This window comes from Hylemonella gracilis str. Niagara R (genome assembly GCF_000600295.1).
Lineage (GTDB): Bacteria > Pseudomonadota > Gammaproteobacteria > Burkholderiales > Burkholderiaceae_C > Hylemonella > Hylemonella gracilis_A.
Genome location: NZ_JEMG01000001.1, coordinates 3,131,557 through 3,244,596, shown reverse-complemented (window position 1 = coordinate 3,244,596; position 113,040 = coordinate 3,131,557). Strand labels below are relative to the sequence as shown.

The window sequence follows — 113,040 nt, the reverse complement described above, 5'->3', positions numbered from 1 at the left end:
TCAAGTCCATCCGATATCGTCCGAGCTGGCACAAATACCTCTACGGCGTGTTCGTGATCGTGTTCCTGATCCTGGGTTATCTGGGCGTGCAGGCACCGTCGCCGATCGGCGAGCGTGTTTCGCAAGTCGGCACCCTGTTCTATTTCGGCTTCTTCCTGCTGATGCCGTGGTGGAGCCGTCTGGGTGAACCCAAGCCGGTTCCCGACCGTGTGACGTTCGAGGCGCATTGAGCCGGGGAGCAAACAACATGAAAAAACTGATTCTTGCCCTCTCCACGTTCTTTGCGCTGAGCGCGGGTGCCCTGGCCGCGGGTGGCGGTATCGCCTGGGACAAGGCCCCGGTGAACACCAGCGACACCGCGTCCCTGCAGAATGGTGCTCGCCTGTTCGTGAACTACTGCCTGAGCTGCCACTCGGCCGCCTACATGCGTTACAACCGCCTGACGGACATCGGCTTCACCGAACAACAGATCAAGGACAACCTGCTGTTCACCAGCGACAAGGTGGGCGACTTGATGAAGGCCGCCATCGATCCGAAGCAGGCCAAGGACTGGTTTGGTACCAACCCGCCGGATCTGACGCTGATCGCCCGCTCGCGCGCGGGCCATGGCGGCACCGGTGCGGACTACCTCTACACCTTCATGCGCACCTTCTACCCAGACGCCAGCAAGGCCACGGGTTGGGACAACCTGGCCTTCCCCAGCGTGGCGATGCCGCATGTGCTGTGGGAACTGCAAGGCCAGCGCAAGCCGGTCTATGAGACCCATCAGGAACACGGCCATGATGTGAAGGTGTTCACGGGCTGGGAACAGATCACACCGGGTACCCTGACCCCGCTGCAATACGACCAGGCCGTGGGCGATCTGGTGAACTTCCTGCAGTGGATGGGTGAGCCCGCTCAGAACACCCGGGTGCGTATCGGTGTCTGGGTGCTGATCTTCCTGTTGGGCTTCACCATCCTGGCCTGGCGTCTCAACGCCGCGTACTGGAAAGACGTCAAGTAAGACGCAGGTCTGAATTTTGCACCAATATGGTGCAAAATTTGCTTTTCGATGAGTGGGTTTGCGATAATGCAGCCCACTCTTTTCGTTTCTGAATTTCCTTCTTTCCCCCATCCCCCCAGGAGCTACCCGCCATGATGGTGCTGTATTCGGGCACGACCTGCCCCTTCTCCCACCGCTGCCGTTTCGTGTTGTTCGAGAAGGGCATGGATTTCGAAATCCGTGACGTGGATCTCTACAACAAGCCCGAGGACATCAATGTCATGAACCCTTATGGCCAGGTGCCCATCCTGGTCGAGCGTGACTTGATCCTGTACGAATCCAACATCATCAACGAGTACATCGACGAGCGCTTCCCGCACCCGCAGCTGATGCCCGGCGACCCGGTGGACCGCGCCCGCGTGCGCCTGTTCCTGCTGAATTTCGAGAAGGAACTGTTCGTCCATGTGTCCACGCTGGAAAACCGCGCGAGCAAGAACAACGAGAAGGCGCTGGAAAAGGCCCGCGGCCACATCCGTGACCGCCTGACCCAGCTGGCCCCCGTGTTCCTGAAGAACAAGTACATGCTGGGCGACAACTTCTCGATGCTGGACGTGGCCATCGCGCCCCTGCTCTGGCGCCTGGATTACTACGGCATTGATCTGTCCAAGAACGCAGCCCCCCTGCTCAAGTACGCCGAACGCATCTTCTCGCGTCCTGCCTACATCGAGGCGCTCACGCCCTCCGAGAAGGTGATGCGCAAGTAAGCGCCTCGCGGGAACCTGGAACAGCGCAGATGAGCCAGAGCACGACGACGGGGTCTCAACCGCCCCAGGCCACGTCCACCCGGCCTTACCTGATCCGAGCCCTCTACGAATGGTGCGCCGACAACGGGCTCACGCCTTACGTGGCGGTGCGGGTCGACGACACCGTGCGTGTGCCGCGTGAGTACGTGAAGGACGGCGAGATCGTGCTCAACATCAGCATGGACGCCACGAGTGCCTTGCAGATTGGCAACGAGTACATCGAGTTCAAGGCCCGTTTCGCTGGCGTGGGGCGCGACATCCTGGTGCCCATCCGGCAGGTCATGGCCATCTATGCCCGCGAGAACGGGCAGGGCATGGCCTTTCCGCTGGAGTCCGCACCCGACGAGGAACGGGCCGAGGAGGCCGGGGACGCGCAGACCATCGCCGCCGAGTCTTCGCCCTCCCATGGCGAAACCCCGGGCAGCGGTGGTGCCGCCATCCTCAGCCTGGCGTCCGATTCGGACGCTGCTGACCACGGTGATGGTTCGGACCCCGAACCTCCTCGGCCGACCACGCCGCCTGCTGGCGGGCGCCCCGCGCTCAAGCGGGTGAAGTAGCGCAGCGGCCATCCGCGGCCGGCTTCCTTGGGCGTGAGGGAATGTCAAGTCCGTGCGCAGACTAGAATGCCAATCACGCAAAGGCACACCCGAGCGAAAGCCGGGGTCGCAAAGCTTCCAGTCTAAAGTTGCCCGCCACGGCGGGTGACCAGGATCGTGGGGCCGCAGTCTCCGCAGCCAACCGCTGACATTCGGTTCTGCCTTCTTTCCCCAGGTGTCGACTTTGTGTAGCCCATCGTCCTGCGATGGAGTCCGTTGACGCGCCCATCCTCGGGCCCTAGGGGTAGCTGAATGAATATCAACAATTTGCGCGTGGCGCAAAAGCTCTGGCTGGTCATCATGGGTCTGCTGACCTTGATCCTGGTGGTCGGCGTCTGGGGCCAGATCGCGGTTCGTTCCGCCACCGACCGGGCCGCGCAAGTCGTGGCGCACTACGAGTCCTCGATCACGACGGCCGTGCGTTGGCAGGGCTTGGCCGAGTTGGCCACGGCCATGACCCTGAGCCGGGCCAAGGTGACCGATGCCGCCTTGCGCGCCGATTTCGAGGCTCGCTCCATCGAGTTGAGCAAGCGCATTTCGCCGGTTCAGGAGGAAATCTCCAAGACCGCGCGCTCCGAACGCGACAAGGCCGTGCTGGCCGAGATCGCCAAGCTGCGGGTCACGGTGCTGGCCAACCGCGATCAGATGAAGAAATTCGAGGAAGCGCAAGACCAAGCCGGTCTGCTGGCCTTCGTCGAAAGCCAGTACCGGCCGACCCAGAGCATCTACCTGGCGACCATCGGCAAGTACATCACCGAACAGCAGGCCCAGCGCGACGAAGCCCGCGCCGAGCTGGAGGCGCAACACCAGCGCCTGCTCATGATCAGCGGCGTGGGTGTGCTGGTGGTGTTGGCGCTGAGCGTGGGGCTGATCCGCTGGCTGGTGTTGTCCATCACCAAGCCGCTGGACAGCGCGGTCAGCGTCGCGCAGGCCATCGCCCAGGGTGACCTGACCCAATCCCTCAAGACGCGCCGCAAGGATGAATTTGGCCTGCTGCTGCAGGCCCTGGCCGACATGAACGAGCGGCTGCGCCAGCTGGTGTCCAAGGTGCGTGCCGGCGTGGAGTCGGTGTCCAACGCCTCGGACGAGATCGCCAGCGGCAACCAGGACCTGTCCGCGCGCACCGAGCAGACCGCCGCCAATCTGGAAGAAACCGCCGCCAGCATCGAGCAACTGACCAGCACCGTGGCCCAGTCCGCCGACACGGCGCGCCAGGCCAACCAACTCGTGACCTCGGCGGCCGGCTCGGCCGCGCGCGGTGGCGAGGTGATGGACCAGGTGGTGCAGAGCATGCAGCAGATCAGCGAGTCGTCCAAGAAGATCAACGACATCATCAGCGTGATCGACGGCATCGCCTTCCAGACCAATATCCTCGCCCTTAACGCGGCGGTGGAAGCCGCGCGCGCGGGTGAACAAGGCCGGGGGTTCGCGGTGGTGGCCAGCGAGGTGCGCAGTCTGGCGGGCCGCAGCGCTGACGCGGCCAAGGAAATCAAGACCTTGATTGGGGCCTCGGTCGCGACCGTCGCGACGGGTTCGACCCAGGTCGAGCAGGCTGGCATGGCCATGGACGAGATCGTGACGAACGTCAAGCGCGTGTCGGACCTGATCGGTGAGATCACCAGCTCCGCCGAGGAGCAGCGCGACGGCATCAAGCAAGTCAACCAGGCCATCACCACCCTGGACCAGATGACGCAGCAGAACGCCTCCTTGGTGGAGGAGTCGGCCGCCGCGGCTTCCGGCCTGCGGGACCAGGCCTTGCGTCTGGCGCAGGTGGTCGCGGTGTTCAACGTGGGGACCGGCGTCCCCATGGCGGCGCAGATCGCGGCCCGGCCCTTGGCCTCATCCGCCGCGCCGGCTCCCGCGCCCGCCTTGTCGGCTCAACCCAAGCCTGCTGCGTCCCGTCCGGCGGCCACGCCACCGCGCCTCACCTCCACCCTGGCCTCGGCAAGCAAGCCCAAGCCGGTGACGGCGAACGGCAAGGGCGACGACGGGGATTGGGGCGTGTTCTGATTTCCTGGAGGATGGGGCAATCCGCCGCCGGTTTTAGGCAAGGCAAGAGGTGGGGACGTTCCTAGAGTGTGGGCTCTCATCCATCACTCCCGGAAAGGCTCCCGCCATGGAAACCCGCCATCTCCGTCCTCGCCCGATACGAGGACTCCTGTGCACCGTCACCCTGTTTGTCGGGGTTGGGGCCCTGCATGCGCAGGCCTCGCCCGCTGGTGCGCCGCCCAGCCCGGACCCGCGTTACGAGCGCGGTCTGCAGGTTCTGCGTGAGCTCAACCAGGGCCAGACGCAGCCGGTGTTCGAAGCCATGCGGCGCGAATTCCCCTTCCTGGCCGACAGCACCGCCTCCTACGCGCTCGGCGACGTGTGGGGCCGGCAGGTGCTGGACCCCAAGACCCGCCAACTGGCCGCGATGGCCGCGTTCGCGTCCCTGGGGCTGCGCAGCTTCTTCAAGACCCACGCGGGGTATGCGCTCAACCTCGGCGCCACGCCGGAGGAACTGAAGGAAATCGTCTACCTGGTCACGGTCCCCGCCGGTTTTCCGAGAGCCATCGAGGCCTCGCAGACCCTGCAGGAGCTGTTCGCCGAGCGGGGCCTGAACCCGGCGGGAGGCCGCCGATGAAAACGCTGCTGCCCATGACCATGCTGGCTTCCAGCGCTGTGCTGGCCGACACCGTGCCCGCCAGGCTGCCCCCCGCGGTGCAGGTGGCTGGCCAGCCCGGGCCGAACCGTCATGATGATCCAACCAGCCATCCCTATCTGGGCATGTGGGTGACCGAGGACGGATACATCCGCCACGAGCTTCTGCCCAACGGGCGGTACGACGAACAGCGTGGTAGCCGCAAGAGCGCGTACCAGGGGCGCTACTGGGTCCTGGGTGACCGCATCTGGTACCTGGACGACACGGGCTTCACCGCCGATGGCCAGTTCCGTGGCGACGTGTTCCTCCATGGTGGGTATGTCTTCCGGCGCGTGCCGGCGGGCCGGACGCCTTGAACCACGGGCGGGGCGTCGCCAAACGCGTCGCCCCGTGCGCCGATGCCGCCCATAGCCCCTCCACGCGGACGGTCAGCGGCATCGGCATGACCCATCAAGCAGGGCTGCGCGTGGGGCGCACCACCACCTCGCTCACAGACACTTCGCGTGGCTGGGCGATGGCGTAGGCGATGGCCTGCGCGATCGCCTCGGGTTCGATCGTCACGGCCCGGAAATCGCGCATGGCGGCGGCGGCATCCGCATCCGTGATGCTGTCGGCCAGCTCCGAGCGGATCGTGCCGGGCGAAATCGTTGTGACGCGGATGTCGCCATCGAGCTCCTCCTGGCGCAAGGCCTCGCAGATGGCCCAGACCGCGAACTTCGAACCGCAGTACACCGCTGCGCCCGGGAAGGCGTGGTGCGCGCCGATCGAGGCCACGCTGATGAGATGCCCCATGCCCTGCGCCTTCATGCGCGGTAGCGCGGCGGCGATGCCGTACAGAACGCCCTTGACGTTGATGTCGATGGTGTCCTCCCATTCGTCCACCTTGCCCACGCTCAGCTTGGACAGCGGCATCACGCCCGCGTTGTTGATCAACACGTCGATGCGCCCGTAGGTGCTGACGGCGAGGTCCACGAAGTTCTGCACCGACGCGCGCTGCCGCACGTCCAGCGCCACCGTGAGCACCTGCGCACCGTGTTGCCGCAGGCTGCCGGCCAGTTCGTCCAGCCTGTCCATGCGCCGCGCGCCGATGACAAGCCGGGCGCCCATGCCCGCCAACACCTGGGCGGTGGCCATGCCGATGCCGCTGCTCGCGCCCGTGATGGCGATCACCTGGTCCTTGATTGCTTCCATGTCTTGTTTCTCCTGGGGTTGCAAAGAGGCACGACCGTGTGCCTCTCCTCCAGGCCAGTGTGCGCAGCACCCGCCCGCTAGCTTTGCCGTTTCCTCCTCGAAGCTTGCCCATAGCTCCGCATCCCCGCGCGGGTCCGTGACAAGGCGCCTTGGCCTTGCCTGATCCTCCAGATTCCTTGCCCGATCTTGTGGGGCTGATCGGGTGCGCTCGAATCTGGGCGATCGATCTTCTATAGTCAGCGCATGGCCCACGTCGACCTTGCCACCCCATCCGCCTTCGGCATGACCGCGGACCTGTCCTCGCGCCTCGACGCCTTGCGCGCCTTGGTGGACGCGCAGGCCCGCGTGGACGGTTTCACGCCCACGGCGGTCAGCGGCCTCCAGTTCATCCGCGCCAGCGCGCCCAGCCAACCGTTGAACGTGATGTACCGCCCTGCGCTATGCATCTTGCTGGGCGGGCGCAAACGGGTCTTCCTGAGCGACCAGGTGACGGAGTACAGCGAAAGCTGCCACCTCGTCATCTCGCAGGACCTGCCCGTGGTGGGGCAGGTGGTGCAGGCCTCACCGCGCGAGCCCTACCTCAGCCTGCACCTGCGCATTGAACACTCGGACGTCAGCCAGATCCTCCTGGACCATGGCCTGCCCCCGGAGCCGCCCAATGCCACCACGGACGCAGCGCGGGGCCTGTACACCGAACCCTCATCGCCAGCACTGATGGACGCGGTGCTGCGCCTGGTGCACCTGCTGCAGACGCCGCGCGACATCGCGGCGCTCGCGCCCCTGATCCGGCGCGAGATTGTCTACCGGCTCTTGTCCTCGCCCAACGGGTGGCGCATGGCGCGCACCGCCAAGGCCGATTGCAGCGACCAGCGCATCGCGCGGGTCATCGCGGTGCTGCAGGCCCGCTTCCGCGAATCCATCGGCGTGAACGAGCTGGCCGACATCGCGCACCTCAGCGCCTCGGCCCTGCATTTCCACTTCAAGGCCGTCACCTCGTTCACGCCGCTGCAGTACGTGAAGCAGCTGCGCCTGCAGGAAGCCCGCAGGCTGATGCTGGGTGCCACCGACCGGGACGCGGCTTCCATCGCCTTCGAGATCGGCTACGAAAGCCCCTCGCAATTCAACCGCGAATACGCCCGCATGTTCGGCGCACCGCCGGTGCGCGACCGGCAGCGCATGCTGGAATCAGGCGTACCGCTGGGCTTTCTTTAGAAGGGTGCCGAGGGCTCAGGGGCGCGTGCGCTCTTGAGCCGCCGGGCCGTCCGCAGGAAATCCATCACGATGCGCTGATCGTCGAGATGCGCCTTCCCATCCGGCGCATGGAACTCGGGATGCCACTGCACTCCCGCGATGTAGCTCTCACCTTCCTTGCGGATGGCCTCCACGATGCCGTCCTCAGGGCAGACCGCCTCCACCACGAAACCCGGCGCGACCTGCTTGATGGCTTGGTGATGGATGCTGTTGACCCTGCCGTGCGACATATGGGGGTACAGGGCCTGCAGGCGCGTGCCAGCCTTCAGTTCGATCTCATGTGCGTTCTGGTCATAGATGTCTCGGCGGACATGGTCCAGGGCGTCTGGAACCTGCGTCTCGATGTCCTGCCACAGCGTGCCGCCAAACGCCACGTTCAGGATCTGCAGACCGCGACAGATACCAAACACCGGTTTTCTGGCCTGCACGAAGGCGTGGATCAGGGCGATTTCATACTGGTCTCGCACCAGGTCCCCGTGGCACTGCGCATTGATGGGCGTCTCACCATAACTTTCAGGCGCGACATCGTTGCCGCCCTGGAGCACCAGGGCATCCAGTGACTCGGCGTAGTGTGAAAGATTCAGCTCGCTGGGCCGGACCAGGCTACGCTCATCGACGGCCGGCACCATCACCGGCAGCGCGCCGCAGCGCATCAGCATCTGGGCCACCGACTGCTCCATGTAATGCAAGGTCTTGGTCCAGACACCGCCCAGGTCCAGCACCGGGGTGGCGGGGTAGTAGATGCGAGCGGAAACGCCCACGAGCAGCGAAGGGGTCAGGAAAGGCATGGTATGAGGCGGAGATTCGAGGCACGCTGGAAGCTGGGCTCTGGCGTGCGCGGTTCTTTGAACCTTCGCATGGTTGCGGGCGAGCGTCAAGCGTTCGGGCAAGTGCCCATACGTCCGGCCAGATGAATCAGTCACTCACAGCCTAGCAACTGTCGGAAGAATAGTGAACACGTTCATCCCTGCTTCCCCGTGCGGTGCGCAGGGACTGTCAGAAACAACAACGGGTTGCGGCATTCCTGCAGCAACCCGTTGAAAACTTGGCGGAGAGGGTGGGATTCGAACCCACGGTAGGCTTGCGCCTACGCCTGATTTCGAGTCAGGTACATTCGACCACTCTGCCACCTCTCCGGCTTTAGACGCATGTGTCGAAGCGCCGGATTGTAGCAGCACCGCACCGGCTTTTCCGCCACGCCCCGACCCCGGGGTGTTTCTCTTGCCGCGTTCGCTTCTGCCTTATGCCTCGGCAGCCTCGCGCAGCAGGCGCAGGGCGGCGTGCAGGGCCTGGGCGTCGGTGGGCGCGGGCAGTTGCGCCAGCGCCGCATCGTCGGCCTGCAGGGCCTTGATGGCCGCGCCTGCGTCCTTGGGGCTGGCGTAACCCGCGCTTTGCAGCAGCAGCTGGCCTTGGGCGCCGACGACCTTGAAATAGAACTGGCCGTCGGCTTCGCGGTATTGCTTGAAGCTGGGCAGCGCGGCCTTGGTCGCCTTGCTTTTCTTGTCCGTGGCTTGTGCGCGCAGGTCGCGCAGGCCCACTGCGTGGCGCAGCTTGGCGGTGAAGGGCGTGGCGATGCGGCGGGCCTTGGCCGCGCCAGCCTTCAGCATGTCTTCCAGTCGCTCGGGGTGGTCGATGAGCGATTGGTAGGTTTCACGCATGGGCGCAATTTCGCGGTCGATGCGTTCGAACAGCAGTTCCTTGGCCTGGCCCCAGGCGATGCCCTCCGCAAAGGCATTGCGCAGTTGCGCCGTTTCCTCGGGCGTGGCGAAGGCTTCGTAGATCTGGAACAGGGCGGAGCCCTCGGTGTCCTTGGGCTCGCCGGGCGCGCGTGAATCGGTCTTGATGCCGGCGATGAGTTTCTTCAACTGATCGCGCGGTGTGAACAGCGGAATCGTGTTGTCGTAGCTCTTGCTCATCTTGCGCCCGTCCAGGCCGGGCAGCGTGGCCACGCTTTCCTCGATCTGCGCCTCGGGCAGGGTGAAGTGTTCGCCGTAGAGGTGGTTGAAGCTGGCGGCGATGTCGCGCGCCATTTCGATGTGCTGGATCTGGTCACGTCCCACGGGTACGCGGTGGGCGTTGAACATCAGGATGTCCGCCGCCATCAGCACGGGGTACATGAAGAGACCGGCCGAGACGCCGGCGTCCTCGTCTTCGTCCAGGTCCGCGGCACCTGCCACTGCCCTTTTCTCGCGGTTCTTGTCCACCGCAGCCTTGTAGGCATGCGCGCGGTTGAGCAGTCCCTTGCCGCAGACGCAGGTGAGGAACCAGGTGAGTTCCGGGATTTCGGGGATGTCACTCTGGCGGTAGAAGGTCACGCGCTCCGGGTCCAGGCCCGCCGCGATCCAGGTCGCGGCGATTTCCAGCGTGCTGCGCTGCACGCGGGCCGGGTCACCGCCGGTCTTGATGAGGGCGTGGTAGTCGGCCAGGAAGTAAAAGCCTTCCATACCCGCCGTGCGGCTGGCGATGACAGTGGGGCGGATGGCGCCAACGTAGTTGCCCAGGTGCGGCGTGCCTGAGGTGGTGATGCCGGTGAGGACGCGCAAGGGCTCGGCGCGTGGTGTCTCATTGCTCATGTCGCGGGTATCGTCAGGGTTCGTCAGAGGGTTAGCGCAGCAGGTAGGCGAAGGGCGTCAGCAGCACGTCCAGCAAGTCGTAGGTCAGGCGCATCACGGGTTGCATCCAGTACGTGCTGACTACGCCCAGGATGACCAGGCCCAGCACGATGAAGAAGCCCCAGGGCTCGACGCGCGCCAGCCAGTAGGCCTGCTTGTTAGGTAGCAGGCCGACCAGCACTCGACCGCCGTCCAGGGGCGGCAGCGGGAAAAGGTTGAAGGCGAACATCACCACGTTGACCAGCACGCCCGCGCGGCACATCTCGAGGAAGAAACGTTCGCTGGCCTGGGTGTTCAGGCCCAGGGCGATCAGCACGAACAGCAAGATGGCCCAGAGCAGGGCCTGCAGCAGGTTGGCGCCCGGCCCGGCCAGTGCGACCCAGACCATGTCGCGCTTGGGATGGCGCAGACGGTCGAAGCGCACCGGCACGGGCTTGGCGTAACCGAAGACGAAGGCACCCGCGGTCGCGAAGTAGATCAACACCGGCATCAGCAAGGTGCCGAGCGGGTCGATGTGCTTGATCGGGTTGAGCGTCATGCGCCCGAGCATCCAGGCGGTGTCGTCGCCGAAGCGCTTGGCCGCGTAGCCGTGGGCCGCTTCGTGCACCGTGATGGCGAAGATCACGGGCAGGGCGTAGATGAGGACAGTTTGAATCAGGTTGTTGAAATCCACGGGGGGATTGTCTCATTCCCGCAATGCCTGAATCTTGCGGGGTTGGGGCTTGCCTTGCTGCGTTGGTGAAGTCAGGGGTTGGGCTTTGGCTGGGGGCGGCAGGCGCGCGGGGCAGGGAACCGCTCCCCATGAGATTGGCTGCGCAAATCAGAAATCGTCGGGATTCCCTGCCCCGCGCGCCTGTCACAGGCCTGGTGTGCAAGTGCGGGTCGTCCATGGTGGCACGTGCTAGCCGGTCGATTCCAGCGAGGTGCGGGTGGGCGACCGCGCCGCCGATTTTGATTTGCGCAGCTAATCTCATGAGGCGGACGGTTGCCCGCCCGAGCCTCGCGAGGCGCGCCAACCCTCATCTGTCAATGCTGAGTGAAACAAGAGAGCAGCGCGAAGTTCACAACCCCAGCACCGCCGGATCGCCCCGCCCACGCCGGATGATTTCGGGCTCGTCGCCAGTGAGGTCGATCACCGTGGTCGGCTCCAGCGGGCAGGCCCCGGCGTCGATCACGGCGGCCAGTTCGTGCTGGTAACGCGCGCGGATCTCCTCGGCGTCGTTCAGCGGCTCGGTCTCGCCGGCCGGGATCAGCGTGGTCGCCAGCAAGGGCGCGTCATGCAGCGTCAGCAGTTCCTGCAGCACCTTGTGGTCCGGCACGCGCAAACCGATGGTCTTGCGCGCCGGGTGGCTCAGGCGGCGTGGCACTTCCTTGCTGGCTTCGAGGATGAAGGCCCAGGGCCCTGGCGTCGCGGCCTTGAGCAGGCGGTACTGGCGGTTGTCCACGCGCGCGTAGTTCGCCAGTTCCGACAAGTCGCGGCATAGGAGCGTCAGGTGGTGCTTGTCGTCGATGCGCCGAATCGCGCGCAGGCGTTCGGCGGCGGCCTTGTCGTCGAGGTGGCAGACCAGGGCGTAACAGGAGTCGGTGGGCACGGCCAGCACCTGGCCAGACGCAAGCAGGGCGACCGCCTGCTTGAGCAGGCGCTGCTGTGGGTTCTCGGGGTGGAGTTCGAAAAACTGGGCCATGGATGGTGGGGCTGCGGTGCGTAGAGGGTCCGGTTCAAACTTCCATCGGCTCGCGCAGCGCGCTGTTCTGGAAATCCTTGGAACGCTGCGGCGGTTTTTCGCGCAGCGCCAGCCAGGCGCTGGCGGCGCCGCACGTGGCGATCATCAGCATGCCCAGCAAGCCCCAGCCGTCTGCGAAGTGGCCGAAGACGAGCCAGCCCGCGAACATGGCGAAGGCGATCTGCACATACATCAGGGGCATCAGCGTGGACGCGGGCGCGCGCCGATAGGCCTGGATGAGCGCGAAGTGGCCGATGGTGCCCGTCAGCCCCATCAAGACCAGCGCGCCCCATTCGGGCAGGGTCTGCGGCGTGACCCAGATGAAGGGCAGGGCCAGCGAGGCCAGGAGGGCGCCGACCCAGCCGGTGTAGAAGTGCATGGTCACGGCGTCCTCGGTTTTCACCATCTTGCCGGTCAGGAGCTGGAAGGCCGAATGCGTGCCGACCTGGATCAAGGGCAGCAAGACATGCCAGCCGAACAGGTCACCACCGGGGCGGATGATGATGAGCGTGCCGATGAAACCGCCCGCCACCAGCGTCCAGCGCAGGCGCGAGACATATTCACCCAAAAGCGTGGCCGCCAGCAACGTGACCACCAGGGGCGCGATCATGGCGATGGCGGTGAATTCCCCCACGGGCATGTACTTCACACTGAGGAATGTCAGCAGGCTGGTGACCGCGAGCAGGGCACCGCGCAGCACATGCAGGCCGGGATGCCGCGTGTGGAAGATGGCGCGGCCCCGCTGGGGCAGCATCACGACCGTGGTCAGCACGGCCTGGAAGATGTAGCGGAACCACAGGCCCAGCAGCACGGGCAGGGTGAGGGCGACGATCTTGGCCGAGGTGTCCAACGTGGCGAAGCAGGCCAGCGCGGCCAGCGCCAGCAGCATGCCGCCGACCGTGTTGCGGCGGGCAAGAAAAGAGGTCATGGAAAGAGGGGGTCAGTGGTGGATGCGCTCGGTCAGCAATTCCCAGACGGGCGTGAGCTGGCCAGGCAGGTAGGGCAGGGCGCCCAGATCAATGCGGGATTCGTCGGGGCTGTGGAAATCGCTGCCCCGCGAGGCGGCCAGGCCGAATTCCTGGGCCATGTCGGCGTACTTGCCGTATTCGCTGGGCAGGTGGCTGCCCGTCACGACTTCGACACCCGCGCCGCCATGTTGCTTGAATTCGGAGAACAGGGCGTACTCCTCGTTGGGGGTGAATTTGTAGCGCCCCGGGTGGGCGATGACGGCCGCGCCGCCGGCGTCGGTGATCCAGCCCACGGCGTCGCTCAGCGAGGCCCAGCGGTGCGGGATGTAACCCGGCTTGCCCTCTGTCAGGTAACGACGGAAGACTTCGTTGGTGTCCGCGCAGACGCCGGCTTCCACCAGATAGCGTGCGAAATGCGTGCGCGAGATGAGTTCCGGATTGCCCACGTACTTCAACGCACCCTCGTAGGCGCCCGGAATGCCGGCCTGTGCCAGCTGCGCGCTCATTTCGCGGGCCCGTTCGCCGCGTCCGCCACGGGTCTGGCGCAATCCTTCGACCAGACGGCTGTCCGCCGCGTCGAAACCCAGGCCGACGATGTGCACGGTCTGGCCGGCGAAGGTGATGGAGATTTCCACGCCCGTCAGATAGGGCAGGTCTTCGGCGCGGGCCGCCTCCAGGGCGCGCTGCTGGCCACTGACTTCATCGTGGTCGGTCAGGGCCCACAACTCCACGCCCGCCGATTTGGCCCGCCGTGCCAAGGCCTCCGGGCTGAGGGTGCCGTCGGAGGCCACGGAATGGCAATGAAGATCGGCATTCAGATAGGAGGCCATGGCGAGATTCTAGAGGGCAGACCCCGTCCGCTTGGCAGCAGGGTTGAGTTACAGATTTCAGGCGGCGCGTCGAAATCAGAGTAGACAGGAGCAAAGGGATGAAAAAGCCCTGCCTGGGCGCCACCGCACACGATGGGGCGGCGCACGGCGGGCTGCTCATAGAAATTGACAACCCATGCCTGCAAGTCAATAAATTCCAACCAAGAGAGCAAGGCTCATGAAATTCTTCGACGACCTGCGCGTGGCCCACAAACTGTGGGCCACCGTGCTGTTATTGATACTGTCCCTGTTGACGCTGTCGGTGGTGACGCTGCTGCGCTTCGAGCATTTGGCCGACAGCGCGCTGCAACAAGTGCGCACGGCCGAGGGCCGCATCACCATCGCCACGCACTGGCGTGACCGGGCGGAAAGCGCCATGGACATGTCCATGGGGCGCATGGTGTCCGCCGATCCAACCCTGACGCAGATCCTGAGCGACAAGGTGGCCGCCATCACGGCCAGCCTGAATCCTGTGCAGGAAAAGATCAACAAGGAAGTTGACACACCCGAGGAGAAAGCAGCGCTGGAGGCGGTGGCGGCCATACGCGCCGAAGTCCGTGGCCTGTCGCCCAAGATCAACGAAATGATCAACCAGGGCGCCGACATGGCCGCTCGACAGGCTTTCGTGGAGAAGGAATACAAGCCGCGCGCCGCCGCCTACATCGGCGCGATCAACAAGTTTGTCCAGGTCCAGGAAAAGAGCCGCGACGCCGCCGTGGCCGAGGCTGAGGCGGCGCAGACGCGACTGCTGATCATTGCCTTCGTCTGCGCGGCCGTGATCGTCGTGCTTGGCATCTTGCTTGCGATGTACCTGATCAGCGCCATCACCAAGCCGCTGGCGCATGCGGTCAAGGTGACGGAGGCAATCGCCAGCGGGGATCTGACCGTCACGGTCATCGTCCGGCGCACCGACGAATTCGGCAACCTCCTGCGCGCCACCGCCACCATGGCCGAGCGCCTGCGCGGCCTGATCGCCGAAGTGCGGTCCAGCGTGGAATCGGTCAGCGCGGCCTCGGGTGAAATCGCCAGTGGCAACACCGACCTGTCCGCCCGCACCGAGCAGATGGCGGCCAATCTGGAGCAGACCGCAGCCAGTCTGCAGGAGTTCACCTCCACCGTGGGGCAATCGGCCGACACCGCCACCCAGGCCAATCAATTGGCCTCCAAGGCAGCAGTTTCGGCCCAGGAAGGCGGCAATGTGGTGCAGCAGGTGATCCAAAGCATGAAGCTGATCACCGACGCGTCGACCAAGATCAACGACATCATCGGCGTGATCGACGGCATCGCCTTCCAGACCAATATCCTGGCGCTGAACGCGGCGGTGGAGGCAGCGCGCGCGGGCGAACAGGGGCGGGGTTTCGCGGTGGTGGCGGGCGAGGTGCGCAGCCTCGCGCAGCGCAGCGCCGAGGCCGCCAAGGAAATCAAGGGCCTGATCGGCAACTCGGTGGACGCGGTGCAGATGGGTTCGATCCAGGTGGCGCAGGCCGGCAAGAGCATGGAGGAGATCGTCTCTGGCGTGCGGCGGGTGTCCGACCTGATCGGCGAAATCACCGCCGCCGCCGCCGAGCAGCGCGATGGCATCAAGCAGGTGAACCAGGCCGTCACCAACCTGGACCAGGTCACGCAGCAGAACGCGGCGCTGGTGGAGGAGTCCGGCGCGGCTGCCGCGTCCCTGCGTGATCAGGCGCGACGCCTGGCCGAAGTGGTGGCGGTGTTCCAGGTTCAGCAGCAGGCTGCCGAGGCGCCGCAAGTGACACCGAAGGCGCCTGCGGCCGCTTTGTCTGGGGCCAAGCCGAAACCGGTCGCGACATCCGCACCCACCCAACGCGCGCCGGCCCGGCAGTTGGGCCACGGCGGCGCTGGCAAGGTGGAAGAGAAGGACGGCTGGGGCCTGTTCTGAGTGAAACGGCCCTTCACCCGCACGCCGCATGCATCATAGGTGGCCAGACCTGGGTGCGGTTGCGGCCCTGCCGTTTCGCCGCGTACAAGGCCTGGTCGGCGCAACTGATCAGGGCCTCTCCCTGGTCAGCATGCAGCGGGAAGGCCGCGACGCCGCAGGACAGGGTGACAGTCAGCGGGGGCGTATCCTTGCCGCTCACGCGCAAGGGCGTCTGGCAGAAGGCCGTGCGCAACGCCTCGGCGCGCTGGGTCGCGGTGTCCAGCGAGATGTCGGGCAGCAGCAGCAGGAATTCCTCGCCGCCATACCGGAACACCATGTCCTGCGCGCGCACATGGCGTTGCATCAGCTGGGCCAGGTTCTGCAGCACGAGATCGCCAACGGCATGGCCTCGGGTGTCGTTGATGCACTTGAAGTGATCGACATCCACCAGCAGCACGGCCAGCGAGGAGCGTGCGGCGCGGCAACGCGCCAGCTCAGGTTCGAGCACCTCGCCCAGATGGCGGCGGTTGTACAGGCCGGTGAGCGGATCCCGCACGGCCTGTTCCCGCAACCGGGCTTGCAGGGCATTGATCTTCTGGTATTGCTCGCGCAGTTTCAGATTGCTTTTGCGCCAGGCCAGGGCCCGCTGGTGGCCGGTGTGCCCGAAGGCGACCAAGTAGAGGGTGAGCGCCACCATGGACAGCACCGTGGCCGCGACCCCGGTGTGCGGGTTCAGTGGGTAATGCAGGCCGCTGAACCAGACCACCGCGGCGCCGAGGCCCATGGCCCCGACCAGCCGGGGCACGCCTGCGTGCCCGCCGTAGAAAGCGACGAAATTGATGTTGTTGCAGGCGAACAGCACGAAGCTGAGCCAGGTTGGAAAGCCCAGGCCCGCCGCCCAGGCTCCGCTGGCCGCGCAGTCCAGCAGCAGGTGCGGCATTTCCGCGCGCAACTGGTCGCGTGCGGTGCGCGCGCGCCAGTACAGCAGATGCGGGTAAATGTAGAACTGTGTGATCAGCAGGGCCCAGAGCCAGAGGGGGGCATCGATGTCGATCAGGTGCGCGCCCAGGGGCAGGCCCAGCAGGGCGCAGACGAAGAACCGATTGGAATAGTTCATGCGCACCAGCCAATGCGCGCGCGCCCGCTCCGTGGGCGGTTGCGATCTGGGGCGGGCAGCTGCGGGGGGCGACATGGCGGTCAGATCAGGGGCGCAGTCGGCCAACGCCTGGTTCGCCGGGCGGGGAAGCTCCCTCATCAGGTGGGTCGGCGAGTGGAGGTTCATGAAGTGCCGGATGACGCGCAAATCCGAACACTCTAAATTTGAAGGCGGGCGGGGTCCATCCCAGCAATGGGGGAAGGGCATACCCGTCTGGCCGAATCCGCAGCGCCGGTGGAGGCTGGACCCGTGGCGGGCTAGAGTTCGGCGCCTTCGATCAGGAAACGCAGTCGTCGCACACCCTGCCATTCATCGGCTTCCAGGCGAAACGCCAGCTTGACCCGCTTGCGTGCGGGGGGCAGGGGTTCGGCGCGACCGAACCAGATGCCGTCCACCGGCTGGCCCTGGTGCCGCAGCTTGAGCGCCAAGTGCTTCTCGGCCACCAGGCGTTGCGAAAGCACTTCCACCTCCTCGCCGAAGGTGGGCGGCGCGAAACCCTGGCCCCAGACCTCGCGGGCCAGGGCGTCCACGATGTCCGTGCGGCGGTATTCGGGTGGCAGCGCGCCGTCGGTCTCGATGCGGCGTGTCAGGGTGGCGGCGTCCAGCCATTCCCGGGCGACTTCGTCCAAGGCCCGCTCGAACACCTCGAAATGTGACTGGGCGATGGTGCAGCCCGCCGCCATGGCGTGTCCACCAAAGCGCAGCAGCACGCCGGGATGGCGCTTGGACACCAAGTCCAGCGCGTCGCGCAGGTGAAAACCGGGGATGGAGCGGCCCGAACCCTTCAGCTCGCCCTCGTGCCCCGGTGCCCGGCTGGCCGCGAAGACGAAGCTGGGGCGGTGCAGCTTGTCCTTGAGTCGCGCGGCGACGATGCCGACCACGCCCTCGTGGAAATCGGGGTCGTAGACACAGAGTGCGCTGGGTGCTTCTTTCTCAGGATCGTAAAGCTGTTCGACGATGTCCATCGCTTGCGCCCGCATGTCGCCCTCGATTTCGCGCCGTTCGCGGTTGATGCCGTCGAGCAGGCGAGCGAGTTCGTCGGCGCGGCTGGCGTCGTCGGTCAGCAGCAGCTCGATGCCCAGCGTCATGTCGGCCAGCCGGCCCGCCGCGTTGATGCGCGGGCCGAGCGCGAACCCGAAGTCAAAGGCGCTGGCGCGCGTGGGGTCGCGGCTGGCGATCTGGAACAGCGCCCGCAGGCCCTCGGGCATGGACTGGGCGCGGATGCGTTTGAGGCCTTGCGCGACCAGGCGGCGGTTGTTGGCGTCGAGCTTCACCACATCGGCCACGGTGCCAAGCGCGACCAGGGGCAGCAGGGCGTCGAGCTTGGGCTGCGTGGCCGGATCCAGCACACCGCGGGCGCGCAGCTCCGCGCGCAGCGCCAGCAGCACGTAGAACATCACCCCCACGCCCGCCATGTGCTTGCTCTCGAACGTGCAACCAGGCTGGTTGGGGTTCACGATGACATCGGCCTGCGGCAATTCAGCGCCGGGCAGGTGGTGGTCCGTCACCAGCACCTGCATGCCAAGTTCGCGCGCCAGCGCCACGCCGTCCACGCTGGCAATGCCGTTGTCCACGGTGATCAGCAGGTCCGCGCCACTGTCCTTCACGCGCCGGCTGATCGGGGGTGTGAGGCCGTAGCCGTCCACCACCCGGTCAGGCACGAGGTAATGCACATGCCGCGCGCCCAGCATGCGCAAGCCGCGGATGCCCACGGCGCAGGCGGTGGCGCCGTCGCAGTCGTAGTCGGCCACGATGCAGAGCTTGTGGTCCCGCTGGATCGCATCGGCCAGCAGCGTGGCGGCTTCGGTCGCACCCTTGAGCGTGGCGGGCGGCAGCAGGCGGGCCAATGTGTCGTCCAGTTCTTCCCTGTCGCGCACGCCCCGGGCGGCGTAGAGACGCGCCAGCAAGGGATGCACGCCGGCCTGTTCCAGGGCCCAGGCCGTGCGCGGCGGGACATCACGGGTGACGATCTTCATGCGGGAACCAGCAGTTCGGCGAGGGCCTCATTCTGCAGGCCCGGGCGGATGCGCTGGCGCAGGCGGCGCCAGAAGCCGTTCGAGCTTGGCTCGGTGCTGTCCGAGGTCGCGAGCATGTGCAGGCCGCAGAGCACGAGCTGGGTCGGGGCTTGCGTCGTCCGAGGCTGGGCGTCCTGGGGTCCGGTGGGCTCGGTCAGCGTGAGGGCCAGCTGCGCGTCGAGTGCTCGCCAGGCCTCGGCCCAGGCCCGCCAGTCGCCCAAGGCGTAGCCCTGCAGCGCGGGGGCGACCAGGCTGTCCAGCACGGTCCAGGTGATCTGCGGCGTGGGCACGGCGGCCAGCTTTCCGCCGCCGTGCAACCAGAAGGAGTTGACGGACGGCAGGCCGCGCGCTTCGCGCGCGTCGTTGACCGGGTGGGTGTAGAGCAGCATCTGCATCTCGTTTTGCAGCCGTCGCAACAGCGGCGCGGCGGGTGAGGCGGTCGGCAACCAGGGCGCCACGTCGCCGCCCAGGGCCAGCACGCGCTCGGGCGCGGGGCTGCGCAGCCCACGCAGTGCATCGCCGCGCACCAGCCATAACCCGGGACGGTCGATGTGCAGGCTGAGGCCATCCTCCGCGAAATACGCTTGCATGGCGGCGCACAAGGCCTGGGCCTCGGCCTCGTCCAGCCGCAACTGGTCGGGGTCGCTCAGGCGCACCTGGGACTGGCCCACACCTTGCGGCAGCACCCAGTGCGCGGGGGTCATAAAGGCCCAGGCGGCCGTGTCGGCCTCGGGCAGGCGCAAGGCATGTGCGCGCAATGCGGCCCAGGGCGGGACCAGCGGGTCCAGACCCAGGGCCTGGGCTAGCATGGCTTCGTGTGCGCTGGTCACACCGTTCGCGTCGAGCCTTCGGGTTTGCAGGGGAGCCCGGTCCAGAAGGCCTTGCAGCGAGGGCAGCCAGCGGCCACCAGCGCGTGAGGACGCGCCGCCGTTCTTGAATACGGCTTGGAGCGCCGCCCGGGCCGCGGGCGCGGCCTCGGCGTCGTCCACCAGGGCATGGGGAATCAGGAGGTGCGAAAAAGGCATGGGCAGGATTGTCCTGTACAGTCCCACCGCTTCGAGCAATCCGGAAAAGAACCGACGGGACCTGCATGGAATGGCCTTATGAACTCAGCCTGGGCTGGCGCTACACGCGTGCCGGTCGGGCGACCCGGCGCAACGGCTTCATCTCCTTCATATCAGGCGTGTCCATGCTGGGCATCGCGCTCGGGGTGGCGGCGCTGATCATCGTGCTGTCGGTGATGAATGGTTTCCAGAAGGAAGTGCGCGACCGCATGCTGGGTGTCGTCTCGCATATCGAGATCCATTCCGCCGACGGCCTGGCCCTGCAAGACGCCGACCGCACGCTGGACCTGGTGCGCCAGCACCCGGAAGTCGTCGGTGCCGCGCCCTTCATCAGCTCGCAGGCCCTGCTGGCGCGCGGCGAGGACATGAAGGGTGCGTTGCTGCGCGGCATCGTGCCCGGATTGGAGGGGCAGGTGACCGACCTGGCCGCGGGTCTGCAGCAGGATTTGTTGCAACGCCTGGTGCCTGGCGAGTTCGGCATCGTGCTCGGGCGCGAGCTGGCGCGGCAACTGGGTGTGCGCGTGGGCGACCCGGTGACGCTGATCGCACCCAGTGGCCAGATCACGCCCGCTGGCGTGCTGCCGCGCATGAAGCAAATGCGGGTGGTCGCCCTGTTCAACTCCGGCCACTACGAATACGACTCGGGCCTGGCGCTGTTGCATGTGGATGACGCGGCGCGCATCTTCCGGCTCGAGGGCGCCACTGGCATCCGAGTCAAGCTCAAGGACCTGCATCAGGCGCGCGAGGTGGCCTCGGACCTCGTCGCCACCCTGTCGCGGGGGCAAAACCAGGACCTGATCGTGCGTGACTGGACGCAGCAGAACCGCACCTGGTTCGCCGCCGTGCAGCTCGAGAAGCGGATGATGTTCATCATCCTGACGCTCATCGTGGCGGTGGCGGCTTTTAACCTGGTGTCCACGCTGGTGATGACGGTCACCGACAAGCGCGCCGACATCGCCATCCTGCGCACGCTGGGCGCGAGTCCGGGTAGCATCATGGGCGTGTTCGTGGTGCAGGGATCGCTGGTGGGCGTGATCGGCACCTTGGCTGGGCTGGCCTTGGGCCTGGGCGTGGCTTTCAACATCGATGTGCTGGTGCCCGCGCTGGAGCGCCTGCTGCAAGCGAGCTTCCTGCCGCAGGACATCTACCTGATCAGCCGCATGCCCAGCGAACCGCTGGCCAGCGACATCGTGCCCATCGCGCTGATCTCCCTGGTGCTGGCCTTCGCGGCCACGCTTTACCCGAGCTGGCGCGCCAGCCGCGTGAATCCTGCGGAGGCGCTGCGTTATGAGTGAACTGACGACCCCCATGCTCCCCGAGGGGGCTGGTTTCGCCTTGGGGCGGCCCGGCGGCGAAGCTGTGGTCTTGCAGGCCCAGGGCCTGCAGAAGCGTTACACCGAAGGCCGGCTCGACGTGAGCGTGCTGCGCGGCGTGGACCTGCAGGTACACGCGGGCGAGATCCTGGCCGTGGTTGGCGTTTCGGGATCGGGCAAGAGCACGCTGTTGCACCTGCTGGGTGGCCTCGACGCGCCGAGCGCGGGCCGTGTGCAGCTCATGGGCCAGGATTTCTCCACGCTCTCAGCGACCGTGCAAGGGCAGTTGCGCAATCATCACCTGGGCTTCGTCTACCAGTTCCATCATCTGCTGCCCGAGTTCAGTGCCCAGGACAACGTGGCCATGCCCTTGTGGATACGCCGCCTGCCGCGCGCCGAGGCGGCGCGACAGGCCGACCGGGTGCTGGAAGCCGTGGGCCTGGGTGAGCGCCTGCTGCACCGCCCCGCTGAGCTGTCTGGCGGCGAGCGCCAGCGCGTGGCCATTGCCCGGGCGCTGGTCACGCGCCCCGCCTGCGTCTTGGCCGACGAGCCCACGGGCAACCTGGACCGGGGCACCGCCGAGGGCGTGTTCGAGCTGATGCTGAAGTTGGCGCGTGAGCAAGGCACGGCCTTCATCGTCGTCACGCATGACGAGACCCTGGCGGCTCGTTGCCAACGCACGCTACGCCTGGACCAAGGCATGCTGCGGTCCTGAGTCGGCCCCGTAGCCTTTCATGAGCGCGCCGTAGGCAAACTGCGTCGTATCTCGCCCGCCCCGCGGTGGGATGCGGCCGATCGCGATGCGGGCCGCGTGGTCCCTCGAACCGTCCGGGCCACCGAATTTTTACCCTCGCTTTACCCAGGTTTGCAATCGCCTCACTCGCGGGCTACAGCCTGGTCGCACGATTGACGTCCAGCGGCACACCAGGCGTGACTTGCGCCACCACAGCATGGCCGCGACGGAGCGCGTATGACCCTGCAAGCCCATCCAGCCACGTCCCCAGCCTCGCCGCACCAGATTTTTTCAGTGACGGTGGACGCGCTGACACGGGAAATCTATGAAACCGCGAGCCCGGCCATGCGCGCGCGCATGAAGGCGCAGGCCTGCGCGCGGGTCATGCCCGAATTGACGCTGGCGCAGCGTGCCCAGCTGCAGCAACTGCTCAGGCACGGGGACACGACCGTTCTGGCCGAGATCCAGAACGAGGAACCCGACTGGGCTGCCTACGGCGTCGGCGCGGCCCTGCTCTGGATGCTGGAGACCGACTTGCGCTCGCTGTGAATCCCGGGGCGCAGAGGCGCGCGCGGCTTCAGGCCACGCGATGGAACCACAGCATGGACAAGGTGGCGCTCGCCATCACCAGCAGCGCGCCCAGCAAGGCCAGCAAGGCGGTGATCTCGGTTTCCTTTTTCTCGACGGTCAGGCGCGAGCTGAGGTTTTCATAGACCTGGGTCAGTGCCTCGGCCGAGGCCGCATGGAAGTATTCCCCGTGGGTCAGCTTGGCGATGCCTTTGAGCGACTCCTCGTCGAGCCGCGCGTGCATGGACCAGCCTTCAAAGCCGATGGTCACGCCCTCGACCGTGCCCACACCCACCGTGTAGACCCGCACACCGCGGTCGGCGGCCAGCTTGGCGGCTTCCAGTGGGTCCACGCCCGTCGTGCGCTGGCCATCGGTGAGCAGGATGACGGCGGCTGAACCGTAGGAGCCAGGCGCTACCGGCGCGGGCGGCGGGATGGCGGGGGAGGCGTCCAGCGACATGCCTCGAGGCTGGCCGTAGCGGCCATGGGCGAGCTGGCCCAGGTCGATGCCGGAATCGGGGAAGAGGGCGGCCAGCGACAGCACGATGCCGTTGCCGGTGGCCGTGCCACGCTGGAGCTGGAAGCGGTCGATGGCCGCGTTCAGATCCTCCCGGTTGGTCGTGGGCAGTTGCGCGATCTGCGCCGAACCCGCGAAAGCAACGATGCCGACCTTGACGTGGCGTGGCAGCTCGGCCAGAAAGGCGCGGGCGGCGGCCTGTGCCGCTTCCAGCCGGCTGGGTTGCACGTCGGTGGCGCGCATGCTGCCCGACACGTCGATGGCCAGCATGATGGTCTCTTGCTGCGTGGGCAGGGCGATGCGGGCCATGGGGCGCGCTGCGGCCAGCAGCAGGGCGGCCAGCGCCAGCAGCAGCAGGGCCGCAGGCAGGTGTCGACGCCAGTTGCGTCGGGGCGTCATCGCCTGCTTGATCAGGGACAGGCTGGCGTAGGTCACCACCTGTTGGCGCTTACGCCGCCACAGCCAGACATACAAGCCGGTCAGCAAGGGCAGCGTCAGCAGCAGGAACAAGAACGTGGGCCAAAGAAAGCTCATGGGAACACCTCCCTGTCGTGCGCCGCCGCGCACCTCCACACCACCATGACGATTCGGGAATTCACGCGGCCTCCCGCGCCACCAGGCGCAGGCGAGCGCTGCGCGGGATCGGCGCGCTGGCCCGGGAGGCGCCACCCGGGTTCACACGACCGCGCCGCGCGCGTGCTTGCCGCAGTTGAACGAAGCGCAGCAGGGCGGGCAAGAGTTCTTCGTCGGCCGCGAGTTCGAGTGTGTCGGCACCCGCGCGAGCCAAGGTGTCGCGCAAGGCGTCCTCGCGCTGCGCGGCCAACCGAGCGAAGCGCTCGCGGAACACCGGGTCTTGCGTGTCCACCAGCAGCACCTCACCGGTTTCAGCGTCCTGCAGGGGCAACAGACCGAGATCGGGCAATTGCTGTTCCAACGGGTCGTACAGGCGCACGGCGACGACATCGTGGCGCTGGGTCAGGTGTGTATAGGGGCGTTCCCAGCCGGGTTCGCTGATGAAGTCCGACAGCAGAAAAACCGCGCTGCGGCGGCGCAGCAGATGGTTGGCGGCCTTGAGCAGGTCTTGCAGGCGCGTGGGGCCAGAGTCCGCCGCGGGCGAGTCCGGGTGTGCGCTCAGCAGGTGCAGCAGCCGCAGCACATGGGACCGGCTGGCACCGGGCGGCAGGATGGCGCGCACCTCACCGTCGTACAGCAGGGCGCCGACCCGGTTGCCATGGCGGGTGAGCAGGCGCGCCAGCACGGCGGTGAAATCCACCAACTGCGCGCGCTTGGGGCGTTGCCCCGAACCAAAGTCGAGCGAGGCGCTGAGGTCGATCAGGAACCAGGCACTCAGTTCGCGGTCTTCAGTGTAGACCCGCACATGGGGCTGCTGCAGACGCGCGGTGACGTTCCAGTCGATGTGGCGCACATCGTCGCCTCCCTGGTACTCACGCAGGTCGGCCAGATCCAGGCCGACGCCGCGCAGCACGGTGCGGTGGTCGCCTTGCAGCAGACCGTCGAGACGGCGCAGCACCGTCCACTCCAGCCGATGGAGGGTTTGTTCCGCCGCGCCGAGCGTGTTCATGGGTCCGGGCTTCCAGGCTGAGGTGGCTTCAGGGTTCACGCGGCCTTGTCATGTTCCATGACCTTGGTGGGCAGCGGCACGCGGGCCATGAGTTGGCCGATCAGTGTGTCGCTGTTCAGTCCGTCGCTCAGGGCCTCGTAGGACAGCACGAGGCGGTGCCGCAACACGTCGGCGGCCAGATCGCCGAAATCCTCGGGCAAGGTGTAGGCGCGGCCGCGCAGCAAGGCCAATGCCCGCGCTCCCTCCACCAGGCTGATGGTGGCGCGGGGGCTGGCGCCGTAGCTCAATTGCTTTTCCAGTTCGGGCAAGCCGGCGCGTTTCGGATCGCGCGTGGCCGTGACGAGCTTGACCGTGTACTGCACCAGCGCCGGATCAACGTAGACCGCGCGGCACTGGGCCTGCAGCCGCGCCAGTTGCGCCGTGTCGGTGACGGCGTTCGCTTGCGCGGGCGCTTCGCCGGACACCGCGCCGGTGACACGCTGGGCGATGACGAATTCTTCCTCGTCGCTGGGATAGTCCACCAGCACCTTGAACATGAAACGGTCGACCTGCGCCTCGGGCAGGGGGTAGGTGCCTTCGGTCTCGATGGGGTTCTGCGTGGCCATCACCACATAGGGCGAGGGCAGGCGGTGGCTTTCGCCCGCGATGGTCACCTGGCGCTCCTGCATGGCCTCGAGCAGCGCGCTTTGCACCTTGGCGGGCGCGCGGTTGATTTCATCCGCCAGCAGCAGGTTGGCGAAGACGGGGCCCAGCACGGTGCCGAAGTCCCCTGTTTTCTGGTTGTAGATGCGTGTGCCCACCAGGTCGGCGGGCACCAGGTCGGGCGTGAACTGGATGCGCTTGAACTGGCCTTGCACCACCCGGGCCAGGGTCTTGACGGTCAGCGTCTTGGCCAGACCGGGCGCGCCCTCAACCAGCAGGTGGCCCTGGGCCAGCAAGGCCACCAGCACGCGTTCCAGGAAACGGTCCTGCCCGACGACGACGCGCTTGACCTCGTAGAGCACTTGCTCCATCAGACGTGCCGCTTCCGTGGCGTCGGTGGGCGTGAGGTTCTGGGGAGTCGTGCTCATGGAGGCCCTTTCTGCTTAGAACGGATGCATGCCGACGGCCGAGGCCGCGTTCTCGATGGGCACGGCGAAGCCGATGCCGATGAAGGTGCGCTGATCGCTGGGGTTGAGGATGGCCGTCACGATGCCGACCACCTTGCCGTCCAACGTCACCAGCGGTCCGCCCGAGTTGCCGGGGTTGGCCGCGGCGTCGAACTGGATCAGGTTGCCGATCACCTGCTTGCCCTCGGGCGAACGAAAGCTGCGGCCCAGCCCCGACACCACGCCATGGCTCACCGAGGGGCCGATGCCGAAGGGAAAACCCACGGCGACCACGCCGTCGCCGGGTTGCAGATCCGCCGTGGAGCGCAGGGTGGCGGGTTCCAGATCGTCCGGCACCAGGCGGGCCTGCAGCACGGCCAGGTCGTTTTCCGTCTGGGTGTTGCTGATGTAGGCTGGCGAGGTGCTGCCGTCGAAGAAGGTCACTTCGACGCGTTGCGCGCCGGCGACCACATGCAGATTGGTCAGGATCACGCCGCTGTTGACGATCACCACGCCCGTGCCCACGCCATGCTCTTCCTCTTCGCCCTTGGCGGCGGCGTAGCTTTTGACGCGTACCACCGAAGGTGCGATGGCGGCGGCGGCGCGCGCAGCTGCTGAGGGCAGCACTGTGGTTTCCAGTGTCTTGAGCACGGCCGCGTCGATGTCCTGTTGCGTGAGCTTGCGCGCGGGCGGCTCGGGCCACAGGGCCTGGATCAGCAGCATGAACAAGGCCAACAGTGCGAGCACACGCCAGAAATGCGGCCGCAAGCCTTGCATCCACCGGGTCAGTGGGGTGAGCAGCGCGCTCGATGGCAGACCGGACGGCACACGCATGATGGGCTCCTGCGTAAGGATGGCGCGACAGTAGCACGGACGCGTGGTTTTTGCAGCCCCCGCGAGGGGCAGGGGAAAACCAAGGCGCCGCCCAGTGGTTTCCCGCACGACTGAGCTGGGAGGGTGGGGCGTTGTTGTGCGGGTGTCTTGGCCTGTGTCGGCCGCTCAGCTTCGCAGTTCGCCGTCGAGGTAGTACCAGCGGCCCGCCAGGCGGATAAAGCGGCTGAGCTCGTGCAAGCGGTTGGCGCGCCCGCCCAGCTTGCTGCGCGCCACGAATTCCACCGTCGCGCGCGCTCCCTCCTCGCGCGCGGCGCGCAGGTCCAGGCCGAGCCAGCGGGTGCCAGGGTCCAGGGTCAGTTCAGGCGGTCGGGTGTCGGGATGCCAGGTGGCCAGCAGGTAGTCCACCCGACCCAGCACGAAGGCGCTGTAGCGCGAGCGCATCAAGGCTTCGGCACTGGGGGCCGGTGGTGGCGTCGGGGTGATCGGCCCAAGACCACCAGCAGGCGCGGCCTCGCCATGCCAGCGCCCGCAGCAAGCTGAGTAGGGGGCGCCGATGCCGCAAGGGCAGGGCGTGCGTGCTAGCGCGTTCATAGCCGTAGCTCCCAGGTTTCGGCGATCAGCTTTTGGCCGAAACTCTCGTGCGGCGTGCTGGCGATCATCTGGTAGCCAGCCTGGGCGTAGAGCGTGCGCGCGGCGCTCAGGATGCTGTGGGTCTTCAACCGGATGCGTGCGTAACCGGCCGCGCGAGCGAAGCGCGTGCATTCGTCCACCAGCCGCCGGCCGACGCCCAGGCCGCGCGCTGCGGGTTCGACGATCAGCAGGCGCAGTTGGGCCACGTCCGGTTCGGACTGGCCCCGGGTTTCGTCTTGAGCCTGCACCAGAAAGACGCAGCCCAGGGGGTGACCGGGCGCATCGGTGGTCAGGCCAGCCGCTCCCGCCGCGTCCGAAGTCTCCGCGCGCTCGGCGATCCAGGCGTTTTCGCGGCGGGGGTCGAGGTGGTCGATGTAGTCTGCCCCGATGCGTGCGACCATGGCCTCGAAGCGCCCGTCCCAACCGTGTTCCTGTGCGTACAGTGCCGCGTGGCGCGCGATCATCCAGCCGACATCGCCGGGCCGCAGGCCGCGCAAGCGGATGGGGCCCGCCTGGCGGCGGTCGAGCAGGGCCTCGATGCGCCGCGCTGCGTACAGCAGCTCCTGCTGTTCGCCTTCGGTCAGCGGCGCGAGCAGGGCGCTCATCTGCGCCTGCGCGCGCTGCTCGAGCGGCGCCAGCGCGCGTTGCCCCGTGGGTGTCAGGGACAGCAGCGTTTGCCTGCCATCATGGGCCGCGCGTTCAGCCCTCACCAGCTTGCGCTCGCGCAAGCCGGTGAGCAGGCGGCTCAGGTAACCCGTGTCCAGCTGCAGTGCCTCGGCCAGCTCGCGGGCCGTGATGCCTGGTGTGTGCGCCAGCTCCCAGAGCACGCGTGATTCGGGCAGAGTGAAGGAGGATTCGAGCAGGCGATCCTGCAGCACGCCGATGCGGCGGGTGTAGAAACGGTTGAAGGCGCGCAGCGTCGCGGCGCGATCGGCCATGGACGGCATGGCCAAGGAGGCAGCGGGGTTCATGACGCCAGTGTGGCGCAGATGCTTGCTTTTGGCAAGTATATTGGTGACCACAAGGCTTGCGGCATCATTCAGGGCATGACGGAGCGCCGCGACACCTTCATCGACACGCATGTGCACCTCGACGCGCCCGAGTTCCTGCCGGACCTGGCCGCCGTGCGCGCCCGCGCGCGCGACCAGGGCGTGGCCTGCTGCGTGCTGCCCGCCGTGCAGGCGCGGGATTTCGAACGCGCGCGTGCCTTGGCGCATGAGCATGGCGATGTCTACGCCTTGGGCATTCACCCCTTGTACGTGGCGGCGGCCGAGGACACGGACCTGGATCGCCTGGACCAGGCCCTGACCCGCCACCGGGACGACCCGCGCCTGGTGGCCGTGGGCGAGATCGGGCTGGATCTGTTCGTGCCCGCCCTGCGGGAGGAGCCGCTGCGCAGGCGGCAGATCTTCTTCTACCGCGAGCAGTTGAAGCTCGCGAAAAAACACGGCCTGCCGGTCATCCTGCATGTGCGGCGCTCGGCTGATTTGCTGCTGCAGGGCCTGCGCGAGCTGGCACGACCGGGCGAAACCTGGCGTGGCATCGCCCATGCCTTCAACGGCAGCTTGCAGCAGGCCCAGGCTTTCACCGCCCTCGGTTTCAAGCTGGGCTTTGGCGGCGCACTGACCTATGAACGCGCGACCAAGCTGCGTGAACTGGCGCGGGTCTTGCCGCTGGAGGCCCTGGTGCTGGAGACCGATGCCCCCGACATTCCGCCGCACTGGCTCTACACCACGGCGGCGCAACGCGAGCAGGGCATCGCCCAGGGGCGCAACGAGCCGGGCGAACTGCCGCGCATCGCGCAGACCCTGGCCGAGCTGCGCGGTCTGGACCTGGGGCAGCTGGCGCTGGCCACCCGGGCCAATGCCTGGGCTGCCTTGCCGCGCCTGGGCGCCTTGATGGGAGCACAAGGGGGGGCGCTCGCCAGCGAGGCCACGGCATGCCGCGACTGAACGGCCTGGCGCCCATCGTGGGGCCGCGCACCCGCCTGCTGGTGCTGGGCAGTTTTCCCAGCGTCGCGTCCCTGCGCGAGCAGCGTTACTACGCGCACCCGCAAAACCATTTCTGGAAGATTTTGCAATCCATCTGGCCAGACCCTCCTCTGCCCGACGCCAGTGCCTACGAGGCGCGCTGCGCCTGGGTGCTGGCGCGGGGCCTGGGCATCTGGGATGTGTACGCGAGCTGCGAGCGGGAGGGCAGCCTGGACAGCGCGATCCGCAACGCCGTGGTGAACGATTTCGGGGCCTTGCGCGCCGCCTGTCCCGAGCTGCGGCTGATCGCGCACAACGGCGGTGAAAGCCACAAGCACGCCAAGCACACAGCCGCTTTCGGCTTGCCCGTGCTGCGCTTGCCATCGACCAGCCCGGCCAACGCAAGTTGGAGCCTGGAGCGCAAGCGGGCCGCCTGGCGCGACGCGGCCGAGCAGGCCGGGCTGCTTTGACTGTCTCGCACGCGGTCAGTCCTCCAAGACCGCGGCGGCGTCCACGGCTTTCACCGCAGGCAAGGCGCGCGCAAAGGGCTGCGGGTGCGCGCAGGCGGCGCGCGTCAGCTCGTCAGCAATTGACGCACGAGTTGCCGAATCACCCGGATCACCGCAGGTTTGTTCATGTGGGGCTGGGAGATGCTCTGGTTCATCAAGCCGTTGAAGAGGGCGCCGATGACCGTGGAGCGGGCCATGATCTCCTCGTCGCTCAACTCGATGCCCCGTTCGTTCAACGCCTTGCGCACGTAGGCAGCGGCGCGATGCTGGATGACGAGTTCGCTGGACTGCACCACGGCCGCCAGCTTGGGGTTGCGGCAGGCCTCGGCCAGCACCTCGATGCTGAGGGCGACCTCGTTGCGCGCGGTGATGTCCTCGATGGAATTCTCGATCCAGCCGGCCACGTCGACGGCGAGATCATCGGCCTCCTCGATCTCTGAGATGCTGCGCACGATCTCGTCACGGTCACGTTCGACGATGGCGGCGATGATCTCGTCCTTGTTCTCGAACAGGTTGTAGATGTGTCCGGGGCTCATCCGCGCGGCCTTGGCGATTTCGGCCATGCTCGCGCCGTGAAAACCGCTGCGCCGAAAGCATTCTGCCGCCGCTTCGAGAATCTGTTCACGGCGGTCGCGAGCGCGCTCGCTGTGCGACTGGGTTTGTTGTGGGTTCGTGCTGTTCATGGGAGGCACCACGATTATCCCTTGGGCGTCCCCGTCTCCCGCAGGCCGCCGCCCAGCACCTTGTAGACCGTGACGCGGTTGATCTGCTGTGCCAGGCGCGCCGAAATCAAGGCCTGTTGCGCTGCGTAACTGGAGCGCTGCGCGTCCAGTGTTGTCAGGTAGTCATCGATGCCCTTGTCGTAGCGCGCCCGCGCGAGGCGCAAGGCGTCTTGCGTGGAGGCGGCCAGGGCTTCCTGGGCGGCGGTCTGTTCGCCCACCGTGGCGCGCTGCGCCAGCGCGTCCGACACTTCCTTGAAGGCGGACTGGATGGCTTTTTCGTACTGGGCCACGGCGATGTCGCGGTCCAGCTCCGAGACGCGCAAGTTGGCCCGATTGCGTCCGCCGCTGAAGATGGGGATGCTGATTTGCGGCGAGAAGCTCCAGAATTCCTGTCCGCTCTTGAACAGATTGTCCAGGTCGGCGCTGGCCGAGCCCGTGCTGGCGGTCAGCGAGATGCGCGGAAAGAAGGCGGCGCGGGCCGCGCCGATGTTGGCGTTGGCTGCCTCCAGCGTCTTCTCGGCCTGCTGCACGTCGGGGCGCATCAGCAAGGTGTCCGAGGGCAGGCCGGCGGCGAGGTCCTGGGTCAGGGTCAGGGCGGCGCTGGAGATGTCGCTGGGCAACAAAGCGCTCGGCACGCTCGCACCGACGAGCATGTTCAGCGCATTGCCGTCTTGCGCGACCAACTGGCTGTAGCTGGCGACGTCGGCGCGCGCGGAGTCCACGGTGCTTTGCACCTGACGCAGATCCAGCGTTGAGGAAACGCCCAGCTCCTGCATGCGCTGGGTCAGGCGCAGGGTCTCGCGGCGGCTTTGCAGCGTTTGCTCGGCCAGCGCGAGCAGCTCGCGGTCCGCGGCCAGCGTCATGTAGGCCACCGACACCTGCGAGATCAGCGAAATCTGCGCGCTGCGCTGTGCCTGCTCGGTGGCCAGGTACTGCGACAGGGCCGCATCCTTGAGGCTGCGCACGCGTCCGAACAGGTCGAGTTCGTAGGCGCTGATGCCGACGGTGCCGCTGTACTGGCGCGAGATCACCGACTGACCAGCCTGACTGAGGTCAGCCGGCAGGCGCTGGGCGCTTTGCCCGACGCCGGCGCTGATGGATGGCAGCAACTCGGCGCGTTGCACCTGGTAGAGCGCCTGCAGGCGTTCCACGTTCAGGGTCGAGACGCGCAGGTCCCGGTTGTTGCGCAGCGCCAGTTCGATGACCTTGCGCAGCTTCTCGTCGGCGAAAAATTCCCGCCAACCCAGTGCTTCGGCTGTTGGGGCTCCGTCGGCATCGTTGCCGCTGGTGCTGATGGCGGGCGCGTTGGCCGGCGTGGCGGCCCAGGTGTCGGGCACGACGGAGAGGGGGCGCTCGTAGTCGGGCGCCATCGTGGAACAGGCGGCCAGCAGCGTGGCGGCGGCGACCGCAGTGAGCAGGCGCAGGGGGAAAACAGGGGAGCGCATACGGATTTCCTTCAATGTTGCGTGGGGATGCGGAGCTGGTGGTCCAGGGCTGTGCGGCCCGGGAACAGCGTCTTCACGATCACGAAGAACAGGGGCACGAAGAAGATGCCCAGCACGGTGGCGGCGAGCACGCCGCCCAGCACGCCGGTGCCGATGGCGTTCTGGCTGCCAGCGCCGGCACCGCTGGCCAGGGCCAGGGGCAGCACGCCGAGCGCGAAGGCCAGCGAGGTCATCAGGATGGGGCGTAGGCGCAGGCGCGCGGCTTCCAGGGTGGCGTGGATCAGCGTCTGGCCACGCTCCATCTGCTCCTTGGCGAATTCGACGATCAGGATCGCGTTCTTCGCCCCCAGGCCGATGGTGGTCAGCAGGCCGACCTGGAAATAGACGTCGTTGGACAATCCGCGCAGAACGGTCGCCAGCAGCGCGCCGATCACCCCCAGCGGGACGACCATCATCACCGCGACCGGAACGGACCAGCTCTCATACAGCGCTGCCAGGCAGAGGAAGACCACCAGCAACGACAAGGCGTAGAGGGCGGGGGCCTGCGAGCCGGAGAGGCGCTCCTGGTAGGACAGGCCCGTCCAGGCCAGGCCCACGCCCGGGGGCAGCTTCGCGGCGATTTCCTCGACGGCTTGCATGGCGGCGCCCGAGCTCTTGCCCGGCGCGGCCTGGCCGGCGATCTCGACGGCGGGCAGACCGTTGAAGCGCTCCAGGCGGGGTGAACCCATTTCCCAGTGGGCGCTGCCGAAGGCCGAGAAGGGCACCATCTGACCGCCGCTGTTCTTGACGCGCCAGGTGTTCAGGTCTTCGGGCTGCATGCGGAAGTTGGCGTCAGCCTGGATGTAGACCCGCTTGACACGACCGCGGTCGACGAAGTCGTTGACGTAGGCGCTGCCCCAGGCGGTTGAGAGCATGGCGTTGATGTCGGCCACCGAGACACCCAGCGCGGAGGCCTTGGCGTGGTCGATGTCCAGGCGCAGCTGCGGCGAATCTTCCAGGCCGTTGGGCCGCACACCCACGAGGTCGGGGTGCTGGGCCGCCATGCCGAGCAACTGGTTGCGCGCGTTCATCAGTGCTTCGTGGCCGAGGCCGGCGCGATCCTGCAGATAGACGTTGAAGCCCGAGGCGTTGCCCAGTTCGATCACGGCCGGCGGAGCGAAGGCGAAGACCATGGCGTCGCGAAACTGCATGAAGCTGCCCATGGCGCGGCCGGCGATGGCCTGCACGCCTTGTTGTGCGTCGGGGCGTTCGCTCCAATCCTTGAGTCGCACGAAGGCGATGGCCATGTTCTCGCCCTGGCCGGCGAAGCTGAAACCAGCGACCGAGAAGACGGACTCGACGTTCTGCTGCTCGGACTGCAGGAAATGCTGCTCAACGCGTTCCACCACCTTGAGCGTGCGTTCCTGCGTGGCGTTGGCCGGCAGCTGGACCATGGAGAACAGGATGCCCTGGTCTTCCTCGGGCAGGAAGGAGGTGGGCAGGCGCAGGAAGAGCACGCACATGCCGACGACCAGCAGACCGTAGACCAGCATGGAGCGTCCGCGCTTGCCCAGCAGGCGTTCCACGAAGTTCTGGTAGCGGCGGGCGGTCTGGTCAAAGCCGCGGTTGAACCAACCGAAGAAGCCGGTGCGCTGCGCCTGGTGCGAGGCGTCGACCGGCTTGAGCAGCGTCGCGCACAGGGCCGGCGTCAGCACCATGGCCACCAGCACCGACAGCACCATGGCCGAGACGATGGTGATGGAGAACTGGCGGTAGATCACGCCCGTGGAGCCGCCAAAGAAGGCCATGGGGATGAACACGGCCGACAGCACCATGGCAATGCCCACCAGGGCACCGGAGATTTGACCCATGGACTTGCGCGTCGCTTCCTTGGGCGAGAGGCCCTCCTCGGCCATCACCCGCTCGACGTTCTCCACCACCACGATGGCGTCGTCCACCAGCAGACCGATGGCCAGCACCAGGCCGAACATGGTCAGGGTGTTGATCGAGAAACCAGCCACCGCCATCACGCCGAAGGTGCCCAGCAGCACGACGGGCACGGCGATGGTCGGGATCAGCGTGGCGCGGAAGTTCTGCAGGAAGAGGTACATCACGAGGAAGACCAGCAGGATGGCTTCCGCCAGGGTCTTGACCACCTCGTGGATCGAGACTTCGACGAAGGGCGTCGTGTCATAGGGCACCACGGCCTTCATGCCGGCGGGCATGGTGGCACGCAGGTCCTGCAGCGCCGCCTCGACCGCCTTGGCGGTGGACAGGGCATTGGCGCCCGAGGCCAACTTGATGGCCACGCCGGCGGCGGGCTTGCCGTTGTAGCGCGAGACGGCGGCGTAGCTTTCCGCGCCCATCTCGACGCGGGCCACGTCGCGCAGGCGCACCTGGGCGCCATCGGCCTGGCTCTTGACGAGGATGGCCTCGAACTGGGCCGGCGTCTGCAGGCGGGTCTGCGCGGTGATGGTGGCGTTGATCTGCTGGCCGGCCCGGGAAGGCGCGGCGCCGATCTGGCCGGCCGACACCTGGGCGTTCTGAGCCTGAATGGCCGCGACGACCTCGGCCGGCGTCAGCTTGTACTGGTTGAGCTTGTTCGGGTCCAGCCAGATCCGCATGGCGTACTGGGCGCCGAAGAGCTGGACCTCGCCCACGCCCTCCACCCGGCTCAGCGCATCAACGATGTTCGACGCCACGTAGTCGGACAGGTCAGTCTGGTCCATGCTGCCGTCTTCGGAGACGAACCCCAGCACCATGAGGAAGTTCACGGTCGACTTGACGACCTGCACCCCCTGGCGCTGCACTTCCTGTGGCAGCAGGGGCATGGCCACCTGCAGCTTGTTCTGCACCTGCACCTGGGCGATGTCGGGGTCGGTGCCGGAGGCGAAGGTCAGCGCGATGGAGGCACTGCCGGACGAGTCGCTGGTGGAGGTGATGTAGGTCAGGCCATCGATGCCCTTCATCTTCTGCTCGATGACCTGGGTCACCGTGTCCTCGAGCGTCTTGGCGGAAGCTCCCGGATAGTTGGCATTGATGGACACCTGGGGTGGAGCAATCTGCGGGTATTGCGAAATGGGCAGGCTGCGGATGGCGAGGCCGCCCGCGAGCATGACGACGATGGCCAGCACCCACGCAAAGATGGGCCGGTTGATGAAGAGGCGCGACATGGTCAGATTCCTTCCCTGGGCTCAGTGAGTGGCCTGCATGGCCTGCGCCGTCTGCTGCACGCCTTCGGCCCGCCACGCGGTCGCCTGCACGGTCATGCCGGGCTGGACCACCTGCAAACCCTCGACGATGACGTTCTCTCCGCCCTGCAGGCCGGAGGTCACGAGCCAGTTGTTGCCCAGCGACTGGCCGATCGCAACCGGACGTGCTTGCACCGTCCCGTCCGCGCCCACCGTCATGACACTCGCGTTGCCCTTGGCATCGCGGCTGACTGCCTTTTGCGGCACCACGATGGATTGCTGGCTCACGCCTTTCTCAACCACGGCGCGGACATACATGCCCGGCAGCAGCTCACGCTTGGGGTTGGGGAAGACGGCGCGCAGCGTCACCGTGCCGGTGGACGGGTCCACCGAGACCTCGGAGAACTGCAGCTTGCCGGCATGCGCGTAGGTGCTGCCATCCTCGAGCAGCAGCTTGACGTTGCCCTGGCCCTGGGCCTTGACGCGCCCTTCGGCCACATCCTTCTGCAGGCGCATCAGTTCGGTGCTGGACTGGGTCAGGTCGACGTAGATGGGGTCGAGCTGCTGCACCGTGACCAAGGTGCTGCTCTGGTTGGCGGTGACCAGGGCACCCGGCGTGACGCTGGAGCGGCCGATGCGGCCCGAAATGGGCGCGTTGACGCGGGTGTAGGCCAGGTCGATCTCGGCCGCCCGCACTTGGGCCCGGGCGGACAGGACTTCGGCCTGGGCCTGCTTGAGCGCTGCCCGGGCGTCATCGCGGGACTGCTTGCTCACCGCCTCGATGTCGGCCAGCTCTTCGTAGCGCGCGGCGCGCAGGCTGGTGGACGTCAGGTTGGCCTCGGCCTTGGCCAGGTTGGCCTTGGCGCTGTCCAGGGCGGACTCGTAACGCGCCGCCTCGATCTGGTAGAGGGCCTGACCTGCCTGGACTTCGCCGCCTTCGCTGAAGTTGCGCGCCTGGATGATGCCCGAGACCTGCGGGCGCACCTCGGCGATCAGATACGGCGCGGTGCGACCGGCCAGCTCACTGGTGAGCATGACATTCTGGGCCTGGACGGCCAGGACTTCGACCACGGGTGCGCGGGCGCCGCCCTGACCCTGGCGTTCGCTGCCTTGGCTCGGCGAACAGCCGGAGATGAGCAGGGCCGTGGCCAGGGCGGTGGCGCTGAGCAGGTAGGCGCGTCGGGTGTTGCTTGGGGTGTGCATGAGAAGGACCTTTGCAAGGAAGAAAGACGGGAAGGGCTGGAAAACTGGGCTTGTGGAGTGATTCAAGGGAGGACTTGAATCACTGAATGAACGTTCATTCTATTTATTTCAAAAGACCTTCTGAACGAGTCGGATATTGCCGTGGGTGTGTGCAAACGCCTGCCCCAGCCCCGGCGCCTCGCCTGGGGAGGCCCCGGGTTGGGCCGGGCGCACGGGTTTCAAGCCCAGGTGAGGGCGTGCGCGGGGCGGCAGGTCTCAGCCATAGATGCCCTGTAGAAACCAGGCTGGTTCTCCCGCGCTGCGGCGCCGGTAGACCCAGAGCAGGCCCGCCTGCGGGCTGCGGGCGACGTAGTAGTCGCGCAGGGCCAGTTCCTCTCCCTCGGTGTCGGCGGCGTCGGCAAAACTCCACCAGCCGGTTTCCAGCCGCTCGGGGCCGGCCAGCATGCGCAGCGGTCCCTGGTACCAAGGGCTTTCCCCCCGCATGTCCAGGCGCAGGGGCTCGGGCAGCAGCCAGGGCGGTTGCAGACAGAGGTGGTGGGGCAGCGTGGGCGGGCGGGCCGGGGCCACGGGCAGGCTGGCGGGAAACCAGACTTGCATGTGCTGGGGGCGGTGGTCGGCCAGCACGCGGCCGCGCAGCACGCGCTCCGCGCCCAGGCGGGCGGAGAGCCGTTCGATGAGTTGCGCCATCGACTCGCCTTCCTTCAGGTCTTCGGGCAGCAGGCTGCCGTTGTCGGCCTGGCAGGGTTCCGTTTCGGTGGCGTCAAGCCGCAGGGCTAGCACGGGCGCGGCCAGCGGGGTGCGCGCCAGGTGTTCGCCCAGCAGGCGAGCCAGGTGGCGCATGTCGCGTGTGGCCGTGGCGGTGCGCAGCGGCAGTTCGCCGTGCCGCAGCTCGCCCCGGCGCACCAGGTCGTGTTCCCAGAGCAGGGTGAGGGCCAGCACCCCGCGTTGCCGGGCCTGCAACCAGGCGTCCAGTTGGGCCAGCAGGCGTTGCGCGCCAAACAGCAGACCCTGCGCCACCTCGACCCGGCCCGTGAATTCCAAGCGGGCGCTGAAGGTCTCGGGCAGCACGGTCCAGGTCCAGGCCTCGGGGCGCAGGCCGTAAGCGCGGTCCAGCGCTTCAAGCAGCGCCGCTCCGAAGCGGCGTGCCAAGCCATCACGCGGCAGCGCGCGCAGCTGTCCCCAGGTCTGGCAGCCCAGGCGCGCGAGCAGAGGCAGGTGGTCGCGCGCCGCGCTCAGGTGGGCGAGTGGCAGAGCGTCCAGCGTGGCCTGGAGTTGGTGCCTGGGGCAGGCCAGGGCGGGCAGGGGTGGCGTGGCCGTGACAACCCGCCTGGGGCCGGGCCCCCGGGTGTCAGGTGCAGGACGATTCGCGTGCCTGGGGCCGAGGTTTGCGCGGACTGGAGGCGTGTGCTGCACCTCCGCAGCCTGCGGCAGGTTGAACGGTGGCAGGTCAAAAGGCGGCAGGGTGCGCAGCAGGGCCAGCGCGGCCAGGGCCGTGGGGGCGGCGGCCAGGCCGGTGCCGCCCACCGAGGGCAGGGTGGCGCGCAGGCGGTGCAGCAGCGCGCGCCGACCGCCAAACAGGCGCAGGCTGTCCGCCACGTCCACCAGCACGGCTTCCTCGATCACGCAGACCCGTGGGCTGAACTGCAGGGCCCACCAGGCCAGGGCCTGCTGCTCGGGCTCAGGCGTGCTGGGGCTGGCGTGCGGGGACGGATGAGGGGGCGGATGCGGCGCGCCCGGGCGCAGGGCGATCCACAGCATGGTGGGGTTCCTCGAGGGGCCGTCGCTGGCGCAGCGCGGCCCAGACAGGCAGCGGCGCGGCGAGTGTGACAGGGTGGTCGAGCGTGGGGCCACGGCGTTTGAGCAGTTCGACGCTCAGGGCCTGCGTTTGTCGGTCGGGCGGGGTGCGCAGCATGAGGCGCAGCGGCGCGGGGGAGGACAGGTGACTCGCCGTCTCGGGCCGAAAGGCGACCACCAGGGCCTGGTTGGCGCCGCCGGCCAGGTGCAGGCGGCGCAACTGCTCGGGCCGAGCCTGGGGCAGCCAGGCCAGCAGTGCGCCCAGTTCGCGGCAGCGCAGCGCCTGCTCGGCGGCCCAGAGCCGTTCTGCGGTCGAATGCGCGTCCACGCGCAAGACCTGCCCGGCGGGTATGCCCAGCGCGGCCAGGGCAGGCAGGTGAGGCAACCAGGGCGCGCCGACCAGCACCAGGGGGCCGTGCGCCACGGCCAGACGCAGCGCGGGCAGCAGCAGGCGCCATTCATGCAGGCCGGCCTGGGTTTGCAGGACCTCGGTCAGCTGCCCCAGTGGCCAGCCCCCGCCGGGCAGTTCCGGGTCCAGCTCGGCGTGGCCGCTGGACAAAAAAGCCTGTGGCGAGCGGGCCAACTCATCCGCGCGCCAGACGCCCGGCAGGGCGTCCAGGGCGGCGTGGCCGGCCCGGGTGGTGGTGGCGATCGAAGCCGGTGGGGCGGCGAGCATGGTCGGTCTTCCTGCGGCTGAGGCTAGGGCGGAGGGCTTGGATGAGTACTGTATTTAAAAACAGTATAAACGGATGGGCGCCGGCTGGAACAAGCGCGGTTCGCGCAAGTGACGAGGGCGAACCGAGGTGGGTGGGGCGTGAGTGAAGCGCCCCACGGCCGGCTACGATGGCAGGCATGCGATGTGCCCGCTTGTGCGCCGTCCTTTCCGAACGAAACCCAGACCTCAAAAGAAAGACCCTCAGTCCATGGTTCCCCTTCCCGATTGGCTTTTGTTCGCGGGCGCGGCCCTGCTGATGGTGCTGACGCCTGGGCCCAACATGGTCTACCTGATCTCGCGTTCCATCTGCCAGGGCCGGCAGGCCGGGGTGATTTCGCTGCTGGGTGTCATTGCGGGCTTCCTTGTGCACATGTTCGCGGCGGCGGCCGGGCTGACCGCGCTTTTTCTCGCCATTCCCTTGGGCTACGAGGTGCTGAAGGGGGCGGGCGCGGCCTACCTGCTTTACCTGGCCTGGGTGGCCGTGAAGCCGGGTGCTCGTTCGCCTTTCGAGGCGCGTGCGCTGACCATCGACCCACCGCGCCGCTTGTTCTTCATGGGCTTCGTCACCAATCTTTTGAATCCGAAGGCCGCGGTGCTGTACCTGTCCATCTTCCCGCAGTTCGTCTCGCCTGCGCATGGCTCGGTCTTCGCGCAGAGCATCCAACTGGGCCTGACCCAGATCGTGGTGAGCTTCACGGTCAACCTTGCCATCGTGCTGTCGGCGGCGCGACTGGCGGCCTGGTTTGCCCGCAGCCCGCGCTGGCTGGCCGCGCAGCGTTACCTGATGGGCTCGGTGCTGGCGGCCTTGGCCGTGAAGATGGCGATGGAACCCCGTCGTGCCGTTTGATGTAGCAAGCCGTAGTACATGCCCATGAACCGCCCCACCGCCTTGCGCGCTCACCAATTTGTCGGCCTCACGCCTGGCCCCCGGCTGATCGTGCTCGGGGCCGTGCACGGCAACGAAACTTGCGGCACCCAGGCCATCCTGCGCGTGCTGGATGAACTCACGCAGGGCGTCTGGTCCGTCGAGCGCGGCACGCTGACCCTGGTGCCGGTCACCAATCCCCTGGCCTATCAGCTCGGGCAACGGCAAGGCGACCGCAACCTCAATCGCAATCTGGGCGTGACGCCCAACCCCGTGGACTTCGAGGACCACGTGGCCAATGTGCTCTGCCCCTGGCTGCAGGCCCATGACGTCCTGCTGGACCTGCATTCCTTCCATACCCCAGGGCAGCCTTTTGTGATGATCGGGCCGGAGGACAACACCGGCCCCCTGGAGCCCTTCACCCATGCGCGCGAAGAACTGCAGCTGGTGCGGCACCTCGGGCCGACCCGGGTCATCGAGGGCTGGATGGAGACCTACGCTCGCGGCGTGGAACGCCGTCGTGCCGCGGGCCGAGGTGCTGCCGAGGACCTGCTGGATGCGCGCTATGGCGTGGGCACCTCGGAATACATGCGCACGCAAGGCGGTTACGGCGTCACGTTGGAATGCGGGCAGCATGAAGACCCGCACGCACCCGAGGTTGCCTACCAGGCCATCCGGCAGACCGTGGCCCTGTTGGGGCTGGCGTCACTACCCCTGGCGCCTGCGAATGAGCGCTTCGAAGTGCTGCGCCTGGTGGACGTGATCGACCGTGACAGCCCGGCCGACCAACTGGCCCGCCCCTGGGCCAGCTTCGACCCGGTGGGCGCGGGCGAGGTGATCGGCCTGCGTGCCGATGGTTCGGCGGTGCGTGCGCCCACCGATGGTTTTGTCGTCTTCCCCAACCCCGCGGCGCTGGTCGGCAACGAATGGTTCTATTTCGCCGTGCGCAGCCCGCGCAAACTGTGACGGCTGGGAGGCCTGTCGAAAAGGCGTCTGTCCGTTCGTCGTGAGGATGACCGGCGGCATCATTCAGGCTGGCCGGTCGTCAACTCACCTGGAGATGCAGACCATGAAGACTTTTCTCGCCGTTTACCTGGGTACCCCCGACGCGATGTCCGCCTGGAATGCGCTGGCCCCTGAGGTCCGCGCTGAACGCCAGGCTGCCGGCATGCGCGCATGGCAGGCCTGGGCCGAGCGGCACGCGGCCATCATCGTGGACCACGGCGCGCCGCTGGGCCGCACGAAGTCCATCTCACCCACCGGCATCGCGGACGTGCGCAACAACCTGGCCGCCTACGTCATCCTCCAGGCCGGCTCGCACGAGGAAGCGGCGCGTCTGTTCGTGCACCATCCGCATTTCACCCTGTTTCCCGGCACGGCTGTTGAGGTCATGGAGTGCCTGCCCATGCCGACGATGTGAAGCGTCAGCCACCGTGAGCGGGAGGAGGGGCGGACGAGCCCCCTCAGCCCAGCTTGCCTGCTTCAGAACAACTTAAACCAAGCAACCTTCTCGATGACCGGGGTAATTCAGTTGGAATCCGAGAGTTGCCTCAGTTGCATCAGCAATGGCTCGGAATCGGTCGATTTATCAAAGAACCAGTCAGCGCCGGCCCGCAGGTAGCGTTGGCGTTTGTCGTCCGTGGCCTTGCTGGTTAGCGCCATGACCTTCAGGCCCCGAAACTCGCGCTTGAATTGCGGAATCAGTTGGAGGGGTTTGCCATTGGGCAGATCCAGGTCCAGCAAAAGCATCGCGGGTTGCATGTGCTTGAGCAGACGCAGTGCGTGCAGGCCTTCCGCAGTAGCGATGACCTGACTGACACCGGGCATGGCCCAGAGCTGCCGAGTCAGGCGAAAGCGGACGGGGAGGGAGTGGTCTAAGAGGAGGATCTTCATGGTCCCCATGGTGCCGACGCGCGAGCTACCACACCATCGGAAGCGGCCGGTTCTGGCGTGGGAATTGGATGGCGCCTTGAGGACGATTCCTACCTTGGCTGCGTGCCTCGATGCGCAAGTGCATCGAACCGATTCCTGTAGATTTCTCCACACCTCATCGCCGCCGAGTGGCCGCTTTCACAACCATCAGAGGCCCGCAACGGGTCGGCAGTGAGCGCACGGGCGATAGAGTAATGGTCTCCAGACAGGCACCAACCGATTCAGTCGAACTCGACGATTGAAACAAGCCGATGGGCTGCCGGTCGTGCTGACTCAGGTGGCCCCTGAGTTCTGCTTTGAACATCAGGCCACCGGCATCGAGGACTTGCGCAACAACCTGATGGCCTGCGTCATCCTCCGGGTCCACTCCCAGGTAGAGGCCGTTAGGAAGCCTCGCTGCGGGCCGAGACCTGCACGGGCTCCAAGGGCTTGAGCGGTGCGGCCTCCCAGCCGCCGCCGAGCGCGCGGATCAAGCGCACCGTGGCTTGGCGCTGGCTGGCTTCCACGCGCTGGGCCTGGCGGCGGTTGAGCAGTTCGTTGCGGCGTGCGTCCAGCAGTTCCAGCTGACCGACGAAACCACTGCGGTAGCGTGTCTCCGAGATGGTGCTGGCGCGTTGCGCGGCACTGACGGCACGCCCCTGTGCGGCGGACTGTTCCTGCAGCAGGCGCAGCGAGGACAGTTGGTCTTCCACCTCGCGCAAGGCGTTGAGCACCTGCTGGCGATAGCTCGCCGCGGCCGCGTCCAACTGCCCCTCGGCGCTGCGCACGCCCGCCTCGCGGCGGCCCCCATCAAACAGCGGTACCGAGGCCAGGGCGCCGACGGCCCAGGCGCGGGTCGACCAGCGGAACAGATCACCCAGGTCCGGCGAGGCATGCCCCGCTTCGGCGGTCAAGGCGATGCTGGGGAACCAGGCCGCCTTGGCCACGCCCACACGGGCCTGCGCCGCCAGCAGCGAGGCCTGGGCGGCCGCGACGTCGGGGCGGCGCGCGAGCACCGTGGCCGGAACACCGGCGGGGATGAGGGGCAGAGCTGTGGTGCCGGTGGCGGGCGCCAACGTGAAGCTCGACGCGGCTTCACCCACCAGCACGGCCAAGGCGTGTTCGAGTTCAGCGCGGCTGCGGCGCACGGCGTGCACCTCGGCCTCGGTGGCGGCGAGTTCCGTCTGGATGCGGATCACGTCCAACTCGGCCACGTCACCCGCCTCGTAACGACGCTGGGTCAGACGCAGCGTGTCGGCGTAGGCCGCGGCCGTGTCGCTCACCAGCGCATGCTCGGTGTCGGCGGCGCGCAAGGCCAGGTAGGTCTCGGCCACCTCGGCCTGAACGAGCAACTGCGTGCTTTGCAGCAGCGCGGCGCGCGCCTGAGCGTCCAGACCCGCGGCGTCGCGTGCGCGTGCCAGGCGGCCGAACAGGTCCACCTCGTAGGACACGTTGACCTTGGCTTGCACCACGGTGGCAGGCGCGGTGTCGCCTGTTGTGTAGGTGCCCGCGCCGCGATTGGTGCCCAGGCCCGCGCCGACTTGCGGCATGCGCTCGGCCTGGGCGCCTTGCACCAAGGCGCGCGCTTGGGTCAGGCGGGCCGCAGCCAGCTGGATGTCGGTGTTGCGGTTCGCCGCGCGTTCGATCAGATCGTCGAGCACGGGGTCTCGGAAGGCTTTCCACCAAGTGCCACGGTCGCGCGCTTCCGCCGGTTCGGCGGTGGTCCAGTGTTCCTGGATTTCCTTGAACAGCGGTGGCGTGTCCACCGTCGCGGGCGTGGACGGTACGTCGGTGGCGCAGCCCGCGAGCAGCAGGGCCGCGGCCAGGGGCAACAGGGAATAGTGCAATCGTTTCATGACAGCGGTCTTTCAGCGGGGCAGTGACACCGTGGGCGACGCCGCGGACGGCAGCCCACCGGCGGCAAAGCCTTCGAAATGGGGGGTCTCGCCGTGCTGCTTGAGCGGGCGGTTGCCCGTCAGGCCGCGCAGCAACACGTAGAAGACGGGCGTGAGGAAGAGGCCGAAGGCGGTCACGCCGATCATCCCGGCGAAGACGGCCACGCCCATGGCCGAGCGCATCTCGGCGCCCGCGCCCGTGGCCAGCACCAGGGGCAGTACACCCATCACGAAGGCCAGCGAGGTCATCAGGATAGGGCGCAGGCGCAGGCGGCTGGCCTCGATGGCGGCCTGGATCGGCGTGCGGCCCGCGAATTCCAGCTCGCGTGCGAACTCGACGATCAGGATCGCGTTCTTGGCTGACAAGCCCACGAGCACGATCAGCCCGATCTGCGTGAACACATTGTTGTCACCCCCCGAGAGCCACACGCCCGTCATGGCCGCGAGCAAGCCCATGGGCACGATCAGGATGATGGACAGGGGCAGCACCAGGCTTTCGTACTGGGCGGCCAGCACCAGGAAGACCAGCAAGATGGCGAGCGGGAAGACCCACAGCGCCGAGTTGCCCGCCAGGATTTCCTGGTAGGTGAGTTCGGTCCATTCAAAACCCACGCCCTTGGGCAAGGTTTCGGCGGCGATGCGCTCGATGGCCGCGCGCGCCTGGCCCGAGGAATAGCCCGGCGCCGGGCCACCGTTGATGTCGGCCGAGAGGTAGCCGTTGTAGCGCATGGCGCGGTCGGGGCCGAAGCTGGAGTTCACCTTCATCAGCGCCGACAGCGGCACCATCTCACCACTGCTGGAGCGCACCTTGAGCAGGCCCACGTCCTCGGCGCGCGCACGGTAGGGCGCGTCGGCCTGGGCACGCACGCTGTAGGTGCGTCCGAAGCGGTTGAAGTCGTTGACGTACAGGCTGCCGAGGTAGATCTGCATGGTGTCGAAGATGTCCGTCACCGGCACGCCGAGTTGCCGTGCCTTGGTGCGGTCGATGTCGGCGTAGAGCTGCGGCACGTTGACCTGCCAGCTGGTGAACATGCCGGCCAGCTCAGGCGTTTGCCAGGCCTTGCCCATGAAGGCTTTCACGGCCTTGTCCATCTCGTCGTAACCCACGCCGCCGCGGTCTTCCAGTTGCAGCTTGAAGCCGCCCGTGGTGCCCAGGCCCGCGACCGGCGGCGGCGGGAACATCACGATGAAGGCGTCTTGAATCTGGCCGTAGGCCTGGTTCAATTGGCCGGCCACCGCGCCGCCGCTCTGGTCGGCGCGCTTGCGCTCGGCGAAGGGCTTGAGCGTGGCGAACACGATGCCTGAGTTGGAGCTGTTGGTGAAGCCGTTGATCGACAGGCCGGGGAAGGCGATGGCGTCTTCCACGTTGGGGTTCTGCCGCGTGATCTCGCCCATGCGCTGGATCACGTCCTCGGTGCGGTCCAGCGTGGCGCCATCGGGCAGCTGGGCGAAGCCGATCAGGTACTGCTTGTCCTGCGCCGGCACGAAACCGCCGGGCACCACCTTGAACAGCAGCACGGTCAGCGCCGCGAGCGCGAGGTAGAGGCCCATCATCCGTCCCTTGCGCGCGATGGCCCGCCCGACGCCGCCGCTGTAGGCTTCGGAGCCGCGCTGGAAGAAGCGGTTGAAGGCGCCGAAGAATCGACCGAAGACGCGGTCCATGCCGCGCGTCAGCGCGTCTTTGGGCGCGTCGTGGCCCTTGAGCAGCAAGGCCGCCAAGGCTGGTGAGAGCGTGAGCGAGTTGATGGCCGAGATCACCGTCGAGATGGCGATGGTCACCGCGAACTGCTTGTAGAACTGACCGGTCAGGCCGCTGATGAAGGCCAGCGGCACGAACACGGCGACCAGCACCAGGGCAATCGCGATGATGGGGCCGCTGACCTCGCGCATGGCGCGGTAGGTGGCCTCGCGCGGCGAGAGCCCGGCCTCGATGTTGCGTTCGACGTTCTCCACCACCACGATGGCGTCGTCCACCACGATGCCGATGGCCAGCACCAGGCCGAACAGTGACAGCGCGTTGATCGAGAAGCCCAGCAGGTGCAGCACGGCGAAGGTGCCGACCACCGACACCGGCACGGCCAGCAGCGGAATGATGGAGGCGCGCCAGGTTTGCAGGAACAGGATCACCACCAGCACCACCAGGGCAATGGCTTCGAGCAGGGTCTGAATGACCGACTTGATGGAGGCGCGCACGAACTGGGTGGGGTCGTAGGCGATGCGGTATTCCACGCCCTCGGGCATGAGCTGCTGCAGCTCGTCCATGGTCTGGCGCACGGCGGCCGAGATCTCCAGCGCGTTGGAGCCGGGCGCCTGAAACACGCCCATGCCCACGGCGGGCTTGTTGTTGAGCAGGGAGCGCAGCGAGTAGTCGGCCGCGCCCATCTCCAGCCGGGCGATGTCGCGCAGCCGGGTCACTGCGCCGTTGTCGCCCGCCTTGACGATGATGTCGCCAAACTCTTCTTCACTTTGCAGTCGCCCCTGGGCGTTGATGGACAGCTGCATGTCCACGCCGGGCAGTCCGGGGGAGGCACCGACCACGCCCGCCGCGGCCTGCACGTTCTGGCCGCGGATGGCGTTCACCACGTCGCTGGCCGAGAGGCCGCGCTGGGCGACCTTCTGCGGGTCCAGCCAGACGCGCATGGAATAGTCACCGCCGCCAAAGATCTGCACCTGGCCCACGCCTTCGATGCGCGCCAGCCTATCCTTGACGTTGAGCACCGCGTAATTGCGCAGGTAGTTGATGTCGTAGCGGTCATTGGGCGAGACCAGGTGTACCACCATCGTGATGTCTGGCGAGCTCTTGACCGTGGTCACGCCCAGTCGGCGCACTTCCTCGGGCAGGCGCGGCTCGGCTTGCGAGACGCGGTTCTGCACCATCTGCTGCGCCTTGTCGACGTCGGTGCCGAGCTTGAAGGTCACGGTCAGCGTCATCACGCCGTCGGTCGTGGCCTGGCTGCCCATGTAGAGCATGCCTTCCACGCCGTTGATGGATTCCTCCAGCGGCGTGGCCACGGTCTCGGCGATGACCTTGGGGTTGGCACCGGGGTATTGCGCGCGCACCACGATGGACGGCGGCGAGACCTCGGGGTACTCGGAGATCGGCAGGCCGCGCAAGGCGACCAGACCGGCGATCAGGATCAGCAGCGAGAGCACGCCCGCGAAGATCGGCCGATCGATGAAGAATTTCGAGAGATTCATGATGGTGGTTTCGTTCTCGCGGTTCAGGGCTGGGCCGAGGCCACGGCTTGGGTGCTGCTGTCACCAGACTTGCCGCGCAGGGCGGTGCTCATGGGCACGTCTTGCGGTTGCACCACGTCACCGGGGCGCACGCGTTGCAGGCCGTTGACGACGATGCGTTCACCCGCGCGCAGGCCGCTGCGCACCGTGCGCAGCCCGTCGACCGGCGCGCCCAGCGTGATTTCGCGGTACTCGGTCTTGTTGCCCGCGCCCACGACCAGCACGTATTTCTTGTTCTGGTCGGTGCCGATGGCCCGTTCACTCACCAGCAGGGTGCGCGCGCTCTGCGACTGACCCATGCGGATGCGGGCGAACTGTCCGGCCATCAGTTGTCCGTCCTTGTTGTCGAAGACGGCGCGCACGCGCACCGTGCCGCTGCGCGGATCGACCTGGTTGTCGATGAGCTGCAGCCTGCCGGTGTAAGGCGTGTCCTCCGTGTCGGAGGTGCCCATTTGCACCGGGATGCGCTCCACGTTTTGACGCGCGTTGCCCCCGGCGGCGCTCAAACCTTTGAGTGCCCGTGCGATCACCCGTTCATCCGCGTCAAAGCTCGCGTAGATGGGGTGCACCGAGACCAGGGTCGTCAGCACGGGCGCGCCCGGACCGGCGGCGACCAGGTTGCCCACGGTCGTTTCCAGCTTGCCGATGCGTCCGGCCACCGGCGCGCGCACTTGGGTGTAGTCCAGGTTGAGCTGCGCGACTTGCAACTGGGCCTGGGCGGCCTTGAGGTTGGCTTCCGCCTCGCGCAGCGTGTTCTGTCGGTCGTCGTGTTCGCGCTGGGCAATCGCCTTTTCGGCCCAGAGCAGGCGCGCGCGGGCATATTCATTGGTGGCAAAGGTCACGCGGGCCTGGGCCGCGGCGGCTTGCGCGGCGGCGCGTGCCACTTCGGCTTCGTAGGGCGCCGGGTCGATGGAAATCAGCAGATCCCCCTTGGCGACCAGCGCGCCTTCGCGGAAATGCATGGCCTGAATCACGCCCGCCACCCTGGGGCGGATGTCCACGCGGTCGATGGCTTCGATCCGGCCGGAGAACTCTTCCCAGGCGGACACATCACTTTCCGTGACCGTGGCCACGGAGACGGGCATGGGCGGCGGTGCGCCGTTGGCGGCGCTGGCTTGCGCCGTGCTGGGTTGGTGCAGCAGAACGATGACGGCCACGGTGACGGCGGTCAGCGCGGCGGCGGCGGGCCACCAGAGGCGGCGGCGGGGACGCAGGGGGAAGCGTGACATGGGGTTTCCTTTGAAAAGAGCAAAAAGGCAAAGAGACGAAAAGAGCGAAAAACGAAATGGCTGAAGAGGAGAGAAAAAAGAAAGCGGAACAAAAAATGGGAAAAAAGGGCGAGCAGGGTCCATCCCGGCCATCGGCCGGGTTGAACGGAACAGGGGGAGTCAGGTCAGTGGACGGGGACCGTCAGTCCGCGGGCGGACCCGCAGCCTGGAAGAAGCTGCGCAGGTGCTCATGCGCCTGTGCCGCGCAAGCGGGTACTTCACCGGCCAGCGGTTCGGCCAGGGAATCCGGCCAGCCGGTTTTGGCTGGCAGCAGGATGCGGGTGACCGCAATGCCAGCCTCGTGCAGGCGGTCGGCGTAAGCCAGCGCTTCGTCGCGCATGGGGTCGTCGCCACCCGCGAGGATGAGCGTGGGCGGCAGGCCCGCGAGCCGTTGCGCGTGCGCGGGCACGGCATAAGGATGTTCGGCGTCCATGGGACCGCGCAGGTACTCGCGCCAGCCGTCGATCCATTTGCAGCAGGTGGTGGGGCCCAGGGTTTCGCGCAGCGAGGCCGTGGCATTCCACGGGTCCAGCATGGGCGAGACCAGGATCTGACCGGCCAGCGCGGGGTGGGCGCGGTCACGCACCATCAGCGCCACTGCGGCGGCGAGGTTGCCACCCGCTTCCTCGCCCGCGACGAAGAGCGGCGCGCCGGTGCCGGCCAGGCGGGTGCGCTGCTTGTGCAGCCATTCGAGGGCCGTGTAACCCGCTTCCACCGCCTCGGGGAATTTGTGCGTGGGCGCCAGCGGGTAGGCCAGCGAGGCCACGACGGCACCGGAGCCCGCCAGCAGCTCGGCCAGGCACGCGCCGCTGTCCAGATCGCCCGAGACAAACGCCCCGCCATGGAAATGCAGCACCAGGGGCACGGCGGCGCCGCGCACCTTCTGGCCGCGCACGCGCAGTTCCAGCGGCCGGTCACCCGGCACGAACAGGGTCTGCGTCGGGGAGGGCAGGAAGGGGGAGGAGGTTGAGCTGACCATGGACACGACTATAGACACGCGTGGCACAGGGATAAAGCAGCCCCCAACCAGTTGTCTGTTTCCCGTTTGTGAACAATCCCGCCTGCGCGATGCGCAAACAGGACACAACACAGCATGGACCAGATTCAATCGATACGCGTGTTCGCGCGGGTGGTGGAGGCCGGAACCTTCACCAAGGCGGCTGAATCGCTGGATCTCCCCAAGGGCACGGTGACCAAACTGGTGCAGCAGCTGGAGGCGCGGCTGAAGGTCAAGCTGCTGAACCGCACCACCCGGCGCGTGACCGTGACGCCGGACGGCGCGGCCTATTACGAGCGCACCACCCGCGTGCTCAAGGATTTGGACGACATCGAGGCCAGCATGACCAATGCCCAGGCCAAGCCCGGCGGTCGCCTGCGGGTGGACGTGGGCACTTCGGTGGCGGGCCAGATCCTCATCCCGGCCCTGCACGATTTCTACGCCCGCTTTCCCGACATCCAGCTGGACCTGGGCGTGACCGACCGTCCGGTGGACCTGATCACCGACAACGTGGACTGCGTGATCCGGGGCGGTGAGTTGCAGGAACAATTCCTGGTGGCGCGGCGCCTGGGCAATGTGCCCCTGGTGACCGTGGCCTCGCCGGCGTACATCACGGCGCGCGGCAAGCCCCGGCACCCGGCCGAACTGGAAAAGGAACACACCTCGGTGAACTTCTTTTCCGCGCGCACCGGCCGCCCCTATGTGAACGAATACATCCAGGACGGCGAGACGCTGGAAGTGCTGGGGCGCTACCAGATCTCGGTGAACGAAAGCAATGCCCTGACGGCGGCGGTGCTGGCGGGCCTGGGTGTGTCCCAAATCCCCGCCTTCACGGCGGAACCCTTGCTCCAGAGTGGCCAACTGGTGCGGGTGCTCGAGGATTGGACCTGCCCCATGATTCCGCTCTACGTGGTCTACCCGCCCAACCGGCACTTGAGCGCCAAGGTGCGGGCCTTCGTGGAGTGGACGGCGGAGCTGTTTTCCCGCCATCCGCATGTGCTGACGGGATGAGCCGGGGCTGATGCCTCGGTCTTCGCATTGCGTCGTGGTGATGGCCATGACGCATGGTGCGTCCTTATCATCGGGCCATGCAATTACCTGTTTCTTCTGGGCTGCGGTGGTCTTGCCTGGGCTTCGAGGCCTTGACCGTCCACCAGCTCTACGCCCTGTTGCGCTTGCGTGCGGAGATCTTCGTGGTTGAACAGCGCTGCGCTTATCTGGACCCTGATGGCAAGGATGTGCATCCCCAGGCCTTGCACCTCATGGCTTACGACAGTGACACCTTGGCCGCCAGCGTGCGCATCCTGCCGCCCGGACTGGGCTACCCCTGCCCGAGCATCGGGCGCGTGGTGGTGGCCGCCACGCACCGTGGCACCGGCCTGGGCCATGTGCTGATGCGCGAGGCGCTGAGTCATCTGCGCCAACGCTGGCCGAGCAGCGAGGTCCAGTTGGGCGCGCAGGCCCATCTGGCCGATTTCTATGCCGCGCACGGTTTTGTCGTGGTGTCTCCGGTCTACGACGAGGACGGCATCCCCCACGTCACGATGCGCCGGCCGGCCTAGTCTGGGGGCAAGCGAGGTTCAGGCGTCGATCGTGGTGTGCGGCTCGTGCTCTGGGCGCGTGCCCAGGGGCAGCACGCACAGCGTCACGCCGTCCAGCGTGAGCACCAGGCCGAGCTGTCCGCCGACCTGGGTGACGGCACAACGGCTCATGGGCGAGGCGGCTACGGCCTCCAAGGTTGCTGTGGGCGAACGGCTGGCTCCTGCGTTGGCGCGGATCGGTGGCTGGCGCAGCAAGGCCCACAAGCTGTGTGGATCACGCAGGCGCAGCGCATGCAGGTAAATGCGCAACAGGCCTTCTTGTCTCGGCTCCAGATCCGACGAGGCTGGTGCTGTGCTCCCCGTGCGCAGACGCAGCAGAGCGCGCCGCAATTGCTGGCGGCTGCCTGCTTCCGTCTTGCCCTGGGCCTGGGCAATTTCGGCGTGGTCCGCCTCGAATACCTCGTGCAGCAGCACCACCGCGCCGTCCGCAGGCGTCAGACGCAGCGCGAGCAGACGCAGCGCGAGTTCGGCTTCTTGTGCCAGACCGGCTTGCGACTCAGCCGAAGGTGTGTCACGCGCGCCGTCCTCGGAGGACGATTCCGCCAACCATTGCTGCAGCCACTGCCGCCGCCGCAGCCGGTCGATGGCGAGGTTGCGCATCACGGTGAGCAGCCAGGCCTGCGCGGCGTTGAGTTCCAGTTCCTGGTTTTCCAGCGCGCGGACATAGGCATCCTGCACCGCGTCCTCGGCGTCTGCGGCTCCCAGCAGCCGGGTGGCGGCGCGCACCAGGTGGTGGCGATTGGCCGACAACAGTGCCGACTGGGCAGGTTGGGTGGGGAGGAGGGGCAGACGTTCATCGCGCATGCAACCATCTTGCCATGGTGGGACAGGGCCGCGCGAGGCGCGTCAGGGTGTCACGCGCCATGCGCTTCATTCGTCATGGCGGCTTTACCACTAGGAAAACACCATGAGCACACCCGACAGCCCCGCACCGACCAGTGCCACCGAACCCCGCACCGCCTCCTACCTGGAGGAAAAGGCCTTCAAGACCCGCACCCTGCTGGTTTTTGGCACCGTGACCGACGCCATGGCCGCCGACGTGACGCGCCGGCTCATCGCGTTGGATGCGGAGAGCGCCGACCCCATCCACCTGTTGGTGAGCTCGCCCGGCGGTCATCTGGAATCCGGCGACGCCATCCACGACATCGTGCGTTTCATCGCTGCGCCGGTGCACATGGTCGGCACCGGTTGGGTCGGCAGCGCCGCCACCCATCTCTACCTGGCCGTGCCGCGCGAGCGACGCTACTGCTTGCCCAACACCCGCTTTCTGATCCACCAGCCCAGCGGTGGCGCGGGTGGGCCGGCCAGCAACATCGCCATCCAGGCCCGGGAGATGGTCAAGGCCCGCGAGCGCATCGCCGCCACCATCGCGCGCGAAACCGGCAAGTCGCTGGAGGCCGTGCTGGCCGACATCGAGCATGACCGCTGGTTGTCCGCGCAGGAGGCGGTGGACTACGGCTTGGTGTCACGCATCATCGAGCGCAAGTCCGAGCTGGCCTGAGTAGCTGTGAACTGGCATGCGCGGCTGCTGCCGGAAGCTGGAACCTCTGCCGGTGCTGGCTCACGCCTGTCGCCGCCAGAAGGTTGCAGAGAGCAGCCAGGTTGACAAGACGGTCGCGCAGAAGGTCACGGCGACCCACATCCAGTCCTCGGCGTGCAGTGGTCGCAGATTCAGGAAGCGGCCCAGGCCAGGGATCTGGATGGCCAGTACCAGTGTCGCCAACGTGCCGAAGACCAGCCAGCGTGGCGCCGCGTGGCGCAGTCGGGTCAGGCCCGTCGTGATCCCCGCGCTGGCCACCAGCAGAACGGCCAGCGCCATGGCGCGTGCGTGCTCGGCATCACGCTCCGCGCCCAGGGCGTGCAGGTAGCTCCAGATGGTGGCCACGCTGAGCAAGCCACCCACGAGTCCGATGCCCAGCCATCCCTGGGTCGTGAAAAAACGCGTGGTCCGCTGGCGTTGCACCCTGGCGAGAGGGGTTTTCGACGGAAGGTCCTGAAAAGCCATCATCGCGGTGGGATGGATGATCAGTTCCAGCCACACGATGTGGATGGGCAGAAACAGCAGGGGCAGGCCCATCAGCGGGATGGCCGCGGCGCCGATCACCAGCGGCAGGTGCACAAGCAGCAGATAGACGAATGCCAGGCGCAGGTTCTGAAAAAGTTGGCGGCCTTCGGCGACGGCATCGACGATGGTCCTGAAGTTGTCGTCCAGCAGAACCACCGCGGCAACTTCACGCGCGCTGCGTGTGCCACGCGCACCCATGGCCAGACCGATGTCGGCCTGGCGCAGCGCCGGCACATCGTTGACCCCATCCCCCGTGACGGCAACGATTTCTCCTTGAGATTGGAGCGCCTGGACCAAGGCCAGTTTCTGCGTGGGCGTCGCGCGCGCGACCACGTCCAGTTCACCGGCCGAGCGCAAGGTTTGGTCTGGATCGTCCTCGGACCCCAGCATGACGGTCTTGGGATTGCCCCCGCCCAAGCCGATCTGGCGCGCGATCGCCGTGGCCGTGGCCGGGTGATCGCCCGTGACCATGATGACGCGCATGCCCGCGGCCAGGCAATCGGCCATCGCCTCTCGCACGCCGTCCCGGACCGGATCTTCAAAGGCCAACAGCCCCGCGAACTGGAATCCCAGGCCGGGCTCCTGTTCCAAGGGCATGGTGCCCGCCATGTCCATCGAGGCGCAGGCGATGACCTTGTGGCCGGACTTGCCATGCGTGTCGACCAGGGCCAGCCAGCGGGACCGTTCCAGTTCTGAGAGAGCGCACACCGCCAACACGGTCTCGGGGGCGCCCTTGGTGTAGGCGGTGAGGCGGCCGTCGTTGTGGGACCAGATGGCTGTCTCACGGCGCCGGGCTTCCGTGAACGGGAAGCTGGCGCGCCTGTCCGCGGAGGGCAGCGGTCCGGCGGCTGCGTGCAAGGCCTGGTCCAGTGGGTCACCGCTGTCCTGCCGCGCCGCGAAAGTGGCGACTTGCAGCACGGCGGCTTCATCGAGTCCGGCAGCCGGTATCCGGTGTGACAGCACCAGCATGCCCTCGGTGAGGGTGCCTGTCTTGTCCGACAGAATGCAGGTGACGCGCCCGATGTTCTCGACCGCGACGGCGCGGCGGACCAGGGCGTTCTTGCGTGCCAGCCGGAAGACACCCACGCCGAGGAAGAAGGTGTAGACGACGGGGAACTCCTCCGGCACGGCGGCCACGGCGAGGGTCACCGCGCTCAGCAAGGCATCGATCCATCCATGGCCTTGCCATAGGCGGACCGCCGCGAGCACGGCGCACACGATGAGTGCCGCCGCGAGCAGCATGACGACGAGTTCACCGATGGCTTTTTGCAGAGGCGTTGACCCAGGATGTCCCACGGTCGCCGTGCGGACGATTTCCCCGTAGCGCGTGTCGCCCCCCGTGAAGACGACGCGCAGCCTGGCCGTGCCGGTCAACAGACGCGTTCCCGCGGTCCCCCAGTTTTCGTCCAGCGCCGATGCAGGTAACGGGCCGGGGTGGGCGATCGCCCGCTTGGGCACGGGCAGTGATTCGCCAGTCAATGTCGACTCGTCCGCTTGCAGCTCGGCGCCCGTCACCAGGACGCCATCGGCCGGGAAATACTCCCCGGGCTTAACCTCCACCAGGTCTCCCGGCACCAGTTGCCTGGACGCGAGTTCTCGCCACTCGCCATCTCTCATCACCCGCGCCGAACTTGCCAAGCGGCTTGCCAGACCCGCGGACGATGCCGTGGTACGCCGGTGCAGGTAGGCGTCCATCCCCAGCAGGGGCACCATGGCGAGCAGCAAAGTCAATGATTCGGTGACCTGTCCCAGCAGGCCGAACAGTCCGGCGGTGAAGACGAGGAACCACAGCATGGGGTCGCGGGCGGTGTCGCGCGCGATGATCAGCCAGTTGCTGGTCGTCTCGGGAACGATGTCGTTCCAGCCAAAGGCGCGGCGCTGTACCTCGACCTGAGCCGACGACATGCCTAAGCCGTTCAGACCCGTGGAGGGAATGTGCTCGGGGGGGATACGGCGTTGATTCATGATGATTGGCGGACCCTTGTAATTGGCCGCCCTGCAATGGGTGTAAGGTTCAGCCAGCCGGATGCCCATCCTCATTCTAGGTGGACCAATTCATGAACACACGCAAAGAAAACACCCGCATCGAGCGCGACACCTTCGGCCCCATCGATGTCCCCACCGAACGGCTCTGGGGCGCGCAGACCCAGCGCTCGCTGCTCAATTTCGATATTTCGGGCGAGCGCCAGCCACGCGAGCTCATCTATGCCCTGGTCCAGGTCAAGCGGGCCTCGGCCACGGTGAACCAGGCGCTGGGCCTGCTGGACGCGGCCAAGTCCCGCGCCATCGTGGCGGCGGCCGACGAGGTATTGGCCGGCCAGCATGCGGACGAATTCCCACTCGTGGTCTGGCAGACCGGCTCCGGCACGCAGACGAACATGAACGTCAACGAGGTGCTGGCCAACCGGGCCAGCGAGTTGCTGGGTGGCGTGCGCGGCGAAGCTCGCCAAGTGCATCCGAACGACGAGGTGAACCGCAGTCAATCCAGCAATGATGTGTTTCCCACGGCCATGCATGTGGCGGCGGTCGAGGCCATCACGCAGCGCTTGCTGCCCGCCTTGCAAACGCTGCGCGCCACGCTGGATGCCAAGGCGCGCGAATTCGACGACATCGTCAAGATCGGGCGCACCCATTTGCAGGACGCCACGCCCCTCACCCTGGGGCAGGAGTTTTCGGGCTGGGTGGCGCAGCTGGCGCACGGCGAGCGCCATGTGCGCGCCGCCTTGCCGCATCTGTGCGAACTGGCGCTCGGCGGCACGGCCGTGGGCACGGGGCTGAACGCGCCCGCGGGTTACGCCGAGGCCGTGGCGCAGGAACTGGCACGCCTGACGGGCCTGCCCTTCGTGACCGCGCCCAACAAGTTCGAGGCGCTGGCGTCCGTCGATGCGCTGGTGCACGCGCACGGCGCGCTCAAGACGCTGGCGGCCAGCCTCATGAAGATCGCCAACGACGTGCGCTGGCTCGCCAGCGGGCCGCGCAGTGGCATCGGCGAAATCAGCATTCCCGAGAACGAACCCGGTTCGTCCATCATGCCCGGCAAGGTCAACCCCACGCAGAGCGAGGCGCTGACCATGCTGTGCTGCCAGGTCTTCGGCAACGACGTGGCGATCAATCTGGGGGGCGCCTCGGGCAATTTCGAATTGAATGTGTTCCGTCCGATGGTGGCGCACAACTTCCTGCAAAGCGTGCGGCTGCTGGCCGACGGCATGAGGAGCTTCAACGACCATTGCGCTGTGGGCATCACGCCCAATCGCGAACGCATCACCGAACTGGTGGCGCGTTCGCTGATGCTGGTGACCGCGCTCAACCCGCACATCGGCTACGACAAGGCGGCGCAGATCGCCAAGAAAGCGCACCACGAAGGGTTGACCCTGCGCGACGCGGCCCTGGCCAGCGGCCACGTCACGGCCGAGCAGTTTGACCAATGGGTGGTGCCGGCCCGGATGGTCGGGCGCTGAGCTGGTGTAGGCCAGGGTGCGGCGGTTTCATCACCGGCTGCGGCCCTGAGCCTGTACGGTGTTATGGACGTTTCCGCGAGGCTTATGCGTGCAGACGCACAGAGCCACCACGGCGGCATGCCTATGCTGGGTCTGGGCAACGAAATGGAGAACGTCATGAGTCTGGGAACCGTGCTGCTGATCATCCTCATCCTGATGCTGGTGGGGGTCATCCCGACCTGGCCGCACAGTCAGACCTGGGGGTATGCGCCTAGCGTGAGTTTGGGCGTGGTTGTCCTTGTGGTGCTGGTGCTGGTGCTCCTGGGCCGCTTGTGACCTTCCGCCAGTACGGCGAACTGTTCGAGCAGTTGGGTCTGGCGCGCGATGCGCCTGCCATCGCGGCGTTCATCCGCTGCCATGCACCCTTGCACGGCAACATCCGGATTGAGGACGCCATCTTCTGGTCACCATCCCAGGCCGCGCTGTTGCGCGAAAAGCTCCAGGATGACGCGGACTGGTGTGGCGTGGTGGACCAGCTCAACCTTGCCTTGCGTGCCATCCAGCCATAGGGCCGGTATGCCGTTCGCAAGAACAGTCATTTAAGCTGGCTGGCCGGCTGGCGTGGCATCTGGAAAAGCAAGGCCAAGCCGGCGGCCGCCGAGAACAGCGAAGCCATGAAGATGCCGATCTTCGCGCTTTCCATCAAGGCTCCGTCTAGGGCCAGGCTGGCGATGAACAGCGCCATGGTGAAGCCGATGCCCGCCAGCAAGCTGCCACCCGCCATGGCCCGCCAGTTCAGGTCCGGCGGGCGGACGGCGAGCCCGGTGCGCAGGGCCAGCCAACTGAAGAGCAGAATGCCCGTCGGCTTGCCCACGGTGAATCCCAGAAACACGGCGACTGCGACGGGTTGTCCCGCGTTCCACCAAGACAGGTCCAAGCCGGCGTTGGCAAGGGCGAAGATGGGCATGATGCAGAAGTTGACCCACGGGTGCAGCGTCATTTCAAGCCGTTCAACCGGTGACAACGATTCGCGTGCAGCGGTCTCGGCGGTCTGCAAGGTCTTCCTGTCGCGGGTGTCGCCACTGCCCTGACTGTTCGCGGGGTGAGCGATCACCTGGTTCAGGATGGAATACAGGCGGCTGTCACTGACCCAACGCCTGGCGGGCGTCATTAGCCCGAGGATCACTCCCGTGACCGTGGCATGGAGCCCTGACGCGTCGATGGCGAACCAGGTGGCCACACCCACGAAGACATAGATGGGGAGGCTTCGTATCCCGATGCTCGCGAGGATGCGCAACACGCCGATGAACAGAGCAGCCAGCGCCAGCATGCGCCAATCCAGGTGATGGCTGTATCCGATGGCGACGACCAGGATGGCGCCGATGTCATCAACGATGGCCAGGAACAACATGAACACGCGCAGGCTGTGTGGAATGCGCGTGCCGAGCAATGCGAGACAGGCAATGACAAACGCGGTGTCGGTCGCCATCACGATGCCCCAGCCATGCTGGCCGGGTTGTCCCCATTGGATCGCCAGATAAAGGGCCGCGGGAGCGAGCATGCCGCCCAAGGCCGCGGCCACCGACAGCGCGGCCATGCGCGGGTTACGCATCTCGCCCAGCGTGATTTCCCGTTTGAGCTCGAGCGCAACGAGAAAGAAAAAGAGCGTCATCAGGCCATCGTTGATCCACCCTCGCAGGGAACGGCCGAATTCGATCTCATCGATCCGAAACTCGATCCGCTTCTCCCAGATGCCGAGAAAAGCATCGGACCACGGCGAGTTGGACAGCACCAGCGCCGCGATGGTGAACAGCATCAGAACGGCGCCGCCCGCGGCTTCGATGTGCAGAAACCTGACGAACGCAGGCGCCACCCGGTCTATCAGTTCCCGGGGCAATTGGACAGATGCCTGCGGTTCGGATTGAGGGTCGGGCATGACTGGCCCAGCATAGCAGCTTGGACAGTCTGTCAAAGGCCATTCAGACTACCTTGTCCTTGCGGACCATTTCATGGGCCGGCTTGTGCAGCCACGCATGGGCCAGGTCCATCGGGTAGCGCTGATGCCAGAACAGGTGCACGTCGATCACCGGTGACTTGAGTGACATGCCCACGCAGTGCACTGCAAAACGCCGCGTCACAAAAGCCAGGGGCTGAGCGTGGAGCGCCTCATCATGGCCCGCCGTCGGGCATTCCCGGAGCGGCCTGCTTGTGGTTCGCGTGGTACGCCGTCAGCACCTGGGTGGCCACCATGTCCAGGCTGGGGCGGGGGTTGCCTTGCTTGTCGGTCCACACCTTGGGCGTGAGCGAACCCGCAAGGCTGAGCGCCTCGCCGTCGCCGAGCGCGAGCAGGGTCGCGCAGGACGCCGCATCGAAGGCGATGACGTTGACGATGAACTCCTCGTCGTCTCGGTTGCGGGCCAGCACCCGGGCCACGGTGTAGGAACGGCCCATTTTGTCGACGCGCCGGGAGGCGTCGCCCATCAGGCAACCCGCGATCAATCCGTTGATCATGCAAGCGCCTTTCCGTCTGCATCCGCGATGAGCATCAACGTGGCCTCTCGAAACCGGAGGCCATCCAGGCCTGCGCGCTGTCCACGTTCAGCTTGAAGGTGGGTGGCACCGGAACACGGGCCAACTCCTCGTCGAACTCGTCTACGGCGCGCAAGGTCGCGGTAGCGCCTTCGTCGTCTGGAACGATGGCCAACTCGACCCGGATGCGCCGCCCGTCAAAAGCCACGGTGATGTTCCTGTTGAGCTCGGCATGGCGTTGCTGCTCGGAACGGCGGACCACCTCCTTGGCGGTTTTCACCAGGGTGTTGAAGGCTGCGGTGTCCAGCGGTTTGGGGTTCTTCTTGTCGCGTCCCATGGTCCAGGGGCCGACCAAGGCCGGCTCGGCTTCGCCATTCAGGTACATGGCCACGGCCCAGCCATCGTCGTCATCGTTCTTGATGACGCGTGCGGTCCACTGCGCATCGCTCCACACACGGCTTTCGTGTATCGGGTCTTGGGTGTCTTGGGTCATGGCCGAATGGTAGCTGTGCTCGGCTGATGACCTCTGCGCCCCCAGGGCGCTACTCAGTACGCAGAGCCTGGACGGCGCTCACGACTTCGCCCGAGTCCGCCTTGATGCGCTGGATGTGCTGGACTGCCTCAGCAGCCAGTCCCACGCTGTCGTTCACCGCCTCAATGCTGGATTTCATGGCCACGGTCAAGCCCGAGACCTGTCGCTCCACCGCAGCGATGACGCTGACGATGCTTTGGGTGGCTTCCTTGCTGCTGGCAGCCAGCGAGCGCACCTCCCCAGCCACCACTGCAAAGCCGCGGCCCTGCTCGCCGGCGCGCGCGGCCTCCACGGCGGCATTGAGCGCCAGCAGGTTGGTCTGATCGGCCACCCGACGTATGGCGTCCACCGCATTGACGATGCTCCGGGTCTGTTCGCCCAGGGCGGTCACTTCCTTGGAAGAGCCCTCGATGGACTGCGCCGTGGACTGAATGCGCTGCACGACCTGTTCGACGGTTTCAGAACTCCGCGACGAAAGCTCCTGCGTCTGCAGCGCCACGGTGTACGCTTTGTTCACGCCCTCCTGGCGGGCCTGGCTTTCGAGCACGCTGGCCGTGATGTCCGTTGCAAGCTTGACCACGCCGATGACTTCGCCATCCTCTGACTCGATGGGGTTATAGCTCGCAGTCAACCAGATGGGCGCGCCCGAGCGGGTGACCCGTTCAATCTGCCCCTGGTGATAGACCCCTCGACGCAGGTCGTCCCAGAAAGCCGCATATTGGGGGCTGGAGACGTAGTCCCGGCGGCAGAACATGCTGTGGTGCTGACCAAGGACATCGGCCTCCCGGTAACCCATGGCCTTGAGGAAGTTCTCGTTGACTCGCCGAACGTAGCCCTGTGTGTCGAACGCGATGAGCGCCATGGAGCGGTTGATGGCCGTCATCACAGCCGAGGTTTCCATGCGCTCATTGGTCTGCTGGGTCACGTCATAGGCGAGCTTGACGACCCGGACCACCTCGCCGCGCCTGTTCTTGACAGGGGTGTAGGTTGCGCGCAGCCAGACCGTGCTGCCATCACGCCGGCGCCGCTTGAAGAGGCCGCCGAAGGACTCCCCGGCGCGCAACTTGCGCCAGAACTGCTGGTACTCCGAACTGGTGGCGTAGTCCGGGTAGCAAAGCTCCGAATGGTGCTTGCCCTTGAGTTCAGCCGGGCTGAACCCAAAGATATTGCCAAACAAGGCATTGGCGGAAAGGACCTTGCCGTCAGGCCCCAAATTGACGATGGCTGTTGAGAGGTCTATCGCGCGGCCCGTGGCGGAGGCTTCATTTCTTTGACGGATGAACTGAAACAGCATGCGAGCTCCGGTGGTTTGTTGGTCTCAGCTTATCTCACTCTCTGTCAGGAAAAAAGAGATGAAATGGACGAGCAAAATCAGGGAAAGCCATATTCGGCGCAGTAATTGTGGAATTGCGATTAAACCGGTGGCTGATGTTCCCGGTTTCAAGACGTGGATCGCAGGTGGGTGCCCACCAGATGTATGAGGTGGGCACCATGTCAGGCGCGCCAAGCCGGTCTTTCGCCGGCGTCACGATGCAGAACTCAAGCGCCAGGTCATCGTTGCGTGTCCAGCGTCGGGCGCGTCCGAGGGCCAGGTGGTGATGAGTTGTGGCCTCAATGCCGCTCTGGCGCCTCGAGGTAGCGCTTATAGCGTCGAGACGGTGCCGCCATCAATGCGGTACTCGAAGCCTGCGGAGGATGCCGAGCGGGGCGACGCCAGGAACACGATCAAATCGGCAACTTCCCGCGGCGTGGCCGCCCTGCCTACGGGGATGCCACCAAGGGCATCCATGATGATCTTCTTGCCGCCCTCGTAGTCGGTGCCGGCATCGGCGCCTACACGCTTCGCGAATACCTCGGAAGCCTCGGTCATGATCCAGCCTGGCGCGACGCTCAGCACGCGAACACCCTTGGGTGTGATTTCACGTGACAAGGCCTTGCTGTATGTCGTCAGTGCCCCCTTGGAAGCAGCATAGGCGGTGGTCGCATCGGGCAGCGGCAGAACACGCTGAATCGAGCTGACATGGATGACCACACCGGAGCCTTGCGCGAGCATCGACGGCACAAGTTCACGGTCCAAGCGAACGGCCGGCAGGAGGTTCAAACTCAGCTCGGAGAGCCAGTGGTCGTCGGTGAGTGCGGCGAAGCCGCCAGTGGGGGCATGGGAGCCGCCAAGCACGTTGATCAGGAGGTCGACGCCACCCCACTCCTTGAGAACGGAGTCGGCCAGGGTTTTCACGCCAGCAGCCGTCGTCAAGTCGGCAAGGATGTACGACACACCTTCGACCGGCGCTTGCGGTGCTTTGCGAGCGGAAGTCGCCACGCGCGCGCCTGCATCCACCAGAGCGCGGACAACCGCGGCGCCGAGGCCCAAGGTTCCGCCAGTGACAACGGCCCGCAGGCCGTTCAGTTGAAGATCGAAGCTCATACCGTCACCTCCATGTTTGCAATCAGACCTCGCTCGAGGCGGAAGAAGAACTTCATATCGAGCGGGCTGCCCTTGAAATTGCCGGCCACGTGGGCCTTCACTGCGTGAACGCCTTCAATCAGCTCCAGGGAAAAGGGCTCGGTCGTGCAGGTGTACTTGGCGTCGGCCGCCATCTTCCACGCCCGGATCGCGTCGCGACCGGTGTAGATGTGACCGTCGTCAGTCACCACGGCCTTCGGGGTGAAGCATTGCGCGACCTGGTCAGGGCCTTGCGTGTCTGCCACGAAATACGCGGCGATCGGGTCAGGGAGAGTTAATGAATAGGGCATGGTGTGCTCCTTGGTTGGGACGGATCGAAGGATGCGCCCGCACAGTAATTTTGAGAATCTCTTAGAATTCGAATGGACTATGTAGAAAAGAGTACATAATGAGAGGGTCCGACTTTGCCGAGCTCAAAGCCTTCATCGCCGTCGTTGAAAGGCAAAGCTTTGCCCGCGCGGCGGAGCATCTGGGCTTGTCACCGTCGGCGTTGAGCCAGACCATCCGACAACTGGAAAGCCGCATCGGTGCGCGCCTGTTGAATCGCACGACAAGAAGCGTCGCCCCGTCCGCAAGCGGTGAGCAGCTCTATTCGCGCGTGGCGCCGCTGTTCCGTGAAATGGCCAACGCGGTGGCCGAGGCAAGCGACGCCACCGGGCAGATCCGTGGAACTTTGCGGATCAACACCCTCGGGATAGCCGCAAGAACGCTCATTGCGCCAAGACTGCAGCGCTTCCATCAGGTGCACCCTGACGTGGTGCTGGATATCGTGGTGGACGACGCACTGGCGGACATCGTGGCAGGCCGCTTCGACGCCGGGATACGGGTCGGTGGTCAGCTCAAGAAGGACATGATTGCCGTCCGTCTGTCACCAGACATGAAGATGATGGCCGTTGCTTCTCCGGACTACCTGGCCCGCCACGGCACGCCCAAGACGCCCACCGATTTGCGCGACCACGCATGCATCAACTGGCGACTCCAGATGGATGGGAGGTTCTACCGGTGGGAGTTCGAGAAGCGCGGCAAGCGGCACGAGATAGCCGTCGATGGGCCTGTCGTCACCAACGATGCCGACATCGGCGTGGCGGCAGCGGTCAACGGTCTAGGTATTGCCTACCACTTCGAGGTGGATCAGGTCGGCGAACTGCTCAAGCAGGGGCGTCTTGTACAGATCCTGCCTGACTGGACGATTACTCGTCCGGGCGTATTCCTGTACTACTCCAACCGGCACCATCGCCCTGCGCTGCTGGGCTCGTTTATCGACTGCATGTTGGACCGGGCGCCGTTCGGCGATGCCTGACCTTTACCGACAAGGAACTGCTGAGGGCGGCAATTTACCGCCTTCCCACCCTAGCCAAGTGAAGCTTCTGCTGGGTGTCCCCGCGTCCGGCCACTTTGGTTGGTCAGGGAGCCTTGGTTCATTTATCGTGTGATGGGCGCAACGAGCAGCTTGATGATATAGGACTGCAGACCACAGGGCGATGCGCCCCAATCACGAAAAGCGACGTCCGTACCGTGCAGAAATGACTCGGGCACGCCGATGTCGCGACGACCATGATCTACATCCATGCGGTCCGGATGGGCGGCAGTGCTGCGCGCAGCCGCTTGAACTCCCTCCCTGGTGCTGACGAGCTGCAAATCGGTTCTTGGTGAACTTCCACTGCCAGCCATAAGCGGCCGGCAATCTATGCAATCGCTTCGCACACCATCTGGGGTAAGTGTGGTCTGTCTTGTGGGCCATCCTCCTGGCAGTCGGGAGGAAGCAATTCCGTTCCGCTTGGAGCCATAACCGTGCCGAAAAAGAGCCGATTTGAAGCCCTGGAGAGACGTGGTCACAAGTGTGCTCGGGAAGAGCATCAGCACCTAAGCGATTGAATTACAGGGATTTTCTGTCTGACGCAGTTCATGCCATGCTGGTCAGCGAATTCTGGCGAAGAGCCAAAATCGCCGGAAGCAAAACCGTTCCGGCCCAAAAAGAAGCATAAGCGTTCCGAAGCGGAACAGTTATGGTTCCAGCGACAAAAGCTGTCGCCGGAACCATAAATATTCCGCAGTGGGAAGCATAACTGTGCCGGAGGGTGCATTGATTCTTGCCGAGCACGCTCATCCCAGAAAGTGGTCGAGTATCGCGGCGTGGTCATCAATCCCCATGCCGAGAAGCCGACACCGCTCGTTAGGGAACGTATGATCAAGTCATAAAACGATGGCCGTTGGCGATCTACCAAGCCAAGTGATCCAGCAGAGCCAGCGGGTCGAAAGCCGCTGCGGTGCCATCTGGCACCTTCTGCGAGAGCCTACGCCCCCTGCACACGGTCGACTCCCATCATCTCCATCAGCTTCTTGCGCGCCATCCACAGATTGGACAGCGCAAACAGCGTGATCACGTGCGCCGTGTTTTTGGCCAGACCCTTGAATCTCACCTTGGTTAAACCGAACTGGCATTTGATTACCCGAAACGGGTGCTCCACCTTGGCCCGCACACTGGCCTTGCAGTGCTCTTGCTTCTTTGCTTTGGTCTTGCGCCTGCCCTCGGGCAGCTTGGCCATGTCACTGGGCCGCGCTGCAATGTGCCACTGCACATGCGGCACTCTCGCCGGCGCACCCCGGTAGCCCGAGTCCGCCCACACCTGCTCCTCCTTGCCGTGCAGCAGATCAGCCACTTGCTCCACGTCCGCCTCGTTGGCTGCCGTCGTCGTCACCGTGTGCACCAGCCCAGAGTTCGCATCCACCCCGATGTGCGCCTTCATCCCAAAGTGCCATTGATTGCCTTTCTTCGTCTGGTGCATCTCCGCGTCCCGCTCCCCCTCGGCATTCTTCGTCGAACTCGGCGCCGCGATGATCGTGGCGTCCACGATCGAGCCCTTCTTGAGCAGCAGGCCCTTGCGCGCCAGGTGCGCGTTGACCTGCTTGAAGATGTCCTCTGCCAAATCACTCGCTTCGAGCAGATGGCGAAAGTTCAGGATCGTCGTCTCATCGGGGATCGCTTGAAGGTCCAGTCCAGCGAACGCACGCATGGAGGCGATCTCGTACAGGGCCTCCTCCATCGCTGGATCGCTCAGGGTGAACCAGTTCTGCATCAGGTGTACCCGTAGCATCGATTCCAGCGCGTAGGGGCGCCGCCCGCGGCCTGCCACCGGGTAGTGCGGCTCGATCACCTTGAGCAAGGCCTTCCACGGCACCACCAGTTCCATCTCGGCCAGAAACACCTCGCGCCGCGTCGTCTTCCTCTTGCCCGCCTGCTCGGCGTCAGCGAAACTGATCTGGTTCATCGCTCTTGCTCCATTGACCGATTCAGATCACCACGCAAGAATCGTGCTCTTGTTCAGACGTTCCTTAGCTAAGCGGAAAATTCATTACAAACTTTGTGCTTCGGGAAGACGAGTGCGCCAGGACATGCCCGCCATGAGCTTCGACTATCGCACGGGTTATCGATAGGCCCAACCCTGCACCTTCTGTCTCAGGTCGATTGCGAGCAGGAGCGGCTCGGTAAAAACGGTCAAACAACCGTGGTAAGGCGTTCGGGTCGATCTCATCACCCGTATTGCTCACCTCTACTTGGGTATATCCGTCGATCTGGGTTATGCCAATCACCACGGACGTCCCTCGGTCTGCGTGTCGCAGCGCATTGGAAAGCAGATTGCTCACGGCTCTGCGGAACATCAATCGGTCACCGACGATTTCGCCATCTCCCCGGAGCTCCAGTTGAATATCCTTTTCGTCGGCAACCGCGTCATAAAACTCGATCAAGGTCTGAACTTCCTGGGCAGCCAAGAAGCTCTCTTTGTGCGGCAAGTCGACGCCGCGCTCTGTCTTGGCCAAGAACAGCATGTCGGAGACCATCTTGGCCAGACGTTGAAACTCTTCGGCGTTGGAGGCCAGAATGTCTCGGTAGGTCTCTGCATTCCGGCGACTGGACAGTGCGACCTGGGTTTGTGTCATCAGATTGCTGATCGGAGTGCGTAGCTCATGCGCCAAGTCAGAAGAAAAATCCGACAGGCGTTGAAAGTCTTTCTGCAATCTGTCGAGCATCTGATTGAGCTCATGAGCGAGGTCAGCCATTTCGACAGGTACGGCGTCAACAGACATACGCTGATTCAGCTTTTGTCCTGTCACATTGGAAGCTCGCGATTTCATGGCCCTCAACGGGGCCATGCCATGGTGCGCGGCCAACCAACCCAGTAAGCCGCTGACCATGGTCGCTAACATGGCATAAATCAAAAGTGTCTGCCGCAGCTCAGACATGAATTGCGTATGGTGCTCCGAATCCAGAGCTACCATGACCTGCGCCGCAACCGAGGGCCTGTAGGCTGGCATGACCTGGAAGGTCTGGCCATGAAACTCCTGCTGCGCATCGCGCCAATACAGATAGGACTCAGCCCCGTAAGAATTGAGTTTCTGATCTGTGGATTGCGGAGGGCGAAAGCCCTCTGAGCGGAAAATGACCTTGCCTTGTCCGTCGGTGATGAGTGCAAAAAGCCCATGGTGACTGCCCAGCGCTTCGCTCAGCCTCCGGGTACTGTCCTCAACGCTGCGAGAGCTTTCGAGAATTTCCTCAATCAGATGTCGCTTGTCTTTCAAAGCCATGTGATCCAACTCGACAAAGTGTCTCTCGGTCGCGATGTGCAGAATCGCGCCGAGGCCCAAGACAACGACAGCGGCGACCAGCGTGAAGAAAATCGTGAGTCGGCTGGTCAGGGAAAGAGACTGGAACATCTAGCTTTCCTCCGGGGCTTCCAGCACATACCCCATGCCACGGACAGTCTGGATCAGCTTGACGGTGCGCCCTTCGTCGATCTTGACACGCAGTCGTCGCATCGCCACTTCGATGACATTGGTGTCGCTATCGAAATTCATGTCCCAGACCTGCGAGGCAATCAGGGAACGGGGCAAGACCTCGCCCTGGCGCCGCATCAGAAGTTCCAGCAGGCCGAATTCCTTGGCCGTGAGATCGATGCGTTGGCCATCCCGTGAAACTCTTCGACGCAGCAGGTCGAGTTCAAGATCGGCTACACGGAGCGTGGTGGGGTCTGTGCTGTTTCGGCCGCGGCGCAGGATCGTTCGCACCCGGGCCAGGAGTTCGGAGAAAGAGAAAGGCTTGACCAGGTAATCATCCGCGCCCAGCTCAAGTCCTTTGACCCGATCTTCCACCTGATCACGCGCCGTCAGGAACAGAACCGGCATCTGCAGGCCGCGCTTGCGCAGTGTCTTCAACACCTGCCATCCATCCAGGCTGGGCAACATGACATCCAGGATAACGAGGGCATGATCACCCTGCAGGGCGAGATGCAGGCCATCGGCGCCATCCTGGGCGAGGTCGACCACAAAACCGGCCTCACTCAGACCTTGACGCAGGTACTCGCCGGTCTTGCTTTCGTCTTCAACAATCAGAATTTTCACGGGCTGTTTCCACTCCATCGCTGGCCCGTAGTGTGGCAACTTCCAGACAGGGCGGCCTCAAGATTACAAAAATGTAATCCGTTCGACAGCAATCTGACGACCTGGGATCCGCAGAATCCGATCCGCGAATGTTGATATTCAGATCGAGGAAAGCATGCCCGTCCAACCCCACCGTTTACTAACCCAGGCATGGCTGCCCATCAGCTTAGTCATGTTTGCTGGGGTAGCCGCAGCACAAACCACGGCTGACCCATCCCAGAACATTCCTGCCGTTCAAGTGGAGTACAAGTCCGCGCTCAGTGACTTCCAGCCCTATACAGACCAGACCATCCAGTCCTGGTCCGAGGCCAACGACAGGGTGGGCCGCATTGGTGGCTGGCGTAGTTATGCCAAGGAAATTGCCACGGGCGAGGCCGTCAAGGACGCTTCCGACGCCCCCGACCCCCACTCGGGTCACCATGGAGGTGGCAAACAATGAAACGCCTTTTGAGTACCTCCCGGGGCAAGTTGGTTCTGTCCGCCATGTCTTTGGCCATTCTCTCCGGTTGCGCCAGCGTGAGCGTCGAGCAAAACTTAGACCGGGTGAACGAGGAAGCCAAGAGCTTCACTGAAGGCCAGTTGTCTCTGGCGCGTACAGCCGATGAGCGTCAGCAGCGAGCTGAGGCAACCCAGAAGTTGCTTCAAACACTTTTGGGCCAGCGGGAGGCCGTCCAGCTGGCTCTGCTCAACAGCCCGTCGCTGCAGGCGCTTCTGGCCCAGGGCTGGGCTGAATCCGCAGATGCGGCGCAGATTGGGAGAATTGCAAACCCCATCTTCTCGCTGGAACGCATGGTGGCAGGTGATGAACTGGAGCTGGGCCGTGCGCTCTCCTTCGGTCTGCTGGACATTCTGACGCTGCCCGGCCGTCAGGGGATCGCCACCCGGCGCATTGAGGTGGCTCAACTCCGGCTGACTGGCGACGTGGTTGACCAGGTCACCCGCGTGCGCCAGGCCTGGGTTCGCGCGGTAGCTGCGCAACAGTCCCTGCAGTACGCCAGGCAGGTGTACGACAGTGCCGCCGCCAGTGCCGAACTGGCCCGCAGAATGCAGGCGATTGGTAACTTCAATCGCCTCACCCGAGCGCGTGAGCAGGCGTTCTACGCAGATGCCGGGACTCGGTTGGCAACTGCCACCCACCAGGTGACGGCGACCCGCGAAGAACTCGTCCGGCTTCTCGGTCTGGATGTGCAACAGGCGCAGATGCTCAAACTCCCTGATCGCCTGCCAGAACTGCCGAAGCAGGCCGTCGATCCCCAGACTGTCGGCACGTTTGCCACACGCAATCGCCTCGACATCCGGCTTGCCCAGACCACGCTGGCCGCTTCGGCCCGGGCGCAAGGCTTGAACATGGTTACCAGCTTCACCGATATCGAACTGACCGCCCGGCGCAACACCAGCACTGACAACGTCGCGGGGGAACGTAGCGTTGCACGTGGGTACGAAATCGACGTTCGCCTACCGATCTTCGATTGGGGCGGCATGCAACGCGATGCCATGAGTGCCCGTACCTTGGCCGCCGCCAATCAGTTGGACGCCACCGTCCGATCAGCCGGGTCGAGTCTGCGCGAAAGCTACTCTGCCTACCGCACGGCCTATGACATCGCACGCCATAGCCGAGACGAGGTGGTGCCACTGCGCAAGGTCATCGCAGAAGAGAACCAGCTGCGTTACAACGGAATGATCATCGGCATCTTCGAGCTGCTGGCCGACGCGCGTGATCAGATCGCCACGGTCATGACCGCCATCAACTCCGAACAGCAGTTCTGGTTGGCGGACGCTGCGCTTCAGGCCTCCCTGATCGGCCGACCGATCAACACCACACTGACAGCGATGCCCGATGCGCCCGCCGGCGGCGGTGCAGGACACTGATTCAAGGATATCCGATGAATTCCAGAAGAGAATTTTTCAAGTTCGCCGGTATTGCCGGTGGTGCGGTTGCCGCAAGTGCCGTGAGCCGCGTCGCCATGGCCGCCTTGCCTGAGCCCGTGATTCAGACCCGTCCGGATACCATGGCCCCCCTCATCCCCAACAGTGGACGTCCCTATAACCCGGTGGTGACGCTCAACGGCTGGACCCTGCCCTGGCGCATGAACAACGGCGTCAAAGAGTTTCATTTGGTCGCCGAGCCCGTGGTGCGAGAAATGGCGCCTGGGTTCAAGGCCCATCTCTGGGGCTACAACGGTCAGAGCCCGGGACCAACGATCGAGGTAGTCGAAGGTGATCGCGTGCGCATCTTCGTTACCAACAAGCTTCCAGAGCACACCAGTGTGCACTGGCACGGGCAGCGTTTGCCCAACGGCATGGATGGTGTGGCGGGTCTGAACCAGCCCGCGATTCCCGCAGGCAAGACTTTTGTCTACGAGTTTGTCGCGCGCCGGCCTGGAACGTTCATGTACCACCCGCATGCCGATGAAATGACGCAGATGGCCATGGGCATGATGGGCTTTTGGGTCACACATCCCAAGGACAGGAATCCTCTGATCGATGAGGTCCAGCGGGACTTCTGCTTTCTGCTCAACGCCTATGACATTGATCCGGGCAGCTACACACCCAAGATCATGACCATGCTGGATTTCAATCTGTGGAGCTGGAACAGCCGGATCTTCCCGGGCATCGACAGCTTGAACGTGCGCCTGAACGACAAGGTGCGTATCCGCATCGGCAATCTGACGATGACGAACCACCCCATCCATCTGCACGGGCATGAATTCCTGGTCACAGGAACCGATGGCGGCCCCACACCCAAGAGCACGCGCTGGTATGAGGTGACAACCGATGTGGCCGTCGGCCAAATGCGGCAAATCGAGTTCCTGGCAGACGAAGAGGGAGACTGGGCTTTCCATTGCCACAAGAGCCACCACACCATGAATGCCATGGGCCATGACGTTCCGACGCTGATTGGCGTGGATCACCGCGATATTGCCAAGAAGATCAACAGCCTGATCCCGGACTACATGGTGATGGGCGAGCGCGGCATGGCCGACATGACTGAGATGGAAATGCCCATTCCTGACAACACCGCCCCCATGATGACCGGGCAAGGTCCCTTTGGATCGGTGGAAATGGGCGGCATGTTCAGCGTGGTCAAAGTACGCAAAGACCAGAAACCTGGGGACTACAAGGATCCGGGCTGGTTCAAGCACCCCGAAGGCACCGTCGCGCATGAATACACCGCTCCCTTGGCTGAGCCGGCACGTTTCAAGTCGGAGGGCGGCCAGTCCATGCCACGCGTCCAACAGCCAGCCAAGGCCACCGAGGTCAAGGTTCGCAAGCCGAGCTCACACACAGGTCATTGACACCCCAACCCAACCCAACCCAGGAGAACACCATGAAATTTAACGTCTCGCTCATTCGAAAACTCACCACATTCGTCGCCTTGTCGGCCTCAATCGGTGCTTTTGCAGGCGGCAACCATGGAGGGGGGCATGGTCACGGAGACGAGGAAACGGCCATCGGCAAACCTGGCGTGGCGGCGCGGGTCAGTCGTACCGTCACGATCGAGATGAGCGACAACATGCGCTACAGCCCGGCAGATGTTCAGGTCAAGCAAGGCGAGACGCTGCGCTTTGTCGTGAAGAACGTCGGCAAGGTCAAGCACGAGATGAGCCTGGGCACCGAGAAAGAGCTGCTGGAGCACCTGGAGCAGATGAAGAAGTTCCCGGACATGGAGCACGATGAGCCCGGCAAGGTGACGTTGGCACCCGGCAAGCAAGGCGAGATCATTTGGCAGTTCACCAAAGCAGGCACCGTGCACTTTGCCTGCCTGATGCCGGGTCACTACGAAGCTGGCATGAAGGGCGCCGTCAAGGTGGGCAAGCGCTGAGCAGCGCCTGTCCGCAAAACTCATCCGTTGCCCTAGGTCTTTATCTGCGAGGAAAACATGAAGTCACTCAAACGCATTCTTGCCATCTCTGCCCTGTCGATGGGAGTCGCGCTTCCCATGAGCAGCATGGCCCAAATGGCCATGGACCACAACAAGATGGGAGCCCCCATGGCGGCTTCGATGACCCAGGGTGAAGTCCGCAAAGTGGATCTTGATGCTGGCAAAGTCACCATCAAGCACGGTGAGATCAAGCACCTGGACATGCCCGGCATGACCATGGTGTTCACCGCCAAGGACAAGAGCATCCTGTCAAATCTGAAGCTGGGTGAAAAAGTCGAATTCATGGTCGTCCAGGAGTCGGGCAAGTTTTTCGTGACCGAGATCAGGCCTGCGCCTTAGGCATTGATCAATGCTGGCATTGGTCGGCAAAAGGCATCCAGCGCCTCCGTCAGCAGACTGCGGGCGGAGGCTGTTTGTGCTGAAATATCAAACAGATGGGAGAACGAGCCATGGCGCACGAACATCACGCCCACGATCATCACGCAGACGGTACCGAGTCCAAGGGTGATCTCCATGACCCGGTCTGCGGCATGAAGGTGAGCCAGCGATCTGAGCACCATAGTGAGCAGGCAAGGCGCTTGTACTATTTTTGCAGTGTGAACTGCAAGTCCAATTTCATCGCTGATCCGGCTCGGTACATCGACCATCCAGCCCAGCACAAGAGCGGATCGGATCATCTTCACCAAGATCCGAAGCACACGGCGTTATCTGTTCCCCCAGCCCTCACGGCCGATGCGATGACACCCCCGTCGGGAACCATCTACACCTGCCCAATGCATCCCGAGATCAGGCAAAGTCTGCCTGGCAACTGCCCCAAGTGCGGCATGACGCTGGAGCCCCTGATCCCCGAGCTTGAAGAAGAGGAAAACCCGGAGCTGCGCGACTTCCAGCGCCGCTTCTGGTGGACCCTGCCTCTGACCGTCATCGTCACGGTGTTGGCCATGTTCGGCCACCAGTTCCATTGGTTTGAGACACGTACTCAGACATGGATCGAACTGATTCTGTCCATGCCTGTCATTCTGTGGGCGGGCTGGCCATTTTTCGAAAGAGGCTGGCAGTCTGTCGTGCACCGCAGCCCCAATATGTGGACGCTGATCGGGCTCGGAACGGGGGCGGCCTTTGTCTACAGCATGGTGGCCACGGTTGCCCCCAACGTATTCCCCGACTCCTTCCTGTCGATGGGGCGCATTGCTGTCTACTACGAGGCCGCGGTGGTCATCATTTCCCTGACGCTGTTGGGTCAGGTACTGGAGCTCAAGGCCAGGTCGCAAACCTCAGCAGCAATCAAATCCCTGCTCGGACTGGCTCCGAAGACAGCGCGCCGTATCCGAGAAGATGGAACGGAAGAGGATGTGCCGATCACGCACGTGCATGTGGGCGATCTGCTGCGGGTGCGTCCCGGGGAGAAGGTACCCGTCGATGGGGTGGTGACCGAGGGCAGCAGCGCCGTGGATGAATCCATGCTGACCGGGGAGCCCTTGCCCGTGACCAAGCGCATGGGGGACAAGATCATTGGAGCGACGCTGAATGCCAGTGGCGCACTGGTGATGCGATCCGAGCGGGTCGGGGCTGCAACCATGCTGGCGCAGATCGTGCAGATGGTGGCTCAGGCCCAGCGCTCCAAGGCACCCATGCAGCGCATGGCCGATATCGTCGCAGGATATTTTGTGGTGGTGGTGGTCTTCATTGCCTTGCTGACATTGCTGGTTTGGGGCCTGTGGGGGCCCGAGCCGCGCTGGGTGTATGGCCTGATCAACGCCGTGGCTGTTCTCATCATCGCCTGCCCTTGTGCCCTGGGTCTGGCCACGCCCATGTCCATCATGGTGGCGACTGGGCGGGGCGCGAACAAAGGCATCCTGTTCCGTGATGCGGCTGCCATTGAGCATCTGCGTAAGGTAGATACGCTGATCATCGACAAGACCGGCACCTTGACAGAAGGGCGCCCGGCCTTCAATCGTGCGGTCGCCACCCAAGGGTACACCGAGGACGAGGTATTGCGTCTGGCCGCCAGTCTGGACCAGGGCAGCGAACACCCCCTGGCGGACGCAATCGTTCAGGCTGCGCGGGCACGTCAGTTGGTTCTGGACAAGCCGGAGCAGTTTGAGTCCAGCTCCGGGATCGGCGTGAGCGGCTTGGTGACAGGACGCAAGCTTGCCTTGGGCAATACGGCGTTGATGGAGCAAATGCGGGTCTCAACGATGCCCCTGACCACGCGGGCTGAGGCCTTGCGCACAGAAGGCGCGAGCGTGATGTATCTGGCCGTTGACGGCCAGTTGGCCGGCCTGCTGGCGGTCTCTGACCCGATCAAGGCCAGCACCCCCGAGGCCCTGGAGACGCTCAAGGCAGCGGGCTTGCGCATCATCATGGCCACGGGGGATGGCTTGACCACGGCCAGGTCCGTCGGCGCTCGACTGGGTATTGATGAGGTGCATGGAGAGGTCAAGCCCGCCGACAAACTGCTGTTGGTTGAGAAGCTGCAGCGGGAAGGACGTGTCGTGGCCATGGCGGGTGACGGGATCAACGACGCTCCGGCCCTGGCTAAGGCCGATGTCGGCATTGCCATGGGAACGGGCACCGATGTCGCCATGAACAGCGCCCAACTCACGCTGGTCAAGGGTGACCTGCGAGGCATTGCGATCGCTCGCGCCTTGTCCGAGTCAACCGTCAGCAACATGAAGCAAAACCTCGTGTTCGCTTTCATCTACAACGCCTTGGGTATTCCCGTAGCTGCAGGCGTGTTGTTCCCGTTGACCGGATGGCTGCTTTCGCCGCTGATCGCTGCTCTGGCGATGAGTCTGAGTTCGGTGTCGGTGATCGGAAACGCACTACGGCTTCGTTAGGACCTGAATTTTCACGACTGAGCATCTTGATCCCTTCGTTTGGGAACTTGTCCGCAGATCGCGCGAGGGGCCAAGCACTCTTCCTGACAGATTTGTAATCTCGCCGTCATCTTCAGGGCGTCTTTAAAAACCTAAAGTAGAGATATAGCATGCGCATCACACGTCATCGGGACACGGAGATGGCGCCATATCCGGCAGAACTTGCCGGCACCAGCCACGAAAGGGTTTGATCATGAAGGTTTTGCAATCACTACCGGTTACTCTGCTCATCGCAATGGCTTCTCTGGCTGCATCGGCGCAGACCGCGGCGGAACATGAACAGCACCATCCGGGCGGGGCTGCACCCGCCACCGCCTCGCCGGCCCCTCGCACGGCCGAGCAGCAGATGTCGGCCATGGACACGCAGCTGCAGCGTATGCGCGATATGAGCCATAAGCTGGCCGCTGCCAAGACCCCGCAAGAGCGACAGGCCCTGATGATCGAGCATCAGAAAACCATGCAGGAGAGCATGAGAATGATGAGCCAGATGCAGGGGCTGTCCATGGGCGGGATGGGGGGTATCGGCATGATGATGGGTGGCGGTGCTGGCATGCCAAGCAGCGCCTCGAACGCACCGCCAGTCGCACCTGACGCCAATGCAGCGTCGGCAGCACCGGCGATGAGGCCGCAGATGATGGCCGGCATGATGCAGCGCCACACCATGATGGAAAAGCGCATGGAGATGATGCAGATGATGATGGACCGCATGCCAGCCTCGTCACCCAGGTAAGAAAGGATACATTGCCATGTTCTTCGATCACGGTTACTACATGGGTGGCATGCACGCCTTCTGGTGGCTGTTCTGGCTTGTCCTGGTGGTGGCGTTCGTCTACGCTGCACGCTCACCAGCAGGACGCTCCGGGCGGTCAACGAGAGAGTCCCCACTGGAAATCCTGCAGCGACGCTTTGCCAAAGGCGAACTGAGCCCCGAGGCATACGAGCAGGCGAAGGCATTGCTAGAGCGTGATGCCGGCAAGACCAAGGGCAATGAGTCCAGTCTTAGGAGTGATAAGACATGAATCCCTTTGAACACAAGCATTCGAACGAGCAGAGCGTGTCAGTGTGGCGACGGCCTGCAATCTTGGCATGGACAGCTGCCGCCGTGATTGCGGCGTTCTATCTCCTGCGAGAGCATTGGGGGCACCTGCTGGGCTGGTGGCCTTATCTGCTGCTCATGCTGTGCCCGCTCATGCATCTGCTTCATGGACATGGAGGTCATGGCTCCAGCCACGATCATTCCCGAGCAAAGAAAGATTCTTGAACCTGGGTCGTGTGCCGTGACGCGTCATTTTCACGGCCATCTTCTTGTCTTTTGAGCAGGCAATGCTTGCCTGTGCTCCATGTGCGGCACGTTAAATCGAGGATGTACGGCGGTCCTTGCTGCTGCCTTCCATTCCGGTTACGTCGATCTTGCTTGCTCGTCCGACGTTACGCTGCATTTACGCCAGCTTGCGCGCTTGTAATCGCCGCCTCATCTTTCTGTCAGCACCTCCTTTCCAGAATACGTACTGTGCATTGCACAAAGCGCCGTCAAGGTGTTTTCTTCATCTTCTCGAAAGGATCTGACATGAAAACCACTCTCACCACCTTCATCGCCGCTGGTGTCCTGGCTGTCGCTACCCTCCCAGCTTTCGCGCACGATGCGGCCAGCGCCAGCGCGGACAAGCTGTATCGCCTCAAGGACGGCGGTACCCTGTACGTTTTCAAGGACGGCAAGATGGCCCTGGAAGACGCGTATGGCCGTGCCGCTTTCTTGAAGAAGGGACAGGTTCTCGAAACCACTGATGGGCAGAAGATCACGGCCACGAGCAACGAAGTGGCACGCCTGAACAGCCTGATTCTGCTGGGGCATGAGGGTTCTTGACCCGGAGGTATGGTGACGCCTGAGGCTTGTCAACGGCAGGCTGCGGGCGTTCCAAACTTCAGCAGACAACTTGAGGCTATTGCGAGAAGCTGCTCAAACACTAAAATCTTGCGACTGATGAGAGTATTCCGCCGCTCACTCTATGCTTGGATCGCGCTGCTGGGGATCGTGTTTTCCCAGCTGGCGATTTCGGCATATGCGTGTCCACTGTGGAACAGCAGTGAAGGCCAGGCATCTGCTGTGGCCGCACATGGGCAGGAAATGGCCGGCATGCCATGCGGAGGCATGGAAGACATGGTGGTTGAAATGACCACACCGGTGCTTTGCATCAAACACTGCGATCAGGAGAGTCAGGCTGCAGGCTCAGCCCATGCACCGGATTTCCAGCTTGCTCTGGCACTGTTGCCCTTGGCGCAGCCTTTTGCGCTGATGGAAACCATCTGGGCGCCCCAGCGATCCGAACCCCTCCTGCATCCCCTCGCAGCACCACCGCCCTTGTGGCGCACTGGCCGCCTGCGCATTTGACCCACCCCTGATTTTTCTGGGCGCACGCCGAGTGCGCTGCTCTGGCCATTTTCGGCCATGTGTTCAGGAGAAAGATCATGGGTCCACAACCATTCTTCATCAGCCCTCGCGCTGCAGCACGTCTATTGCAGGCGGTACTGCTGGGCCTGTCAGCGCAACTACTTCATGCCGAACAAGCGCCTCCGATAACTTTGGAGGAGGCACTGAGTCTGGCACAAGCCAATGCCCCCGCCTTGAGCGCGGCAAGCCTGGGTGCTCAAGCCGCACAGGCTTCGGCCGTGTCGGCAGGTCAGCTTCCGGATCCAATCTTGCGTGCTGGCGTGGACAACCTGCCAGTCAATGGGGCCGATCGGTTCTCGCTGGATCGAGACTTCATGACCATGCGCCGTATCGGTCTCATGCAGGAGTACGTCTCGACCGAGAAGCGGCAACTGCAGCGTAAGCGCAACGAGTTGGAAGCGGCAAGTTCCGAGCTGGCACGAGCTGCCGCGCAGGCGAACTTGCGTCGTGACGTCGCACTGGCCTGGCTTGATCGCTATTTCGCGATCAAGAATCGGGAGTTGCTGACATCCCTTCAAAACGAGGTGCAGCTGCAGTTACGCACCCTGGACTCCCAGCTTCGCGCCGGCAAGGCCATGGCAACCGAGCAGCAGATGGCCGCGGCGATGCTGCTGCAGATCGATGATCGAGTCCTGGTCAATGACAGGCAGGAGCGTGTCGCGATCATCAATCTGTCCCGATGGCTGGATGCGGCTGCCCAAAGAACCCCTGGACAGTTACCCGATATTCGACGATTACCTGAGAGTCTGGTCCATGGGGACGTGGTTCATTCCGCGCCCCAGTTGCGCCAGCATGAGCAGGAGCTCAACATCGCCCGGACCGAGCTGAAACTGGCCGAGCAAAACCGATCACCGAACTGGAGCTGGGAGATTGCCTATCAGCAGCGCGGCAGCGACTATTCGAACATGGTTTCGTTTGGGGTCAGTGTGCCCCTGACTTTCAACGCCGCCCGCCGTCAGGATCAGGACGTTGCCGCCAGGCGAGCCCAGCTCAGTCAGGTGGAACAGGTGCATGAGAACATGGTGCGTGAAACCAGAACCAACCTGCTCTCTGCCCATGCAGAATGGCAAACCTTGATTGATCGCCACCAGAAACTGGCCGCCGCCTTGCTGCCGATCACGCAGCAGCGCGTCGAGCTGTCCCTCGCCGCCTACCGATCTGCCCAGACCACGCTGGCCAGTGTTCTTGAGGCCAGGCGCGCCGAAGTCGAGGCCCGGATGCAACTGCTGGAGCTGGAACGCGAGATGGCTCGACTCTGGGCGCAACTGCAGTACGTCTATGTTGACCCCATGAATGCCACGCCCCAGGGAGGACCCCAGCCATGAAGACCCGTACCCTGATTGCCTTGTTCTCAGTCAGCACAGCGTTGATTGCCCTTGCGACCTATCAGCTGGGCTTACAGCGCCATGCGGCCGTCGCCCAGACAACTCAGCCCGCTGCAACGGACGCCAAGGTCGATCCTAAGACTGGCCGCCCTGTGCTTTATTGGCATGACCCGATGGTGCTCGGGCCGCGTTTCGACAAGCCTGGCAAGTCCCCTTTCATGGACATGCAGCTCGTGCCGGTCTATGCCGACGAAAGCGGTGGTGCCGGCGTGACCGTCAGTTCGCAGACCGCGCAAAGCCTGGGTCTGCGCACGGGGATCGTGCGCAGGGGGGAGCTTCCCACACATTTCGACGCCGTTGGAGTTGTCACCGAGAACGAACGCGCCACCGAGGTGGTGCAGTCCCGTGTCACAGCCTATATCGAAAAGCTGCATGTTCGCGCGCCCCTGGATCCCGTTCGCAAGGGACAAACCTTGGCGACCCTCTACGCCCCGGAGTGGGCTGGGGCGCTGGAGGAGTACCTGGGTCTGCGCAAGGCCCAGGCTGGCGCAGCGCTCATCGATGCGGCCCGGGAGCGTCTGCGTTTGCTGTCGATCCCGGATGGCGTGGTCGAGAGATCCGAACGCGCCGGCGCGGCCCAGACCCGTTTTGAACTTACTGCGCCCATCCAAGGCGTGGTGGCTGAGCTAGGCGTGCGCGATGGCGCGATGATCAACCCCGGCATGACGCTTTTTCGAATCACAGACCTTCGCTCGGTCTGGGTGGTGATCGACGTGCCTCAATCCATGGGCAGCCAACTCAGCCCCGGTCGTGCGGCGGAAGTCCAGGTTCCCGGCATCGAGCCTCAGTCTTTGCCAGGCAGGGTCCGGACGGTCCTGCCCGACGTCGATCCAGCCACTCGCACGATCAAGGCCCGTATCGAACTGCCCAATCCGAATACTCAGCTCAAGCCCGGACTCTTCGTGCAGGTCAGGATCAAGGCGCCATCCACTCAGCCGACGCTCCTGATTCCCCAGGAGGCTGTGATCGCCACCGGACGGCGAACGGTCGTGATTGCGATGACCGAGGATGACCGATTCATACCGACCGATGTAACCCTGGGCCGTGACAACGGCGAGGAAGTTGAGATTCGCTCTGGCCTGTCCGAGGGGCAACGTGTGGTGGTTTCGGGCCAGTTCCTTCTGGATTCCGAAGCCAACCTGAAGTCTGGCCTGGGCCGTATGGGCACGGAAGCCACCACAGCCTCCGTGCCTGCCCGTCATTCCGGCATCGGTGTGATTCGCGGCATGGATGCCGATGGACTCACGTTGACGCACGAGCCGATTGCCTCTCTTCAGTGGGGTGCCATGACCATGCCCTTTAAAGCGCCGTCACAAGGCCTACCCAAGGGTCTGAAGGAAGGGATGCGGGTCAAGTTCGACTTCGTTCAGGACGGCGACGACTACGTGCTGCAAAGTGTTGTGTCGGCGGCCGAGAGAGGCAAGCCATGATTGAAAAAATCATCCGCTGGTCTATCGGCAACCGCTTTCTGGTCCTGGCCTCCACCCTGCTTCTGGTGGCGGTTGGTCTCTGGTCTCTGGCACGTACGCCGCTTGATGCATTACCCGATCTTTCCGACGTGCAGGTCATCATCCGAACCAGCTACCCGGGCCAGGCGCCGCAGATCGTCGAGAACCAGATCACCTACCCGCTGACGACGACCATGATGTCCGTGCCGGGCGCCAAAACCGTTCGTGGCTACTCCTTCTTTGGCGACTCCTTCGTCTACGTCCTGTTCGAGGACGGCACGGACCTCTACTGGGCGCGCTCCAGGGTGCTGGAGTACCTGAACCAGGTGCAAGGGCGCTTGCCCGCCGGTGCAACGGCTGCTCTGGGACCGGATGCCACCGGGGTAGGCTGGGTCTACGAATACGCGCTGGTCGACCGCACAGGCCGAACGGACCTCGGGCAGCTTCGCGCCCTGCAGGACTGGTTCCTGAAATTCGAGCTGAAATCCGTGCCCAATGTGGCCGAGGTCGCCAGCCTGGGCGGCATGGTGCGCCAGTACCAGGTTGTGATCGATCCCGATCGCCTGCGCAGCTATGGCATTGCGCACGGCCAGGTGCTGGAAGCTATCCGGCGCTCTAACCAGGAGACGGGAGGGGCCGTGCTGGAGCTGGCGGAGACGGAATACATGGTGCGGGCCCGGGGCTATCTGTCCAGTCTGGATGATTTCCGCAACATACCGCTGCGCACCTCCAGAAGTGGCGTTGCCGTACGGCTGGGAGATGTGGCACGCATCCAGATCGGCCCGGAGATGCGCCGTGGCATTGCTGAACTTGACGGTGAGGGCGAGGTGGTCGGCGGTGTGGTGGTCATGCGGACCGGCAAGAACGCGCAGGAAACGATCCAGGCTGTCAAGGCCAAGCTGGAGCAACTCAAAGCCAGTTTGCCGAGTGGTGTCGAGATCGTGCCCACTTACGACCGCTCCCAACTGATCGAAAGTGCGGTAGCGAATCTGCGCAACAAGCTCATCGAGGAATTTCTGGTGGTGGCGACGGTCTGCCTGCTCTTTCTCTTCCATCTGCGATCCTCACTGGTCGCCGTGATCTCCCTGCCGATCGGCATCCTGGCTGCCTTCATCGTCATGCGCTACCAGGGTGTCAACGCCAACATCATGTCCCTGGGGGGCATTGCGATCGCCATCGGTGCAATGGTGGATGCCGCCGTCGTGATGATTGAAAACGCCCACAAGCACTTGGAGGCGTGGGAAGAGGCTCATCCGGGTCAGAAACTGCAAGCGCATGAGCACTGGTCGGTTGTGAGCAAGGCTGCGGTCGAAGTTGGTCCTGCGCTTTTCTTCTCCTTGCTCATCATCACGCTCTCTTTTGTCCCGATCTTCACGTTGGAGGCACAGGAGGGGCGGTTGTTCTCGCCCCTGGCGTTCACCAAGACCTATGCCATGGCCGCGTCGGCGGCGCTGGCTGTCACCTTGATCCCGGTACTGATGGGCTACTTGATTCGCGGGCGGATTCCGCATGAGCGTGCCAATCCGGTCAATCGTTTCCTGATCACGCTCTATCGCCCGGTCTTGACGCTGGTGTTGCGCTTCCCGAGAAGCACCATCGTGGCTTCTGTCCTGGCACTGGCCAGTACCCTTATTCCTCTGTCACAGTTGGGGGGCGAGTTCATGCCACCCATGGACGAGGGGGACCTGCTCTATATGCCTTCGGCCCTGCCAGGCCTGTCAGCGGCCAAGGCGTCTGAGCTGTTGCAACAGACCGACCGGATGATCCGGACGGTGCCCGAGGTGGCCCGGGTGTTTGGCAAAGCTGGCCGCGCCGAGACAGCAACTGACCCAGCGCCGATCGAAATGTTCGAAACGACGATCCAGTTCAAGCCGCGTGAGCAGTGGCGCCCCGGAATGACGCCGGAACAACTCGTCGCTGAGCTGGATCAGGCAGTCAAGGTACCCGGACTCTCGAACATCTGGGTTCCCCCTATCCGCAACCGCATCGACATGCTGGCTACGGGAATCAAAAGTCCGGTCGGCGTCAAGGTCAGCGGCCCAAATCTGGCGGAGATTGACCGGCTGGCGAGTCAGGTCGAACGTGTCGTCAAGGACGTGCCGGGTGTGACCTCCGCGCTGGCCGAGCGGCTCGTCGGCGGGCGTTATGTCGACATCGCGATTGATCGGGGGGCAGCCGCCCGTTATGGACTCAATGTGGCCGATGTGCAGATGCTGGTGTCCTCTGCCATCGGGGGCGAGAACATTGGCGAGGTTGTGGAGGGCCGGCAACGTTTTCCCATCAATGTCCGCTATCCGCGTGAGCTGCGTGACTCTGTCGACAAGCTGCGCAACTTCTCGTTTGTGAGCGACCAGGGCGCCCAGCTCAGATTGGCTGATGTTGCCCGCATTCAGATCCAGGACGGCCCGCCGATGCTGCGCAGCGAGAATGCTCGGCTTTCGGGTTGGGTCTATGTCGACCTGCGTGGTCGAGACCTGAGCTCTGCGGTCAAAGAGATGCAGGAGCGGGTCAACCAGGAGGTGGCTTTGCCCACCGGTTATGCCATCAACTGGTCGGGGCAGTTCGAGTACTTGGAGCGCGCGGCCGAGCGGCTCAAGGTCGTTATTCCCTTCACGATTGCCATCATCTTCTTCCTGCTGTATCTGACGTTCCGGCGTATTGACGAAGCCTTGCTGATCCTGCTGGCGGTTCCATTTGCCCTGACAGGTGGCTTCTGGCTTATCTGGATGCTTGGGCATGCGATTTCTGTGGCCACCGCCGTGGGCTTTCTGGCTTTGGCCGGAGTCGCAGCAGAGTTTGGCGTCGTGATGCTGGTCTATCTGAAGAATGCGTGGGAGCACAGGTTGGCGGCTGGTACCAGTCCGAGCGAGGCACTATTGCTGGAGGCGATCACGGAAGGGGCCCTGCTACGTGTACGGCCGAAAGCCATGACGGTGGCAGTGATCCTTGCCGGTCTGCTGCCCATACTCTGGAGTGGAGGTACAGGATCAGAGGTGATGCAGCGCATCGCTGCGCCGATGGCGGGAGGCATGATCACAGCGCCCTTGCTGTCTATGCTGGTGATCCCGGCCGTCTGGCTGCTGGTGATGCGGAGATCTTTGCGACGAGCGTGTGAATCGCCCCGGTTCCAATAAACTGTGTAGATCTGCTTCAGATTGCGCCGCTGTTTCCGCGATTTTTTTGCCTCGATTCCTAGCCAGGTGGCCAGCTTCTCGGCGTAGGGATCGAGCTTGCTTGGGTTGACCCGCCTTGTGTAGGTGAGCTCGGTCTCATCCGACCGCAGGTACTTCTTCACTGTGTTGCGAGCCAGGCCTGTGCGCCTGGAGATCTCGCGAATGGGCATCTGTTCTCGCACTGCTCAACGCATGATGACATTCAATGTCGTCAGGGGGTGCGGATAAAAACTTGGACTGGATTTATGCCGTAAGTCCGAGGCTCTCTCGGTATTCGATGGGGCTCAGAGAGCCGAGCGAGATCTTGATCCGTTTCTCGTTGTACCAGCGGATGTAGGAATCAAGGACTTCAATAAATTGCTCAACGGTGGTGCTTCGCCAGTCCCGAGGATAGAACAGTTCGGTCTTGAGCCGACCGAAGAAGCCCTCGCAGGCCGCGTTGTCGGGTGAGCAGGCTTTGCGTGACATCGAGCGAGTGAGGTTCGCCTCGCTCATTCTTGCCAGCCAGCCTGGCCAGCGGTAGTGGCCACCACGATCTGAATGGACCACAGGCCGGTCGGTGGTTTCTGCCACCGTCTCGATGGCGGCATCCAACATCGTGTTGACGAGTTCCGCGTCTGGGCTGGTTCCAATGGTCCAGCTCACCACCATCCCGTCGAAGCAATCGATGATGGGTGACAGATAGATCTTGCCCGCGGGGATCTGGAACTCTGTGATGTCCGTGAGCCACTTCTCGTTGGGCGCAGCAGCCTGGAAGTCGCGGTTGATGATGTTCTCAGGCGCTGGACTGATCTCGCCAAGGTAGGACGCGTACCTACGCCGTTTGGGCTTGGCAACGACCAGGCTTTCCTGCTTCATCAGCCGTTGCACCACCTTCTCAGAGACAATGACGTGCCGCCTGCTCAGTGAGGCCTGCAACCTGCGGTAGCCGTAGCAGCGATGGTTGGACTCAAAGATGTCGGTCATGGCTTGCCGCACCGAGAGATACTTGTCGCCCACCATCGTACGGGCGCGATGGTAGAAGTACGAGCTACGTGCAATACCCAACTGTGCGAGGAGCTCTGGCAGACCGTAGTGCTCCCTGAGGGCGTCAATCAGCAATGTCTTCTCCCGGTTGGTCAGGAGTTGCAGATCGACGCCCAGGCCTTTTTTTAGCAGTTCATTGGCCTTCTTCAAGAGATCGCGTTCCAACTGCAGTTGCCGGATGTCGCGTTGCAGGGATTCGAGCTGTCGCTCCAGTTGCGCTAGGCAACTCGGCGTCGGCCAGCACACCCTTGACCCACCCGTCGAAGTCAGGCCCCACTTGGCTCGCCGAAACATTGACGGCCAGCCGGAATGGTTGCCATGCCAGCACCCGCCAGTCGCGCATCTGGCGGCAGGCTGCACCCAACACCCAAGCGCCGATTTCTGGCATCAGGCCGGACGATTCGACCACGGGCAGGAACTGGCCCGGCGGCAACAGCCCGAGCGTCGGATGACGCCAGCGCAACAAGGCTTCCGCGCCGACAATCTGCTCACTGCGCAAATCGACAATCGGCTGGTAGTGCAGCTCAAGCTGCCCGCGCTCGACCGCCTGCGCCAGTTGCGCCACTGTCCATTCAATTGGCTGGGAAGCGCTCATGATCGACCTCTGAAGGCCCGCAGCAGCCGTGCCACAGACAGAACAAACAAGCCGGTCAGCGTGAGGGCTGCAATACCCCAGTGCTCCCCGACGAACGCGCCGGCCGTCGTGCCGGCCAACACAATGGCGAGAATCGGCAAATGACAGGGACAGGTGAGCACCGCCAGCGCACCCCACAGGTAGCCGGTGAACGGCTTGTGTGTCTCGGTCGGCAAGCGCTCGGGGCTGTTCATGGCAGACTCTCCGCTTGCTGGGCCGGCGCGGTCGGCATCGCGGCCAACTGCACTTCCAGATCGGCCAACGCTTCGCGTCGGCGTTCGACGAACTGACTCAGCACGGCAAGCTGCGCGGCTGTTTCATCGCAGTCCGCCGCATCCAGCGCCCGGCACAACCGCGCCAATGCGTCCAGGCCGATGCCCGCCTCAAAAGCGGCCCGCACAAAGCACAGCCGCTGCAAGGCGGCGTCATCGAACAAGCCGTAGCCGCCCGTGGTGCAAGCAACCGGCCGCAGCAATCCACGCAACAGGTAGTCGCGCACGATATGCACGCTCACCCCGGCCTCAAGGGCCAGCCGGGACACCGTGTAGGCGTTCATCGAACACCTCCTTTTTCCTCATCCGGCGCAGCAGGACAGTTGCTTCACGTCCTTGCTGAAGGTCTGCGCCGCGAGTTTCAATCCTTCGACCATCGTCAGGTAGGGGAACAATTGATCGGCCAGTTCCTGCACCGTCATGCGGTTGCGAATGGCGAGTACCGCCGTCTGGATCAGTTCGCCCGCTTCCGGCGCCACGGCCTGCACGCCGATGAGCCGTCCGCTACCTTCCTCGACGACCAGCTTGATAAAGCCGCGTGTGTCGAAGTTGGCCAGCGCGCGCGGCACGTTGTCCAGGGTCAAGGTGCGACTGTCGGTCTCGATCCCGTCGTGATGCGCTTCCGCTTCGCTGTAGCCCACGGTCGCTACTTGCGGATCGGTGAACGCCACGGCCGGCATCGCGCTCAGGTCGAGGGCCGCATCGCCGCCCGTCATGTTGATTGCGGCACGGGTGCCGGCCGCTGCCGCCACATAGACGAATTGCGGCTGGTCGGTGCAGTCGCCAGCCGCGTAGATGTTCGGGTTGCTCGTGCGCATGCCTTTGTCGATGACGATGGCCCCCTGTGTATTGACGGTGACCCCCGCCGCGTCCAGTGCAAGGCTACGCGTGTTCGGTGTCCGGCCGGTAGCGACCAGCAGCTTGTCGGCGCGCAATTCCCCGTGCGCCGTGGTCAGCACGAATTCGCCGTCCACATGGGCGACCTGACTGGCTTGCGTGTGCTCCAGAACCTCAATGCCCTCGGCACGGAAGGCGGCTGTGACCGCCTCGCCGATGGCCGGGTCTTCGCGGAAGAACAGCGTGCTGCGCGCCAGGATCGTGACCTGGCTACCGAGCCGGGCGAAGGCTTGCGCCAGTTCCAGCGCCACCACCGACGAGCCGATCACGGCCAAGCGTTTGGGAATGGTGTCGCTGACCAGCGCTTCGGTCGAAGTCCAGTAGGGTGACTCTTTCAGGCCAGGAATCGGCGGCACGGCCGGACTGGCGCCCGTGGCAACCAGGCAGCGGTCGAACATCACGACGTGCTCGCCACCCTCGTTCAAACGGACGGCAAGGCTCTGTGCGTCTCTGAAACGCGCTTCTCCGTGCAGCACGGTGATGGCCGGGTTGCCGTCCAGGATGCCTTCGTACTTGGCGTGGCGTAGCTCATCGACGCGGGCCTGCTGCTGGGGCAGTAGTTTGCTTCGATCAATCGCAGGCACGGTCGCCGCAATGCCGCCATCAAACGGACTTTCCCGGCGCAAATGGGCGACGTGGGCGGCGCGGATCATGATTTTTGACGGCACGCAGCCGACATTGACGCAGGTGCCGCCGATGGTGCCGCGTTCGATCAGCGTGACCTTCGCGCCTTGCTCGACGGCCTTCAGCGCCGCCGCCATTGCAGCGCCGCCGCTGCCGATCACAGCGATCTGCAATGGGCGTTCGCTGCCTCTATGCTTATCGGTGGCACCCATCCAGCCGCGTACCTTGTCGAGCAGTCCGGCGCGGTTGTCTGCCGGTGGCGCATCGGCGAGTGTCGCTTTGTAGCCGAGTCCGGCCACGGCGGCGGTCAGTGCGTCCGGCGCTGTGCCTGGATCAAGGGCGAGCTGGGCCGCGCCCTTGGCATAGGACACGATGGCAGATTGGACGCCGGGTACTTTTTCCAGCGCTTCCTTGACGTGCGCCGCGCACGAGTCGCAGGTCATGCCGGTGATTTTTAGATGGGTCATGCGACAGATCCTTTTTCGTTTGTGGCAGCAGACAAGGGCGTCAGATGTGCTGCGCTGCCGTTTTCAGTGCCTCACTTCTTGACGCTGGACGGATAGCCTGCGTCTTCGGTGGCCTTGGTCAGCTTCTGCACGCTGGTCTTGGCATCATCGAAGGTGACAACCGCTTCGCGTGTCTCAAAGGTCACGTCAACTTTGCTGACGCCTTCGACCTTGGAAATCGCCTTCTTGACGGTGACCGGACAGGCGGAACAGGTCATGCCCGGTACGGACAGCGTGACGGTCTGGGTGGCGGCCCACACGGGGGCAACAACGGCAGCGAGGGCGAGGGAGGCAAACAGTTTTTTCATGATGAACTCCTGTGATCAATAGAAAAATGGCATGACGTAGGGAAAACCAAGCGCGACCAAGACCAACACGGCCACGATCCAGAAAATGAGCTTGTAGGTGGTATGCACGTGTGGAATCGCGCACACCTCGCCCGGCTTGCAGGCTTCTGCCGGGCGGTAGATGCGCCGCCAGGCAAAGAACAGCGCAACCAACGCCGCGCCGATGAAGATCGGCCGATACGGCTCCAATATCGTCAGGTTGCCGATCCACGCGCCACTGAATCCCAGAGCGACCAGGACTAGCGGCCCAAGGCAACAGGTAGAGGCGAGGATGGCGGCCAGCCCGCCGGCGAAGAGCGCGCCGCGCCCGTTTTGTGGTTCCGACATGCTTTTGTCCTTTTGAATTTGGAATGGATAGCGTAACCTTACTTCCGTACCAATGTACGGAGTCAAGCGATATGGAAAACAATTTAGAGAATCTGACTATTGGCGTTTTCGCCAAGGCGGCCGGGGTCAACGTGGAAACCATCCGCTTCTATCAGCGTAAGGGCCTGCTGCCAGAGCCGGACAAGCCCTATGGCAGCATCCGCCGTTATGACGAAGCGGATGTAACGCGGGTGCGCTTCGTGAAATCAGCCCAGCGGCTGGGCTTCAGCTTGGACGAGATCGCCGAGCTACTGCGGCTGGAGGATGGCACCCATTGCGACGAAGCGAGTCATCTGGCCGAGCACAAGCTCCAAGACGTGCGCGAGAAGATGGCCGACTTGGCGCGCATGGAGGCCGTGCTGTCTGAACTGGTGTGCGCCTGCCATGCGCGGAAGGGGAACGTTTCCTGTCCGCTGATTGCGTCTCTGCAAGGGAAGAAAGAACCTCGTAGTGCCGCCGTGACATAGCCGAGAGGCGGCTACGGCTTAGCGTACGATTTTTTCCGTTTCGTGAGCAGACCCCAACTACGCCTTAGCGTGCTTTATTTTCCGTTTTCTGAGACGACCCCTAGTTCTACGCGCCGCTTCATCGGAAACTTCGACATGAAAATGATCACCGCTGACCATCTCAAATACCTTTGCCGCATAGCTGTGCAGCTCTGCCTCGGACGTGTCCGCAGGCATTGACTCTTTGAGCAGTTTGTATGCTGCGGCCTCACTCGAAACGAGGAGCTTTAACGCTGCATGTTCTGCCTTCTCGCGCACGCTACGAGACTCTGCGAGCGCAGCCGGTGTTCGAATTGAGTGCATTGCGGCGAACAATGCCAGGTACTCACGATCCTCGAAGCTGAGAGGCGAATTGCAAACTGCGGAATTCAATGCAGTCCCAGCGCGACTTTCTATCAGCCCGAACAGGGCTTCGAGCTCGAATCGCTGCCGATCACTTTCGTCAATGAAGGTGTAGAAGTGCTCAAGTGCGGCAACATTCCTTGGCGCCAGCGAATCGACGATGCCAGTGGTTCGGTCATACACAGCCACGCGCCGGTTCTGAGCAAAACCCTTCAAGTAGAACTTTGACAGGTAGTGCTGCTGCGTCGGGCCATCGAGAAGTGGCCCACGCTCGGCAAGGCGATCGAATGCGCTCATGGACTGAGATTTTATACAGTCCAAAAACCTGTGCAAGACAGCCGTCGACGCGCCTCGGCAGTCATCTAACCTGATCGATGTTTGATTGTTTCCCAGCTATGAACTCGGAGCAGGGCGAGTTTGCTCAGATCATCCAGCCGGATTCATACGAGGGCCTAACTCATTGATTTCTAATGAGTCTCAGCCCGTAGAGAGCCTTAACGCCAAAATTGGCACGCCGCGCACGGGAACCCTCGGAAGCGCAAGGCTACAGAAAACGCGTCTTTTGATCATGATGAAAAACGGAAAAAAAGAATGGTCTCGCTCAGCTTTCGGAAAGCAGCTGGTCGATGAATTTATGAAGTTCGGCGAAGTCCGCTTTTCCTACAAAGCGCTCGACGATCTCCCCTCGCTTGTTCGCGAGTGACGATGTTGGGGTGACATTCACGCCGCTCCAGGCCTTGGCAACCGCGCCGGTATCGTCGATGGCCACTGGAAACGGCAGCGGCTCTCCGCGCAGATGCCTCGGACTACTTTCGACAGATTGATGTCTTGTGCTGTGTCCACGCTAAAAATTTCAGCTCGCCCCAACTCACCGGGACTCATTTGCTGCGGCGGAGTTTTCGGCACTCAAGAGCGTCTGGAGCACCAGCGCAACCGCCCCGCCCACGATGGCCATGTCGGCAATGTTGAAGGCCGGCCAGTGCCAGCCGCGCAGGTGGAAGTCGAGGTAGTCGATGACGTGCCCGCGTACGGCGCGGTCGAATCCGTTGCTCAAAGCCCCGCCCAGGATGAGACAGTAAGAAAGGCATTCAAGTTTGCGCAGCGGACGCAACAGTAGCCAGACCAACCACGCCGACACCGCGAGGGCGATTGCGAGGAAGAACCATCGCTGCCAGCCGCCCGCGCCCGCGAGGAAACTGAACGCAGCGCCGGGATTGAGAACGTGCACCAGGTTGAAAAATGATGTGACCTCACGTGACCACCCCAATGGAGTCGTCATGTCGATGTCGGACTTGGCGGCCTGGTCGGCAGCGAATACGATGATCGCGAGTGCATACCACTGGGCATTGCGAAAAGGAAGGTTCATCTACTTTTTCTCGGCTTCAGAAGCTCTCTCGGAGTTACGTTCGGCGGCTGAAGTGCGCCAAAAAACAAGAATTCGTCGTGCCGCCCACAGCTTGCCTGTTGAGTCAGGCCGTCTTGCGTTTCAGCAGGCGCAGCCCGTTGAAAACGACCAGCATGCTCGCCCCCATGTCCGCGAACACGGCCATCCACATCGTGGCTTGTCCTGTGAACGTCAGTACGAGGAACACCGCCTTGATGCCCAGGGCCAGAACGATGTTCTGCGTGAGGATCGCCGCGGTGGTGCGCGAGAGCCGGATGAAGGTGGGGATCTTGCGCAGGTCGTCGTCCATCAGGGCAACGTCGGCCGTTTCGATGGCGGTGTCGGTGCCAGCCGCGCCCATGGCGAAGCCGATGTCGGCCCGCGCGAGTGCGGGCGAGTCATTGATGCCGTCGCCGACCATGCCCACCTGGCCTTCACCGCCAATCAGTCCCTCGATGGTCTTGAGCTTGTCCTCGGGCAGTTGGTCGCCCCGTGCTTCAGTGATCCCGACCTGCGCTGCGATGGCGGCGGCCGTGTGCTGGTTGTCGCCGGTCAGCATCAAAGTGCGCACACCGAGGGCCTGCAGGTCGGCCACCGCCTCACGGCTCGTTTCCTTGACGGTGTCGGCCACGGCGAAGATGCCGAGCACGCCTGCTTCATCCATGAGCAGAATTGCAGTCTTGCCCTGGCGCTCGAGGGCCTCCAGTCGCGATTGAAGCGCCACTTCGCTGAGGCCCAGCTCCTTCGCCAGCCTGTGGTTTCCCATGTTCAGCATGCGCCCGGCGATGCGGCCGCGAACGCCGCGGCCAGGCAACGCCGCGAAGTCGTCCACTTCTTGCAGCGCAACGCTGTCCCGGTTCGCCTTGCGAGCGATCGCTTGCGAGACCGGATGGTCCGAGCGGTCGGCCAGGCTGGCGGCCCAGACGGCAACCTCCTGCGCGTTGCCGAGCAGCGGTACGAAGTCGGTCTGTTCAGGCTTGCCGTGGGTGAGCGTGCCGGTCTTGTCCAGAGCCAGCGCCTTCAGCTTGCGCCCTCCTTCCAGGTAGACGCCGCCCTTGATCAGGATGCCCCGCCTGGCGGCCGCAGCCAGGCCGCTGACAATGGTGACCGGCGTGGAGATGACCAGGGCGCAGGGGCACGCAATCACCAGCAGCACGAGGGCCTTGTAGATCCAGTCGAACCAGACGCCGCCAAAGGCGAGCGGCGGAACCACCGCCACCAGCACGGCCACCGCGAACACAGCCGGCGTGTAGACCCGGGCGAACTGGTCGACGAAACGCTGCGTGGGCGCGCGGCTGCCCTGCGCCGACTCCACTGCATGGATGATGCGCGCGAGCGTCGAGTCGGTGGCGCCCGCGGTCACCTCGTACTCGAAGGAGCCGGTCTCGTTGATGGTGCCCGCGAACACCTGGTCACCTTCGGCCTTCTCGACGGGGAGGCTTTCGCCGGTGATGGGCGCCTGATTGATGGCCGAACGGCCCGCAACGATCAAGCCGTCCAGCGCAATGCGCTCTCCAGGTCGCACCCGGACCACCGCGCCCTTGAACGCTTCCTTGGCTGGGACTTCCTTCCATGAGCCGTCGGCCTGCTGCACAGTCGCGGTCTCCGGCGCCAGGTCCATCAGGCCGCGAATGGCGTTGCGTGCCCGGTCGAGTGACTTGGCCTCGATTACCTCGGCCAGCGCAAAAAGGAACATGACCATGGCCGCTTCGGGCCAATGGCCGATCGCCATTCCGCCCGTGACCGCAATGGACATCAAGGCATTCATGTTCAGATTGAGGTTCTTCAGCGCAATCCAGCCCTTCTTGTAGGTGCTGAGGCCGCCAGTGACGATGGACACCAGGGCCAGGACAACCACGGCCCAGTGATTGCCGTCGTTGACCCAGTACACGCCCTCGGCGAGCAAGGCCGCGATGCCGGAGACAGCCATCGGCAACCAATTGGTCCTCTGCGCGGGTGCGTGGGGGTCGTGCAGCTCGTCGTTCTTCTGTACCTCGGCTTCCATGCCCAGCGACTCGATCGCTTCGACCACGGGCTTGATTGCGTCAGGCGCATGGCGGACGGTAAGCGTGCGCTGCACCAGATTGAAGTCTAGGCCCTGTACGCCCGGCATGCCTTGTAACTTGCCGCGGATCAGGCCCTCTTCGGTAGGGCAGTCCATCTTGGCGATGCGCAGGACCGTGGAGACCTCCTGGTGGTCTTGCCGCTCGACCCTCATCCCGATGGAAGCGAGCGCCTTCTCGATGGGCTCCGTGGAAGGCAGGGTGTGCTGGACGCCCAGCACCCGCTGCATCAGGTTGAAGTCGAGCGCGGTAACGCCCGGCTCCTTGCCGAGGCGGTTGCGGATCAGCGCTTCTTCCGTCGGGCAATCCATGTTGTCGATTCGGTAGGTCACGCGCTCGCCGGCTGACGTGATGGGAGCCGGTACGGGCGCCTGTGGCTGTGTGGTCGGGGGTGCGATGGCAGCCAAAGCTGCCGCCGGCCCGGGGCCACTGGCCGTCAGCACTGCGGCAGCGCGGGCAGCCTGTGCCTTCATGCCGACCGAGCTCAGCGCCTGCTCCAAGGCATCGGGCGAAACCCTGTTGTGCGTAACGGTCAGCTTGCGCTGCGCAAGGTCAAACTCCAGCCGCTCGACGCCGGGCATGCCCTCCAGCGTGCGCCGCACCAGCGCCTCCTCGTTGCGGCAATCCATGTTGCTCACATGGAAGACGGTGGTTTCGTCGCTTGGCTTGTCCTTGGCGCAGCTCGTCTGTTGGCCATTGCTGGCGGAGCAGCCGCAGGAATTGGAAAGGTCGTTGTTCATAGGCATGGTTCAACTTTGGCAGGGTTTTCCCCGCATGCACATAATTTGACAACCTCTAGCTGGTATAGAGTCAAGGCTTTTACGGAGATCGACCATGATGCAAATCGGTGAACTCGCTAAAAGGGCGGCCTGCCTGGTGCAGACAGTGCGCTTCTACGAGACAGAGGGTTTGCTTCCCGAACCCGCGCGAAGCGAGGGCAACTTCAGGCTGTATGACGACGTGCACTTACAGCGTCTGATCTTCATCCGCCGCTGCCGCGCCAAGGACATGGCGCTGGATGAGATCCGCCAGTTGTTGAGTTTTCGCGACCGGCCGGCGCTGGACTGCGGCGACGTCAACGCCTTGGTGGATTCCCATATCGCCCAGGTGCGGGCCAAGATCAAAGACCTGCGTGAGCTGGAGCGCGAGCTGATAGACCTGCGCCGCTCGTGCGACAGCGCCCGCACCGCGCGCGAATGCGGGATTCTCAACCGCTTGGCCGAGCCCGCCTGAGGCCCAAACGGCGCGCTACGGGAAGGGAACGGCCGGCTGGGCCCGCTTGTGGGCCGTGCGGTGGAACGCCTGCAGGATGACTTTTGCTGCGGCTGGGTCGACATCCTTTCCCTCGAGAAAATCGTCAATGGCGTCGTAGCTGACGCCGAGCGCCGCCTCGTCGGGCCTTAACGGCTGCATGGATTCGAGGTCTGCGGTGGCGACCTTGTGCGCCAAACGCTCGTCACCCCCGAGAGCCAGTGCCAAGGCCCGGACACGCCGCTTGGTGAGGCCGCCCAGCGGACTCAGGTCGAATCCGCCGTCGCCGAACTTGGTGAAAAAGCCCATGACCGCCTCCGCAGCGTGGTCGGTACCGACCACCAGGCCGCCCGTGGCGCCTGCCACGGCGTACTGGGCGATCATGCGCTGGCGCGCCTTGATGTTGCCGAGCACGAAGTCTTCCTGCCAATGGTCATTGAACCTGAGCCCGCCGGCTACGAGCTGGTGCAGCACGGCGTCGGCCGCCGGCTTGATGTCCATGGCAAGCGTCTCGTCCGCATCGATGAATTCGACGGCTCGCTGCGCCTCGGCCTGATCCGCCTGCACGCCATAAGGCAGGCGCATCGCGATGAACCGGATCGGCAGTCCCGCCGAGCGCAGCTGTTGCGCCGCCAGTTGGCAGAGGCGCCCGGCCACAGTGGAGTCCACGCCGCCGCTGATCCCGAGTACCAGAGACGTCGCGGCTGCCGCGCGTGCGTATTCGACCAGGAACTGAATGCGCCTGTTGATCTCCGCCGATGCATCGAACTGCCGGGTTACGCCGAGCTCGGCGGCAATGCGGCTCTGTTCTTCCATCATGAAGCTGATGTTATCGGCGCTGGAAAGTTATGGGGTCCAGCTCCGACGGCCATGTGCCGTGTTCCAGTACGCCAAAGCGGCCAGTCCCGACGTTTTGTGGCGGAGTGCGGCCGAGGGCATGGCCGATAGGCACCAACGCGAGCCGTACCGCTTGGGCCAGGATTTCCGAGGTATTGCGGGTCCTCCAGGCCAAACCCAGCATGGCCGCGTGGCTGCGCAGGTGCAGGCTGAGATAGGGCTGCGCCACGATATGGCCGAGTTCATGGGCGCGCCACGCGCTGCTCAGGTCGCCGGCGGCCTCGCAAGAAGCTGCCGCCCTGGTTTCACGCAGGAAAGCCGCGCGGGCCAGCGCGTAGGCACCGGAGGCGGCATTTGCTGCCGGCGCCAGCGCCCGAAATGGGTACGCCAGCTGCGCGCCGTACTCCATCGGAAAGTCCACCTCTTTGAGTCCCACTTCGTTGGCGCCCAGCTTGTGCCTGGGCAACCGGAAGGTGCCGAACAGGTGATCCCACACCATCCAGAACTCGCCGAAGTTGACCTGGGCATCTTCGTACTCGCGCTTGTGGTGCCAGCGGTGGACCTCAGCCGCACCGATCAAAAAGCGGAGCGGTCCGATCCGGTAGTCCAGGTTGCAGTGCTGGAACGCCAGGTGCACGGCGAGCAGCCCGAGCCATGCTCCGACGGCCAGGGCCGGTGCGCCCATCAGCACCACGGCAATCAAGCCGGGCGCGGCCATCATCCCGGCATGCAGGGGATGCCGGCGCTCACCGTTGAGCCAATAGAGGCGTTCGGAGCTGTGGTGGATCGCGTGGAATCGCCAAAGCCACGCCACACGGTGACTCAACCAATGGACGCTGTAGAGGCTGAGATCGAGCACCATGCCGACGGCAAGGGCCTGCGCCCAAAGCGGCCACTGATCGGGCCACCAGATCCCGGCGGACCACACGGGTGCCAGGGCTGCGACCACGCCGTGGACGGCAAGCAGCACCATCAGGTTCACGACAGCGTGGATCGCATCGCACACGCTGTCCCGATGGTCATGGCGCCAGGCTGCGTGGAATGGCAGCCTTCGCTCCAGCAGCGCGATCACCGCGAGCGCCGCGGCTACGGTGAGTGGCACCGTCGGGAAATACGGCCAGCCGCCAGCCAGACCCCCGAAAAGTACCAGGGCCGTGGCGCCTACAACCAGAGGGTAGCTGCCGTACCGGATGACGGCATCAAAAAACGGAGTTTCTTTCGTTTTCATTTTCAGTCCTAAAAAGGGTCCGGCAGAAATTGGAAACCCTCTAGTCGCGGTAGAGTCAACTGGACCTGCGTAGAGACCCCGGGTCAGCCCGGGCTGCTGGCAGTCCGCGCGTGGAATGCACCTATAGTCCGCCCCGACGGTGCGCATCCCGCCACCGCAATGCTGCACCTGTTCCATGTTCACGCGCCTTGCATCTCACGCTGCCAACTTCCTCACGTTGCTGATCCTGCTCGCAGGCGGGGCAGCATCGGCCCAGTCCAGCGGCAAGAGCGTGGTGGTAACTGAACGCACCCGCGCCGAACTGCTGGCCCACGCGCCAGAGGGCATCGAACCGGGCAAGACCGTCTGGGTTGGCCTGCAGCTTGCGCACCAGCCCGAGTGGCATTCCTATTGGAAGAACTCTGGCGATTCCGGGCTTCCCACCAGGCTGGAATGGAAGCTGCCCTCCGGTGTCATGGCGGGCGAAATCGCATGGCCTGCGCCCCGAAAGTTTCTGCTCGGCACGCTCGTCAACTATGGCTACGAGCACACGGTGCTGCTGCCGGTTCCACTGACCATCACGCCAGAATTCAATCCGTCGCTGCTGGCCGACGCCCTGGACATCAAGCTCAAGGCGAGCTGGCTGGTTTGCCGCGAATTGTGCATTCCTGAGGAGGGTGAGTTCTCTCTTTCGATTTCCGCCAAGAGCACGACGGCCTCGCACGGTCCCGCGTTCGAGGCAAGCTTTGCGGCGCAGCCTAAACCGCTGGCGGGCCAAGCAAGCGCTACGATCGAAGGCGCTGCGTTGCGCTTGCGGGTCAGCGGATTGCCGGCGGACCTCAAGGGCAAACCACTGGAGTTCTTTCCCGAGACTGCCGAGGTGATCGAGACTTCGGCCAAATGGAGCCAGGCATGGGATGGGGGAACTTGGACGGCGCAGGTGCCGCTTTCGCCACACCGCAGCCAGAGTCCGCAGGTCATGCCTATAGTGCTGACACAGGAGAACGACCGCTGGAGCATCGACGCGCGAGTGCAAGGCACATGGCCTGCCGTGGCGGCACCGGCAACGCTATCGCCGGCCTTGCAGGAAGCCCTGCGCAACAACGCGGCCGCGGCTGCGGCGAAGTCGGGCGCAGGGTTGACGTTGGCGGCCGCTTTGCTGGGCGCGCTGCTGGGCGGATTGATCCTGAACCTGATGCCCTGTGTCTTCCCGGTGCTGGCGATCAAGGTGGTCGGCTTTGCCCAGCATGCTGGCGATCAGAGGGCCCGACGCATCGATGGCGCCGCGTACTCCGCCGGGGTCATTGCTTCGTTTGCGGCGCTGGGCTTGCTGGTCGTCGCGCTGCGCAGTGCCGGGCAGCAGCTCGGGTGGGGGTTCCAGTTGCAGATTCCCGGAGTGGTCGCCTCACTGGCCGTGTTGTTCACCTTGATCGGTCTGAATCTGGCAGGCGTGTTCGAGTTTCGCCAGTTCGTTCCCTCCCGCGTGGCATCGCTGCAAAGCAACCATCCCGTCCTGAACTCCTTTCTGTCCGGCGTGCTGGCCGTTGTGGTGGCGTCGCCCTGCACAGCTCCGTTTATGGGCGCGGCGTTGGGATTCGCGATCGGGCTGCCAGCAACGCAGGCCCTGCTGATCTTTGCGACGCTTGGACTCGGCATGGCCTTGCCGTATTTCGTCGCCAGTTGGATCCCGGCCGTTGCGCGCGTGCTACCGAAGTCTGGCGAGTGGATGGTGACTTTTCGGAAGCTGATGGCGTACCCGATGTTTGCGGCGGTGGCGTGGCTTCTGTGGGTGTTGGGGCAGCAAAGCGGGATCGATGCGGTGAGCGCGCTGCTGGTGCTTCTCGTCGCCATCAGCATGCTGGCGTGGGGTCTCGGCTTGTCGGGGCGTGCACGATTGATCGTCGGCATGATCGCGGTTGCCTGGACGGCGGGGTTCGCCTGGCTGCTGGCCGCGCAGATCGGCACCGGGCGGCCCGAGCGCGTTGTTGCGGCAAAGGAAGACATCTGGCAAGCGTGGGAGCCGGGCCGCGTGGAGCAACTGCTGGCCGGCGGGCGACCGGTGTTTGTCGATTTCACAGCCGCATGGTGCGTCACGTGCCAGTACAACAAGAAGACGGTGCTGCAGGATACGCAGGTGCTGGCCGACTTCGCCGCCAGGGATGTCGCCCTGCTGCGCGCCGATTGGACCCTCCGCGACCCGGCAATCACTGCTGCTTTGGCGGCGCTCGGCCGCAACGGCGTACCGCTGTATGTGCTCTACACCCGCAACGCTGCTCCGCGCGTGCTTTCGGAAATCCTGAGCCCGACGGAACTGCGGGCAGCACTTTCAACGGTGCCTGCGGCGGCTTCCGCAATTGACCGGGCGCCGCTGAGGCGTCCTGCGGTTGCGCCGTAGCATTTTCGCTACATCACACATTGACCCTTCAGTCGCTTCGGGCCCGATGATCTTAGAAATTTGAAAGAGCAACTCATGGCTGAAACTGACGATGACGACGAGTTCGGGCTGGATGCGAGCAACGCGGCAGACCGCAAGATCCTGCGAACAGTGCTGCTCATCAACCTGGGACAGGCCGCCGCCAGCATCGGCCTTGGCGTGTGGGCTGCCTCTACTGCGCTGATGGGCGCCGGTTTGGACAACCTCGCCGACGCGTCGGTCTATGCGGTCAGCATGTACGCCGTGGGTCGGGCGGCGCTGGTCAAGGTCCGCGCGGCGCGCTTGTCGGGGTTCTTGCTCATTGGGCTTGCCGTGCTACTGCTTGTGGAAGTCCTGCGCCGCTTTGCTGGCGGCGAGGAGCCAGTGGGCCCAGCGATGATGGCCGTGGCCGCGGCGAACGCAGCTTTGAACCTTGTGTGCCTAAGGTTGCTGCGACGGCATCGTGGGGAAGACGTGAACTTCAAGGCATCCGCGATCTTCACGAGCAACGACTCCATCGTCAATGGAGCCATCGTGCTTTCAGGGGCGTTGGTCATGTGGCTGGGATCAAACATCCCAGACCTCATCCTGGGGGTCGTGGTGGCGGGGATCGCGGCGAATGGCGGTAAGGAGATCTTGGAAGAAGCGTCCAAGACAACACGAGTTGAGGCCACCCAGGACACCCGATGAGAGGGTCTTGCAGGTGCAACAAGGAGTACGCAAATGAATGGGCACAATGAAAGCACGATCGAGGAAGGCGGCACGAATGTCTATGCAGACCTGGGTTACACCAACGCTGCAGAAATGCAGCGTAAATCCCAGCTCGCGGGCGAGATCGCCCGTGCGATCAAGGCACGTCGTCTGACACAAGAAGGTGCTGCAACGCTGTTGGGCATCGATCAATCCAAGGTCTCGCGCATCACGCGCGGCCAGTTCCGCGGTGACAGCGAAGCCAAGCTGCTGGAGCTGGTGGCCAAGCTGGGACACGACGTGAAGATCGTGGTCGGCCCGGTGCGGCGGCGCGCCGGCAAGATCGAGCTGCAATTTGCCTGAGTTCGCCCTGCGGCGAGAGGAGCGTTCCAAAGTCCGAGGCGATGGTTGCGGCAAAAATACATCGGCTGGCGACATTCCTCCTGAGTGAGTAACGGCCCTGACGACCGCGATATGACCCGTCTTGCTCAATACATCGAGGCAGCCGAGAGCGACAACACGCGCCGGAGCTACGCTTCGGCCATCCGCCATTTTGAGATTGAGTGGAAAGGTTTGCTGCCTTCCACGGCGGACGCGATTGCCCGCTACCTGGCCGACCACGCGGCTACCCTGGCCATCAACACCCTACGCCAGCGGCTGGCGGCGCTGTCTCGCTGGCACACCGACCAAGGCTTCCCCGATCCCACCAAATCGGCCTTGGTGCGCCAGGTCCTCAAGGGCATTCGCTCCGTTCACACGGTGCCAGAAAAGCGCGCCCGCCCACTCGAACTGGCCGTGCTTCAGCAAGTCGATCAATGGCTCGATAGCGCCATCAGCCATGCGCAGCGGTCCGGCGACCAGCAAGCCTTGTTGCGCCACACGCGCGACCGCAGCCTGATGCTGCTGGGATTTTGGCGCGGCTTTCGCTCCGACGAACTGGTCAACCTGCGCGTTGAGAACACCGAGGTCACACCGGGCCAGGGCATGGCCTGCTACCTGGGCCGCAGCAAAGGCGACAGGCAACTGCAGGGCCGTTTTTTCAAATGCCCGGCCCTGTCCCGCTTATGCCCCGTGACGGCCTTCAATGCCTGGGCCAGCCTCGCTGGATTGACCGAGGGCCCAGTGTTCCGCAAGATTGATCGCTGGGGCCATGTTGCCGAGGAGAGTCTGCACGCCAACAGCCTGATCCCCTTGCTGCGCAGCCTGTTCGCCCAAGCTGGCGTTGAGTCGCCCGAGGAATACAGCAGCCACTCCATGCGCCGCGGCTTTGCCGGCTGGGCTCGCGCCAGCGGCTGGGACATCAAGGAGCTGATGGAATACGTCGGCTGGAAGGATGTCAAATCGGCCATGCGCTACCTGGATACGTCGGATTCCAGCCTGCAAGCCCGGTTCGAGCAGGGCCTGCCTGCGTTGGCACCGGCCGTTCAGCAGCCACCGCCTGCGTTGCTTTTGCGGACAGAGCCGGCGGGCGTTCCCCGTCCGCCGGCCGAAGGAACAACGCCCGTGGCGGTCCTGCGCGTCACGATGGTGCTGGCCCGCTTTAGCAAGCAGTCGCGCGGCCTGGCCCGCGGCCACCGGCTGATCGAGCAGACCTGTTTTGAGCGTTTTTCCATGCAACGCCTGAATGCCGAGGGCACACTCTACGAGTTGAGCATTCCTTACCTGTCCCGCGACTCGCTGGACGAGGTGATCGCCACGCTGCTCGATGACATGTACCGCGTCGCCGAGGACAACCAGTGCCTGCTGGAAACCTCGTTTCACGAACCCGCCACCGATTCACACTGGGATTGAGGCGATGGGTAGACAGGCAACCAAGCGGGGTCGTCGCCGCAAATGACCGCGCTCCATGAGACGGCCTATCCCAGCCTGAAGCCCGATCCGACACCCCGTGAGTTGGCGGAGCTTTACACGCCGACCGAAGATGAACAACGCCTGGCTGCCGGCATCGGCAAGCGCGCCCTGCCGCGCATGGCGGCGCTGATCCACCTGAAGGTCTTCCAGCGTCTGGGTTATTTCATCCCCTTGGCCGAGGTGCCCCCGGCGATCCGAGAGCACATTGCGCAGCAGGTGGGTGCGGCTCGGCCGCCCCTGGCAGCGGACCTCAAGCGCTTCGAGGCCTCGGGCTCGCGCATGGCGCTTTTCGCGGCTTTGCGCCTGCACTTGAATGTCAAACCCTTGAACTCGGCGGGCCACGCCTGGCTGGAGGTCGTGGCCAACACGGCGGCCGAGACCAAACACGCGGTGGCCGACATCATCAACGTGATGCTGGAGGAGTTGGTCCACCATCGCTACGAGTTGCCGGCCTTCTCGACGCTGGACCGGATGGCGTTTCGTGCCCGGGAAAAGAGCAACAGCCGGTACTTCTCCGCGATCACCCGTCAGTTGACGGCTCATACCAAGGCCCTGATCGACGGCTTGCTTAAAACCGCCACGGGTGAGTCGGCTTCGCCCTGGCAAATGCTCAAGCGCGAACCCAAGCGGCCGACCAACAAGGAAACGCGCACCTACATTCAGCACATCCGGCGCCTGCAATACCTGGTGGAGCAGCTTCCCAAGCCCGACGTGCCGGTGCCCAAGCTCAAGCAGTTCCGGCACCTGGCGCGCGCCCTCGATGCGGCAGAGATGGCCCAACTCAAGCCGCAAAAGCGCTACGCCCTGGCGGTGATCTTCATCCGGGCGCAGCATGCTCAGTCTCTGGACGATGCCGCGGACCTGTTCATTCGCCTCATGCAGAACCTGGAAAACAATGCCAGGCAGAAGTTGCTCTCCTTCCAGCAGGAGCGGGTCCAGAAAACCGACATGCTGGTCGGTCAGCTCAAAGACATCCTGGGCGCCTACCAATTGGAGGGGACGGATAGCCAGCGCGTTGAAGCCATCAGCACCACCCTCGTGGCCGAGGTGGACGAACTGCTGAACGAATGCGAGCAGCACCTGGCCTACGCCGGCCGCAACCACCTGCCTTTCCTGCTGCAGCCCTACAAGATGGTCCGGGCCCAGTTGCTCAACTGCATTGGCATCGCCTCGCCCAAAGCCAGCAGCGAGGACCACGTGGTGGAGCGGCTGATTGAGGCCCTTTACAAGCTGCGTGACAACCGCGCGGACATCGTATTGCTGGACATGCTGGGCCTGAGTGAAGACAAGGACCTTCGATGGATGTCCGCCCAGTGGAAGAGGCTGGTGCTGGTCCGGCCATCAGGCAAGGGCCGGGCAGAGGCTGTTCATCGCCGATATTTTGAGCTGGCGGTCATGCATGCGGTCAAGGACGACCTGAAGTCGGGCGATCTCTTCATCAAGTACGGCGAGCGCTATGACGACTACCGCGAGCAGCTGGTCGATGACGAAACCTTTGAAAAGGAGGTCGGCGACTATGGCCAGGTCACCGGCATCGAGACAGATCCCGGCACCTTTGTGACGATGCTCAAATCCGCCATGGCTCAGCGGGCTCGGGACATCGACGCCGCTTTCCCGGAAAACGCCCATGCCGAGATCGTCGATGGCCGCCTGATTCTGCGCAAACCGCCGCGCTCCGAAATCGTCGAGGCCGCCGCGCGGATCGACGCCATGATCACCGAACGGATGCAAGCGGCCAGCATCGTGGATGTCATGATCGACACCGAACGCTGGCTCGACCTGCACAAGCTGTTCCGGCCGTTGGCCGGGACGGACAGCCGCCTTGCGGACCTGCGCATGCGCGTCATCACGACGCTGTTTTGCTACGGCTGCAACCTCGGGCCGGTGCAGACCGCCAAATCCATCAAAGGGCTGAGCCGCCGCCAGATTTCCTGGCTGAACCTGAAATACGTCAGCGAGGACCTGCTGGACAAGGCCATTGTCAAGGTGATCAATGCGTACAACAAGTTTGAACTGCCAGGCTACTGGGGCACCGGCAAGCACGCGTCGGCGGACGGTACGAAGTGGAATCTTTACGAGCAGAACTTGCTGTCCGAGCACCATATCCGCTATGGCGGGTACGGTGGCATCGGCTACTACCATGTGTCCGACAAGTTCATCGCGCTGTTCAGCCATTTCATTTCCTGCGGCACCTATGAGGGCATCCACATCCTGGATGGGCTGATGAGCAACGAATCGGACATCCGGCCGGACACGATTCACGGGGACACGCAGGCGCAGAGTTACCCAGTCTTCGCGCTGGCGCACCTCCTGGGCATCCAGCTCATGCCGCGCATCCGGGGTATCCAGGACCTCAAATTCCATCGCCCGGAGTCGGGCAATGCTTACCGGAACATCAATGCGCTGTTCAGCGATGTGATCGACTGGCGGCTGATTGAACTGCATTTGCCGGCGATGCTTCGGGTGGCGGTTTCCATCAAGACCGGCAAGATCACGCCGTCGGCGATCCTGCGCCGGCTCGGCACCTACAGCCGCAAGAACAAACTGTATTTCGCGTTTGTGGAACTCGGCAAGGTCATCCGGACCATGTTCCTGCTGAGCTACATCGGCGATGTCGGGCTGCGCAAGGTGATCCATGCCGAAACCAACAAGAGCGAGCAATTCAACGGCTTTGCCGGCTGGTCCTTCTTCGGGGGAGAGGGGATCATTGCCGAGAACATCCGGCACGAGCAGCGCAAGGTGATCAAGTACAACCACCTGGTGGCCAACATCATCATTCTGCACAACGTGGTGGGCATGACGCGGGTTCTGCAGGAGCTTCGAGATGAGGGCTCCGAGATCACGCTGGAGATCCTGGGGGGCCTGGCGCCGTTTCGCACGGCGCACATCAATCGGTTTGGGGACTACACGCTGGACTTCAAAAGGAAGATAGGCCCTTTGAATTTCGATGCCACCATAATTCCAATGGAATCATAGGGTTAAGGTCGTTTCTGCGGTTTTTTACATGAATCCCTGCCGACCCTCGAGCTGGTTCTGGATGGGGTGCGGTTTCTGGGCTCGACGTTGTGGACGGACTTTCGGCAGCGCGGACTCACGCAAGAGAAGAGCATGCTGGAGGGTGGCCAGCACATGACCGACTACTACCGCATCGAGACCGAAACGGGCCTGCTCACCCCGCAACAGACGCTGGATGCGCATCTATCCAGCAGGAGATGGCTGGAGGCGGAGTTGGCCAAGCCGTTTGAAGGCAAGACGATCGTGATCACTCACCATGCACCGCATCCGCTGAGCGTGCACAGGCGTTTTGTCGGGGACTCGCTCAACGGGTGCTTTGTGAGCGACCTCACGCCGCTCTTGTTCCAGGCCGACTTGTGGATGCATGGGCATTGCCATGACAACTTCGACTACCAGGTCGGCCGTTGCAGAGTCGTGTCCAACCCGACGGGATACATCCAGAATGGTCCGGAGATACAGAAGCCACAGGACATGGGGCAGGCCGTTTTCGAGAATACGGGCTGGAATCCCAACCTGCTGATCACCATCTGACCCGTCTGTTGCTGGGCAACTGCTGGGTGGGGATGAGTGTTTCTTCCGGAGGGGCCGTGCCCATCAGAGGCTCATCAAGCGGCGCCTGTACGCCGTGTACAGGTCTGGCCGCATCAAGGAGAGCTGGCGCTGGTTGAGCATGCGCTCCACCTTGCGCCGGCTCGGATAGACCCGGGATGCGACAAGTTTGGTGAGGACCTGCTGGAGGTACTCGTGATCAGCCTGATAGCGCTGTTCCAGAGTTCGGGACTCGGCCATGCGGCGCTTCAGCACAATTTCTTTCGACTGCCCAGGGAACCAGTACTTGAGAGCGTGCCTGGTGAGACCCAGCTGGTGGGCCACCGCGGCCAGGCCACGGTAGTCTGAGGGGGTCTCCAGAATCAGTTCCAACTGCCTCTCCAGCAACTCGCGTTGCCGATAGCCCAGCATCGGCCGTTCCTGACGATCACTCGATGGCGTCTGGGCGGGTTTGGGAAGTTCCGCGTGCCGAATAGCGCCATTTGCCAAGAACAGATCCGCTGGAAGCAGGTTGACGCCATGGCAGAACCGAAGCAGCAGGGCCAAGGAGGGACGTTCGTCCTTGTTGAGCCAGCCATTGATTGCCCTGGGCTGCAGCCCAAGGGCTTCACAGAGCCCCTTGCGGTTGCCCTGGGTCAATGAAGCGGCAAGGTCCACCAGGTTCTGCTGCATCTGAGTCAGGCTGCCGGCGCGTTGAAGCTCCGGAATCCGAGAAACCAGGTCGACAAGAGCGCTGGCTGACCAGCGATCAAAAGCTGAGATTTCCTCTTGTTCGGAGGCTATTCCGTGCTCGACAGCGCCCGGCGGGCGCACGATCATGGATTCTCCGCAGGCGTTGCAGTGCAAAAGACTGGGGTAGATCGGCAGAAACGCTTGCTCAGCGCTGCAGGCCGGGCACCGCTCGCTCATGAACCCTTGATGCACATGACAGACCCGGTAGTGTTCGAACGACCACACCAATGGGTGATGCGGCCGTTGCCCCTTTCGGGCCTGGTCACACAGGCAGGCCGGGCACCAGCGGGGATTCCTGGCCAGCAGGCCTTCCCCATTGAATGGCAGCAGGTGGGTCAATCCCAGGAGGGTCATGGACTGCGCCTTGGACGGTGGCGGCCTACCCAGGGCATCCAGCATCGTTCGGGCATACCTGCCCAAGCCATTGACCGTGGCGCAATGCCGCTCAAAGAAGGCGGTATCGCTCCAGAAATCCGAATGGCGCTCAGACTGCTCCAGCAGGTATTTCACGAGCGTTCTTGGGCCCAGGCAATGCGCGTTGGCCAACCCGACAATCCAGGAAATCAGGCCTTCAGGAGCCTGCGAAGAACCCTCACTCCTGAGTGCATAAAGGGTCGGCGGAATGACGATGCTGGTTTCGGCCTCGAAGGGGTCAAGGGTGCTGTGAGCCATGGGCACCTCCAGACGGGTCTCGGCTCGAGTTGCGTTCTCCGATGCGGCGTTGGTTGATCCCACCAGGAGATCCCGTGGCTATTTTCGGAATAGGCTTGCCGGGACCATTCCTGATTCCACGTGTCGGTTCGGCAGTCGTGGCGTTCAGAACATCCCGGACTTCGTCCAAGGAGACATCGAGGAAAAGGCGTTCGCCACGCTTCGTATCCTCTGCAATTTCCAGTGCCACTTTGTTGTAGGGAGCGAACTGAAGGATGAAGTCCTCGGTCATTTTCTCGCCGGTGCGCAGCGCATGCTGGAATGCCTGCGTCAGTGCTCTCTTCAGCGTTCCAACGCAGCCCACAGTGCTGATGCAAAGGTCCTTTGCGGCTTCTACGCTGAGAGCTTCCAGCCGATTCTCGATCGGCATTTCCGCCAGAAGATTGATCAAGGCCAGAGCGTAGGATTTGAACTCCTGCGGATTCGTGTGGTCGTAACGCCTCAGGTGCACGGTCTGCTGGCGGCGCAGCCAGTTGTTCCGTGTACAAGCAGAATGGGCCAATTGATAGCTGCCGATGAGGACAATCCGAGCATCCGTTTGCGCAGCCAGATCCCTGAGGATCTGTAGGCTGCGCAAACACCCACCGGGATGAGACTCGGGCAGCAAGCGGTCCGCCTGATTGATCAGAAGCAGCTTGGTCCGGCGGTGCTGCATCATGTTGATGACTGCGTATTTCAACGCGTCGAAGTCCCGGTTTCGCGGATCCACGTAGGGAATGGGATGCGTCAGAGTGAACTGATTCGGTGGTGCATAGATCTTGCGGTCGATCAGGATGTCTCCGTGTGCACGCAAGATGTCGCCCAACAATCGGGTCCAGTACTTTGTGTCGATGCGATCGGAGTGGTCTGGCGCAGTGACAGCAATGCATGGAGATGTTGAGGCAGAAATTTCGCCATCATCCAGCTCCGAGGCGGAGTGGCGACTGTCGCTCCAGAGCTTTCGCCCGATCTGGGATGTTCCGACGCCGACGGGGCCAACGATCCAGACGATTTCACCCTTCTCGCTGAACTCGATGCATTCCCGCGCCAGGTTGTAAGACTGCTCAAGGTGGGGGTGACGGACGATCTTGTTCTTGAAGTAGTCAATTTTTTCTTCAGCGGACGCGCTCAGGAGGTTGGAGTCAAATGCAGGGGTGATGTTTTTCATAATCAGAAGTCCTTGAATTGTTCTTGCGAAATAGAGTCGAAATCGACGTCGGTAGCCTGATCGTCAGAAGGCAGATAGAGTTGGGGTAGCGGTGATGGCAACAGGGTGTCGCTGATGTCTGGCGATCCCGTCACCAGGCCGACGCCCTGATCAGAGGAGCGCAACTCCTGATCACGCACGCGCTGGAGTTCCAGCTTCAGGTTCGCCTCGCGGCCGCGAACCTTCTCGAGATAGGCGCCTAGAAGGGCAGCACGGTCTTTTTCCCGAATACCATCGCGCCTGTTGACCTCATTGATCTCTTGGGAAATGGCTTCGATTTCTTTTTCGGAGCGGCCAGCCAGTTCGCTGCGATACATGCTCGTGGCCTCGATCCATCCGAGTTTTCCCAATGCATAGGCATGCGAGACATCGAAAGGGTCGTACCGAACGGGAACGTCCTGGCCAACGTAATCCAACAGAGCGTTGAAAAAATAGTCGATCCGGTTGACTTTGAAGCTACCGTCGCGCTGAACCCGAGCCGTACCCTTGGTATTCGTGGGCATGGACAGGATCAGAAAATTTCGGTCGTAGGGAATCAGGGTGTGCATGCGTGTGCCCGACTGCAACATGCCTGTTTCCATCGCGACCGCTGGACTCATGCCCAGTGCTGGATGTTCCAACGGGTGATAGACCTCTTCAAGAAAACCATCGAAAGCTTCTCGAAAAGCTCTCAGATTCCAGACTGCCAAGGAGCGGGGATCGTGGGTTGGAGACATGCTCCGCGGCGACTGAAGAGCTTTGTTGTTGCCCCTCAATACGAGGGTGAACTGCGAGTTCTGGATTCCGAAGAATCGTTCAATGATGTTGCCGAAGCGGGGTTGGCTGGCAGGACGTGCTCGCTTGTTCACGCCGAACATCGCCAGCAGTTGCTCGTAATACGTGCTCTTGAACTCCGACCCTTGGTCTGTGACGATAGTTCGCGGCAATCGGTGGTGTCGCCGCACGCAATCGCGCATAACCAACATGCAAGAGCGGTAGCTGGGTTCATCGAAAAGCAGGACCCAAGCCAGGATCTTCCGTGTGTAGGCATCGATCATGACTGTCAGCCACGGCTTTCCCATGGGCGCGCCGGTTGCCTCATTGACCAACTGCAAATCGAGTTGGGTGTGGTCGATATGGGCGATGTCAAACGGACGAGTGCCGTGCTTTGGTGTGTCGCGCTCCAGGCTGAGGAAGGGCAGTTCCAAGCTGTATCCGGATTTTTCACCCTCTCGGGCCTTCTTCAGTGCCTCTGGCGTTGTTACCCGCTGAATTTCAGCAGCAAACGTCTTGCGGCTTGGCAACATCAAGCCCTCTTTGCGGCAGGTGTTGACAACCAGTGACCATGCGTTGAAGGTTCCCGGGGCAGTGCTGGATTGAACTTCTTGGTCAATAACCTCGTGAATGATTTCAAGCACGCGTGGAGGGAGTCGGCGCGCGCGGTTGCCCCGGTCATGGATCTGAGGCAGTAGCCCAACAAACTCATTCCCGTAATCAATCAAGCCTTGTTGGGCGAACCGCTTCCATTTGCGGATTGCCCTCGAACTGGCGAGGTGGCTTTCCGTCGGCGGGCACATCTCGGGGTAGATGCAGTAGTACCGGTGCATGGCTGAGCGGATATCCTCGGCCGTGGCCCGGCACAACCGAGTGCCAGCAGCGGCCATTTGAGAGTTCGCAATCGCGGTCGTTCCAGCGATCGAGCCGGTGCCTACCAATTGCTTGAAGTCATCCATGGGAAGCCGCTGGATGCGCTCTTTCCCGTCCTCATTCTTTCTTCGCAGAAAGATTTCGGTGTCTCCGGCGTTGACGATTTCCCACGCCGACCCGTCCCAGAGTACGGCCGAACCAGACGTCGGCGTGACGCAGCGGATTGCGTTGCTTGACGCAGCAAGCAGCGGCTCAAACCAGATATCAGCGGACTCGAGAAGGGCACGATTCCTGAACACCCGTACCCTGTGCGGCTCGCGCATGAGGGATGCCACGCGCAGGTCCACATGCAGTTTTTCGTCGGCAATCAGCTTGTAGATTGCGTCGGCCATCGGTCCCTCGCCGCAAGTCAGGAGATCGCGCAGCCAGCACCAGCCATCGCGCATGGCCTCTTGAATCTGCTTCAGCTGGGCGATCGTCGGCTCGGGGCAGTCTTCTCGGTAGTAGTCCGACAGGTCAGAAATGTTCTGGACGACGATGGGATCTGATTCGGCCGACGTGCGGACCGCGAAGTCCAGCCCGAATTCATGCGCAAAGCGCTCGGCTGCCGGGCACCGCCAGGTACCAGTCTTGTCGCGGATGTACTGGGGTGAGGGTGATGCGGCTTGTTCCTGCAGCCAGTTTTCGGGTTTGCATTCGACCCATCCCACGAAGTCTTCCGCGATGCGGAAGAAGTCCGGTGTGTACAAGTGACTTTTGGTACGCCCATTGCCCAGATCGTGGATCTTCTTGATCGCCGGTGGCTGGTCGTAGAACTCGTGGGTGACGTCGTCGTGGTCCCACTGAAAGATGGCGGCCAACTCTGTACGCCGCGCCTCCGCCTTGATCACGCAGCCCATCTTGCGGCTGGTGTAGTGCGTCACGACGTTGTGCGTGCCGCTGCGCAGGATTCGCGAGGGCGGGCTCTGCCGGATGTGCTGGATCATGGCGATGGCATCGGCACTTAGTCGACGCCGGCGGAACAGGTCCGCCAATTGCTCTTGAGATGACATTTCAGACTCCTGAAATGCCACGCGGTCGCTGAGAACTCTACAATTCGACAGGCAAAAGAATCCCTCTGCGCACGGCTTGACGCGTGCGACAGGAGTCATATACTTGGATCGTTCCTACTACCGAAGCTATGACGGCTGAGGGAAAAAGCCTGGGTCTTGCCGGACCTGGGCTTTTTTATTTCTGACTGTCCTTGTGTGTGTTCTTGCTCCTGCGTGGCGGTTGGTGAAGCCCGGCCGAAAAGCGCGGGCACCACAGCAATCGCCGTGGCAAGAACCAAACTACGACAGCTCTTTTTTTCGTCAACGGTCGATAGACGGAAAGGAAATAAAATGGGAATTTATTTCCTGCATCTTGAAACGAAGAATCCCATCCAAGCGAGGGCGACCAGCCATCTCGCTTTTGCAGAGACTGCGCGTCGTCGTCTGGAGTCACTTCACGATGGCTGCATCAGGAGCGCTCGTAACGCAAGAGTTCGAGCGGGCCTTGGCGCGAATGCCAGGCAATGTCCGTTTGTCAAGCGGGCTGTGGACGCGCTACCTGCGAGGCGATGTTTTGCCGCAGGGGAGTTTAGAAAAAGGTGGTCCTTCGCTCGTCACACGTATTGATCGAGCGTTTCCCGGAACGGCCGGGACTTTCTATCACCCTGTCTGGGAACTGTTGGATTTCCCCAGGCTGCTGGGGCCGGATGACCTGAGAAAGCTCTACCTGTCGATGGGCGAGGAGGTCTGGCGAGGCATGGTGGACTTGGAATCGGGAACCGATTCAGTGCTCAGCACGGAGTTCTTACATTTCTGGCGTCGCCGAATACTATCGGACGAACTGGCTGTGAAAATTCGCTCCATGGAGACCTTGGACGGACTGGCAGCAGGTCTGATCGAGGCCAGGATGGCTTACCTCAGGCAAGATCGAATCGATTTCTTCGGGGCGATGACAACCGCATACGTTCAACTTGTGCGGGCCAAGAAGGAGTCCACTCTCTTTGAGTCCAGGCGCATGCAATCCGTACTATTGATCATGATGGGCCTGTGGCTTCAGGAGATGGGGCGTTTGGTGCTTGATCCGCCGGTGGTCTTTGATGCGCAACACCAAATGCGGGCATGGATGCAGCAGGTGAGTCGTGGTTGGATAGATGCCTGCGAGAAGCACCAAAGTCTCCTACCTAAGCATATGGAGGTTCAGTTCCGAAGATGGAGAAAGCTGGTCAACAACTACTAAGATTCCAGAGGTATTTTTAGTATTTGGCTTGGAAGTTTCTAAGAAACTCGAGGAGATTCATTTGTACGAGTTAGATTAGCCGCAGGAGACTGCAGCAGGTGCGCAAGATGGTGTTGCTTGTGCAGCTTCTTTTGTAAAGTCCAAATCGAACGCGTCCCGACCTTGGATGGCAAGGTAGTCGCGAAGCAACGCGGAGGCATACGGCATGCGAACACGTCCGGTCCGCCGCAATGACCATGTGACGCGCTTTGGAAGCGTGACGGCATTGCCATTGATAGTCTTCGTTTCCTGCTGTGAGAGCTTGCCTTCGTGGATCACGCTGAAAGGCGAAGATGAGCGAAAGCATAGCTGGAGGGTGCTTTTTGCGTTCTCGTTACCCTCAAGAAGCTGCTTGACAATCTTGATCCGCTTCTCGATGACGCTTTGCAAAGCGGCGAGCAGTGGGAGACCAGTGGGCTGGTCTACGTCATAGCGCACGCGTCCGTCCTCGCGCAGTGAAGCCAGATCCAAGATGGAGAGCCGTACAGCGGTGGCATTCCGAAAGTCGCAAGCCAACTGCACGTTATCAATCTTGAATTGCAGCATCTTCAACTTGAGCTTGTCCCCATCTACTTGACCATCTCGTTGCTTCAGCGGAACCAGCATCGCATGTTCCTGATCGCGGTCCTTTTCTCCACGTAGCGAGATATCACAAGGCTGACCGAGCAACAAGAACAACTTTGGTCGGTCGTTAGGCTTTTCGTGTTCGTCGATTTGGAAAATGTCACCACACGCAAGCGGAGTGAAAGACTTGTTGATGAGTTCGTCCGACTCCCACACTTCGAGGCGCCGAAAGCCATCCAAGTTTTGATGCACGGGTGTTAGCGCGCTCTCTGCAAGCTCAACACTACGCAAAGAACGAAGCCTCGCAGTCGATTGCAACACATCTGGATTTTGGGCGAATATCTCTCGAACTTTCTGGGAAACGACCGCAGTAATGGCCCGTTCTACTACATGCAACTCGGACAAGCCTTCCTGAAAGCCACGTTCAACAACGTACTCGTCGAGCTGCTCCGGTGGGATCGCAAGCAGCTGTTGTGCCGCTTCGTCGACGGCAGATGACACGTTTGGCTTTATGTGATTGAGCACTTCGTGAACGCTTCTGCGTAAACCCGCTCGCTTAATTGCAATGCGAAGCGCGCTAGACATTGCAGGCTCATCAGCCGCCTCGGTGAGACGCGCCTTGGAAATTACGCAAATTGGGATTTGCTTGTGTGCCGGGCGACCGTCTAAGTCGTTTTGCAACTCAAATTCCTTGGAGGCTTCTTCTGTTGTAGTGGCCGAATGCGTCAAGAGGAAGACGGTTCCTTTTGAATTGTGCTGATGCAACGTTTGAAGGATCTCCAGGCCTCGTTTGTCACTGCCTCCCGATTCGTTGAGGTCAATGATGTAACTTACCTTTTCATCGTTGGAATCGCAGACGGCCTTTAAATTTTTCACGGCGTCCTTAAAGGTCCAGCGGTCTTCTAAGGCAATGGAGAGCAGCTTACACACGGTGTCGACGACGGCATCCTCGAGTTCGGGCGTAGTCATGCCAGTCTTCACGACTTCTTTCTCGAAAAAGCACTGCACAAGCTTCGCACGATCTGCCTCGCGCATATCATTGAGCACCTGCTGAAGCTCGCTCTTAGGGTCTGGGAGGAATGCCGCCTTGTCCAAGATATCGACGATCGTGGGGGTGCCGCATTGCCGCGCGATCTCTGGGCTTGCCAGAAGAAGTTCGGCTAACTGGGTCGGTGACTGATTAAATTTGTCGTCGATCCAAATCACGCGGTCTGCACCGAGTGCTTTCAGGGCTTCCTTAAGTTCCATTCATCTCTCCCTCTATGTACGCACTGCGCCTAGATCAATCGTGAAACGGTATCGATTTCCCTCGGGATTGCGTTCGTTGCTGAGTTGGATATCACATCCATCGGCGGCCAGAAGTTGCTTAACAATGAAAAGCCCAAGGCCTTGGCCGTCACTGCCGTCGGCCGGTTTGCCCGAGATAAAGATATCGAACAGCGAATCCTCATAGTGAGGATCAACGCCTGGACCTGAGTCGGCGATTGATAAGGTGCCATTACCGATTTCGATCGAGATCTCTTTTGGCCGACTCACCGTCTTCGTTAAGTAACCGCGCTGTAGCCAATACAAACTATTGCGAACTAGGTTGTCGATAACTTGGAGCAATCGTGCCCTGTTCATGCGCACCTCCAACCCTACTTCCCGGTTACTGACTTTCACGATGACATCTTCGCGCAGCAACTCGTGCTGCCTGTTCTCGACGTACTCGGCAATGAAGTCGCTGACGAGAAACGTGTCCTTGAGCATCCGAGAGCGCGGAAGCATCGGGTCGATGAGGGAGGCGGAACTCAGAATGGCTGAGCAGGCGTCACGCATCGCTTTAATGTGCCCCACGAGCGTGCGTTCGTCGACAGATCCGCTTTTGGCTGCACGTGTAATCGAATTCATGCGCTGCCGGATCTCACCAATATGCGTTCGCAATTCATGAGCGAGGCCTCGAGCGCTCAGACCAACTGCGGCACTTTCATAGAGAGACAGAAATTGTTCCTGTGTTTCCTCGCGTTCCAGCTTTACCTTTTCGAGGGCGGCCTTAATGCTTGCTCGTGCGGGAAGCCCGGTCTGCACAGCCGTCATGGCAGCAGTTGCTTTCTTGGCAATGTTCAGCGCTTGAACGACCAAGTCAGTACTTCCTTTTCCCGTCTTCAAACGATTCTGTAGTGCTAGGAGCTCTACTGACAGCGCATCACTAGCTTCTTTGGCCGCAGTTTGCGCGCTTTCAGAAGCGGCAACCGACCGCTCGACAATCTGTATAGGGTCCGTAGATGGAAATTGTGCCTCCTGGGCCTTTAAGTCTTTGTAGTATTTGTCCAGGGCGCGTCGAACGCTTTCGAGAGAGTCGTTTGCAAACTCTCGGCATTGGATTGCGATTGAATTAAATCCACGATAGGCCGCATTTTCGACAAAGCCCTCCCGATCTGACTTCTCCACTAGGCGGAAGTTCTTAGCGCCGGTCAGCGCGAAGTACCCGATCGTGTTGTTGACCCGCATGTTGTAGATGCTGCCCGAGGTCATGCCAGTGGACAGATTCAGCCAGTCTCCTTGGGATCGAACCCGAAAGCCATCACGCAGAATTGAGATGCCTGAGAGATCTTTGATGAGTCCGCGGGACACCGCCAAACCAGTGGCCGCTTCGTCGCCTGGTGCATCTCGAGAATCCAAATGAAAAAAGTAGAACGCACCGCGGAATGGACCGGGGTTTTCAATGGCTACGCCACTGTCGAGCATCATGTCTGTCCAAGGGAAACGCCGCTCGAACTCAATAAAGCAACCGTCCGATTCCGGAGCGGATTTTTTGTACGGCTTCGTTTGACCGAAGGTATCTAGAAACTTCCGGAACCCCAAGCCACCATCACGGTTAAACGCTAGGTTGGCCTTTTCGCGTTGGGTCGCGTTGCGCGCCGCCGTAAAAAGACGCGTCATGAACTTTGCTCTGGCTACCAGTTGTTCATTGCCATCGTCGTCCATGTCCCAACGGAAATCAAACTTTGCGATTGCCTGACTCAGGACCTGCTCAGTTACCGACCCGAGCGATGAATCGATGCCGTCCAATGTAATCGCGACTGGAAAAGTTGAGGTCGATTCGAAGGGCGATACCAGTCGTGCCAAGGTCCGCGCTAGCTCTTCGATCCGCT

General features: G+C 63.6%; 101 protein-coding genes, 1 tRNA gene, 4 pseudogenes and 1 riboswitch (2 of these 107 cut by a window edge). Of the genes and pseudogenes, 47 read left to right on the top strand and 59 right to left on the bottom strand.

Annotation, left to right across the window (positions count from 1 at the left end; translation table 11 throughout):
- The 7 genes from AZ34_RS14745 to AZ34_RS18085 form a co-directional block, all read left to right on the top strand.
- A protein-coding gene (locus tag AZ34_RS14745) for a cytochrome b (protein ID WP_419670230.1) crosses the window boundary here: on the top strand, positions 1-230 show its 3' portion. It extends 1,189 nt beyond the left edge of the window; only the last 230 of its 1,419 coding nucleotides appear in the window; the start codon falls outside the window, past its left edge; the stop codon is at positions 228-230.
- 17 nt (positions 231-247) lie between these two features.
- Positions 248-1,003: a cytochrome c1 gene (locus AZ34_RS14740; protein WP_035609420.1), complete on the top strand. Its 756-nt coding sequence runs from the start codon at positions 248-250 to the stop codon at positions 1,001-1,003.
- Positions 1,004-1,134: 131 nt separating this feature from the next.
- Entirely contained in the window at positions 1,135-1,746 is a 612-nt protein-coding gene (locus AZ34_RS14735; RefSeq protein WP_035609417.1) for a glutathione S-transferase N-terminal domain-containing protein, read from the top strand.
- 29 nt (positions 1,747-1,775) lie between these two features.
- A complete protein-coding gene (locus tag AZ34_RS14730) occupies positions 1,776-2,342 on the top strand; it encodes a ClpXP protease specificity-enhancing factor (protein ID WP_035609414.1) in 567 nt (188 codons plus the stop codon).
- A 72-nt stretch (positions 2,343-2,414) separates the two neighbouring features.
- Positions 2,415-2,512, top strand: a riboswitch (cyclic di-GMP riboswitch).
- Positions 2,513-2,633: 121 nt separating this feature from the next.
- Positions 2,634-4,391: a methyl-accepting chemotaxis protein gene (locus AZ34_RS14725; RefSeq protein WP_035609411.1), complete on the top strand. Its 1,758-nt coding sequence runs from the start codon at positions 2,634-2,636 to the stop codon at positions 4,389-4,391.
- Positions 4,392-4,497: 106 nt separating this feature from the next.
- Positions 4,498-5,007, top strand: a complete 510-nt coding sequence (locus AZ34_RS14720; protein WP_081767240.1) for a carboxymuconolactone decarboxylase family protein — start codon at positions 4,498-4,500, stop codon at positions 5,005-5,007.
- Positions 5,004-5,381, top strand: coding sequence for an Atu4866 domain-containing protein (locus AZ34_RS18085; RefSeq protein WP_081767239.1), 378 nt, complete (start codon positions 5,004-5,006; stop codon positions 5,379-5,381). The genes AZ34_RS14720 and AZ34_RS18085 overlap by 4 nt, the downstream gene beginning before the upstream one ends.
- A gap of 94 nt (positions 5,382-5,475) precedes the next feature.
- Here AZ34_RS18085 and AZ34_RS14710 read toward each other — a convergent pair whose 3' ends face one another.
- On the bottom strand, positions 5,476-6,216 hold the full coding sequence (locus AZ34_RS14710; protein ID WP_035609408.1) for an SDR family oxidoreductase: 741 nt from the start codon (positions 6,214-6,216) through the stop codon (positions 5,476-5,478).
- A gap of 243 nt (positions 6,217-6,459) precedes the next feature.
- Here AZ34_RS14710 and AZ34_RS14705 point away from each other — a divergent pair, with 243 nt between their 5' ends.
- Positions 6,460-7,428: an AraC family transcriptional regulator gene (locus AZ34_RS14705; RefSeq protein ID WP_051509895.1), complete on the top strand. Its 969-nt coding sequence runs from the start codon at positions 6,460-6,462 to the stop codon at positions 7,426-7,428.
- Here the strand turns inward: AZ34_RS14705 and AZ34_RS14700 are convergent.
- The 7 genes from AZ34_RS14700 to AZ34_RS14670 form a co-directional block, all read right to left on the bottom strand.
- The gene (locus AZ34_RS14700; RefSeq protein WP_035609406.1) at positions 7,425-8,255 is read right to left on the bottom strand and encodes a gamma-glutamyl-gamma-aminobutyrate hydrolase family protein; all 831 of its coding nucleotides are present in this window, start codon (positions 8,253-8,255) and stop codon (positions 7,425-7,427) included. The two genes, AZ34_RS14705 and AZ34_RS14700, sit on opposite strands and share 4 nt — an antisense overlap.
- Positions 8,256-8,513: 258 nt before the next feature.
- Positions 8,514-8,603: transfer RNA gene (locus tag AZ34_RS14695), tRNA-Ser, on the bottom strand.
- 105 nt (positions 8,604-8,708) lie between these two features.
- Positions 8,709-10,040, bottom strand: coding sequence for a tryptophan--tRNA ligase (locus AZ34_RS14690; protein ID WP_035609403.1), 1,332 nt, complete (start codon positions 10,038-10,040; stop codon positions 8,709-8,711).
- A 31-nt stretch (positions 10,041-10,071) separates the two neighbouring features.
- Positions 10,072-10,752, bottom strand: a complete 681-nt coding sequence (locus tag AZ34_RS14685) for a site-2 protease family protein (RefSeq protein ID WP_035609401.1) — start codon at positions 10,750-10,752, stop codon at positions 10,072-10,074.
- Positions 10,753-11,140: 388 nt separating this feature from the next.
- Positions 11,141-11,764, bottom strand: a complete 624-nt coding sequence (locus AZ34_RS14680; RefSeq protein ID WP_035609399.1) for an L-threonylcarbamoyladenylate synthase — start codon at positions 11,762-11,764, stop codon at positions 11,141-11,143.
- A gap of 34 nt (positions 11,765-11,798) precedes the next feature.
- Positions 11,799-12,731: a DMT family transporter gene (locus AZ34_RS14675; RefSeq protein WP_051509894.1), complete on the bottom strand. Its 933-nt coding sequence runs from the start codon at positions 12,729-12,731 to the stop codon at positions 11,799-11,801.
- Between the two features lie 12 nt (positions 12,732-12,743).
- Complete coding sequence (locus AZ34_RS14670) at positions 12,744-13,601, bottom strand: 3',5'-nucleoside bisphosphate phosphatase (protein WP_035609396.1); 858 nt, start codon at positions 13,599-13,601, stop codon at positions 12,744-12,746.
- Between the two features lie 217 nt (positions 13,602-13,818).
- Here AZ34_RS14670 and AZ34_RS18960 point away from each other — a divergent pair, with 217 nt between their 5' ends.
- Entirely contained in the window at positions 13,819-15,540 is a 1,722-nt protein-coding gene (locus AZ34_RS18960) for a methyl-accepting chemotaxis protein (protein WP_035609393.1), read from the top strand.
- A 13-nt stretch (positions 15,541-15,553) separates the two neighbouring features.
- On the opposite strand, the gene AZ34_RS14660 is transcribed toward AZ34_RS18960, so the two are convergent.
- The 3 genes from AZ34_RS14660 to AZ34_RS14650 all read right to left on the bottom strand — a co-directional run bounded on the left by AZ34_RS14660 (position 15,554) and on the right by AZ34_RS14650 (position 19,715).
- Entirely contained in the window at positions 15,554-16,636 is a 1,083-nt protein-coding gene (locus AZ34_RS14660) for a sensor domain-containing diguanylate cyclase (RefSeq protein ID WP_081767347.1), read from the bottom strand.
- Positions 16,637-16,932: 296 nt separating this feature from the next.
- Complete coding sequence (gene recJ / locus AZ34_RS14655) at positions 16,933-18,651, bottom strand: single-stranded-DNA-specific exonuclease RecJ (RefSeq protein ID WP_035609390.1); 1,719 nt, start codon at positions 18,649-18,651, stop codon at positions 16,933-16,935.
- Positions 18,648-19,715 (bottom strand): hypothetical protein, encoded by a 1,068-nt coding sequence (locus AZ34_RS14650; RefSeq protein ID WP_051509892.1) that lies wholly within the window; start codon positions 19,713-19,715, stop codon positions 18,648-18,650. The genes recJ and AZ34_RS14650 overlap by 4 nt, the downstream gene beginning before the upstream one ends.
- Positions 19,716-19,780: 65 nt before the next feature.
- On the opposite strand from AZ34_RS14650, the gene AZ34_RS14645 reads away from it, so the two are divergent.
- The 3 genes from AZ34_RS14645 to AZ34_RS14635 all read left to right on the top strand — a co-directional run bounded on the left by AZ34_RS14645 (position 19,781) and on the right by AZ34_RS14635 (position 22,349).
- Positions 19,781-21,049 (top strand): lipoprotein-releasing ABC transporter permease subunit, encoded by a 1,269-nt coding sequence (locus AZ34_RS14645; protein WP_035609388.1) that lies wholly within the window; start codon positions 19,781-19,783, stop codon positions 21,047-21,049.
- Positions 21,050-21,062: 13 nt separating this feature from the next.
- Positions 21,063-21,782 (top strand): lipoprotein-releasing ABC transporter ATP-binding protein LolD, encoded by a 720-nt coding sequence (gene lolD / locus AZ34_RS14640; RefSeq protein ID WP_051510193.1) that lies wholly within the window; start codon positions 21,063-21,065, stop codon positions 21,780-21,782.
- 255 nt (positions 21,783-22,037) lie between these two features.
- The gene (locus AZ34_RS14635; RefSeq protein WP_035609385.1) at positions 22,038-22,349 is read left to right on the top strand and encodes a hypothetical protein; all 312 of its coding nucleotides are present in this window, start codon (positions 22,038-22,040) and stop codon (positions 22,347-22,349) included.
- Between the two features lie 28 nt (positions 22,350-22,377).
- Here AZ34_RS14635 and AZ34_RS14630 read toward each other — a convergent pair whose 3' ends face one another.
- The 6 genes from AZ34_RS14630 to AZ34_RS14605 all read right to left on the bottom strand — a co-directional run bounded on the left by AZ34_RS14630 (position 22,378) and on the right by AZ34_RS14605 (position 27,989).
- Entirely contained in the window at positions 22,378-23,418 is a 1,041-nt protein-coding gene (locus AZ34_RS14630) for a VWA domain-containing protein (RefSeq protein WP_035609382.1), read from the bottom strand.
- A 61-nt stretch (positions 23,419-23,479) separates the two neighbouring features.
- Complete coding sequence (locus AZ34_RS14625; RefSeq protein WP_035609379.1) at positions 23,480-24,466, bottom strand: DUF58 domain-containing protein; 987 nt, start codon at positions 24,464-24,466, stop codon at positions 23,480-23,482.
- Positions 24,467-24,501: 35 nt separating this feature from the next.
- Complete coding sequence (locus AZ34_RS14620) at positions 24,502-25,536, bottom strand: AAA family ATPase (protein WP_035609377.1); 1,035 nt, start codon at positions 25,534-25,536, stop codon at positions 24,502-24,504.
- 15 nt (positions 25,537-25,551) lie between these two features.
- On the bottom strand, positions 25,552-26,388 hold the full coding sequence (locus AZ34_RS14615) for a S1C family serine protease (RefSeq protein WP_081767238.1): 837 nt from the start codon (positions 26,386-26,388) through the stop codon (positions 25,552-25,554).
- A gap of 165 nt (positions 26,389-26,553) precedes the next feature.
- Complete coding sequence (locus AZ34_RS14610; RefSeq protein ID WP_035609375.1) at positions 26,554-26,979, bottom strand: YchJ family protein; 426 nt, start codon at positions 26,977-26,979, stop codon at positions 26,554-26,556.
- Entirely contained in the window at positions 26,976-27,989 is a 1,014-nt protein-coding gene (locus tag AZ34_RS14605; RefSeq protein WP_035609373.1) for a bifunctional helix-turn-helix transcriptional regulator/GNAT family N-acetyltransferase, read from the bottom strand. The genes AZ34_RS14610 and AZ34_RS14605 overlap by 4 nt, the downstream gene beginning before the upstream one ends.
- Before the next feature lie 75 nt (positions 27,990-28,064).
- On the opposite strand from AZ34_RS14605, the gene AZ34_RS14600 reads away from it, so the two are divergent.
- Both AZ34_RS14600 and AZ34_RS14595 read left to right on the top strand, forming a co-directional pair.
- Positions 28,065-28,970 carry a TatD family hydrolase gene (locus AZ34_RS14600; RefSeq protein WP_051509890.1) on the top strand — a complete coding sequence of 302 codons (906 nt, stop codon included), beginning with the start codon at positions 28,065-28,067 and terminating at the stop codon, positions 28,968-28,970.
- Positions 28,958-29,458, top strand: a complete 501-nt coding sequence (locus AZ34_RS14595; RefSeq protein WP_035609370.1) for a DNA-deoxyinosine glycosylase — start codon at positions 28,958-28,960, stop codon at positions 29,456-29,458. The genes AZ34_RS14600 and AZ34_RS14595 overlap by 13 nt, the downstream gene beginning before the upstream one ends.
- Before the next feature lie 104 nt (positions 29,459-29,562).
- Here the strand turns inward: AZ34_RS14595 and AZ34_RS14590 are convergent, their stop codons facing one another.
- From AZ34_RS14590 to imuA, 6 genes are all read right to left on the bottom strand, one after another.
- Positions 29,563-30,180, bottom strand: coding sequence for a TetR/AcrR family transcriptional regulator (locus tag AZ34_RS14590; protein ID WP_035609367.1), 618 nt, complete (start codon positions 30,178-30,180; stop codon positions 29,563-29,565).
- 14 nt (positions 30,181-30,194) lie between these two features.
- A complete protein-coding gene (locus AZ34_RS14585) occupies positions 30,195-31,664 on the bottom strand; it encodes an efflux transporter outer membrane subunit (RefSeq protein ID WP_051509888.1) in 1,470 nt (489 codons plus the stop codon).
- A gap of 11 nt (positions 31,665-31,675) precedes the next feature.
- Complete coding sequence (locus AZ34_RS14580; RefSeq protein ID WP_035609365.1) at positions 31,676-34,816, bottom strand: efflux RND transporter permease subunit; 3,141 nt, start codon at positions 34,814-34,816, stop codon at positions 31,676-31,678.
- 21 nt (positions 34,817-34,837) lie between these two features.
- On the bottom strand, positions 34,838-36,037 hold the full coding sequence (locus AZ34_RS14575) for an efflux RND transporter periplasmic adaptor subunit (protein WP_035609362.1): 1,200 nt from the start codon (positions 36,035-36,037) through the stop codon (positions 34,838-34,840).
- Positions 36,038-36,292: 255 nt separating this feature from the next.
- A complete protein-coding gene (locus tag AZ34_RS14570) occupies positions 36,293-37,795 on the bottom strand; it encodes a Y-family DNA polymerase (protein ID WP_035609359.1) in 1,503 nt (500 codons plus the stop codon).
- Positions 37,716-38,507: a translesion DNA synthesis-associated protein ImuA gene (gene imuA, locus AZ34_RS14565; RefSeq protein WP_051509886.1), complete on the bottom strand. Its 792-nt coding sequence runs from the start codon at positions 38,505-38,507 to the stop codon at positions 37,716-37,718. The genes AZ34_RS14570 and imuA overlap by 80 nt, the downstream gene beginning before the upstream one ends.
- A gap of 247 nt (positions 38,508-38,754) precedes the next feature.
- On the opposite strand from imuA, the gene AZ34_RS14560 reads away from it, so the two are divergent.
- The 3 genes from AZ34_RS14560 (at position 38,755) to AZ34_RS14550 (ending at position 40,831) form a co-directional block, all read left to right on the top strand.
- Complete coding sequence (locus AZ34_RS14560; protein ID WP_035609358.1) at positions 38,755-39,393, top strand: LysE family translocator; 639 nt, start codon at positions 38,755-38,757, stop codon at positions 39,391-39,393.
- 24 nt (positions 39,394-39,417) lie between these two features.
- Complete coding sequence (locus tag AZ34_RS14555; RefSeq protein ID WP_051510189.1) at positions 39,418-40,377, top strand: succinylglutamate desuccinylase/aspartoacylase domain-containing protein; 960 nt, start codon at positions 39,418-39,420, stop codon at positions 40,375-40,377.
- Positions 40,378-40,480: 103 nt separating this feature from the next.
- The gene (locus AZ34_RS14550; RefSeq protein ID WP_231495543.1) at positions 40,481-40,831 is read left to right on the top strand and encodes a hypothetical protein; all 351 of its coding nucleotides are present in this window, start codon (positions 40,481-40,483) and stop codon (positions 40,829-40,831) included.
- A gap of 107 nt (positions 40,832-40,938) precedes the next feature.
- On the opposite strand, the gene AZ34_RS14545 is transcribed toward AZ34_RS14550, so the two are convergent.
- From AZ34_RS14545 to AZ34_RS14525, 5 genes are all read right to left on the bottom strand, one after another.
- Complete coding sequence (locus tag AZ34_RS14545) at positions 40,939-41,304, bottom strand: response regulator (RefSeq protein WP_081767345.1); 366 nt, start codon at positions 41,302-41,304, stop codon at positions 40,939-40,941.
- Positions 41,305-41,726: 422 nt separating this feature from the next.
- Positions 41,727-43,178 carry an efflux transporter outer membrane subunit gene (locus AZ34_RS14540; RefSeq protein WP_035609351.1) on the bottom strand — a complete coding sequence of 484 codons (1,452 nt, stop codon included), beginning with the start codon at positions 43,176-43,178 and terminating at the stop codon, positions 41,727-41,729.
- Between the two features lie 12 nt (positions 43,179-43,190).
- Complete coding sequence (locus AZ34_RS14535) at positions 43,191-46,415, bottom strand: efflux RND transporter permease subunit (RefSeq protein WP_035609349.1); 3,225 nt, start codon at positions 46,413-46,415, stop codon at positions 43,191-43,193.
- A 23-nt stretch (positions 46,416-46,438) separates the two neighbouring features.
- A complete protein-coding gene (locus AZ34_RS14530) occupies positions 46,439-47,683 on the bottom strand; it encodes an efflux RND transporter periplasmic adaptor subunit (RefSeq protein WP_035609347.1) in 1,245 nt (414 codons plus the stop codon).
- A gap of 181 nt (positions 47,684-47,864) precedes the next feature.
- Positions 47,865-48,701 carry an alpha/beta hydrolase gene (locus AZ34_RS14525; RefSeq protein ID WP_035609344.1) on the bottom strand — a complete coding sequence of 279 codons (837 nt, stop codon included), beginning with the start codon at positions 48,699-48,701 and terminating at the stop codon, positions 47,865-47,867.
- A 114-nt stretch (positions 48,702-48,815) separates the two neighbouring features.
- Between AZ34_RS14525 and AZ34_RS14520 the strand changes: the two genes are divergently transcribed.
- Both AZ34_RS14520 and AZ34_RS14515 read left to right on the top strand, forming a co-directional pair.
- Positions 48,816-49,730: a LysR family transcriptional regulator gene (locus tag AZ34_RS14520; RefSeq protein WP_035609341.1), complete on the top strand. Its 915-nt coding sequence runs from the start codon at positions 48,816-48,818 to the stop codon at positions 49,728-49,730.
- 77 nt (positions 49,731-49,807) lie between these two features.
- Complete coding sequence (locus AZ34_RS14515) at positions 49,808-50,281, top strand: GNAT family N-acetyltransferase (RefSeq protein WP_035611833.1); 474 nt, start codon at positions 49,808-49,810, stop codon at positions 50,279-50,281.
- 18 nt (positions 50,282-50,299) lie between these two features.
- Here the strand turns inward: AZ34_RS14515 and AZ34_RS17710 are convergent, their stop codons facing one another.
- A complete protein-coding gene (locus AZ34_RS17710; RefSeq protein WP_051509884.1) occupies positions 50,300-51,124 on the bottom strand; it encodes a sigma-70 family RNA polymerase sigma factor in 825 nt (274 codons plus the stop codon).
- A 103-nt stretch (positions 51,125-51,227) separates the two neighbouring features.
- Between AZ34_RS17710 and AZ34_RS14505 the strand changes: the two genes are divergently transcribed.
- A complete protein-coding gene (locus tag AZ34_RS14505; protein WP_035609338.1) occupies positions 51,228-51,821 on the top strand; it encodes an ATP-dependent Clp protease proteolytic subunit in 594 nt (197 codons plus the stop codon).
- Between the two features lie 60 nt (positions 51,822-51,881).
- Here the strand turns inward: AZ34_RS14505 and AZ34_RS14500 are convergent, their stop codons facing one another.
- Positions 51,882-54,350 (bottom strand): cation-translocating P-type ATPase, encoded by a 2,469-nt coding sequence (locus AZ34_RS14500; RefSeq protein WP_051510187.1) that lies wholly within the window; start codon positions 54,348-54,350, stop codon positions 51,882-51,884.
- Positions 54,351-54,442: 92 nt separating this feature from the next.
- Between AZ34_RS14500 and fumC the strand changes: the two genes are divergently transcribed.
- From fumC to AZ34_RS14485, 3 genes are all read left to right on the top strand, one after another.
- Entirely contained in the window at positions 54,443-55,843 is a 1,401-nt protein-coding gene (gene fumC / locus AZ34_RS14495) for a class II fumarate hydratase (protein WP_035609335.1), read from the top strand.
- A 156-nt stretch (positions 55,844-55,999) separates the two neighbouring features.
- Complete coding sequence (locus tag AZ34_RS14490; RefSeq protein WP_035611827.1) at positions 56,000-56,158, top strand: DUF3309 family protein; 159 nt, start codon at positions 56,000-56,002, stop codon at positions 56,156-56,158.
- Entirely contained in the window at positions 56,155-56,391 is a 237-nt protein-coding gene (locus AZ34_RS14485) for a DUF2789 family protein (protein WP_035609333.1), read from the top strand. Before AZ34_RS14490 ends, AZ34_RS14485 begins: the two co-directional genes overlap by 4 nt.
- 26 nt (positions 56,392-56,417) lie before the next feature.
- On the opposite strand, the gene nhaA is transcribed toward AZ34_RS14485, so the two are convergent.
- The 7 genes from nhaA to AZ34_RS14455 all read right to left on the bottom strand — a co-directional run bounded on the left by nhaA (position 56,418) and on the right by AZ34_RS14455 (position 61,637).
- Positions 56,418-57,758, bottom strand: coding sequence for a Na+/H+ antiporter NhaA (nhaA, locus tag AZ34_RS14480; RefSeq protein WP_035609330.1), 1,341 nt, complete (start codon positions 57,756-57,758; stop codon positions 56,418-56,420).
- Positions 57,759-57,801: 43 nt separating this feature from the next.
- Positions 57,802-57,927 (bottom strand): hypothetical protein, encoded by a 126-nt coding sequence (locus AZ34_RS18955; protein WP_269320448.1) that lies wholly within the window; start codon positions 57,925-57,927, stop codon positions 57,802-57,804.
- A 64-nt stretch (positions 57,928-57,991) separates the two neighbouring features.
- Complete coding sequence (locus tag AZ34_RS14475) at positions 57,992-58,333, bottom strand: single-stranded DNA-binding protein (RefSeq protein WP_035609328.1); 342 nt, start codon at positions 58,331-58,333, stop codon at positions 57,992-57,994.
- 34 nt (positions 58,334-58,367) lie between these two features.
- Positions 58,368-58,844: a hypothetical protein gene (locus AZ34_RS14470; protein WP_035609325.1), complete on the bottom strand. Its 477-nt coding sequence runs from the start codon at positions 58,842-58,844 to the stop codon at positions 58,368-58,370.
- 49 nt (positions 58,845-58,893) lie between these two features.
- Positions 58,894-60,177 carry a methyl-accepting chemotaxis protein gene (locus tag AZ34_RS18950; protein WP_035609323.1) on the bottom strand — a complete coding sequence of 428 codons (1,284 nt, stop codon included), beginning with the start codon at positions 60,175-60,177 and terminating at the stop codon, positions 58,894-58,896.
- Positions 60,178-60,525: 348 nt separating this feature from the next.
- Entirely contained in the window at positions 60,526-61,308 is a 783-nt protein-coding gene (locus AZ34_RS14460; protein WP_035609321.1) for an SDR family oxidoreductase, read from the bottom strand.
- On the bottom strand, positions 61,305-61,637 hold the full coding sequence (locus tag AZ34_RS14455; protein ID WP_035609320.1) for a nuclear transport factor 2 family protein: 333 nt from the start codon (positions 61,635-61,637) through the stop codon (positions 61,305-61,307). The genes AZ34_RS14460 and AZ34_RS14455 overlap by 4 nt, the downstream gene beginning before the upstream one ends.
- Before the next feature lie 98 nt (positions 61,638-61,735).
- Between AZ34_RS14455 and AZ34_RS14450 the strand changes: the two genes are divergently transcribed.
- On the top strand, positions 61,736-62,647 hold the full coding sequence (locus tag AZ34_RS14450; RefSeq protein WP_035609317.1) for a LysR family transcriptional regulator: 912 nt from the start codon (positions 61,736-61,738) through the stop codon (positions 62,645-62,647).
- Positions 62,648-63,641: 994 nt separating this feature from the next.
- On the opposite strand, the gene AZ34_RS14445 is transcribed toward AZ34_RS14450, so the two are convergent.
- The 3 genes from AZ34_RS14445 to AZ34_RS14435 all read right to left on the bottom strand — a co-directional run bounded on the left by AZ34_RS14445 (position 63,642) and on the right by AZ34_RS14435 (position 66,744).
- Positions 63,642-64,616, bottom strand: coding sequence for an IS5 family transposase (locus tag AZ34_RS14445; protein WP_035609314.1), 975 nt, complete (start codon positions 64,614-64,616; stop codon positions 63,642-63,644).
- 64 nt (positions 64,617-64,680) lie between these two features.
- Positions 64,681-66,060, bottom strand: coding sequence for a heavy metal sensor histidine kinase (locus tag AZ34_RS14440; protein ID WP_035609311.1), 1,380 nt, complete (start codon positions 66,058-66,060; stop codon positions 64,681-64,683).
- Positions 66,061-66,744 (bottom strand): heavy metal response regulator transcription factor, encoded by a 684-nt coding sequence (locus AZ34_RS14435; RefSeq protein ID WP_035611825.1) that lies wholly within the window; start codon positions 66,742-66,744, stop codon positions 66,061-66,063.
- Positions 66,745-66,955: 211 nt separating this feature from the next.
- Here AZ34_RS14435 and AZ34_RS14430 point away from each other — a divergent pair, with 211 nt between their 5' ends.
- The 14 genes from AZ34_RS14430 to AZ34_RS14365 all read left to right on the top strand — a co-directional run bounded on the left by AZ34_RS14430 (position 66,956) and on the right by AZ34_RS14365 (position 81,961).
- On the top strand, positions 66,956-67,222 hold the full coding sequence (locus AZ34_RS14430) for a hypothetical protein (protein ID WP_231495542.1): 267 nt from the start codon (positions 66,956-66,958) through the stop codon (positions 67,220-67,222).
- Positions 67,219-68,652 carry a TolC family protein gene (locus AZ34_RS14425; protein ID WP_035609306.1) on the top strand — a complete coding sequence of 478 codons (1,434 nt, stop codon included), beginning with the start codon at positions 67,219-67,221 and terminating at the stop codon, positions 68,650-68,652. Before AZ34_RS14430 ends, AZ34_RS14425 begins: the two co-directional genes overlap by 4 nt.
- Before the next feature lie 14 nt (positions 68,653-68,666).
- Complete coding sequence (locus tag AZ34_RS14420) at positions 68,667-70,079, top strand: multicopper oxidase family protein (RefSeq protein ID WP_035609303.1); 1,413 nt, start codon at positions 68,667-68,669, stop codon at positions 70,077-70,079.
- Between the two features lie 32 nt (positions 70,080-70,111).
- Positions 70,112-70,606: a cupredoxin domain-containing protein gene (locus AZ34_RS14415; protein ID WP_035609300.1), complete on the top strand. Its 495-nt coding sequence runs from the start codon at positions 70,112-70,114 to the stop codon at positions 70,604-70,606.
- Positions 70,607-70,663: 57 nt separating this feature from the next.
- Entirely contained in the window at positions 70,664-71,005 is a 342-nt protein-coding gene (locus tag AZ34_RS14410) for a copper-binding protein (RefSeq protein ID WP_035609298.1), read from the top strand.
- 110 nt (positions 71,006-71,115) lie between these two features.
- The gene (locus AZ34_RS14400) at positions 71,116-73,506 is read left to right on the top strand and encodes a heavy metal translocating P-type ATPase (RefSeq protein WP_051509880.1); all 2,391 of its coding nucleotides are present in this window, start codon (positions 71,116-71,118) and stop codon (positions 73,504-73,506) included.
- Positions 73,507-73,738: 232 nt separating this feature from the next.
- The gene (locus AZ34_RS14395; protein ID WP_035611823.1) at positions 73,739-74,275 is read left to right on the top strand and encodes a hypothetical protein; all 537 of its coding nucleotides are present in this window, start codon (positions 73,739-73,741) and stop codon (positions 74,273-74,275) included.
- Positions 74,276-74,291: 16 nt separating this feature from the next.
- Positions 74,292-74,564 carry an SHOCT domain-containing protein gene (locus AZ34_RS14390; protein WP_231495541.1) on the top strand — a complete coding sequence of 91 codons (273 nt, stop codon included), beginning with the start codon at positions 74,292-74,294 and terminating at the stop codon, positions 74,562-74,564.
- Positions 74,561-74,806 carry a DUF2933 domain-containing protein gene (locus AZ34_RS18075; protein WP_081767235.1) on the top strand — a complete coding sequence of 82 codons (246 nt, stop codon included), beginning with the start codon at positions 74,561-74,563 and terminating at the stop codon, positions 74,804-74,806. Before AZ34_RS14390 ends, AZ34_RS18075 begins: the two co-directional genes overlap by 4 nt.
- A gap of 306 nt (positions 74,807-75,112) precedes the next feature.
- On the top strand, positions 75,113-75,409 hold the full coding sequence (locus AZ34_RS14385) for a CopK family periplasmic copper-binding protein (protein ID WP_035609291.1): 297 nt from the start codon (positions 75,113-75,115) through the stop codon (positions 75,407-75,409).
- 117 nt (positions 75,410-75,526) lie between these two features.
- The gene (locus tag AZ34_RS18430) at positions 75,527-75,934 is read left to right on the top strand and encodes a hypothetical protein (protein WP_155831833.1); all 408 of its coding nucleotides are present in this window, start codon (positions 75,527-75,529) and stop codon (positions 75,932-75,934) included.
- Positions 75,935-76,011: 77 nt separating this feature from the next.
- Positions 76,012-77,319, top strand: a complete 1,308-nt coding sequence (locus AZ34_RS14375) for a TolC family protein (RefSeq protein ID WP_051509878.1) — start codon at positions 76,012-76,014, stop codon at positions 77,317-77,319.
- The gene (locus AZ34_RS14370; RefSeq protein WP_051509876.1) at positions 77,316-78,809 is read left to right on the top strand and encodes an efflux RND transporter periplasmic adaptor subunit; all 1,494 of its coding nucleotides are present in this window, start codon (positions 77,316-77,318) and stop codon (positions 78,807-78,809) included. Before AZ34_RS14375 ends, AZ34_RS14370 begins: the two co-directional genes overlap by 4 nt.
- On the top strand, positions 78,806-81,961 hold the full coding sequence (locus AZ34_RS14365) for an efflux RND transporter permease subunit (RefSeq protein ID WP_035609285.1): 3,156 nt from the start codon (positions 78,806-78,808) through the stop codon (positions 81,959-81,961). The genes AZ34_RS14370 and AZ34_RS14365 overlap by 4 nt, the downstream gene beginning before the upstream one ends.
- Before the next feature lie 5 nt (positions 81,962-81,966).
- Here AZ34_RS14365 and AZ34_RS18775 read toward each other — a convergent pair.
- From AZ34_RS18775 to merT, 8 genes and pseudogenes are all read right to left on the bottom strand, one after another.
- A pseudogene (locus tag AZ34_RS18775) lies at positions 81,967-82,170 on the bottom strand (IS21 family transposase); the annotation flags it as partial.
- Between the two features lie 73 nt (positions 82,171-82,243).
- Positions 82,244-83,242: pseudogene (locus AZ34_RS14360) on the bottom strand (IS3 family transposase); the annotation flags it as partial.
- A 1-nt stretch (position 83,243) separates the two neighbouring features.
- Positions 83,244-83,621 (bottom strand): annotated as a pseudogene (locus tag AZ34_RS14355) (EAL domain-containing protein); the annotation flags it as partial.
- Positions 83,618-83,854: a broad-spectrum mercury transporter MerE gene (gene merE, locus AZ34_RS14350; protein WP_035609280.1), complete on the bottom strand. Its 237-nt coding sequence runs from the start codon at positions 83,852-83,854 to the stop codon at positions 83,618-83,620. The gene merE and the pseudogene AZ34_RS14355, both read right to left, overlap by 4 nt.
- Entirely contained in the window at positions 83,851-84,216 is a 366-nt protein-coding gene (merD, locus tag AZ34_RS14345; RefSeq protein WP_003090698.1) for a mercury resistance co-regulator MerD, read from the bottom strand. The genes merE and merD overlap by 4 nt, the downstream gene beginning before the upstream one ends.
- Positions 84,217-84,234: 18 nt before the next feature.
- Positions 84,235-85,920 carry a mercury(II) reductase gene (merA, locus tag AZ34_RS14340; RefSeq protein ID WP_035609275.1) on the bottom strand — a complete coding sequence of 562 codons (1,686 nt, stop codon included), beginning with the start codon at positions 85,918-85,920 and terminating at the stop codon, positions 84,235-84,237.
- Positions 85,921-85,991: 71 nt separating this feature from the next.
- Positions 85,992-86,267 (bottom strand): mercury resistance system periplasmic binding protein MerP, encoded by a 276-nt coding sequence (merP, locus tag AZ34_RS14335; RefSeq protein WP_035609272.1) that lies wholly within the window; start codon positions 86,265-86,267, stop codon positions 85,992-85,994.
- A 15-nt stretch (positions 86,268-86,282) separates the two neighbouring features.
- Positions 86,283-86,633: a mercuric ion transporter MerT gene (gene merT / locus AZ34_RS14330; protein WP_011111453.1), complete on the bottom strand. Its 351-nt coding sequence runs from the start codon at positions 86,631-86,633 to the stop codon at positions 86,283-86,285.
- Between the two features lie 71 nt (positions 86,634-86,704).
- Between merT and merR the strand changes: the two genes are divergently transcribed.
- Positions 86,705-87,139: an Hg(II)-responsive transcriptional regulator gene (merR, locus tag AZ34_RS14325; RefSeq protein ID WP_035609268.1), complete on the top strand. Its 435-nt coding sequence runs from the start codon at positions 86,705-86,707 to the stop codon at positions 87,137-87,139.
- 57 nt (positions 87,140-87,196) lie between these two features.
- Here the strand turns inward: merR and AZ34_RS14320 are convergent, their stop codons facing one another.
- The 4 genes and pseudogenes from AZ34_RS14320 to AZ34_RS14305 all read right to left on the bottom strand — a co-directional run bounded on the left by AZ34_RS14320 (position 87,197) and on the right by AZ34_RS14305 (position 91,707).
- Entirely contained in the window at positions 87,197-87,817 is a 621-nt protein-coding gene (locus AZ34_RS14320; RefSeq protein ID WP_035609266.1) for a DUF4238 domain-containing protein, read from the bottom strand.
- A 304-nt stretch (positions 87,818-88,121) separates the two neighbouring features.
- A pseudogene (locus AZ34_RS14315) lies at positions 88,122-88,301 on the bottom strand (TlpA family protein disulfide reductase); the annotation flags it as partial.
- Between the two features lie 87 nt (positions 88,302-88,388).
- Entirely contained in the window at positions 88,389-88,886 is a 498-nt protein-coding gene (gene lspA / locus AZ34_RS14310) for a signal peptidase II (RefSeq protein WP_035609264.1), read from the bottom strand.
- 103 nt (positions 88,887-88,989) lie between these two features.
- Positions 88,990-91,707, bottom strand: coding sequence for a heavy metal translocating P-type ATPase (locus AZ34_RS14305; protein ID WP_035609261.1), 2,718 nt, complete (start codon positions 91,705-91,707; stop codon positions 88,990-88,992).
- Between the two features lie 94 nt (positions 91,708-91,801).
- Between AZ34_RS14305 and cadR the strand changes: the two genes are divergently transcribed.
- On the top strand, positions 91,802-92,200 hold the full coding sequence (gene cadR / locus AZ34_RS14300) for a Cd(II)/Pb(II)-responsive transcriptional regulator (RefSeq protein WP_035609259.1): 399 nt from the start codon (positions 91,802-91,804) through the stop codon (positions 92,198-92,200).
- Between the two features lie 15 nt (positions 92,201-92,215).
- Here the strand turns inward: cadR and nadE are convergent, their stop codons facing one another.
- Together nadE and AZ34_RS14290 are read right to left on the bottom strand one after the other, a co-directional pair.
- Positions 92,216-93,037, bottom strand: a complete 822-nt coding sequence (gene nadE / locus AZ34_RS14295) for an ammonia-dependent NAD(+) synthetase (protein WP_035609258.1) — start codon at positions 93,035-93,037, stop codon at positions 92,216-92,218.
- A 10-nt stretch (positions 93,038-93,047) separates the two neighbouring features.
- On the bottom strand, positions 93,048-94,283 hold the full coding sequence (locus AZ34_RS14290; RefSeq protein WP_035609256.1) for a sterol desaturase family protein: 1,236 nt from the start codon (positions 94,281-94,283) through the stop codon (positions 93,048-93,050).
- 175 nt (positions 94,284-94,458) lie between these two features.
- Here AZ34_RS14290 and AZ34_RS14285 point away from each other — a divergent pair, with 175 nt between their 5' ends.
- The 6 genes from AZ34_RS14285 to AZ34_RS14260 all read left to right on the top strand — a co-directional run bounded on the left by AZ34_RS14285 (position 94,459) and on the right by AZ34_RS14260 (position 102,762).
- Positions 94,459-96,657, top strand: a complete 2,199-nt coding sequence (locus AZ34_RS14285) for a protein-disulfide reductase DsbD family protein (protein ID WP_035609253.1) — start codon at positions 94,459-94,461, stop codon at positions 96,655-96,657.
- A 75-nt stretch (positions 96,658-96,732) separates the two neighbouring features.
- Entirely contained in the window at positions 96,733-97,365 is a 633-nt protein-coding gene (locus AZ34_RS14280) for a cation transporter (protein ID WP_035609250.1), read from the top strand.
- A gap of 33 nt (positions 97,366-97,398) precedes the next feature.
- Positions 97,399-97,728 (top strand): helix-turn-helix domain-containing protein, encoded by a 330-nt coding sequence (locus AZ34_RS14275; RefSeq protein WP_035609249.1) that lies wholly within the window; start codon positions 97,399-97,401, stop codon positions 97,726-97,728.
- A 111-nt stretch (positions 97,729-97,839) separates the two neighbouring features.
- Positions 97,840-99,156 carry a site-specific integrase gene (locus AZ34_RS14270; RefSeq protein ID WP_035609246.1) on the top strand — a complete coding sequence of 439 codons (1,317 nt, stop codon included), beginning with the start codon at positions 97,840-97,842 and terminating at the stop codon, positions 99,154-99,156.
- Between the two features lie 42 nt (positions 99,157-99,198).
- Entirely contained in the window at positions 99,199-102,192 is a 2,994-nt protein-coding gene (locus AZ34_RS14265) for a Tn3 family transposase (protein ID WP_035609244.1), read from the top strand.
- 153 nt (positions 102,193-102,345) lie between these two features.
- Positions 102,346-102,762 (top strand): hypothetical protein, encoded by a 417-nt coding sequence (locus AZ34_RS14260; RefSeq protein WP_155831832.1) that lies wholly within the window; start codon positions 102,346-102,348, stop codon positions 102,760-102,762.
- A 63-nt stretch (positions 102,763-102,825) separates the two neighbouring features.
- Here AZ34_RS14260 and AZ34_RS14255 read toward each other — a convergent pair whose 3' ends face one another.
- The 3 genes from AZ34_RS14255 to AZ34_RS14245 are packed head-to-tail and all read right to left on the bottom strand — an operon-like array spanning position 102,826 to position 108,087.
- The gene (locus AZ34_RS14255; protein ID WP_035609241.1) at positions 102,826-104,184 is read right to left on the bottom strand and encodes a TniQ family protein; all 1,359 of its coding nucleotides are present in this window, start codon (positions 104,182-104,184) and stop codon (positions 102,826-102,828) included.
- On the bottom strand, positions 104,165-105,370 hold the full coding sequence (locus tag AZ34_RS14250; protein WP_035609238.1) for an AAA family ATPase: 1,206 nt from the start codon (positions 105,368-105,370) through the stop codon (positions 104,165-104,167). The genes AZ34_RS14255 and AZ34_RS14250 overlap by 20 nt, the downstream gene beginning before the upstream one ends.
- A 2-nt stretch (positions 105,371-105,372) precedes the next feature.
- Positions 105,373-108,087, bottom strand: a complete 2,715-nt coding sequence (locus AZ34_RS14245) for a DDE-type integrase/transposase/recombinase (RefSeq protein ID WP_035609235.1) — start codon at positions 108,085-108,087, stop codon at positions 105,373-105,375.
- A gap of 439 nt (positions 108,088-108,526) precedes the next feature.
- Between AZ34_RS14245 and AZ34_RS14240 the strand changes: the two genes are divergently transcribed.
- On the top strand, positions 108,527-109,303 hold the full coding sequence (locus AZ34_RS14240; RefSeq protein WP_155831831.1) for a hypothetical protein: 777 nt from the start codon (positions 108,527-108,529) through the stop codon (positions 109,301-109,303).
- Between the two features lie 75 nt (positions 109,304-109,378).
- Here the strand turns inward: AZ34_RS14240 and AZ34_RS14235 are convergent, their stop codons facing one another.
- Positions 109,379-111,154, bottom strand: coding sequence for a hypothetical protein (locus AZ34_RS14235; RefSeq protein ID WP_035609229.1), 1,776 nt, complete (start codon positions 111,152-111,154; stop codon positions 109,379-109,381).
- A gap of 12 nt (positions 111,155-111,166) precedes the next feature.
- A protein-coding gene (locus AZ34_RS14230) for a sensor histidine kinase (RefSeq protein WP_035609226.1) crosses the window boundary here: on the bottom strand, positions 111,167-113,040 show its 3' portion. Its footprint extends 715 nt past the window's final position; 1,874 of the gene's 2,589 nt are visible here — the last part of the coding sequence; the start codon falls outside the window, past its right edge; the stop codon is at positions 111,167-111,169.

Excerpts from the sequence above, each read along its gene's own strand:
- AZ34_RS14740 (WP_035609420.1), top strand. The coding sequence starts at position 248 with ATGAAAAAACTGATTCTTGCCCTCTCCACGTTCTTTGCGCTGAGCGCG.
- AZ34_RS14735 (WP_035609417.1), top strand. The coding sequence starts at position 1,135 with ATGATGGTGCTGTATTCGGGCACGACCTGCCCCTTCTCCCACCGCTGC.
- AZ34_RS14730 (WP_035609414.1), top strand. The coding sequence starts at position 1,776 with ATGAGCCAGAGCACGACGACGGGGTCTCAACCGCCCCAGGCCACGTCC.
- AZ34_RS14725 (WP_035609411.1), top strand. The coding sequence starts at position 2,634 with ATGAATATCAACAATTTGCGCGTGGCGCAAAAGCTCTGGCTGGTCATC.
- AZ34_RS14720 (WP_081767240.1), top strand. The coding sequence starts at position 4,498 with ATGGAAACCCGCCATCTCCGTCCTCGCCCGATACGAGGACTCCTGTGC.
- AZ34_RS18085 (WP_081767239.1), top strand. The coding sequence starts at position 5,004 with ATGAAAACGCTGCTGCCCATGACCATGCTGGCTTCCAGCGCTGTGCTG.
- AZ34_RS14710 (WP_035609408.1), bottom strand. The coding sequence starts at position 6,216 with ATGGAAGCAATCAAGGACCAGGTGATCGCCATCACGGGCGCGAGCAGC.
- AZ34_RS14705 (WP_051509895.1), top strand. The coding sequence starts at position 6,460 with ATGGCCCACGTCGACCTTGCCACCCCATCCGCCTTCGGCATGACCGCG.
- AZ34_RS14700 (WP_035609406.1), bottom strand. The coding sequence starts at position 8,255 with ATGCCTTTCCTGACCCCTTCGCTGCTCGTGGGCGTTTCCGCTCGCATC.
- AZ34_RS14690 (WP_035609403.1), bottom strand. The coding sequence starts at position 10,040 with ATGAGCAATGAGACACCACGCGCCGAGCCCTTGCGCGTCCTCACCGGC.
- AZ34_RS14680 (WP_035609399.1), bottom strand. The coding sequence starts at position 11,764 with ATGGCCCAGTTTTTCGAACTCCACCCCGAGAACCCACAGCAGCGCCTG.
- AZ34_RS14675 (WP_051509894.1), bottom strand. The coding sequence starts at position 12,731 with ATGACCTCTTTTCTTGCCCGCCGCAACACGGTCGGCGGCATGCTGCTG.
- AZ34_RS14670 (WP_035609396.1), bottom strand. The coding sequence starts at position 13,601 with ATGGCCTCCTATCTGAATGCCGATCTTCATTGCCATTCCGTGGCCTCC.
- AZ34_RS18960 (WP_035609393.1), top strand. The coding sequence starts at position 13,819 with ATGAAATTCTTCGACGACCTGCGCGTGGCCCACAAACTGTGGGCCACC.
- AZ34_RS14660 (WP_081767347.1), bottom strand. The coding sequence starts at position 16,636 with ATGAACTATTCCAATCGGTTCTTCGTCTGCGCCCTGCTGGGCCTGCCC.
- recJ (WP_035609390.1), bottom strand. The coding sequence starts at position 18,651 with ATGAAGATCGTCACCCGTGATGTCCCGCCGCGCACGGCCTGGGCCCTG.
- AZ34_RS14650 (WP_051509892.1), bottom strand. The coding sequence starts at position 19,715 with ATGCCTTTTTCGCACCTCCTGATTCCCCATGCCCTGGTGGACGACGCC.
- AZ34_RS14645 (WP_035609388.1), top strand. The coding sequence starts at position 19,781 with ATGGAATGGCCTTATGAACTCAGCCTGGGCTGGCGCTACACGCGTGCC.
- lolD (WP_051510193.1), top strand. The coding sequence starts at position 21,063 with ATGCTCCCCGAGGGGGCTGGTTTCGCCTTGGGGCGGCCCGGCGGCGAA.
- AZ34_RS14635 (WP_035609385.1), top strand. The coding sequence starts at position 22,038 with ATGACCCTGCAAGCCCATCCAGCCACGTCCCCAGCCTCGCCGCACCAG.
- AZ34_RS14630 (WP_035609382.1), bottom strand. The coding sequence starts at position 23,418 with ATGAGCTTTCTTTGGCCCACGTTCTTGTTCCTGCTGCTGACGCTGCCC.
- AZ34_RS14625 (WP_035609379.1), bottom strand. The coding sequence starts at position 24,466 with ATGAACACGCTCGGCGCGGCGGAACAAACCCTCCATCGGCTGGAGTGG.
- AZ34_RS14620 (WP_035609377.1), bottom strand. The coding sequence starts at position 25,536 with ATGAGCACGACTCCCCAGAACCTCACGCCCACCGACGCCACGGAAGCG.
- AZ34_RS14615 (WP_081767238.1), bottom strand. The coding sequence starts at position 26,388 with ATGCGTGTGCCGTCCGGTCTGCCATCGAGCGCGCTGCTCACCCCACTG.
- AZ34_RS14610 (WP_035609375.1), bottom strand. The coding sequence starts at position 26,979 with ATGAACGCGCTAGCACGCACGCCCTGCCCTTGCGGCATCGGCGCCCCC.
- AZ34_RS14605 (WP_035609373.1), bottom strand. The coding sequence starts at position 27,989 with ATGAACCCCGCTGCCTCCTTGGCCATGCCGTCCATGGCCGATCGCGCC.
- AZ34_RS14600 (WP_051509890.1), top strand. The coding sequence starts at position 28,065 with ATGACGGAGCGCCGCGACACCTTCATCGACACGCATGTGCACCTCGAC.
- AZ34_RS14595 (WP_035609370.1), top strand. The coding sequence starts at position 28,958 with ATGCCGCGACTGAACGGCCTGGCGCCCATCGTGGGGCCGCGCACCCGC.
- AZ34_RS14590 (WP_035609367.1), bottom strand. The coding sequence starts at position 30,180 with ATGAACAGCACGAACCCACAACAAACCCAGTCGCACAGCGAGCGCGCT.
- AZ34_RS14585 (WP_051509888.1), bottom strand. The coding sequence starts at position 31,664 with ATGCGCTCCCCTGTTTTCCCCCTGCGCCTGCTCACTGCGGTCGCCGCC.
- AZ34_RS14580 (WP_035609365.1), bottom strand. The coding sequence starts at position 34,816 with ATGTCGCGCCTCTTCATCAACCGGCCCATCTTTGCGTGGGTGCTGGCC.
- AZ34_RS14575 (WP_035609362.1), bottom strand. The coding sequence starts at position 36,037 with ATGCACACCCCAAGCAACACCCGACGCGCCTACCTGCTCAGCGCCACC.
- AZ34_RS14570 (WP_035609359.1), bottom strand. The coding sequence starts at position 37,795 with ATGCTGTGGATCGCCCTGCGCCCGGGCGCGCCGCATCCGCCCCCTCAT.
- imuA (WP_051509886.1), bottom strand. The coding sequence starts at position 38,507 with ATGCTCGCCGCCCCACCGGCTTCGATCGCCACCACCACCCGGGCCGGC.
- AZ34_RS14560 (WP_035609358.1), top strand. The coding sequence starts at position 38,755 with ATGGTTCCCCTTCCCGATTGGCTTTTGTTCGCGGGCGCGGCCCTGCTG.
- AZ34_RS14555 (WP_051510189.1), top strand. The coding sequence starts at position 39,418 with ATGAACCGCCCCACCGCCTTGCGCGCTCACCAATTTGTCGGCCTCACG.
- AZ34_RS14550 (WP_231495543.1), top strand. The coding sequence starts at position 40,481 with ATGAAGACTTTTCTCGCCGTTTACCTGGGTACCCCCGACGCGATGTCC.
- AZ34_RS14545 (WP_081767345.1), bottom strand. The coding sequence starts at position 41,304 with ATGAAGATCCTCCTCTTAGACCACTCCCTCCCCGTCCGCTTTCGCCTG.
- AZ34_RS14540 (WP_035609351.1), bottom strand. The coding sequence starts at position 43,178 with ATGAAACGATTGCACTATTCCCTGTTGCCCCTGGCCGCGGCCCTGCTG.
- AZ34_RS14535 (WP_035609349.1), bottom strand. The coding sequence starts at position 46,415 with ATGAATCTCTCGAAATTCTTCATCGATCGGCCGATCTTCGCGGGCGTG.
- AZ34_RS14530 (WP_035609347.1), bottom strand. The coding sequence starts at position 47,683 with ATGTCACGCTTCCCCCTGCGTCCCCGCCGCCGCCTCTGGTGGCCCGCC.
- AZ34_RS14525 (WP_035609344.1), bottom strand. The coding sequence starts at position 48,701 with ATGGTCAGCTCAACCTCCTCCCCCTTCCTGCCCTCCCCGACGCAGACC.
- AZ34_RS14520 (WP_035609341.1), top strand. The coding sequence starts at position 48,816 with ATGGACCAGATTCAATCGATACGCGTGTTCGCGCGGGTGGTGGAGGCC.
- AZ34_RS14515 (WP_035611833.1), top strand. The coding sequence starts at position 49,808 with ATGCAATTACCTGTTTCTTCTGGGCTGCGGTGGTCTTGCCTGGGCTTC.
- AZ34_RS17710 (WP_051509884.1), bottom strand. The coding sequence starts at position 51,124 with ATGCGCGATGAACGTCTGCCCCTCCTCCCCACCCAACCTGCCCAGTCG.
- AZ34_RS14505 (WP_035609338.1), top strand. The coding sequence starts at position 51,228 with ATGAGCACACCCGACAGCCCCGCACCGACCAGTGCCACCGAACCCCGC.
- AZ34_RS14500 (WP_051510187.1), bottom strand. The coding sequence starts at position 54,350 with ATGAATCAACGCCGTATCCCCCCCGAGCACATTCCCTCCACGGGTCTG.
- fumC (WP_035609335.1), top strand. The coding sequence starts at position 54,443 with ATGAACACACGCAAAGAAAACACCCGCATCGAGCGCGACACCTTCGGC.
- AZ34_RS14490 (WP_035611827.1), top strand. The coding sequence starts at position 56,000 with ATGAGTCTGGGAACCGTGCTGCTGATCATCCTCATCCTGATGCTGGTG.
- nhaA (WP_035609330.1), bottom strand. The coding sequence starts at position 57,758 with ATGCCCGACCCTCAATCCGAACCGCAGGCATCTGTCCAATTGCCCCGG.
- AZ34_RS18955 (WP_269320448.1), bottom strand. The coding sequence starts at position 57,927 with ATGTCACTCAAGTCACCGGTGATCGACGTGCACCTGTTCTGGCATCAG.
- AZ34_RS14475 (WP_035609328.1), bottom strand. The coding sequence starts at position 58,333 with ATGATCAACGGATTGATCGCGGGTTGCCTGATGGGCGACGCCTCCCGG.
- AZ34_RS14470 (WP_035609325.1), bottom strand. The coding sequence starts at position 58,844 with ATGACCCAAGACACCCAAGACCCGATACACGAAAGCCGTGTGTGGAGC.
- AZ34_RS18950 (WP_035609323.1), bottom strand. The coding sequence starts at position 60,177 with ATGCTGTTTCAGTTCATCCGTCAAAGAAATGAAGCCTCCGCCACGGGC.
- AZ34_RS14460 (WP_035609321.1), bottom strand. The coding sequence starts at position 61,308 with ATGAGCTTCGATCTTCAACTGAACGGCCTGCGGGCCGTTGTCACTGGC.
- AZ34_RS14455 (WP_035609320.1), bottom strand. The coding sequence starts at position 61,637 with ATGCCCTATTCATTAACTCTCCCTGACCCGATCGCCGCGTATTTCGTG.
- AZ34_RS14450 (WP_035609317.1), top strand. The coding sequence starts at position 61,736 with ATGAGAGGGTCCGACTTTGCCGAGCTCAAAGCCTTCATCGCCGTCGTT.
- AZ34_RS14445 (WP_035609314.1), bottom strand. The coding sequence starts at position 64,616 with ATGAACCAGATCAGTTTCGCTGACGCCGAGCAGGCGGGCAAGAGGAAG.
- AZ34_RS14440 (WP_035609311.1), bottom strand. The coding sequence starts at position 66,060 with ATGTTCCAGTCTCTTTCCCTGACCAGCCGACTCACGATTTTCTTCACG.
- AZ34_RS14430 (WP_231495542.1), top strand. The coding sequence starts at position 66,956 with ATGTTTGCTGGGGTAGCCGCAGCACAAACCACGGCTGACCCATCCCAG.
- AZ34_RS14425 (WP_035609306.1), top strand. The coding sequence starts at position 67,219 with ATGAAACGCCTTTTGAGTACCTCCCGGGGCAAGTTGGTTCTGTCCGCC.
- AZ34_RS14420 (WP_035609303.1), top strand. The coding sequence starts at position 68,667 with ATGAATTCCAGAAGAGAATTTTTCAAGTTCGCCGGTATTGCCGGTGGT.
- AZ34_RS14415 (WP_035609300.1), top strand. The coding sequence starts at position 70,112 with ATGAAATTTAACGTCTCGCTCATTCGAAAACTCACCACATTCGTCGCC.
- AZ34_RS14410 (WP_035609298.1), top strand. The coding sequence starts at position 70,664 with ATGAAGTCACTCAAACGCATTCTTGCCATCTCTGCCCTGTCGATGGGA.
- AZ34_RS14400 (WP_051509880.1), top strand. The coding sequence starts at position 71,116 with ATGGCGCACGAACATCACGCCCACGATCATCACGCAGACGGTACCGAG.
- AZ34_RS14395 (WP_035611823.1), top strand. The coding sequence starts at position 73,739 with ATGAAGGTTTTGCAATCACTACCGGTTACTCTGCTCATCGCAATGGCT.
- AZ34_RS14390 (WP_231495541.1), top strand. The coding sequence starts at position 74,292 with ATGTTCTTCGATCACGGTTACTACATGGGTGGCATGCACGCCTTCTGG.
- AZ34_RS18075 (WP_081767235.1), top strand. The coding sequence starts at position 74,561 with ATGAATCCCTTTGAACACAAGCATTCGAACGAGCAGAGCGTGTCAGTG.
- AZ34_RS14385 (WP_035609291.1), top strand. The coding sequence starts at position 75,113 with ATGAAAACCACTCTCACCACCTTCATCGCCGCTGGTGTCCTGGCTGTC.
- AZ34_RS18430 (WP_155831833.1), top strand. The coding sequence starts at position 75,527 with ATGAGAGTATTCCGCCGCTCACTCTATGCTTGGATCGCGCTGCTGGGG.
- AZ34_RS14375 (WP_051509878.1), top strand. The coding sequence starts at position 76,012 with ATGGGTCCACAACCATTCTTCATCAGCCCTCGCGCTGCAGCACGTCTA.
- AZ34_RS14370 (WP_051509876.1), top strand. The coding sequence starts at position 77,316 with ATGAAGACCCGTACCCTGATTGCCTTGTTCTCAGTCAGCACAGCGTTG.
- AZ34_RS14365 (WP_035609285.1), top strand. The coding sequence starts at position 78,806 with ATGATTGAAAAAATCATCCGCTGGTCTATCGGCAACCGCTTTCTGGTC.
- merE (WP_035609280.1), bottom strand. The coding sequence starts at position 83,854 with ATGAACAGCCCCGAGCGCTTGCCGACCGAGACACACAAGCCGTTCACC.
- merD (WP_003090698.1), bottom strand. The coding sequence starts at position 84,216 with ATGAACGCCTACACGGTGTCCCGGCTGGCCCTTGAGGCCGGGGTGAGC.
- merA (WP_035609275.1), bottom strand. The coding sequence starts at position 85,920 with ATGACCCATCTAAAAATCACCGGCATGACCTGCGACTCGTGCGCGGCG.
- merP (WP_035609272.1), bottom strand. The coding sequence starts at position 86,267 with ATGAAAAAACTGTTTGCCTCCCTCGCCCTCGCTGCCGTTGTTGCCCCC.
- merT (WP_011111453.1), bottom strand. The coding sequence starts at position 86,633 with ATGTCGGAACCACAAAACGGGCGCGGCGCGCTCTTCGCCGGCGGGCTG.
- merR (WP_035609268.1), top strand. The coding sequence starts at position 86,705 with ATGGAAAACAATTTAGAGAATCTGACTATTGGCGTTTTCGCCAAGGCG.
- AZ34_RS14320 (WP_035609266.1), bottom strand. The coding sequence starts at position 87,817 with ATGAGCGCATTCGATCGCCTTGCCGAGCGTGGGCCACTTCTCGATGGC.
- lspA (WP_035609264.1), bottom strand. The coding sequence starts at position 88,886 with ATGAACCTTCCTTTTCGCAATGCCCAGTGGTATGCACTCGCGATCATC.
- AZ34_RS14305 (WP_035609261.1), bottom strand. The coding sequence starts at position 91,707 with ATGAACAACGACCTTTCCAATTCCTGCGGCTGCTCCGCCAGCAATGGC.
- cadR (WP_035609259.1), top strand. The coding sequence starts at position 91,802 with ATGATGCAAATCGGTGAACTCGCTAAAAGGGCGGCCTGCCTGGTGCAG.
- nadE (WP_035609258.1), bottom strand. The coding sequence starts at position 93,037 with ATGATGGAAGAACAGAGCCGCATTGCCGCCGAGCTCGGCGTAACCCGG.
- AZ34_RS14290 (WP_035609256.1), bottom strand. The coding sequence starts at position 94,283 with ATGAAAACGAAAGAAACTCCGTTTTTTGATGCCGTCATCCGGTACGGC.
- AZ34_RS14285 (WP_035609253.1), top strand. The coding sequence starts at position 94,459 with ATGTTCACGCGCCTTGCATCTCACGCTGCCAACTTCCTCACGTTGCTG.
- AZ34_RS14280 (WP_035609250.1), top strand. The coding sequence starts at position 96,733 with ATGGCTGAAACTGACGATGACGACGAGTTCGGGCTGGATGCGAGCAAC.
- AZ34_RS14275 (WP_035609249.1), top strand. The coding sequence starts at position 97,399 with ATGAATGGGCACAATGAAAGCACGATCGAGGAAGGCGGCACGAATGTC.
- AZ34_RS14270 (WP_035609246.1), top strand. The coding sequence starts at position 97,840 with ATGACCCGTCTTGCTCAATACATCGAGGCAGCCGAGAGCGACAACACG.
- AZ34_RS14265 (WP_035609244.1), top strand. The coding sequence starts at position 99,199 with ATGACCGCGCTCCATGAGACGGCCTATCCCAGCCTGAAGCCCGATCCG.
- AZ34_RS14260 (WP_155831832.1), top strand. The coding sequence starts at position 102,346 with ATGACCGACTACTACCGCATCGAGACCGAAACGGGCCTGCTCACCCCG.
- AZ34_RS14255 (WP_035609241.1), bottom strand. The coding sequence starts at position 104,184 with ATGGCTCACAGCACCCTTGACCCCTTCGAGGCCGAAACCAGCATCGTC.
- AZ34_RS14250 (WP_035609238.1), bottom strand. The coding sequence starts at position 105,370 with ATGAAAAACATCACCCCTGCATTTGACTCCAACCTCCTGAGCGCGTCC.
- AZ34_RS14245 (WP_035609235.1), bottom strand. The coding sequence starts at position 108,087 with ATGTCATCTCAAGAGCAATTGGCGGACCTGTTCCGCCGGCGTCGACTA.
- AZ34_RS14240 (WP_155831831.1), top strand. The coding sequence starts at position 108,527 with ATGGCTGCATCAGGAGCGCTCGTAACGCAAGAGTTCGAGCGGGCCTTG.
- AZ34_RS14235 (WP_035609229.1), bottom strand. The coding sequence starts at position 111,154 with ATGGAACTTAAGGAAGCCCTGAAAGCACTCGGTGCAGACCGCGTGATT.